This window comes from Gemmiger qucibialis (assembly GCF_027689445.1).
GTDB lineage: Bacteria > Bacillota > Clostridia > Oscillospirales > Ruminococcaceae > Gemmiger > Gemmiger qucibialis.
Genome location: NZ_JAQFEN010000001.1, coordinates 670,377 through 785,719, shown reverse-complemented (window position 1 = coordinate 785,719; position 115,343 = coordinate 670,377). Strand labels below are relative to the sequence as shown.

95 protein-coding genes, 4 tRNA genes and 1 pseudogene (1 of these 100 only partly in view) are annotated in these 115,343 nt (G+C 54.7%); 52 read left to right on the top strand and 48 right to left on the bottom strand.

The genetic code is table 11. The annotated features are described in order from the left end of the window. Positions 1-435 carry the 3' portion of a serine hydrolase gene (locus PG062_RS03550; protein ID WP_270751176.1) on the top strand. It extends 423 nt beyond the left edge of the window, so only the last 435 of its 858 coding nucleotides appear in the window; its start codon lies beyond the left edge, outside the window; the stop codon is at positions 433-435. Between the two features lie 309 nt (positions 436-744). Here PG062_RS03550 and PG062_RS03545 read toward each other — a convergent pair whose 3' ends face one another. After that, positions 745-2,205 (bottom strand): phage tail tip lysozyme, encoded by a 1,461-nt coding sequence (locus tag PG062_RS03545; RefSeq protein ID WP_114000689.1) that lies wholly within the window; start codon positions 2,203-2,205, stop codon positions 745-747. 121 nt (positions 2,206-2,326) lie between these two features. Beyond that, complete coding sequence (thrS, locus tag PG062_RS03540; RefSeq protein WP_270751173.1) at positions 2,327-4,114, bottom strand: threonine--tRNA ligase; 1,788 nt, start codon at positions 4,112-4,114, stop codon at positions 2,327-2,329. A gap of 983 nt (positions 4,115-5,097) precedes the next feature. Between thrS and rny the strand changes: the two genes are divergently transcribed. From rny to PG062_RS15950, 9 genes and pseudogenes are all read left to right on the top strand, one after another. After that, positions 5,098-6,651 carry a ribonuclease Y gene (gene rny / locus PG062_RS03535; RefSeq protein WP_114000687.1) on the top strand — a complete coding sequence of 518 codons (1,554 nt, stop codon included), beginning with the start codon at positions 5,098-5,100 and terminating at the stop codon, positions 6,649-6,651. Positions 6,652-7,311: 660 nt separating this feature from the next. Continuing rightward, positions 7,312-8,196: a glucose-1-phosphate thymidylyltransferase RfbA gene (gene rfbA, locus PG062_RS03530; RefSeq protein WP_114000686.1), complete on the top strand. Its 885-nt coding sequence runs from the start codon at positions 7,312-7,314 to the stop codon at positions 8,194-8,196. A 25-nt stretch (positions 8,197-8,221) separates the two neighbouring features. After that, positions 8,222-9,124 (top strand): dTDP-4-dehydrorhamnose reductase, encoded by a 903-nt coding sequence (gene rfbD / locus PG062_RS03525; RefSeq protein WP_270751170.1) that lies wholly within the window; start codon positions 8,222-8,224, stop codon positions 9,122-9,124. Further along, entirely contained in the window at positions 9,125-10,189 is a 1,065-nt protein-coding gene (rfbB, locus tag PG062_RS03520) for a dTDP-glucose 4,6-dehydratase (RefSeq protein WP_114000684.1), read from the top strand. 315 nt (positions 10,190-10,504) lie between these two features. Then, positions 10,505-11,440, top strand: a complete 936-nt coding sequence (locus tag PG062_RS03515; RefSeq protein ID WP_270751167.1) for an Ice-structuring protein — start codon at positions 10,505-10,507, stop codon at positions 11,438-11,440. A gap of 543 nt (positions 11,441-11,983) precedes the next feature. After that, a complete protein-coding gene (locus tag PG062_RS03510; RefSeq protein WP_114001212.1) occupies positions 11,984-12,469 on the top strand; it encodes a DUF4352 domain-containing protein in 486 nt (161 codons plus the stop codon). Further along, a complete protein-coding gene (locus tag PG062_RS03505; protein WP_270751165.1) occupies positions 12,466-13,335 on the top strand; it encodes a class B sortase in 870 nt (289 codons plus the stop codon). The genes PG062_RS03510 and PG062_RS03505 overlap by 4 nt, the downstream gene beginning before the upstream one ends. Before the next feature lie 86 nt (positions 13,336-13,421). Then, positions 13,422-14,384: an LPXTG cell wall anchor domain-containing protein gene (locus PG062_RS03500; RefSeq protein WP_270751164.1), complete on the top strand. Its 963-nt coding sequence runs from the start codon at positions 13,422-13,424 to the stop codon at positions 14,382-14,384. Between the two features lie 215 nt (positions 14,385-14,599). Next, a pseudogene (locus PG062_RS15950) lies at positions 14,600-14,692 on the top strand (IS200/IS605 family transposase); the annotation flags it as partial. Positions 14,693-14,959: 267 nt separating this feature from the next. Here PG062_RS15950 and PG062_RS03495 read toward each other — a convergent pair. Next, positions 14,960-15,035 (bottom strand) — tRNA-Val (locus tag PG062_RS03495). Between the two features lie 253 nt (positions 15,036-15,288). Here PG062_RS03495 and ruvC point away from each other — a divergent pair. The 15 genes from ruvC to galE all read left to right on the top strand — a co-directional run bounded on the left by ruvC (position 15,289) and on the right by galE (position 32,076). Next, a complete protein-coding gene (gene ruvC, locus PG062_RS03490) occupies positions 15,289-15,786 on the top strand; it encodes a crossover junction endodeoxyribonuclease RuvC (protein WP_270751163.1) in 498 nt (165 codons plus the stop codon). A 274-nt stretch (positions 15,787-16,060) separates the two neighbouring features. Next, complete coding sequence (gene ruvA, locus PG062_RS03485; RefSeq protein WP_270751161.1) at positions 16,061-16,666, top strand: Holliday junction branch migration protein RuvA; 606 nt, start codon at positions 16,061-16,063, stop codon at positions 16,664-16,666. Positions 16,667-16,679: 13 nt separating this feature from the next. Beyond that, positions 16,680-17,756 (top strand): Holliday junction branch migration DNA helicase RuvB, encoded by a 1,077-nt coding sequence (ruvB, locus tag PG062_RS03480; protein ID WP_114000084.1) that lies wholly within the window; start codon positions 16,680-16,682, stop codon positions 17,754-17,756. 145 nt (positions 17,757-17,901) lie between these two features. Continuing rightward, the gene (gene glmM, locus PG062_RS03475; protein ID WP_270751160.1) at positions 17,902-19,272 is read left to right on the top strand and encodes a phosphoglucosamine mutase; all 1,371 of its coding nucleotides are present in this window, start codon (positions 17,902-17,904) and stop codon (positions 19,270-19,272) included. Beyond that, on the top strand, positions 19,272-20,135 hold the full coding sequence (locus PG062_RS03470; RefSeq protein WP_270751159.1) for a class I SAM-dependent methyltransferase: 864 nt from the start codon (positions 19,272-19,274) through the stop codon (positions 20,133-20,135). Before glmM ends, PG062_RS03470 begins: the two co-directional genes overlap by 1 nt. 360 nt (positions 20,136-20,495) lie before the next feature. Further along, the gene (locus tag PG062_RS03465; RefSeq protein WP_270751157.1) at positions 20,496-21,335 is read left to right on the top strand and encodes an energy-coupling factor transporter ATPase; all 840 of its coding nucleotides are present in this window, start codon (positions 20,496-20,498) and stop codon (positions 21,333-21,335) included. Positions 21,336-21,498: 163 nt separating this feature from the next. Further along, the gene (locus PG062_RS03460) at positions 21,499-22,419 is read left to right on the top strand and encodes an energy-coupling factor transporter ATPase (protein ID WP_114000080.1); all 921 of its coding nucleotides are present in this window, start codon (positions 21,499-21,501) and stop codon (positions 22,417-22,419) included. Continuing rightward, positions 22,419-23,234, top strand: a complete 816-nt coding sequence (locus tag PG062_RS03455) for an energy-coupling factor transporter transmembrane component T family protein (protein WP_114000079.1) — start codon at positions 22,419-22,421, stop codon at positions 23,232-23,234. The genes PG062_RS03460 and PG062_RS03455 overlap by 1 nt, the downstream gene beginning before the upstream one ends. A gap of 151 nt (positions 23,235-23,385) precedes the next feature. After that, positions 23,386-24,150 carry a tRNA pseudouridine(38-40) synthase TruA gene (gene truA / locus PG062_RS03450; protein WP_270751155.1) on the top strand — a complete coding sequence of 255 codons (765 nt, stop codon included), beginning with the start codon at positions 23,386-23,388 and terminating at the stop codon, positions 24,148-24,150. 334 nt (positions 24,151-24,484) lie between these two features. Then, a complete protein-coding gene (locus PG062_RS03445; RefSeq protein ID WP_270751153.1) occupies positions 24,485-25,834 on the top strand; it encodes a DUF5711 family protein in 1,350 nt (449 codons plus the stop codon). A 32-nt stretch (positions 25,835-25,866) separates the two neighbouring features. Further along, positions 25,867-26,538 carry a CvpA family protein gene (locus PG062_RS03440; RefSeq protein ID WP_158538858.1) on the top strand — a complete coding sequence of 224 codons (672 nt, stop codon included), beginning with the start codon at positions 25,867-25,869 and terminating at the stop codon, positions 26,536-26,538. A gap of 150 nt (positions 26,539-26,688) precedes the next feature. Continuing rightward, positions 26,689-28,998 (top strand): ATP-dependent Clp protease ATP-binding subunit, encoded by a 2,310-nt coding sequence (locus PG062_RS03435; protein ID WP_270751152.1) that lies wholly within the window; start codon positions 26,689-26,691, stop codon positions 28,996-28,998. Positions 28,999-29,004: 6 nt separating this feature from the next. Continuing rightward, positions 29,005-29,997, top strand: coding sequence for a hypothetical protein (locus tag PG062_RS03430; protein WP_270751151.1), 993 nt, complete (start codon positions 29,005-29,007; stop codon positions 29,995-29,997). 17 nt (positions 29,998-30,014) lie between these two features. Beyond that, positions 30,015-30,884: a helix-turn-helix transcriptional regulator gene (locus PG062_RS03425; RefSeq protein ID WP_270751150.1), complete on the top strand. Its 870-nt coding sequence runs from the start codon at positions 30,015-30,017 to the stop codon at positions 30,882-30,884. Between the two features lie 166 nt (positions 30,885-31,050). Next, on the top strand, positions 31,051-32,076 hold the full coding sequence (galE, locus tag PG062_RS03420; RefSeq protein ID WP_270751149.1) for a UDP-glucose 4-epimerase GalE: 1,026 nt from the start codon (positions 31,051-31,053) through the stop codon (positions 32,074-32,076). Positions 32,077-32,403: 327 nt separating this feature from the next. Here galE and PG062_RS03415 read toward each other — a convergent pair whose 3' ends face one another. Continuing rightward, positions 32,404-33,270, bottom strand: a complete 867-nt coding sequence (locus tag PG062_RS03415; protein ID WP_270751146.1) for a YihY/virulence factor BrkB family protein — start codon at positions 33,268-33,270, stop codon at positions 32,404-32,406. A 176-nt stretch (positions 33,271-33,446) separates the two neighbouring features. Between PG062_RS03415 and PG062_RS03410 the strand changes: the two genes are divergently transcribed. Beyond that, a complete protein-coding gene (locus PG062_RS03410) occupies positions 33,447-34,976 on the top strand; it encodes a carboxypeptidase M32 (RefSeq protein ID WP_270751145.1) in 1,530 nt (509 codons plus the stop codon). A gap of 90 nt (positions 34,977-35,066) precedes the next feature. Here PG062_RS03410 and PG062_RS03405 read toward each other — a convergent pair whose 3' ends face one another. Beyond that, complete coding sequence (locus PG062_RS03405) at positions 35,067-36,080, bottom strand: DUF4349 domain-containing protein (RefSeq protein ID WP_270751143.1); 1,014 nt, start codon at positions 36,078-36,080, stop codon at positions 35,067-35,069. A 162-nt stretch (positions 36,081-36,242) separates the two neighbouring features. After that, the gene (hisS, locus tag PG062_RS03400; protein ID WP_270751142.1) at positions 36,243-37,490 is read right to left on the bottom strand and encodes a histidine--tRNA ligase; all 1,248 of its coding nucleotides are present in this window, start codon (positions 37,488-37,490) and stop codon (positions 36,243-36,245) included. 161 nt (positions 37,491-37,651) lie between these two features. Here hisS and PG062_RS03395 point away from each other — a divergent pair, with 161 nt between their 5' ends. The 5 genes from PG062_RS03395 to PG062_RS03375 all read left to right on the top strand — a co-directional run bounded on the left by PG062_RS03395 (position 37,652) and on the right by PG062_RS03375 (position 42,953). Then, complete coding sequence (locus tag PG062_RS03395; protein ID WP_114000067.1) at positions 37,652-38,836, top strand: MFS transporter; 1,185 nt, start codon at positions 37,652-37,654, stop codon at positions 38,834-38,836. A 185-nt stretch (positions 38,837-39,021) separates the two neighbouring features. Beyond that, on the top strand, positions 39,022-39,189 hold the full coding sequence (locus tag PG062_RS03390) for a hypothetical protein (RefSeq protein ID WP_270751140.1): 168 nt from the start codon (positions 39,022-39,024) through the stop codon (positions 39,187-39,189). Between the two features lie 3 nt (positions 39,190-39,192). Next, positions 39,193-40,875, top strand: a complete 1,683-nt coding sequence (locus PG062_RS03385; RefSeq protein WP_270751139.1) for a hypothetical protein — start codon at positions 39,193-39,195, stop codon at positions 40,873-40,875. Positions 40,876-41,232: 357 nt separating this feature from the next. After that, positions 41,233-41,934 carry an iron-sulfur cluster assembly scaffold protein gene (locus PG062_RS03380; protein WP_114000086.1) on the top strand — a complete coding sequence of 234 codons (702 nt, stop codon included), beginning with the start codon at positions 41,233-41,235 and terminating at the stop codon, positions 41,932-41,934. Positions 41,935-41,954: 20 nt separating this feature from the next. Next, complete coding sequence (locus PG062_RS03375; protein WP_270751137.1) at positions 41,955-42,953, top strand: GGGtGRT protein; 999 nt, start codon at positions 41,955-41,957, stop codon at positions 42,951-42,953. A 635-nt stretch (positions 42,954-43,588) separates the two neighbouring features. On the opposite strand, the gene PG062_RS03370 is transcribed toward PG062_RS03375, so the two are convergent. From PG062_RS03370 to PG062_RS03340, 7 genes are all read right to left on the bottom strand, one after another. Beyond that, positions 43,589-44,986, bottom strand: a complete 1,398-nt coding sequence (locus PG062_RS03370) for a Sapep family Mn(2+)-dependent dipeptidase (protein WP_270751136.1) — start codon at positions 44,984-44,986, stop codon at positions 43,589-43,591. A 112-nt stretch (positions 44,987-45,098) separates the two neighbouring features. Next, on the bottom strand, positions 45,099-45,278 hold the full coding sequence (locus PG062_RS03365; RefSeq protein ID WP_270751134.1) for a hypothetical protein: 180 nt from the start codon (positions 45,276-45,278) through the stop codon (positions 45,099-45,101). Positions 45,279-45,355: 77 nt separating this feature from the next. Beyond that, positions 45,356-45,613, bottom strand: a complete 258-nt coding sequence (locus PG062_RS03360; protein WP_114001244.1) for a CPCC family cysteine-rich protein — start codon at positions 45,611-45,613, stop codon at positions 45,356-45,358. A gap of 55 nt (positions 45,614-45,668) precedes the next feature. Further along, positions 45,669-46,418 carry a class I SAM-dependent methyltransferase gene (locus tag PG062_RS03355; RefSeq protein ID WP_178425352.1) on the bottom strand — a complete coding sequence of 250 codons (750 nt, stop codon included), beginning with the start codon at positions 46,416-46,418 and terminating at the stop codon, positions 45,669-45,671. 376 nt (positions 46,419-46,794) lie between these two features. Beyond that, positions 46,795-47,505 (bottom strand): C39 family peptidase, encoded by a 711-nt coding sequence (locus tag PG062_RS03350; protein WP_270751132.1) that lies wholly within the window; start codon positions 47,503-47,505, stop codon positions 46,795-46,797. A 32-nt stretch (positions 47,506-47,537) separates the two neighbouring features. After that, positions 47,538-47,681, bottom strand: a complete 144-nt coding sequence (locus tag PG062_RS03345) for a hypothetical protein (protein WP_270751131.1) — start codon at positions 47,679-47,681, stop codon at positions 47,538-47,540. Then, positions 47,678-48,523 (bottom strand): alpha/beta fold hydrolase, encoded by an 846-nt coding sequence (locus tag PG062_RS03340; RefSeq protein WP_270751129.1) that lies wholly within the window; start codon positions 48,521-48,523, stop codon positions 47,678-47,680. The genes PG062_RS03345 and PG062_RS03340 overlap by 4 nt, the downstream gene beginning before the upstream one ends. Before the next feature lie 315 nt (positions 48,524-48,838). Here PG062_RS03340 and epsC point away from each other — a divergent pair, with 315 nt between their 5' ends. The 3 genes from epsC to PG062_RS03325 all read left to right on the top strand — a co-directional run bounded on the left by epsC (position 48,839) and on the right by PG062_RS03325 (position 51,634). After that, complete coding sequence (gene epsC, locus PG062_RS03335; RefSeq protein ID WP_270751127.1) at positions 48,839-49,543, top strand: serine O-acetyltransferase EpsC; 705 nt, start codon at positions 48,839-48,841, stop codon at positions 49,541-49,543. Positions 49,544-49,985: 442 nt separating this feature from the next. Further along, positions 49,986-50,255, top strand: a complete 270-nt coding sequence (locus tag PG062_RS03330) for an ACT domain-containing protein (protein WP_114001159.1) — start codon at positions 49,986-49,988, stop codon at positions 50,253-50,255. Between the two features lie 11 nt (positions 50,256-50,266). Continuing rightward, positions 50,267-51,634 carry a PFL family protein gene (locus PG062_RS03325; RefSeq protein WP_199488129.1) on the top strand — a complete coding sequence of 456 codons (1,368 nt, stop codon included), beginning with the start codon at positions 50,267-50,269 and terminating at the stop codon, positions 51,632-51,634. 465 nt (positions 51,635-52,099) lie between these two features. On the opposite strand, the gene PG062_RS03320 is transcribed toward PG062_RS03325, so the two are convergent. Continuing rightward, entirely contained in the window at positions 52,100-52,759 is a 660-nt protein-coding gene (locus PG062_RS03320) for an HAD family hydrolase (RefSeq protein ID WP_114001160.1), read from the bottom strand. Positions 52,760-53,022: 263 nt separating this feature from the next. On the opposite strand from PG062_RS03320, the gene PG062_RS03315 reads away from it, so the two are divergent. Beyond that, positions 53,023-54,102: a branched-chain amino acid aminotransferase gene (locus PG062_RS03315; RefSeq protein ID WP_114001161.1), complete on the top strand. Its 1,080-nt coding sequence runs from the start codon at positions 53,023-53,025 to the stop codon at positions 54,100-54,102. Positions 54,103-54,530: 428 nt separating this feature from the next. Here the strand turns inward: PG062_RS03315 and PG062_RS03310 are convergent, their stop codons facing one another. From PG062_RS03310 to PG062_RS03270, 9 genes are all read right to left on the bottom strand, one after another. Beyond that, positions 54,531-54,719 (bottom strand): cupin domain-containing protein, encoded by a 189-nt coding sequence (locus PG062_RS03310; protein ID WP_114001148.1) that lies wholly within the window; start codon positions 54,717-54,719, stop codon positions 54,531-54,533. Positions 54,720-54,795: 76 nt separating this feature from the next. Continuing rightward, a complete protein-coding gene (gene argF, locus PG062_RS03305) occupies positions 54,796-55,707 on the bottom strand; it encodes an ornithine carbamoyltransferase (RefSeq protein WP_270751121.1) in 912 nt (303 codons plus the stop codon). An 18-nt stretch (positions 55,708-55,725) separates the two neighbouring features. Next, the gene (locus tag PG062_RS03300) at positions 55,726-56,904 is read right to left on the bottom strand and encodes an aspartate aminotransferase family protein (RefSeq protein WP_270751119.1); all 1,179 of its coding nucleotides are present in this window, start codon (positions 56,902-56,904) and stop codon (positions 55,726-55,728) included. A 390-nt stretch (positions 56,905-57,294) separates the two neighbouring features. Next, positions 57,295-58,149 (bottom strand): acetylglutamate kinase, encoded by an 855-nt coding sequence (argB, locus tag PG062_RS03295; protein ID WP_270751118.1) that lies wholly within the window; start codon positions 58,147-58,149, stop codon positions 57,295-57,297. A 430-nt stretch (positions 58,150-58,579) separates the two neighbouring features. Further along, the gene (argJ, locus tag PG062_RS03290) at positions 58,580-59,809 is read right to left on the bottom strand and encodes a bifunctional glutamate N-acetyltransferase/amino-acid acetyltransferase ArgJ (RefSeq protein ID WP_270751117.1); all 1,230 of its coding nucleotides are present in this window, start codon (positions 59,807-59,809) and stop codon (positions 58,580-58,582) included. A 119-nt stretch (positions 59,810-59,928) separates the two neighbouring features. Next, positions 59,929-60,864, bottom strand: coding sequence for an N-acetyl-gamma-glutamyl-phosphate reductase (gene argC, locus PG062_RS03285; RefSeq protein WP_270751116.1), 936 nt, complete (start codon positions 60,862-60,864; stop codon positions 59,929-59,931). Between the two features lie 29 nt (positions 60,865-60,893). Then, positions 60,894-62,273, bottom strand: coding sequence for an argininosuccinate lyase (gene argH / locus PG062_RS03280; RefSeq protein ID WP_270751113.1), 1,380 nt, complete (start codon positions 62,271-62,273; stop codon positions 60,894-60,896). A gap of 288 nt (positions 62,274-62,561) precedes the next feature. Beyond that, positions 62,562-63,800 carry an argininosuccinate synthase gene (locus PG062_RS03275; RefSeq protein WP_114000615.1) on the bottom strand — a complete coding sequence of 413 codons (1,239 nt, stop codon included), beginning with the start codon at positions 63,798-63,800 and terminating at the stop codon, positions 62,562-62,564. 389 nt (positions 63,801-64,189) lie between these two features. Continuing rightward, entirely contained in the window at positions 64,190-64,567 is a 378-nt protein-coding gene (locus tag PG062_RS03270) for a Fur family transcriptional regulator (protein WP_114000616.1), read from the bottom strand. A gap of 418 nt (positions 64,568-64,985) precedes the next feature. On the opposite strand from PG062_RS03270, the gene PG062_RS03265 reads away from it, so the two are divergent. From PG062_RS03265 to PG062_RS03240, 6 genes are all read left to right on the top strand, one after another. Continuing rightward, positions 64,986-65,062: transfer RNA gene (locus PG062_RS03265), tRNA-Met, on the top strand. Between the two features lie 91 nt (positions 65,063-65,153). Further along, positions 65,154-65,228: transfer RNA gene (locus PG062_RS03260), tRNA-Glu, on the top strand. Between the two features lie 813 nt (positions 65,229-66,041). Beyond that, positions 66,042-66,116 (top strand) — tRNA-Glu (locus tag PG062_RS03255). A gap of 300 nt (positions 66,117-66,416) precedes the next feature. After that, positions 66,417-67,286 (top strand): sce7726 family protein, encoded by an 870-nt coding sequence (locus PG062_RS03250; RefSeq protein WP_270751111.1) that lies wholly within the window; start codon positions 66,417-66,419, stop codon positions 67,284-67,286. Positions 67,287-67,293: 7 nt separating this feature from the next. Continuing rightward, positions 67,294-68,226, top strand: a complete 933-nt coding sequence (locus tag PG062_RS03245; protein ID WP_270751110.1) for a sce7725 family protein — start codon at positions 67,294-67,296, stop codon at positions 68,224-68,226. Further along, complete coding sequence (locus PG062_RS03240) at positions 68,226-69,275, top strand: RES family NAD+ phosphorylase (RefSeq protein ID WP_270751108.1); 1,050 nt, start codon at positions 68,226-68,228, stop codon at positions 69,273-69,275. Before PG062_RS03245 ends, PG062_RS03240 begins: the two co-directional genes overlap by 1 nt. Positions 69,276-69,626: 351 nt before the next feature. Here the strand turns inward: PG062_RS03240 and PG062_RS03235 are convergent, their stop codons facing one another. The 6 genes from PG062_RS03235 to PG062_RS03210 all read right to left on the bottom strand — a co-directional run bounded on the left by PG062_RS03235 (position 69,627) and on the right by PG062_RS03210 (position 75,710). Beyond that, entirely contained in the window at positions 69,627-70,103 is a 477-nt protein-coding gene (locus PG062_RS03235; protein WP_270751107.1) for a hypothetical protein, read from the bottom strand. A gap of 91 nt (positions 70,104-70,194) precedes the next feature. Further along, on the bottom strand, positions 70,195-70,617 hold the full coding sequence (locus PG062_RS03230) for an RNA polymerase sigma factor (protein ID WP_270751106.1): 423 nt from the start codon (positions 70,615-70,617) through the stop codon (positions 70,195-70,197). Between the two features lie 518 nt (positions 70,618-71,135). Continuing rightward, a complete protein-coding gene (locus PG062_RS03225; protein ID WP_270751105.1) occupies positions 71,136-73,151 on the bottom strand; it encodes an FtsX-like permease family protein in 2,016 nt (671 codons plus the stop codon). Beyond that, on the bottom strand, positions 73,138-73,908 hold the full coding sequence (locus PG062_RS03220; RefSeq protein WP_270751104.1) for an ABC transporter ATP-binding protein: 771 nt from the start codon (positions 73,906-73,908) through the stop codon (positions 73,138-73,140). The genes PG062_RS03225 and PG062_RS03220 overlap by 14 nt, the downstream gene beginning before the upstream one ends. 126 nt (positions 73,909-74,034) lie before the next feature. Beyond that, entirely contained in the window at positions 74,035-75,051 is a 1,017-nt protein-coding gene (locus PG062_RS03215) for a sensor histidine kinase (RefSeq protein ID WP_270751103.1), read from the bottom strand. Continuing rightward, positions 75,048-75,710, bottom strand: a complete 663-nt coding sequence (locus PG062_RS03210) for a response regulator transcription factor (protein WP_097784655.1) — start codon at positions 75,708-75,710, stop codon at positions 75,048-75,050. The genes PG062_RS03215 and PG062_RS03210 overlap by 4 nt, the downstream gene beginning before the upstream one ends. Positions 75,711-75,853: 143 nt before the next feature. Between PG062_RS03210 and PG062_RS03205 the strand changes: the two genes are divergently transcribed. Continuing rightward, positions 75,854-76,210, top strand: coding sequence for a helix-turn-helix transcriptional regulator (locus tag PG062_RS03205; RefSeq protein ID WP_177713572.1), 357 nt, complete (start codon positions 75,854-75,856; stop codon positions 76,208-76,210). Between the two features lie 12 nt (positions 76,211-76,222). Here the strand turns inward: PG062_RS03205 and PG062_RS03200 are convergent, their stop codons facing one another. The 4 genes from PG062_RS03200 to PG062_RS03185 form a co-directional block, all read right to left on the bottom strand. Next, entirely contained in the window at positions 76,223-77,074 is an 852-nt protein-coding gene (locus tag PG062_RS03200; RefSeq protein ID WP_177713573.1) for a DUF6017 domain-containing protein, read from the bottom strand. Positions 77,075-77,138: 64 nt separating this feature from the next. Next, positions 77,139-78,110: a hypothetical protein gene (locus PG062_RS03195; RefSeq protein WP_270751100.1), complete on the bottom strand. Its 972-nt coding sequence runs from the start codon at positions 78,108-78,110 to the stop codon at positions 77,139-77,141. A gap of 300 nt (positions 78,111-78,410) precedes the next feature. Further along, on the bottom strand, positions 78,411-79,049 hold the full coding sequence (locus PG062_RS03190) for a DUF6100 family protein (RefSeq protein ID WP_177713575.1): 639 nt from the start codon (positions 79,047-79,049) through the stop codon (positions 78,411-78,413). Between the two features lie 416 nt (positions 79,050-79,465). Continuing rightward, on the bottom strand, positions 79,466-80,758 hold the full coding sequence (locus PG062_RS03185) for a hypothetical protein (RefSeq protein WP_177713576.1): 1,293 nt from the start codon (positions 80,756-80,758) through the stop codon (positions 79,466-79,468). 288 nt (positions 80,759-81,046) lie between these two features. Here PG062_RS03185 and PG062_RS03180 point away from each other — a divergent pair, with 288 nt between their 5' ends. Next, complete coding sequence (locus PG062_RS03180) at positions 81,047-82,915, top strand: recombinase family protein (RefSeq protein WP_270751097.1); 1,869 nt, start codon at positions 81,047-81,049, stop codon at positions 82,913-82,915. A 374-nt stretch (positions 82,916-83,289) separates the two neighbouring features. On the opposite strand, the gene PG062_RS03175 is transcribed toward PG062_RS03180, so the two are convergent. The 9 genes from PG062_RS03175 to PG062_RS03135 all read right to left on the bottom strand — a co-directional run bounded on the left by PG062_RS03175 (position 83,290) and on the right by PG062_RS03135 (position 92,559). Next, positions 83,290-83,760: a threonine/serine exporter family protein gene (locus PG062_RS03175; protein ID WP_270751095.1), complete on the bottom strand. Its 471-nt coding sequence runs from the start codon at positions 83,758-83,760 to the stop codon at positions 83,290-83,292. Further along, positions 83,754-84,512 carry a threonine/serine exporter family protein gene (locus PG062_RS03170; RefSeq protein WP_158538890.1) on the bottom strand — a complete coding sequence of 253 codons (759 nt, stop codon included), beginning with the start codon at positions 84,510-84,512 and terminating at the stop codon, positions 83,754-83,756. The genes PG062_RS03175 and PG062_RS03170 overlap by 7 nt, the downstream gene beginning before the upstream one ends. Next, a complete protein-coding gene (locus PG062_RS03165) occupies positions 84,505-85,266 on the bottom strand; it encodes an acylneuraminate cytidylyltransferase family protein (protein WP_114000619.1) in 762 nt (253 codons plus the stop codon). The genes PG062_RS03170 and PG062_RS03165 overlap by 8 nt, the downstream gene beginning before the upstream one ends. Further along, complete coding sequence (locus tag PG062_RS03160) at positions 85,263-86,213, bottom strand: Gfo/Idh/MocA family oxidoreductase (protein ID WP_270751092.1); 951 nt, start codon at positions 86,211-86,213, stop codon at positions 85,263-85,265. Before PG062_RS03160 ends, PG062_RS03165 begins: the two co-directional genes overlap by 4 nt. 435 nt (positions 86,214-86,648) lie before the next feature. After that, positions 86,649-87,617: a Gfo/Idh/MocA family protein gene (locus PG062_RS03155; protein ID WP_114000622.1), complete on the bottom strand. Its 969-nt coding sequence runs from the start codon at positions 87,615-87,617 to the stop codon at positions 86,649-86,651. Further along, on the bottom strand, positions 87,614-88,804 hold the full coding sequence (gene neuC, locus PG062_RS03150; protein WP_270751090.1) for a UDP-N-acetylglucosamine 2-epimerase: 1,191 nt from the start codon (positions 88,802-88,804) through the stop codon (positions 87,614-87,616). Before neuC ends, PG062_RS03155 begins: the two co-directional genes overlap by 4 nt. A 353-nt stretch (positions 88,805-89,157) precedes the next feature. Then, positions 89,158-90,153: an N-acetylneuraminate synthase gene (gene neuB, locus PG062_RS03145; RefSeq protein ID WP_270751089.1), complete on the bottom strand. Its 996-nt coding sequence runs from the start codon at positions 90,151-90,153 to the stop codon at positions 89,158-89,160. A 21-nt stretch (positions 90,154-90,174) separates the two neighbouring features. Then, a complete protein-coding gene (locus tag PG062_RS03140; RefSeq protein WP_333559368.1) occupies positions 90,175-91,182 on the bottom strand; it encodes a sugar phosphate nucleotidyltransferase in 1,008 nt (335 codons plus the stop codon). A gap of 207 nt (positions 91,183-91,389) precedes the next feature. Next, positions 91,390-92,559: a LegC family aminotransferase gene (locus tag PG062_RS03135; protein ID WP_270751088.1), complete on the bottom strand. Its 1,170-nt coding sequence runs from the start codon at positions 92,557-92,559 to the stop codon at positions 91,390-91,392. Positions 92,560-92,768: 209 nt separating this feature from the next. Between PG062_RS03135 and PG062_RS03130 the strand changes: the two genes are divergently transcribed. Both PG062_RS03130 and PG062_RS03125 read left to right on the top strand, forming a co-directional pair. Then, positions 92,769-93,488: an AzlC family ABC transporter permease gene (locus tag PG062_RS03130; RefSeq protein ID WP_114000529.1), complete on the top strand. Its 720-nt coding sequence runs from the start codon at positions 92,769-92,771 to the stop codon at positions 93,486-93,488. Next, positions 93,475-93,822, top strand: coding sequence for a branched-chain amino acid transport AzlD family protein (locus tag PG062_RS03125; RefSeq protein WP_270751086.1), 348 nt, complete (start codon positions 93,475-93,477; stop codon positions 93,820-93,822). Before PG062_RS03130 ends, PG062_RS03125 begins: the two co-directional genes overlap by 14 nt. A gap of 390 nt (positions 93,823-94,212) precedes the next feature. On the opposite strand, the gene PG062_RS03120 is transcribed toward PG062_RS03125, so the two are convergent. Both PG062_RS03120 and ybaK read right to left on the bottom strand, forming a co-directional pair. Further along, the gene (locus PG062_RS03120; RefSeq protein ID WP_270751275.1) at positions 94,213-94,941 is read right to left on the bottom strand and encodes a pseudouridine synthase; all 729 of its coding nucleotides are present in this window, start codon (positions 94,939-94,941) and stop codon (positions 94,213-94,215) included. A 2-nt stretch (positions 94,942-94,943) separates the two neighbouring features. Next, the gene (ybaK, locus tag PG062_RS03115; RefSeq protein ID WP_270751085.1) at positions 94,944-95,435 is read right to left on the bottom strand and encodes a Cys-tRNA(Pro) deacylase; all 492 of its coding nucleotides are present in this window, start codon (positions 95,433-95,435) and stop codon (positions 94,944-94,946) included. A 208-nt stretch (positions 95,436-95,643) separates the two neighbouring features. Here ybaK and aroF point away from each other — a divergent pair, with 208 nt between their 5' ends. After that, on the top strand, positions 95,644-96,669 hold the full coding sequence (gene aroF, locus PG062_RS03110; RefSeq protein WP_114000532.1) for a 3-deoxy-7-phosphoheptulonate synthase: 1,026 nt from the start codon (positions 95,644-95,646) through the stop codon (positions 96,667-96,669). A gap of 300 nt (positions 96,670-96,969) precedes the next feature. Here the strand turns inward: aroF and PG062_RS03105 are convergent, their stop codons facing one another. After that, positions 96,970-97,329, bottom strand: coding sequence for a hypothetical protein (locus tag PG062_RS03105; RefSeq protein ID WP_270751083.1), 360 nt, complete (start codon positions 97,327-97,329; stop codon positions 96,970-96,972). A 318-nt stretch (positions 97,330-97,647) separates the two neighbouring features. Continuing rightward, positions 97,648-98,814, bottom strand: coding sequence for an MFS transporter (locus tag PG062_RS03100; RefSeq protein WP_270751082.1), 1,167 nt, complete (start codon positions 98,812-98,814; stop codon positions 97,648-97,650). A 492-nt stretch (positions 98,815-99,306) separates the two neighbouring features. Here PG062_RS03100 and PG062_RS03095 point away from each other — a divergent pair, with 492 nt between their 5' ends. The 3 genes from PG062_RS03095 to PG062_RS03085 all read left to right on the top strand — a co-directional run bounded on the left by PG062_RS03095 (position 99,307) and on the right by PG062_RS03085 (position 105,285). Then, a complete protein-coding gene (locus PG062_RS03095) occupies positions 99,307-102,228 on the top strand; it encodes an acyl-CoA dehydratase activase (protein ID WP_270751081.1) in 2,922 nt (973 codons plus the stop codon). 178 nt (positions 102,229-102,406) lie between these two features. Then, entirely contained in the window at positions 102,407-103,735 is a 1,329-nt protein-coding gene (locus tag PG062_RS03090) for a 2-hydroxyacyl-CoA dehydratase (protein ID WP_270751079.1), read from the top strand. A gap of 329 nt (positions 103,736-104,064) precedes the next feature. Further along, a complete protein-coding gene (locus PG062_RS03085) occupies positions 104,065-105,285 on the top strand; it encodes a MalY/PatB family protein (RefSeq protein ID WP_270751273.1) in 1,221 nt (406 codons plus the stop codon). Between the two features lie 575 nt (positions 105,286-105,860). Here the strand turns inward: PG062_RS03085 and trpS are convergent. After that, positions 105,861-106,877: a tryptophan--tRNA ligase gene (gene trpS, locus PG062_RS03080; RefSeq protein WP_114000538.1), complete on the bottom strand. Its 1,017-nt coding sequence runs from the start codon at positions 106,875-106,877 to the stop codon at positions 105,861-105,863. 483 nt (positions 106,878-107,360) lie between these two features. On the opposite strand from trpS, the gene gltX reads away from it, so the two are divergent. Beyond that, on the top strand, positions 107,361-108,806 hold the full coding sequence (gene gltX, locus PG062_RS03075) for a glutamate--tRNA ligase (RefSeq protein ID WP_270751077.1): 1,446 nt from the start codon (positions 107,361-107,363) through the stop codon (positions 108,804-108,806). Positions 108,807-109,129: 323 nt separating this feature from the next. Further along, complete coding sequence (locus PG062_RS03070; protein ID WP_114000776.1) at positions 109,130-110,206, top strand: M24 family metallopeptidase; 1,077 nt, start codon at positions 109,130-109,132, stop codon at positions 110,204-110,206. 434 nt (positions 110,207-110,640) lie between these two features. Here the strand turns inward: PG062_RS03070 and mfd are convergent, their stop codons facing one another. Then, positions 110,641-114,084: a transcription-repair coupling factor gene (gene mfd / locus PG062_RS03065; RefSeq protein ID WP_270751076.1), complete on the bottom strand. Its 3,444-nt coding sequence runs from the start codon at positions 114,082-114,084 to the stop codon at positions 110,641-110,643. A 161-nt stretch (positions 114,085-114,245) separates the two neighbouring features. On the opposite strand from mfd, the gene PG062_RS03060 reads away from it, so the two are divergent. Continuing rightward, complete coding sequence (locus PG062_RS03060; protein WP_270751074.1) at positions 114,246-115,265, top strand: acyltransferase family protein; 1,020 nt, start codon at positions 114,246-114,248, stop codon at positions 115,263-115,265. The last annotated feature ends 78 nt before the right edge of the window (positions 115,266-115,343 follow it).

Below are 115,343 nucleotides of genomic sequence, written 5' to 3'. Positions count from 1 at the left end.
AGCCTGCGCAGTGATAATTGGAGCGAAAAGCTGGGTACCATTACCCCGCGGGATATGGGCCGCTTTTTTGCCCTGTTGGCAAAGGGCGAGCTGGTCAGCCCCCAGGCCAGCGATGCCATGCGCAATGTGTTCCGCCATCAGCACTACAACACCATGCTGGCGGGCAGCATCCCCCCGTATTACACCGACCCCGAAGAATCCCACGTGGATCCGGATCTGATCTATGTAGCCAGCAAAAGCGGCTCCATGGATGCCTGCCGCAATGACGGCGGCCTGATCCACACGCCTTACGGGGATTATGTTCTGGTAATGATGTGCACCGACTTTGCCAACAAGCTGGAAGTAAACGACCACCCCAGCGTGATTTACGGCAACCGTGTCAGCCGCATGCTGTTTGACCAGTACCTGGCGCTGGAGGGTAGTTTTGTAAAGTAAGTGGAGGGCGTATTCGAAAACGATTTTGACGTTCTTGGATACGGCTTGTACCAAGCAATAGTATGGCCTATGCGGCAAAGTTGCGGAACGGTCGAGACCGTTCCCTACAGAGCATTTTGTTGTGCACGACCAACCAATAAACGCTCTGTAGGGCGCGATGCATCGTCCCGCACGCCGGGCCTTGCCCAATATTTCATTCAATCACCTGCCGCACACCCTGCGGGTGCATTTCACCCCAAAACCAAACCGACCGCAAGGCGATGCTGCTCGCCCCTGCGGTCGGTTTTACGATTTATATTTGTATCTGATTTACCCCTTCACGCCGGTGGTTTCATCAAAATGGTAGGTGGAACCCTCAATGGTGTGCCAGCCTTTGTACATGGCGCCGGTGGTCAGGTCGTAATACCAGGTTTTACCGTCCTGGGTGTACCAGCCCTTGATCATGTGGCCGTTGGCATCGTACCGCACCCATTTGCCGCCGTTGGAATCCTGGTATACTTCCTTGCTGGTGGCCTTGGCACCCTGCTGTACGTTGTCCAGCCAGTACCAGGCACCGCTGGCGGGGTCGTAAATCTCCTTGCCGCGGTAATTGCTGCTGCCCGGCTGCCAGCCCTGGCGCACCCAGCTTTCATACCAGAAGCTCTTGCCGTTGCCGTCTGTGACCCAGAAGTTGGTCAAAGCACCGCTTTTCATTGTGCCGTAAACCGGGTCAAAGTAATACAGCGAGCCATTGATGGACACATTGCCGTACTGCATAATGCCGGTGGTCAGGTCATAGTAGACCTTGCGGCCATCCGGCAGGGTCCACGGGCCGTGGATCATGGCACCGGTGACAGGCTCAAAGTAATACCAGTTGCCGTTCTGGCAGTTTTCGCCTTTGATCATGTGGCCGTTTTCATCATAGCGCACCCACTTGCCGCCATCCGATTCCTGGTAGACATCTTTGTTCACGGCTTTTGCGCCGCCGTCCACGGCATCCAGCCAGTACCAGGCATCGCTGGAGGCATCATAGATTTCTTTGCCGCGGCCGGTGGTGCCCTGCTTTACGCCGTTCTCGTACCAGTAATCGCGGCCGTTCTCGCTGCGCCAGCCGGTATAGCCGCCGGTGCTGCCGTTCTGGTACTTGGGCCAGAAGGTATCGCGCGCCAGCGTTCCGCGGGAATCGCAGCGGGTGGTATCAGAGGTGTTGCCGCCCAGTTCATACACGCGGCACCATTCGTACCCAGCATGATAAGCACCGTTGGCATCATTGCTGATACCATACATGTAAGAGCGCAGGCTGGAAAGGCTGTTCAGCTCATATTCCAAAAAGCGCATCTGGCCGTACAGGGTATGCCAGTCCAGGCCGTTGTTGTTGCAGTAGTTCTGCAAATTGGTCCAGCGGTCGCCGTACCACTGGCACAGGCCGTATGCGGTGCCGTAGTCATTGGTAATGTCCACATAAAAACGGGATTCGCGGTACATGCTGGCCATCACGCCGCTGGCGGCGGCGCTGTTCATGCCCATGGTGCCGGTCAGGTAGTTGTAAACATCCCGCTCGTTGGCGGCAACATCTTCATTGGTGTTATAAGAAGCGTCATACGTTGCGGCGTCTTCCTGGACGATATCGCCGGAGTATTCGGCAATGCCGGTGTCAGCGGTATCAAACATGGGCATCAGCGGGGTCAGGCTGCCGGCAGTTTCCGGCGTGGCGGCTTCGGCACCCGCCGAAAGCGCCAGCGCCATGGCGGCAGCCACGGCGGCGATCAGGGTCAAAAACTTACGTTTCAATGCTGCACCTCCTTAGAATGGTAAACAACCTTGATGATGAACGATCTGCGGGCCTGATACCAAAACAGCTCCCGACTGGAAGCAATCGGGAGCTGTAAAGCTCGGTGGAACCGCGGAACGCTTAGTTGTAGCGGCGCTCCTTGATCTCGGTCACGATATTGTTGATGAAGGCATCCAGCTCCTGCGTGGTGGTTTCGCCCTTGCGATCACGCACACTGATGTTGCCAGCCTCGGCCTCCTTAGCGCCCAGCACCAGCATGTAGGGCACGCGGTCAACTTGCTGGGCTTCACGGATCTTGTAACCGATCTTCTCATTGGATTCATCCAGCACAACACGCACACCGGCAGCGGTCAGCTTGTCGGCAACGGTGCGGGCGTAATCCAGCGTCTTTTCGCTGACGGGCAGAACCTTGACCTGGGTGGGAGCCAGCCAGGTGGGGAAGCGGCCCTTAGTCTCTTCGATCAGATAAGCCATGAAGCGGTCCAGAGAACCCAGGATGGCACGGTGCAGCACAACGGGGGTCTTCTCGCTGCCGTCCTTGTCGATGTAGGTCAGGTGGAACTTGGCAGGCAGGCAGAAGTCCAGCTGGCAGGTGGACAGGGTGTACTCTGCACCGACAGCGGGCTTAACGTTGACGTCCAGCTTCGGGCCATAGAAAGCAGCTTCGCCGATCTCCTCGGTAAAATTGATGCCCAGCTCGGTCAGAACTTCGCGCAGAGCGTTCTCGGCATGGTTCCACATGGCGTCGTCGTCATGGTACTTCTTCTTGTCGGCGGGGTCACGCAGGGACAGCACGCAGCGGTAATCGGTGATGTTGAAATCCTTGTAGACGTCAAAGATCAGGCTGCAGACATTGGCAACTTCGCTCTTGATCTGCTCCGGGGTGCAGAACAGGTGGGCGTCGTTCTGGCAGAAATGACGGCCGCGCTCAATGCCTTTCAGGGTGCCGCTGGACTCATAACGGAAGTCGTGGGCAATTTCGCCAATGCGGATGGGCAGCTGGCGGTAGCTGTGCGGGCGGTTGGCGTAGATCATCATGTGGTGGGGGCAGTTCATCGGGCGCAGAACATAGCTTTCACCCTCCATCTCCATGGCGGGGAACATGTTCTCACGGTAATGATCCCAGTGGCCGGAAGTCTTGTACAGGTTCACGGTGCCGATGCAGGGGGTCATAACGTGCAGGTAGCCGCGCTCGCGCTCCTTGCCCTTGATGTAATCTTCCAGCTGCTGCCAGATGATGTAGCCGTTGGGCAGGAACATGGGCAGGCCGCGGCCAACCAGGTCGTCGGTCATGAACAGGCGCATTTCCTTGCCGATCTTGCGGTGGTCGCGCTCGCGGGCTTCCTGCTGCTGCTTTTCCCAGGCTTCCAGCTCTTCCTGGTTGCGGAAAGCAACGCCGTTGATGCGGGTCAGCATCTTGTTCTCTTTGTCATTCTTCCAGTAAGCGCCGCTCTGCTGGGTGATCTTGAATGCCTTCAGAGCCTTGGTGTAGGTCAGGTGGGGTCCGATGCACATATCAACGTACTCGCCCTGCTGGTAGAAGCTGAACTCGGTCTCATCGGCCAGGTCGTCCATATGCTCCAGCTTATAGTGCTCCTGGCGCTCGGTCATCAGCTTCACAGCTTCATCGCGCGGCAGGATGAACGGCTTGATGGCAAGGTTTTCCTTGCAGATCTTCTTCATTTCCTTTTCAATGTTGGCAAGGTCTTCATCGCTCAGTTTGGTATCGCCCAGGTCAACATCATAGAAAAAGCCGTTTTCGGTAGCGGGGCCAAAGGCAAAGTCGGCCTGCGGATACAGGCGCTTGATGGCCTGTGCCATAATGTGGGCAGCCGTATGGCGCAGAACGTGCAGTTCTTCTTCTTTCGGGCATTCGGCAACAGTGCCGTCTTTGTAAATGATTTTCATTGGTAAACGCTCCTTTGGGTAAACAAAAATGCTCCATCCCATTCTTGACCATAAACGGGATGAAGCATACAAATTCATACTCCACGGTTCCACCCGAATTGGACGCGGCAAAGCATCCCACTCGTAAAACAAAGGCCCAAAGCCCTGTTTTGTAAGCGCCGGTAACGGGGCGCTACCCCGGCGAAGGTTCGCCTTCGCACTCGGCAGTGGTAACTGTGCTGACCGCCTGCAAAACCGCTTACACCACGCCAAATTCGGCGGCGGTTCTCTCTTTTGCGCGTTCCAGCATGTATTGTCTGCCTCAACGTTTTATTCAGGATGAAGTTGCCTTTACTATATACCACCCCGGCGGGGAAGTCAAGGGGGCAGCGCAAAATTTTACACCGTAACAAAATATGACCTTGGCCTAGAACTGTGATATGATGGAAAAAACGGGCCGCACCCGGCAGGGGCTCCCGGCCCGCTTTGCCATCGGCTACTCCCAATTCATCATAAGAATACAGACAGGGCCCCTGCTTTGAAACTGGCAGGCAGCCCCGCAGGTGCATTTCTGCCAATTTTTGTGCCAGGTGGGAACGTTCACGGTGTTGTAACAATTCCTTGACAATTCCCTGCAATGTAGCTACAATATTAAATAGGACTTAAGGGTGTCGCCCATCGGGAACGCCGCTTTTCAGATATTTGTTTTACCGCCGCAAATTTGGCGTTTTTTCGTTTTATTTGTGTATATGGGGCTTGAGGTGTATCCGCTTTTGGGTATGCTTTGGATTATCGCCCCATTTTGTATAGAATATCGCAGGCAGTATTTGAACCGCAAAGGTCAGCCCCTTGCGCTGTAAGATGCTGGCAGTGTACCCATGGTAGCTGCCAGATAAAACAGGCGCGGGCTGCCCGGGCTTTTCAGGTATGCCAGAAATAAAAGCGTTCCGCTTGTGCTACACCCTCCTGCATTTGATTTGAGTTTTGTAAGGAGTGAAACTGCCATGCCCCCAATTTTGATGTGGGTGCTGGTTGTCGTTGCCGCTGCCGTGTGCGGGGCGCTTGGTTATTATTTTGGCGGGGAAAACCGGAAGCGTACCGCTGAAGCCAAGATCGGCTCTGCCGAAGAGGAAGCCAAACGCATCGTGAACGATGCCATCAAGGCTGCCGAGCAGAAGCGCAAGGAAACCATCATCGAGGCCAAAGACGAGGCGTTCAAGCTGAAAGCTGACGCCGACAAGGAAATCAAGGACCGCCGCGCGGAGATCAGCCGCCAGGAACGCCGCATGGACCAAAAGGAGGAAGCGCTGGATAAGCGCACCGCCGCCATGGAGCGCAAGGAAGAGGACCTGAAAAAGCGCGGCGAACTGGTGGAAGCCCGCCTGGACGAGCTGGAACAGCTCAAGCTGCGCCAGACCGAAAAGCTGGAAACCATCGCCGCCATGACCCAGGAAGATGCCCGCGCCGTGTTGTTGAAGAACATTGACGATGAGCTGACCCACGAAAAGGCCATGAAGATCAGCGCCTATCAGGCTAACATGAAGGACGAATGTGATGCCATCGCCCGTGAGCTGGTCGGCCAGGCCATTGCCCGCTGCGCAGCCGATGCCACCAGTGAAGCCACCGTCAGCGTGGTGCCGCTGCCCTCTGACGAGATGAAGGGCCGCATCATTGGCCGCGAGGGCCGCAACATCCGCGCTCTGGAAACTGCCACTGGCTGTGACCTTATTATTGACGATACGCCGGAAGCCATCACCCTTTCCAGCTTTGACCAGACCCGCCGTGAAGTGGCCCGCATGGCCCTGGAGCGCCTGATCGCCGATGGCCGTATCCACCCGGCCCGCATTGAGGAGACCGTGGATAAGTGCCGCCGCGAACTGGAAATTCAGATGAAGCGCGAGGGTGAAAAGGCTGTGATGGACCTTGGTATCCACAGCCTGCATCCCGATTTGGTCAAGCTGATCGGCCGCCTGAAGTATCGCACCAGCTATGGCCAGAATGTGCTGAGCCATTCTCTGGAAGTGGCATGGCTGGCCGGCCTGATGGCTGGCGAGCTTGGCGTGAACGTTCAGCTGGCACGCCGCGCAGGCTTGCTGCATGATATCGGCAAGGCCCTTGACCATGAGATTGAGGGCAGTCATGTGCAGATCGGTGTGGATATCTGCAAGAAGTACCGCGAGAACCCGCAGATTATTCATGCAATCGAAGCCCACCACGGCGATGTGGAGCCCAAGACGGTGCTTGCCTTCATTATTATGGCAGCGGATGCCATCAGCGCAGCCCGCCCCGGTGCCCGCCGTGAAAACATGGAAAGTTATATCAAGCGTTTGGAAACGCTGGAAGCCCTGTGCAACGGCTTTGAGGGCGTTGAAAGCTCTTACGCCGTGCAGGCAGGCCGCGAGGTCCGCATCCTGGTCCAGCCGGATAAGGTTGGTGATGATCAGGTCATCCTGCTGGCCCGCCAGGTTGCCAAAAAGATCGAGGACGAGCTGGATTACCCCGGCCAGATCAAGGTCAGCGTGATCCGCGAAAGCCGCGCCACCGAGTACGCGAAATAACCAAAGCGAATAAAACAGATGCCGCACCTGGTATGGGTGCGGCATTTTGTATAAGCATTGATTTATCCCGTGGATGCTGCCATATGTTTAAGGCAACACCCGCACAATTCCCGCCTTGCGGCTTAAGCACCGCTCCGGCAGCTGCGGCACGGCATCTGCGTTGCCAAAATGCTCGATAATGTCGGGTTGCGGTACCCGCATCGTGCTTCGGGGGCAAAAGCCCCTCGCACTCTGCGACCGCTGCCCCTGCTTCGGTTCGCTGTTTCCGCCACTGGCGGCGCTCACCTTTGCAGCATCCAGTATTATCTGCGCTTTTGGCTTGGCATCTGCCGCACCTCGCTCGCCGTATCGGCACTTAGAATTATGCGGTATTGCCCTTATAATGTTTGTTGCACGTTATAAAATGTTTTGCAGGGAACGGTCTTGACCGTTCCGGGGCCTTGCGGCAAATGTGTTTTACGTTTTCCCTCGCAAATCTTGTTGGCTCTGCTCCCTCAATTTTCCCTCTTGCCAAGGGGCATAGAATACGATATAATAGAAAATAATTGTGCGGATTTATGCCCCTGTGGGATGGGCGGTGACGCACGGCAAATCAGGCGGCGCGGTATAGGCGCTGCCTATAGTTCGCCGCAACTGCGGTCACTGAAAAGGAGCGTCATCATGAAAGGTATCATCCTCGCCGGCGGTGCTGGTACCCGCCTGTACCCGCTGACCATGGTCACATCCAAGCAGCTTCTGCCTGTGTATGATAAGCCCATGATCTATTACCCGCTGTCTACCCTGATGCTGGCAGGCATCCAGGACATCCTGATCATTTCCACCCCAACCGATACGCCGCGCTTTGAAGCGCTGCTGGGGGATGGCAGCCAGTACGGCCTGCACCTGCAATATAAAGTGCAGCCCTCCCCGGACGGTCTGGCACAGGCCTTTATCCTGGGTGAAGAGTTTATTAACGGTGAGCCCTGCGCTATGGTGCTGGGCGATAATATTTTCTACGGCGCAGGTTTCTCCAAGCGGCTCAAGTCCGCTGCCGCCAACGCCGAAGCCGGCCGCAGCACTGTGTTCGGCTACTATGTCACCGATCCCGAACGCTTCGGTGTGGTGGCATTTGACGAAAACGGCCAGGCAACTTCCATTGAAGAAAAGCCCGCACAGCCCAAGAGCAACTATGCGGTTACCGGCCTGTATTTTTACAGCAAAGATGTGTGCGAAAAGGCAAAACAGGTAAAGCCCAGCGCCCGCGGCGAACTGGAAATTACCACCCTGAATGAGATGTACCTGCAGGAAGGCAAGCTGGATGTGCAGCTGCTGGGCCGCGGCTATGCCTGGCTGGATACCGGCACGATGGACAGCCTGGTGGAAGCCGCCGACTTTGTGCGCATGATTGAACAGCGCCAGGGCATTAAAATTTCCGCCCCGGAAGAGATTGCCTATAAATACGGCTGGATCAACCGCGGTAAACTGTTGGAAAGCGCCGAGCGCTATGGCAAAAGCCCCTATGGCCAGCACCTGCGCAATGTTGCCGATGACCGCCTGAAATATTGATGCGGTATAAAGAAAGAGGCACAAGATGAAAATTCTGATTACCGGCTGCCATGGACAGCTTGGAACCGAGCTGCAAAAACAGCTGGCCGATGAAGAATGCGCCCTTGGCCCGCTGCCGGAGCGCCTGCGCAAAGCAACGGTGATCGCCGTTGATGTGGATGAGCTGGATATTACCGACCGCGAAGCCACTGTGACCTATATCCGCCGCATCCAGCCGGATACCGTCATCAACTGCGCTGCTTTTACCAACGTGGATGGCTGCGAAACCAACCGCGATGCCGCTTACCGCGTCAACGCCCTTGGCCCGCGCAACCTGGCATTGGCATGCGAAAAGATCAATGCCCGCCTGATCCATATTTCTACCGACTATGTATTCTCCGGTACAGCCAACGGCGGTGTGGCGTTGGATGAAAGTGCCCTGCCCGCCCCCATTTCGGCCTACGGCCAGACCAAGCTGCTGGGCGAAACCTATGTGCAGCAGTTCTGCCGCCGCCACTTCATCGTGCGCACGGCTTGGCTGTACAGCTATTACGGCAAAAACTTTGTCAAAACTATGGTCAACCTGGCTAAAACGCATGACACCCTGAATGTTGTCAACGACCAGCTGGGCAACCCCACCAATGCGGTGGATCTGGCCTACCATATCTTAAAGCTGGCAGTCAGCCATGATTACGGCATTTACCACTGCACCGGCAGCGGCATTTGCAGCTGGTATGATTTCGCATCCGAGATCATCCGCCTGTCCGGCCTGCCGTGCACCGTAAAGCCCGTTACCAGCGCACAGTACAAAGAGATGAACCCCAAATCCGCAGACCGCCCGGCATGGAGCGCACTGGAAAACCGCGCCCTGCGGTGCAGTGTCGGCGATGACATGCGCGACTGGAAAGATGCAATTCAGGACTTTTTCAATAATTGGGATGGTAAATAAATGAAAACTTATCTTGTTACCGGCTGTGCCGGTTTTATTGGCTCCAACTTTGTCCACTATATGCTGGAAAAATACCAGGATATCCGCCTGGTCAACTTGGATAAGCTGACCTATGCCGGCAACCTGGAAAATCTGGAAGATATCAAGGACGATGCCCGCCATATCTTCGTCAAGGGCGATATCTGCGATAAGGCCCTTGTCACTGACCTGATCGCCAAATATGACCCGGATTACGTCATCAACTTTGCTGCCGAAAGCCACGTTGACCGCAGCATCCGCAACCCGGAAATTTTTGTTGAGTCCAATGTTCTGGGTACCGTTAACCTGCTGCAGTGCTGCAAGGATGCCTGGTACGATGCCGACGCCAAGACCTGGAAGGAAGGCAAAAAGTACCTGCAGGTTTCCACCGATGAAGTATACGGTGCCCTGGGCGCCGAAGGCTACTTTATGGAAACGACCCCGCTGTGCCCGCACAGCCCGTACTCCGCTTCCAAAGCCAGCGCCGATATGTTCGTGAAAGCATTCCATGACACCTATGGCATGCCCATCAACATTACCCGCTGCTCCAACAACTATGGTCCGTATCAGTTCCCCGAAAAGCTGATTCCGCTGCTCATCAACAACGCCAAGCACCACAAGACCTTGCCGGTTTACGGCGATGGTATGCAGATCCGTGACTGGCTGTATGTCATGGACCACTGCAAAGCCATTGATATGGTTGCTAACGGCGGCAAGGACGGCGAAGTTTACAATGTCGGCGGCCATAACGAGCGCCCCAACATCTTCATCGTCAAGACTGTCATCGAGCAGCTGCATGACCGCCTGAAGGACGAGGGCATCAGCGAAGAGCTGATCAAGCACGTGGCGGACCGCCTGGGCCATGACCGCCGTTACGGCATTGACCCCACCAAGATCAAGAACGATCTGGGCTGGTACCCCGAAACCCCGTTCGAGAAGGGCATTGTGCTGACCATTGACTGGTACCTGGCCCACGAAGAGTGGATGGACCACGTGACCAGCGGCAACTACCAGAAGTATTACGAGCAGATGTACAAAAACAAGTAATGCTGCCGCACATTTGTTAAATTCTGCAAAACACCCCGCCGCCGCTTTGCAAAGCGGCGGCGTTTGTGGTATACTAGTTCTGCTGTTTGTGACAGCAGAACAAAGAATAGTGAATAAAGAATAAATAATAATGAAGGTGAATCGCCGTGCCTGCGGCACAGCTTATAAAAATTGGGCGCTGCTTTTGGTAAGCAATCAAGCCTAACCCGGCGTGCGGAGCCTATTTTAATCATGCGCGCACGGCGCGCATACCACCATTATTCTTTATTATTTTTTAATTATTATTTTACTTGATTGATCTTGAGGTTTTTTTGAATGGCAATTTCCAGAGAAGAACAACTGCGCAATAACCGCCGCTTTTCACGCCAGATCGTGGGTGCAGTGGCAATCGTATTGATTATCATTGGTCTGTTTACCGTATTAAGCTGGGTGGTTGGCGTGCTGCGCAGCGCGTTGGATGATACCGAACGCCGCCAGAGCTATGCCGACCGTCTGTACGGTCTTGTCATGTTTGACACTATGCCGTTTGACGATGTGAGCAAGGTGGATCAGTCGGAGTTTTTACAGGCTGCCATCTGGGGCGCTGTGTACCAGATCCAAAAGCGGGATAACGGCCTGAGCGACTATGAGCGCGACAGCGAAACCGGCTCCATCATTCTGCCCAAACTGGAAGTTGACACCTACCTGACCAACCTGCTTGGCCCGGATTACAAGATCACCGATGGCTCTTTCCAGACCGAAGAGTTCAATTATACCTATGACGAGGAAAAGCAGGGCTATCTGGTTCCTGTTACCAGCATGGTGGCTATGTATACCCCGGAAGTGGAAAAGATTTCCACCCAGAGCGGCAAGACCTATGTGACGGTTGGCTATATCCCCACCATCAACAATAGCTCCAGCGGCGAGATCAACCTGACCGCCCCCACGGAGCCGACCAAGTATATGGACTATGTGTTCACCCGCGGCGAGGGCCGTAAGTGGTATCTGAGTGCATTGCAGGAAAGCGATATGCAGCCCGAAGTGTCTGCTTCGACCGCAGCCCCGACTACCGATTCCGGTGACCCGCAGGAGTTGGTGCAGAACAACCTGGATTCCACCGTGGCCGATACCGGCAATCCCACAGGTGATACCGCCGACGGCACCGCTGAACCGGACAGCACGGCGGACGACCAGACCGATGCCCAGAGCGAACCTGAAGCTGATACCGGGGATACCGGTGGGGATACGCAGGATAGTTCAGGTACGGAATAAGCTCCTGCTGACAAAACGATAATTTTGATGAAGCTGCACAGCCCAAACGCTGTGCAGCTTTTTGTATGGTAGGGCGGGGGCACCCGCCCCCCACTGAAGGCGGCCCGACCGTACAATAAAAATGTGTGATATACCTTGCCCCACAGTAGGGGAGCAGCGTCCCCGACACCGCAGACAAACCTTGCGGCAAATCTCATTATGGCAGATGTGCTAAAGCTCCGGAATGGTCAAGACGGCTCCCTACAGAGCAAGGTATCATGTGTACCAAACAGAAAAACGACCGGTGGAACAGCCAGCCCTCTGGCCGCCGCAGAGAAACGCTGCCAATGCATAAAACATGCCGCCGCGCAGTTATACTACCCCTACACAACATCAGCTCAACAACAAAAATGACAAAACAGACTGCAGAAGACCGTGCTTTTTTGATTGACAAAACAAGCGCGGCGTGATAATATGATAGCTGTACATTGCCCTGTATTTTTAACGTTGAACAGATGTTAAATACTTGTGCAATGGCAACACGGAAAAGTAGGAGAACATAGCATGAGACGGACTTTGGCAGCGCCGGGCCTTGCAGCTGTGCTGGGTATGGCATTGCTGCTGACCGCTTGCGGTAAAACAAACGCACATAACAATACGGCAGGCGAAACGGTCAGCACGGCACTGTTTGACTTCTCCATTACGGATGTCAGCCTGGTGGAAAGCTACCCCGGTATTGATATCCCGGATGGCGAATGCCTGGTGCGCATGCGCCTGAACATCAAGAACACCAGCAGCCAGACCTACACGATGTTCCTGCAGGATTTCCAAATCCAGTGGGGCGAGGGCGACAGCGATTACGGCACCTGCCTGAACGCAGTGGATGATACCATGATGCCGTATGCTTATGAGCTGACCCCCGGCCAGGAGCGCAGCGACTGGCTGATGGCTGAAATCCCCGATGGCAGCACCAGCTGCACCATTGCGTATCAGGAATACAAGACCGATGGCAGCAAAGGCGATGCCTACTTTGTGGAGGCAGCGCTGTGAGCCAGCAGTCGCGCATTCTTGCAGGGGTGTTTTGCTCCGGTATGGCGGCGGCGTTGATTGCTATGGCGGCACTGCAGCTGCCCAACTGGCTGCAGCAGCGCAAGATGGAAAGCGAGAGCCCGCCGGTGATGCAGACTGCAGAACCAGAGCAGACGCCGGAGCCGCAGGTTACCGCGGCCCCCACCGTGCAGCCCGCCGTTACCCCGGAACCGCGGGATTTTACCGCACTACTGGAGCGTAACCCCGAAGTGATTGGCTGGATCAAGATCGACGATACCGATGTTGACCTGCCGGTGATGCAAAGAGAAGGGGACAACAGCTACTACTTAAAGCACGACCTGGATGGCAACTGGGATGACCTGGGCCTGCCATACCTGGATTATGAGTGCGATATCCAGCAAAGCCGCCATTTGATCCTGTACGGCCACAACATGGGCGTGGGGGATACGGTGCGGTTTTCCAGCCTGCAAAATTACCGCGAGCCGGAATATTATCAGGAACACCCGGTCATTGAGCTGGACAGCCTGAACGGTGGCCAGTACTACAAGATCGTGGCAGTTTATGCAATTACCACGCGCGAAAGCGATGGCGATGTGTTCCACTTTAACCAGTATGTGAACTTTGCCGATGATGCGGCAGAGCAGGAATACCTGGATGAAGTGGCCAAGCGCGCGTTTTATACCACGGGCGATTATGCCCGCGCAGACGAACGGCTTTTGACATTGTGTACCTGTACCTATGAAATGTCGGATGCCCGCCTGCTGATTATGGCACGCCCGCTGCGGGACGGGGAAACGCTGACGGCGGATGAAGTTACCGTCAATCCGGACCCGCTGCTTCCAGCCCGCTGGCCGGCTGGGGCGTAAAATTTTTATTTGAATTCTGGGCACAAAGGCAACAGCAATCCGTACCTTTGCGTTTGGGATATAATTTTGGAAAGGGAGTAAAAATTATGCAAAAGACGAGCAGGTTTTCGCGTCTGCTTACGCTGGTTACGGCTGTTGCCTTGGCAGTTTGTCTGCCTGTATCGGCGTATGCAGAAACCGAGACCACCGAGGAAGCTGCTGCACCCGCAGTAGTGGAGGAGGCCGCACAGGACAACACCGCTGACGAAGCTGCAAGCGAAGACAGTGCTTCCTGTGTGCGCGTGGTGGATGTTACCATTTTTATGGACACCACCAAGGGCCATTTCGAGAGCGATCCCGACAATGTTGCCCTGACTTATCTGAATCGTGCCGAGTTTGAGGAGACTCCGATCACTCTGCCCACCGTTATCGCAAACGAGGGCTGGGAGTTCAAGGGCTGGGACGTTTGGGGCAAAGAGCACTTTGTCCTGGGCGCCGATGCTACTGAACTGGGCACCAGCGGCCTTGGTGCATTCCCGGTTGGCAGCCTGGTAGGCGGTATCTACCTGTACCCCATCTTTATGGAAGCTCCGAAGCCGGTTGAGCCTACTCCGACCACTCCGGTCGAGCCTACCCCGACCACTCCGGTTGAGCCTACCCCGACCACTCCGGTTGAGCCTACCCCGACCACTCCGGTTGAACCTACCCCGACCACTCCGGTCGAGCCTACCCCGACCACTCCGGTCGAGCCTACTCCGACCACTCCGGTCGAGCCTACTCCGACCACCCCGGTCGTGACCCCGACCACCCCGGTTATCCCGGAGACCACTCCGACCAATACTCCGGCAAACACCCCGACTGAGGAAACCAATACCCCGGACAATACTCCGACCAACACCCCGGATGTTACCAAGTCCAACACCCCCGCTGATAACTCCAGCAAGATCATCCCGCAGACCGGCGTTTCCAGCACCAACAGCAACTCTGTTGCAGGTCTGGCCATCGTTCTGGTTGCCGCACTGGGCGGCGCTGCCGCTTACCTGTTCATCAACCGCAAGAAGCTGAACTGATAAGTGTAAAGTGATAGAGCTTTGAATTATTTAAAAACAGCCTTCGGCAAACGCCGAAGGCTGTTTTTGTGGTTGGGTAGCTTGAGCGAGCGACAACCACCAGCTAAGCTGGTGGAATAAAAACGGCTTTAGCCCTAGACAAAGAGAAACCTCCCCGTAGAATAGAGTGTGGGTTTGCCAACCACATTCTAGGAACAGAGAGGTTTATCTTTGAAATGAAAAATAACAAAGACGTAGATAGTTTAAGCCATACGACATGGAGATGTCAATACCATGTAGTGTTTGCACCGAAATATCGGAGAATGGTGATGTTGCAAATCCGAAAGTGTACAACGGCGTGATGAGAAAACTAGAAAGGCTACAAAATGAGTGAGTTTTTGGAAACTGTAATTAAGGCTGACGCTGGGCATGTTTGGCGCGTGCTAGATGAATTTATGGATGCGCTAAAAGAAACAAAACCGGACGTGTATAGGGATTTGGTGCACGACTTGCAAAGAAAATAGGCAAATGTGTACTAAAGTGTGTACTAACAAAAGAAAACACCGTAGATTTTAACGAATCTACGGTGTTTTCTATGGTGCGCGGTACAGGACTCGAACCTGTGACCTCCTGCACGTCAAGCAGATGCTCTACCAGCTGAGCTAACCGCGCATGTCCTTGCGACTTGTATACTATACCAAATCCAAGCAGAAAAAGCAAGCCCTTTTTTCGAAAAAAATGAAAAAATTCAGAAAACACATGAAATAGAACGCACCATCGCAAAAGAAATTTGCAAATGCGGAAGGGCTTTTCCTTGCCGCATACACGGCTTTGTGGTATACTGATACAGTTAAATGGGGATAGTGCACCCTTTTGCCGGTGCGGCGTTTCCTGAATAGATTCAAACACAGGGAAAGGGGATACTATGCGGGTCTTGGGCATCGACCCCGGCTATGCGATCGTGGGCTGGGGCGTTGTGGAATATGCAGGCAACCGTTTTGCGCCCATCGCTTACGGCGCAGTGTGTACCGATAAGGACACGCCGTTTGAACAGCGCCTGATTGAAATTTATGACGGCATCAAGGATATCTGTACCCGCTATCAGCCGGAAGCACTCTCCATTGAAAAGCTGTACTACCAGCATAACCAGACGACCGTCATCGGTGTGGCGGAAGCCCGCGGGGTAATTTTGCTGGCTGCCGCGCAGTGCGGCGTACCAATTTATGAGTACACCCCCATGCAGGTCAAGCAGGCTGTGACCGGGTATGGCAAGGCGGTAAAAAAGCAGATCCAGGAAATGACCCGCATCATGCTGCACCTGCAAACCATCCCCAAGCCGGACGATACAGCGGACGCCCTGGCCATGGCCGTAGCGCACTGTCACTGCTCCCGCAGCCGCCTGATGGGCACCGCCCCAAGATAAGGGTCGCAGGGCAAATAACCCGGCGCACGGCAACATAGAATCATAATGGTGTAAGAGCACATTTCAGGGCAACACCGCACAATTCCCGCCTGACGGCTTAAGCACCGCTCCGGCGGCTGCGGCACGGCATCTGCGTTGCCAAAATGCTCGATAATACACAAAGTATTATCTGCGCTTTTGGCTTAGCAGCTGCCGCACCTCGCTCGCCGTATCGGCACTTAGAATTATGCGGTATTGCCTTAGATATATCTTGGATAAGAAATAGGAACGAACGATGATTTATTCGCTGACCGGAAAAATCTTAAAGAAAACACTGGATACCGTGGTCATCAGCTGCGCTGGTGTGGGCTATGCGGTGCAGGTGCCCCTGACCACAGCCGAAAGCCTGCCCGCCTCCGGGCGGGAAGGCACGGTGTATACTGTGATGAACGTGACCGAAAACGATGTTTCGCTGTACGGTTTTGCCACCGAGGAGCAGCGCAGCTGCTTCAAGATGCTGACCAGCGTGAGCGGCGTTGGCCCCAAGGCCGGGCTGGCCATTTTGTCCATCATGACGCCGGAGCGCGTGGCACTGGCGGCGTCCAGCGGGGACCACAAGGCGTTTACCAAGGCGAACGGCGTTGGCCCCAAGCTGGCCCAGCGTATTGCTCTGGAACTGAAAGACAAAGTGGGCAAGGGCCTGGCGGACGGCACTGGCTTTGGCGGCGGGGCCGCCACAGCAGCGCCTGCTCCGTCCAGCGCACCCGCCCAGGCTGTGGCCGCGCTGGTGGCGCTGGGGTACAATACCTCGGATGCTGCTGCGGCTGTGGCCCGCATTGACGAAACCCTGCCGGTGCAGGATATTATCAAAATTGCACTGCGCGGGCTTTCGCGTGCGTAAAGGAGTGACCTGAATGAGCCAAAATACGGAATATACGGTGGATCCCAGCCGCCTGGTCAGCCCGGACGCCGCCCCGGCCGATGCCGCCGAGGAAGTCAGCCTGCGCCCCAAAACGCTGGATGATTATATCGGTCAGGAAAAGGCCAAAAACAATCTGCGCATTTACCTGCGCGCCGCCCAGCAGCGCGGGGAACCGATGGACCATATTCTGCTGTACGGCCCGCCGGGCCTTGGCAAGACAACGTTGGCCGGCATTGTGGCGCAGGAGATGGGCGTGCAGATCCGCATTACCTCCGGCCCGGCCATCGAAAAGCCCGGCGATCTTGCCGCTCTGCTGACCAATTTGCAGGAGGGTGATATCCTGTTCATTGATGAGATCCATCGCCTTTCCCGCCAGGTAGAAGAAGTGCTGTACCCCGCACTGGAGGATTACGCGCTGGATATTATGATCGGCAAGGGCCCCAGCGCCCAAAGCATCCGCATCAACCTGCCGCGGTTCACCCTGGTGGGCGCAACCACCCGCGCGGGCCAGCTGACCGGGCCTCTGCGTGACCGCTTTGGCATTCTGCTCAAGCTGGAACCCTACAGCCCGGATGAACTGGCTACCATCATCATGCGCAGCGCGGGCATTTTGAATATCCCCATCGACCGCCCCGGTGCGCTGGAGCTGGCCAAATGCGCCCGCGGCACCCCGCGTATTGCAAACCGCCTGCTCAAGCGCGTGCGTGACTTTGCCACCGTGGAGGGCGATGGGGCAATCGACGGCCCCACTGCTGTGGCAGCCCGCCGCCAGATGGATATTGACGAGCTGGGCCTGGATGAACTGGATCGCAGCGTGCTGCGTGCCATCATTGAGCTGTACGGCGGCGGTCCGGTGGGCCTGGATACCCTGGCGGCCAACCTTGGTGAGGAAAGTGTAACACTGGAAGATGTGTGCGAACCCTACCTGATGCAGATGGGGATGCTGACCCGCACCCCCCGCGGCCGCTGCGTGACCCGCCTGGCCTATGAGCATCTGAACATGCCCGTTCCCAAACACCTGCGCGCCGAAGACGCCGACGAGGTGGATGGGCAGCAGAGAATGTATTAAACAGGTAGGAGTTAGGAGCTTTTTGGCAGGGCAGGGCCGCAGGCCTTATTTTGAGCGGTGCGCAGCACCGCGGTCCACCAAAATTATTCTTTATTCATTGATAGTTCAATGTGTTGACTTTGATAGATGGAAAGGACTTGACGATATGGGTAAATTGTTTGGTACCGATGGTGTCCGCGGTGTGGCGGGCAAAGACCTGACTTGTGAATTGGCCCTGCAGATCGGCCGCGCAACTGCCGCAGAGCTGACCAGTCTGGACGGCCACCGTCCCCGTATTCTGATTGGCAAAGATACCCGTGTTTCCGGCGATATGCTGGAATGCACCCTGGCTGCCGGTTTGTGCAGCGTTGGCGCAGACGTTGACCTGCTGGGTGTGATCCCCACCCCCGGCGTGGCCTATCTGGTGCGCAAATACGGCGCAGACGCCGGTATTGTGATCTCCGCGTCCCACAACCCGATGGAGTTCAACGGCATCAAGATTTTCAAGGGCGATGGCTACAAGCTGCCCGATGAAGTAGAAAACCGCATTGAGGCTCATATCTTCAAAAACTGCGAGGATATCAAGATCTGTGATGGTGCCGAGATCGGCCGCGTTCACCGCCTGGATACCGCTGTGGATGACTATGTGGATGCTCTGGAGCAGCACATTGATGCAGATCTTTCCGGCCTGAATGTGCTGTTTGACTGCGCCAATGGTGCTTCTGCCAAGGTGGCGCAGAAACTGTTCCCCCGCCTGGGCTGCCAGTGCAGCTTTACCGGCACGCTGGATGACGGCGTTTCCGTCAACGATGGCTGCGGCTCCACCCACCTGGACCGGCTGGAAAAGAAGGTCGTGGAAGGCGGCTTTGACTGCGGCATTGCCTTTGACGGCGATGCAGACCGCTGCCTGGCCTGCGATGAAAAGGGCGCAGAGATCGACGGCGACAAGATCATTGCGCTGGTTGCCAAGGATATGAAAGACCGCGGCCGCCTGGACGGAAATACCGCCGTGGTGACGGTTATGTCCAACCTGGGCTTTATGAAGTATATGCAGTCCATTGGCATTGACACCGCCCGCACCGCTGTAGGCGACCGCTACGTGCTGGAAGAGATGCGCGCCCGCGGTTATGCCATCGGCGGCGAGCAGAGCGGCCATGTTATTTTCCTGCACCACTCCACCACCGGCGACGGTGAGTTGACCGCAGGCAAGCTGCTGAAGCTGCTGGCCCGCAAGCACCGCGAAGAGGGTACCAAGATGAGCGAGCTGAACGCCGTTTACACCAAGTTCCCGCAGGTGCTCATCAACCTGACTGCCGACAAGGAGCAGAAGCAGGCTTATAAAGAAGATGAATACATTGCCGGCTTTATTGAGAGCCAGCAGCAGAACCTGATGGGCATGGGCCGCGTGCTGGTGCGTGTTTCCGGCACCGAGCCCAAGATCCGCGTGATGGTGGAAGGCGAGGATATGGAAGCCATCCAGTCCAGCGCAGAGCGCATTGCCGATATGATCCGCCAGCGTATTCCGGGGGTGTGCTGATGCGCCCCGCCGATACCTGGGTCGATTACGAGCTGATCGACGCAACGAATCATAACCGCCTGGAACGCTGGGGCAAAACGCTGCTCATCCGCCCCGACCCGCAGATCATCTGGAAAAACGAGGAAGTCAGCCCCCTGTGGGCCAGGGCAGACGCCATCTATTACCGTTCCGCCAAGGGCGGCGGCCAGTGGGACTACCACAAAAAGCTGCCCCAGAAGTGGAACATCAAATGGCAGGACCTGACGCTGATCGTCAGCCCCACTGGCTTTAAGCATACCGGCGTCTTCCCGGAGCAGGCTGTGAACTGGGCCTGGTACCAGGAAAAGATCAAGGCTGCCGACCGTCCCGTCAAGGTGCTCAACCTGTTCGGCTACACCGGCGGCGCAACACTGGCCTGCCTGGCCGCCGGTGCCAGCGTGACCCATGTGGATGCTTCCAAAGGCATGGTAGCCTGGGCGCGGGAGAACGCCCAGGCCAGCAGCCTGGCTGACCGCTCCTGCCGCTGGATCGTGGATGACTGTGCCAAGTTTGTGCAGCGCGAGATCCGCCGCGGCAGCCGCTATGACGCCGTCATCATGGACCCGCCCAGCTATGGCCGCGGCCCCAACGGTGAGATCTGGAAGCTGGAAGATAACGTCTATGACCTCATCACCCTGACAGAACAGGTGCTCAGCGATAAGCCGCTGTTCTTTGCCATCAACTCCTACACCGAGGGCCTGAGCCCGGCGGTTATGGAGTATGTGCTCAAAACCACCCTCTGCCCCAAGGTGGGCGGCCACACCAGCTGCGATGAGATCGGCCTGCCCGTAACCGCCACCGGCGGCGTAGTGCCCTGCGGCGCTACCGCAGTGTGGGAAGAATGAGAGTTAGGAGTTAGGAGTTAATTAGGAATTAGGAATGAGCAATTAAAATTGCAATGCTCCGTAGGGGCGCACATTGTGCGCCCGCTAACCTTGCAGGATTAACTTTAGGGCAACACCGCACAATTCCCGCCTAACGGCTTAAGCACCGCTCCGGCGGCTGCGGCACGGCATCTGCGTTGCCAAAATGCTCGATAATACACAAAGTATTATCTGCGCTTTTGGCTTAGTAGCTGCCGCACCTCGCTCGCCGTATCGGCACTTAGAATGATGCGGTATTGCCTTAGCTCCTTTCAACTCCTCACTCTTACCTCCTAACTAAAAATTTTGGATCACACTATTATTCAGAATAGGGGATACCACATGAAAGAAAACGATATTTTACAGGCGCAGGATGTGCGGTTCCGGTATGATACGGAGCAGCCGAACTTTGCTGTGGACGGGGTGTCGATGGAAGTACACCGCGGCGAGTTTGTGGCTGTGCTGGGTGCCAACGGCTGCGGCAAATCGACCCTGGCCAAGCATTTTAACGCCATTCTGCTGCCGGAAAGCGGCACCGTGCTGGTGGAGGATATGGACACCCGTACCGATGAAAAGCTGTACGACATTCGCCAGAAAGTGGGCATGGTGTTCCAGAACCCGGACAACCAGATCGTTGCCACCGTGGTGGAAGAGGACGTTGCCTTTGCGCTGGAAAACCTTGGCGTGCCCACCGGGGAAATGCGCACCCGCGTGGATGACGCCATGAAGCTGGCGGGGATCTATGAACAGCGCAATAAAGCGCCGCACAAGCTTTCCGGCGGTCAAAAGCAGCGCGTTGCCATCGCGGGCGTGATTGCCATGCGGCCGGACTGCCTGATTCTGGATGAATCCACTGCCATGCTGGACCCCCGCGGCCGCGCCCAGGTAATGAAAACCATCCGCAACCTGCGGGATGCAGGCATTTCCATTGTGTCCATTACCCACTATATGGAGGAAGCCGCCCAGGCCGACCGCATATTGGTCATGAGCCGCGGACGCATTGTGATGGAGGGCACCCCCAAACAGGTGTTCAGCCAGACCAAGCGGCTGCATGGCTACCACCTGGATGTGCCCCAGGCCACCGAGCTGCGGGATGAACTGGCCGCCGCCGGCCTGCCTATGCCGGAAAACATCATTACCCCCGAAGAATGCGCCAAGGCCATTTTTGACCTGCTGAAATAAAATGCCGTGCTTTTGGGCGGCAACACCCTTGTAGGGCGGGGGCACCCGCCCCCGCCGCTTCTGCGAGAAAACCCAAACAACCAATTTTCCCCAACCAGAAAAGGCACAGACTGCACCCGGCAAAAGAGGGACCGGGGCGGTACCGTGCGGGAAGGAATGTAACGTGTCAGAGATCATTAAAGTGGAACATCTGCGCTATGTGTATAACGCCGGCATGCCGGACGAAACCGCAGCGCTGGATGATGTGAGCTTCTCGATTGAAAAAGGTGATTTTGTCGGTGTGATGGGCTCGACCGGGTCCGGCAAATCCACGCTGATCGCCCATTTCAACGGCCTGAACCGCCCCACCAGCGGCAAGATCATTATTGATGGCCGCGATATGTGGGCGGAGGGCGAAAACCTGCGGGATTTCCGCTTCCTTGTGGGGCTGGTCATGCAGTACCCGGAATACCAGCTGTTTGAAGAAACCTGCTGGAAGGATATCGCCTATGGCCCGCGCAACATGGGCTTGGATGAAGAAGAGATCACCCGCCGCGTCAAGCGCGCGGCAGAGTTTGTTGGCCTGGATGAAGCGCTGCTGCAAAAAAGCCCGTTTGAACTTTCCGGCGGGCAAAAGCGCCGCGTTGCCATTGCGGGCGTTATGGCCATGGAGCCCAAGATCCTGGTGCTGGACGAACCCGCAGCAGGCCTTGACCCCGAAGGCCGCGATACCATCCTGAGCCAGATCCGCAACTACCACGAGCAGACCGGCATCACGGTCATTCTGGTCAGCCACTCGATGGAAGATATTGCCCGCTATGCCAACCGCGTGCTGGTGATGAGCAAGGCGAAAGTGGCCATGTATGACACGGTGGAAAAGGTCTTTGCCCGCGCACCGGAGCTGCTGGAACTGGGGCTTTCCGTTCCGCAGGTCACCCAGGTGTTTTTGATGCTGAAAGCAATGGGCATGGAGATCGACACGGATGTGTACACCGTGCCCTATGCGGTCAAAACCGTGCTGAAAGCCTGGAACGCCAAACACCCGGACAAAGCCGTTCCGCTGCCGCAGAACCACAAAACCGTACAGGAAGGGGGCGCTGACTGATGCTGCGTGATATTACCATTGGCCAGCACTTCCCCGGCAACTCGGTGGTGCACCGCTGCGACCCGCGCTTGAAAATTATTGCCACCATTGCCTACATCATTGTGCTGTTTATGGCGTCCAACCCGCTGGGCATTGCGCTTTCGCTGGCGCTGCTGGCTCTGCTGTACAAAGTGGCGCAGATTCCTATCAAGCTGATCGTCAAGAGCTTAAAGCCGATCGTTCCCATTGTGCTGTTCACCGCGGTACTCAACCTGTTCTTCATCACTGGTGAGGGCGAACCGCTGGTACACTTTGGCTTTATCCACATCTACCGCGAGGGGGTGAGCTATGCGGTGCTGATGGCGGTGCGCATTGTGGCATTGATCGCCGGCACCAGCCTGTTGACCTACACCACCAGCCCCATTGTGCTGACGGATGCCATTGAAGCGCTGCTGAAACCCTTTGCCAAGCTGCACCTGCCGGTGCATGAGCTTGCCATGATGATGACGATCGCCCTGCGGTTTATCCCGCTGCTGATCGATGAGACCGAAAAGATCATGAACGCCCAGAAAGCCCGCGGCGCAATGCTGGATAACGGCAAGTTCATGGACCGCATCAAGGCATTGGTGCCGGTGCTGATCCCCCTGTTCATCAGCGCGTTCCGCCGTGCGGACGAGCTTGCCATGGCCATGGAATGCCGCTGCTACCACGGCGGCGAGGGCCGCACCCGCCTGAAGGTGCTCAAGTTCGGCGCGCTGGACGTAAAATGCGCCGTTGTTCTCACCCTCTGCCTCGCCGTCATCCTCTCCACCCGCTGGCTCATGGCGGGAATTTGAAATTAGGTAGGAGTTAGGAAGTAGGAGTTAGGAATTGAAGGTGCGGTTTGCGCCGCAATTTTGGAATAGGGGAAAAGCTGATATTCAAAATGTGCGCGCCAGCGCACACCAAAAACTCCTCACTCCTACCTCCTAACTCAAAAGGTGTCCCATGAATATTCTCCTCTGGCTTGCCTACAAGGGCACAAATTATTCGGGGTTTCAGGTGCAGCCCAATGGGGTTACGGTGTGTGCGGTGGTGCAGGATGCTATGCAGAGCGTGTTTGGCACCCGGCCCGATGTAAAGGGCTGTTCCCGCACCGATGCCGGGGTGCATGCCCGGCGGTTTGCCCTGAACTTCCATTATGATGGCCGCATCCCGGTGCAGTGCATCCCGCTGGCGTTGAACGCCCGCCTGCCCATGGATGTGCGGGCACTGGCAGCGCAGCAGGTGCCGGATGATTTCCATGCCCGCTATGCCGCCCACGCCAAAACCTACCACTACCGCCTGCGGTGCAGCGCGGTGGATGATCCCTTTGATTATGAGACCTGCCACCGGGTCAACGGCCCGCTGGACCTTGCCGCCATGCAGGCGGCGGCTGCCTATTTTGTTGGCAGGCATGACTTTTTGGCGCTGTGCGCTTCGGGTTCTTCAGCCGCAGCCCACGGCGATACGGTGCGCACCATTACCGCCTGCACCGTGCAGCAGGATGGCGAGCTGTATACCCTGTCCGTAACAGCGGACGGCTACCTGTACAACATGGTGCGCATTCTGGCCGGTACGGTGCTGCAGGCGGGCCTTGGCAAAATGAATCCGGCCGCTGTGCCCGCTCTGCTGCAAAGCAGGAACCGCGGCCAGGCCGGCCCCACGCTGCCCGCCAGGGGGCTGTTTTTGTGGGATGTGCAGTACCCGGATTTAGAGCGCCCGAACGACTGAAACAACTAAGGCAATACCGCATAATTCTAAGTGCCGATACGGCGAGCGAGGTGCGGCAGCTGCTAAGCCAAAAGCGCAGATAATACTGGATGCTGCAAAGGTGAGTGCCGCCAGTGGCGGAAACAGCGAACCGAAGCAGGGGCAGCGGTCGCAGAGTGCGAGGGGCTTTTGCCCCCGAAGCACGATGCGGGTACCGCAACCCGACATTATCGAGCATTTTGGCAACGCAGATGCCGTGCCGCAGCCGCCGGAGCGGTGCTTGAGCCGTTAGGCGGGAATTGTGCGGTATTGCCCTAAATGAGTAACACAACAAGACGGGAAGGAGGCGAAGCCCTTGAACCGTGAAGAAAAAGAGCGGCTGGAACGCCGCCGCCGTATGTTGGCGCGGGAACGGGGCGAAGCCCCGCCAACCCCGCCGCCTGCCTCCAAACAGCAGCCGGAACGGGAACGCCCAGCGCCAGAGCGCAGCGCACCCAGCACCCTGCCGCCCAAAGAGCAAGGCGCAGCTGCGGCACCGGCGGCAACGCTGCGGCCCATCAGCCCTATTCTGCGCCGCCGCCAGCGCCGCAGGCGCATTGCCGTTGTTCTGGTGGTGCTGATTATTGCCGCCATTATGGCGGTGGGCAGCGGCCTGCTGGGTACATCCATTGCCATGCTGGGGGATATGACGGATTCTATCTCGCTGTATCTCAACCGCGCCGGGGCGGGTTGGCCCGCCAACACCGGCATCCGCACGCCGACCCAGGTGGAACCCCTGGCGGGCGGTTTTGTGGAGATGGATAATGAGGATGTGGCGGTCTATTCCGCTTACGGCGCAAAGATCCGCACCATCCAGCCCGGCTATGCCCGCCCGGCGCTGGCCGTGGGCAATACCCGCTTTGTGCTGTATAACCGCGCAGGCAAGGAGCTGACGGTGCAGAGCCGCACCCGCCAGCTGTACGCCAAAAGCTTTAATAACGCCATTATGCTGTGCGAAATGGCGCAGAACGGCACCCTGGCCGTGGTGACGGAGTCTGACCGCTATGCGGCGGAAGTGATGGTGTACGATGCTTCTTTCAGCGGGGACCCCTTTACCTGGAAGCTGACCAGCACCGACGGCACCCCCATTGCATTGTCTTTTGCCACGGATAACCACCGCTTTGCCGCGGCAACGGTGGCCGCGAGGGACGGCCAGCTGCGCACGACCGTGCGCATGATGAACACCAATTCGGATACTGCCGGGCCGTTTTATGTGGCGGATACCGGCAGCGTGATCCTGAAGCTGAAATGGATCAGCAGCAGCCGCGTGCTGGCTGTTTTTGATACCTATGCCGCCATCATCAACGTGAGCGATGGCACCGAGAGTGCCCGCTATGATTATGGCGGGGCCACCCTGCAAAGCGTGTCCATCGGCGGGCGCAGCACGGCGCTGCTGCTGGCGGTGCGCGGCGGCGATACCCTGGTCACGCTGGATGATTCGCTCAACCAGCTGGCGAGCGTTGCCGCCGGGCAGGCCAAAAGCGTCAGCAGTACCGCAACGGCGGTCTATCTGCTGACAGCGTCCGGCGTGGAAAGCTATGGCTATGACGGCACCCATAATTGGAGCCGGGATTATGGTGCGGCACCGCAGGCGGTCATCAACGCCCGCGAAACACTGGTATTTATTTCCGGCACGGTAGAGGTTCTGAATGCGCCGCACGAATGATGCTGTGCGGCATGGGAAAGTATGGTAGAGTTATGACACAGTATATTGGCATTGTTTATGATGTGATTTTTCTTTTGCTGGTGCTGGGCGCGGCCGAAGCCGGCCGCCGCCGCGGTTTTGCCTCCGGACTGGTGAGCCTTATCGGCTCCGTGGCGGGTATTATCGGCGGCACTTACGGCACCCGCGTTTGGGCCGGCGGCATTTATGATAAATATGTTGCCAGCCACGTTACCGATGTTGTGGCTGACACGCTGGAAAAGACCGGCGGAGATCTGGCCCAGGCAATCCATGCGCTGACCTTTCTGCCGCAGTCGATCCAGCAAAAGCTGATCGATACCGTCAGTGCGGCGTCCAGCAATGCGGTGCCGCAGGTGGTCAATGCGCTGGAACCGCTGTTTCTGCCGGTTATTCAGGCCGTTGTGTTTTTGTCGGTCTGGATCGTGGTGCGGGTGCTCTGCCGGATGCTGGGGCGGGTGCTGCGCGGCATCAACGCCATCCCGCTCATCGGTGGACTGAATCGCATTTTGGGCTTTGCGTTCGGCTTTGTCAGTGGTTTGCTGAACTGCTGGATCTGGTCCATTCTGCTGTGGGTGGCGGCAAACCTGACCGGCGGCAAGCTGGAATTTTTGACCACAGCTACCCTGAACCGAAGCGTGATCTATGGACTTTTGGCAAACCTGAACCCGTTTTTGACCCGCTATTGATTAACAATATCTGAACATTCCCCCCGCCCCTCTTGCAAATATCAGTGGGGTGGGGGATAATAGTACATGGGAAAAGTTCTGAAAACGCATGTTGTGTGCGCGTTTCGGCATTCCCGATCCAATCGAATACCCCATAGAGAGGTGAACCATATGTTATGTACCCGCTGTAAAAAAAGACAGGCGGTTGTGTTTGTGCAGCGGCTGGAAAACGGCAAACCGGTGCAGGAAGGCTACTGCCTGACCTGCGCGCGGGAGCTGCATATTCAGCCTGTGGATGATTTGATGAAGCGGTTTAATATGACCGATGACCAGCTGGCCAGCATGGAAGAGCACATGGCCGACCTGATGCAGCAAGCGCAGGAAAGCGGCGCCATGATGCCCATGATGGACGGCGATATGCAGAACCCCGACGATACCGGGGATGATTTTGTGCCCGGCGGTTCGCCGGTGTTCCCCTTTGGCTTTGGCGGAACCCCCAAGGCTGAGGAGAAGGGCGAAAAGTCCAAAAAACAGCGTGGCCGCGGCCAGCGCAAATACCTGGACACCTACTGCGAAAACCTGACCCAGAAAGCCAAGGACGGCAAGCTGGATGCCATCATTGGCCGTGACCGTGAGGTATACCGCACGGTGCAGATTCTGTGCCGCCGCCAGAAAAACAACCCCTGCCTGATCGGTGAAGCCGGCGTTGGCAAAACCGCCATTGCCGAGGGCATTGCCCAGCGCATTGCCGAAGGTAAAGTGCCCGCCCGCTTACAGGATAAAGAGATCTACCTGCTGGACCTGACGGCCCTTGTGGCAGGCACCCAGTTCCGCGGCCAGTTTGAACAGCGCGTCAAGGGCCTGCTTTCTGAAATCAAGGCCGCCGGCAATGTGATCTTGTTCATTGACGAGATCCACAACATTGTCGGCGCCGGGGATTCGGACGGCGCCATGAACGCCGCCAACATCATGAAACCGGCCCTGTCCCGCGGGCAGATCCAGGTTATCGGCGCAACGACCTTTGCCGAGTACCGCAAGTTTATTGAAAAAGATTCTGCGCTGGAGCGCCGCTTCCAGCCCGTCAAGGTGGAAGAACCCTCCATCAATGATGCCATTGCGGTTATCCGCGGCGTAAAAGGTTATTACGAAAAGTACCACTGTGTGCGTGTGCCCGATTCCATCGTGGCGGATGTGGTACACCTGTCGGAACGGTATATCACCGACCGCTACCTGCCGGATAAGGCCATTGACCTGCTGGATGAATCCTGCGCCTGCTGCAACCTGCGCCACCCTGAAATTACCGAGTTCCTGAACCTGCAAAAGCAGGTGGCAGAGCTGGAAACCAAAGAGCATGACTTGGAAAACCCCGACCCCGAAAAGCAAGGCGATGCCGCTATTGATTACGAGGAACTGGCCAAAACCAAGACCGAGCTGGCCCAGCTGCGCCAAAAGCTGCCCGCGCTGGAGCTGCGCGTGGCCGATATCCAGGTAACGGCGGACGATGTGGCCCAGGTTGTGGAGCTGTGGACCGGCATTCCGGCGGTTAAAATCAAGGAAACCGAGTATGGCCGCCTGATGGGGCTGGAAGATGCCCTGAAAGAGCATATCATCGGCCAGGACGAAGCTGTGCACAGCGTAGCGCTGGCCGTTAAGCGTGCGCGGGCAGACCTGTCTGGCCGCCACCGCCCGGCAAGCTTTATCTTTGTCGGCCCCACCGGCGTGGGCAAAACCGAGCTGGTCAAGCAGCTGGCCAATCAGCTGTTTGATACCGTGGACCCGCTGATCTCCATTGACATGAGTGAGTATATGGAAAAGTACGCGGTGTCCCGCCTGATCGGTTCCCCTCCGGGCTATGTGGGTTATGATGAAGCCGGCCAGCTGACCGAAAAAGTGCGCCGCCATCCTTACAGCGTGGTCCTGTTTGATGAAATCGAAAAGGCCCACCCCGATGTGATGAACATCCTGCTGCAGATCCTGGACGAGGGCAAGATCAACGATGCCCAGGGCCGCACGGTGGATTTTTCCAATACTGTGATCTGCATGACCTCCAACGCCGGTTCTTCGGACCGCACCGCCCTGACTGGCTTTGGCCGCACCGAAGAGCAGGTCAGCCGCGAAAAGAGCATGAAAGCGCTGCAGGAGTTCCTGCGGCCGGAGTTCCTGGGCCGTGTGGATGAAGTGATCACCTTCCGCCCGCTGGAACAGACTGACCTGGAAAAGATCGCTGCCCTGATGCTGGACGAGTACAAGCCCGGCCTGGAAGCCCGCGGCCTGAAGCTGGAATATACCCCGCAGGCACTGGCAGCCATCGTGAACGAAACATCCACCCGTTTTGGTGCGCGTGAACTGCGCAAGACCATCCGCAAAACGCTGGAGGACCCCGTGGCCGAAGCCATTGTGGCGGGCCGCCTGACCGGTGGTCAGACCGTGACCCTGGCAGCGGATGCTGACGGCAAGCCGCAGCTGGTGCTGCCGGAGTAAGCGCGAATGAAAAAGCCGCGCGTATTGCTCCACCTTGCCGCCCTTGCCATGGGGCTCTGCCTGCTGGCCGGGTGCGCGGCACAGCCTGCCGCACCCGCACAGGCAACGATCCCCCATATCGAAACCAGCCCCCAGCCCACCGTGGCCCCCAGCCCAACCCCCACCCAGACCCCTGCCCAACAGCAAGATTTACAGCAGGTGTACGGCAGCTGCGGGCTGCTGGCATGGCCCAGCGTGCTGTACAGCATTTATCTGCAGGACGACGCCAACCCCTGGACCGAGGAAGCCCTGGCCCAGACGCGGCAGAACCTTGCCGTGGCGGTGGACTGGATCACCCAGCAGGCGCAGACCTATAACGCCCAGCCGAAAATCTATTACGATACCGGCGAAAACAATCTGAGCACCTTTGCCGCCTACAAAGCCGGTCTGACGGAAGATACCACCACCGGCACAACGTTCTATGACGATGTGGACACCCTGACCGCACAGGTGGATGTGGAATTCATCCAGCAGCAATACGGCACGGCAAGCATTGGCTACCTGATCTTTCTGCCGGTGGAGGGGGCTTCCTACTCCATTCTGCATTATCTGGAGGATGGCGGTAATTACCTGAATGAATTCAGCTGTCTTTACCTCTATGATTCCTATGCGGGGGAGAAAACCTACAACAGCCCCACCGTGTATGCCCACGAGATCCTGCATCTGTTTGGTGCGGCAGACCTTTACGTCGGCAGCCGGGATACGTTTGTGACCCAGCCGCTGGCGCAGTATGTGCTGAACACCTGGCCGGATGCTATTATGTATTACACCTACAACAGCGATAACGGCATCAGCTATGACCATATCGAAAAAACGCTCTGCCCGCTGACGGCCTACCGCCTGGGACTGGTGGACAGCTTCCCCGGGAGCGAGCAGTTCCCTGCGGCAACGCAGGACCCGCCCGGTGTGTTCAGCAACGGCGCAGGCCAGAACTGGACCGCAAGCGATGAAGCAACCTGAACAGGGGAGGTGAAGGCATGTATGGGGATGAATGGCCGCTGCGGGTAACAGGGATTGCCAGCGCGGCGGAATCCGAATGGCGCATTGGCCAGCAAACGCCGGAGCGCACCTGTGAGGGTTGGCTGCTGGTATATGTAAAAAGCGGTATGGTGGAAGAGCTGTGCGATACCCACCGGGTGCTGCTGCGCGCCGGGCAGATTTTGTTCCACCAGCCCGCAGAGCTGTTTGCCATGCGCGCAGTGGGCGAAGTTCCGCCGGAGGTGTTCCGCGTGGAATTTACCGCGGACGGCAGTGCGATGGATTCTTTCCGCAGCTGCCACATGCGGCTCGGCAACGCCGAAAAAAGCTGTCTGCGCCAGCTGGCAGAAACGGTGCGCGAGGTGTTCCAGCCGGTGCAGGATGCCTGCCAGATGCCCGCCCGCCGCGCGGAAATCCCGTTTGGCGGCAAAGAGCTGCAAACCATCTATCTGGCACAGCTGCTGTACCTGTTGGCCCGCCGCAGGCAACGCACCCGCAAACAAAGCCCCCGTGCCCGCGCCGAGCAGGAGCAGGCAGCCCTTGTGGAAAGCGTGCGCCTGTACTTTGCGCAGAACATTGAAAAGCCGCTGGCGCTGGACCAGGTGTGCGATGCCAATGGCTGCTCCCGCGTGGCATTGCAGCAGGCGTTCCGCGCCCGCACCCGCATGGGGCCGATGGAGTATTTCTCCTGCATGAAAGCCGAACAGGCAGCGCTGCTGCTGAACCAGGGGTACGGCCCCGGCGAAACGGCCCGTATGCTGGGGTATGGCTCCCTGGCGTGGTTCAGCAGGCGGTTCCACGCCCTGACCGGCCAAACGCCCGGCGCTTACCGCCGCGCCCCGCACCCGCTGCATCTGTGCGAACGGTAAAGGTAACAACAAAGTTACATATCAAACATGGAAACATCTATTTCCATATTGTGATAAAGACGTTAGAATAAAATCAACAAGGGAACGAAGCAAACCCTGCGGATGCCCTGTTGAAGATACAAAATCCCGGCAACAACTTTCCATATTGTGTAAAGGAGCGATCAGTATGTCTATTTTGGTCAGCGGCGGCGCCGGTTACATCGGCAGCCATACCTGTGTGGAGCTTCTCAATGCGGGTTACGATATTGTGGTGGCAGATAACTATTACAACTCCTGCCCCGAAGCCCTGAAGCGTGTGCGCGAGATCACCGGTAAGGATTTCAAGTTTGTGGAAGCAGACATGACCGACCATGCGACAGTTGAAAAGGTCTTTGCGGAAAATCCCGGCATTGACTGTGTGATCCAGTTTGCCGCCTACAAGGCCGTGGGCGAAAGCGTTTCCAAGCCCATCGAGTATTACTCCAACAACCTGAACTGCACCCTGAACATCCTGGATGTTATGCGCCGTTACGATTGCCATAACATCATCTTCTCCTCCTCCGCAACGGTTTACGGCGACCCCGCCAGCGTGCCCATCCGCGAGGATTTCCCTGTTGGTGCAACCACCAACCCGTATGGCACTACCAAGGTGTTTACCGAGCGCATCCTGACCGACTGCTGCAAGGCAGACCCGGAGCTGAACGTTGCTCTGCTGCGTTACTTCAACCCCATCGGTGCACATCCTTCCGGAAAGATCGGCGAGGATCCGAACGGCATCCCCAACAACCTGGTGCCCTACATCGCCAAAGTTGCCGTTGGCAAGCTGGAAAAAGTGCATGTGTACGGCAATGATTACCCTACCCCCGATGGCACCGGCGTGCGCGACTACATCCACGTTGTGGACCTGGCCCGCGGCCATGTGGCAGCCATCAAAAAGCTGGAAGAAAAGCCCGGCCTGTTCATCTGCAACCTGGGCACCGGCCACGGCTACAGTGTGCTGGATGTGATTCATGCATTCAGCAAGGCCTGCGGCAAGGAGCTGCCCTATGTCATTGACCCGCGCCGCCCCGGCGATATTGCCGAGTGCTGGTGCGATCCTAGCAAGGCCAAGCGTGAGCTGGGCTGGGAAGCTGAGTACGGCATTGACGAAATGTGCCGCGACAGCTGGAACTGGCAGAGCCACAACCCCGATGGGTATAAGACCGCTGAATAAGTTCACGGTTCAAAGAAAGCAATAAAACGAGAGCAATAAAACAGGGCGACCGGGAAAACTTCCCGGCCGCCCTGTTGGTGTATCAGGTAGTGTTTGTATGGGTTTAATGCGTTAGAAAAAAGCGTTTGACCCTGTGGAGCCCGTGGGAGCGCACATTGTACGCCCGGCCACGTAAGGCGGGATGCCCTCATCCCGACGTGTGCGCATATTACGGCCCGCCATGCAGGACGATGCGAGCGTCGTTTCCTACACATGGTTTGCAGGTTCGCAGCCCAATATTTGCGTTTCTTCCCTGTGCGATGAGGGCATCGCGCCCTAGGGTGTATCTCAAGCATCCGGTTCCTTTTTCTCCTGCCCCATCCCCCGAATCTTTGCGTTCAGCCCGGCACCCAAAAACAGCACATTGATGTTCACATTCAGCCAAAGCGTAATCAGCACGATTGCAGCCAAAGAACCGTAAATGTACGATAACTTCCAGAAATGCCCGATGTAAAACGAGAATATTTTGGAAAACAGCGTCCACACCGCTACCACAGCGGCGGCCCCCGGCAGCTGATCCCGTATGCGACGCTTGCCGCCGGGCACATAGGTGTAGATCAGTGTTACCGTCAGCAGCGAAAGCGCCAACGAAAGCACAGCACTGATGCTGAGCAGGCTGTGCAGCCGCTGCAGCAGCCCGCCCACCAGGGTATGCAGCGGCAGCAGCCCGGCCAGCCCGCGCAGGATTGGGCTCAAGCTTTGCACCACCATGGCAACCAGCATCAGGCCCTCAAACAAAAAGGTATACAGCACAGCCCACAAACGGTCAAACATTGTTTTGCGGGCACCGGGGGTCAGCTTTTGCAGGCCCTTTTGCACCGCGGCCATCCCGCCGGAAGCGGAGATCACCGTGGTGATGGCGGCAAAGGAAGCCATGAAGGTGGTGGACTGATTATTCAGGTTGGCAATCACATCCACCGCCATTGACTGGATGGCCGGGATATCCGGCAAAAGCTGGGCAACCAGCGCGGCAATGTCCGAAACCGAATAAAACGGCAGCATGTTGATGATGACCAGCACCCACATCAGCAGCGGCAGCGCTGCCGTAAGCAGCAGCAAGGTGGCGTGTCCGGCGTATACGGCCATATCCAGCGCCAGATACTGCCGCAACAGGTCCAGCAGTGCAGGCAGCAGGGTTGAGGCTTGTTTTTTCATGGCGTTCTCCTGAATCCCCCACGCTCAGGGGCAAAATAAAAAACATGATAACTATTATACAGGCCCGCTCCCGCGCCTGACAATGGGCGGTTGGGGGAAAATGTGCCGCAGGGCAAAGCTTTTCGGCTTTGTGCTGCTAACTGGCCGAACAGCCGCCGGGTGTGCTATAATAAACCATGAATAAAAACCGCCGCCCCGGCGGAAAGGAGAACTCAATGAAAGATTCCATCAAAGCTCTGCGCGAGCTGGAGAAAAGACTGTATGCCTACCAGTACGCAATGGCCGTTGCCGATTATGACAGTGAGACGGTAGCCCCGCCGGAAAGCAGTGCGGGCCGCGCCGAAGCCATGGAGGTGCTGAGCCGCGCCTACTTTGACCAGCTGGTCAGCGCTGACACCGCCGCCCTGCTGCAGCGCGCTGCCGCTGATGCCGAAACCGAACAGGAAAAGGCAGAAGTGCGGGAGTTGCAGCGCAGCTATGACGAGATTGGCAAGATCCCGGCAGAAGAGTACGCCGCGTTCACCAAGCTGACGCAGGAAAGCATGCCCGCATGGGGCAAGGCAAAGCGCGGCAATGACTTTGCCAGTTTTGCCCCGTATCTGGAAAAAATTGTGGAATCCCTGCGCGCGCAGGCCCACTATTTTGCCCCTGACCGCGACCCGTATGAAGTCTGGCTGGACCGCTATGAACACGGCCTGACCATTGCCCAGTGCGATACTTTCTTTGCCGCCCTGCGCGAGACCATTGTGCCGCTGCTGGCTGCCATAAAAGAGCGCGGCAGCGCCATCCGCACCGACTTTTTGTATCAGAATTGGCCCATTGAGCAGCAGCGCAAGCTTTCCAAAAAGATCATGGAAGTGTGGGGGCTGGACCCGGACCACTGCGTATTGGGCGAAACGGAACACCCCTTTACCTCCGGCTTCTGGCACGGCGATGTGCGCATTACCACCCATTATATGCCGCAGGATATGTTCTCCAACCTGTACAGCGTGGCGCACGAGGGCGGCCATGCCCTGTATGAGCTGAACGTCGACCCCAAGTATGATTATACCACCCTGGCGGGCGGCGCAACCACCGGCCTGCACGAAAGCCAGAGCCGCCTGTTTGAAAACTATGTGGGCCGCAGCCGCGCGTTCATCCACTATTTGTATCCCACTTTGCTGGAGCTGTTCCCCCAGCAGCTGAACGGCGTGACCGAGGAAGAGATCTACCGCGCCGTCAACCGCGCCGAGCCGAGCCTGATCCGCACCGAGGCGGACGAGCTGACCTACTCTTTGCACATTATGGTGCGGTATGAGCTGGAAAAGGCCCTGATGCAGGGCACCCTGACCGTGGCCGACCTGCCCGCCGCCTGGAACGCCAAGTATAAGGAATACCTTGGCGTGGATGTGCCGGACGATACCCACGGCTGTTTGCAGGATATCCACTGGGCAATGGGCGATATGGGCTACTTCCCCAGCTATGCGCTGGGCAGTGCTTACAGCGCACAGGCGGTGGATGACCTGCGCAAAACCATGGACCTGGACGCCCAGTGGGCCGAAGGCAACATGCAGCCGCTGAAGGACGCTCTGCGCAGCCGCGTGTGGCAGCATGGCCGCGCCAAGGAACCGCAGTGGCTGGTGCAAAGCCTGTGCGGCGGCGCATTTGATGCCGCCCACTACACCAACTACCTGAAAAACAAATATACCGAGCTGTACGGCCTGTAAGCACAGCCGGTAAAAATCAAAGCGGGCGCGCCGTCTACTGTAGGACGGTGCGCCCGCTTTGCGATATAAGTTGGAAAGAAGAGGTGCGATTTATTTTACGGTGTCGTCCGGTTTGGCGGGCTCTGCGGGCTGCGCCTGGGCGGCAGCCTTTGCAGCGAGCTTAGCCTGCTTTTTCTCCGCCCGGCGGGCCTTGCGGCGCTTGAGGGCGGGCCGTGCCACCAGCAGGATGGCAAGCACGATCAGTACCACCGGCCACAGGTAAACCACCACCAGGATGAGATCTTCGGCCCCATCCACAAAGCCGCGCCAGCCGCTGGTAACGGCTTCCACAAACTTTTCGCCAAAGGTGGTGGCGGTGGGGGTCAGTACCCGCACTTCCTGCAGGGAAATATCCACGGTGGAATAGCGCACCTGGTTATCCATCAGCCGCATCTGGCCGGTGTAGCTTTCCAGCTGATACTGCACATCCGAAAGCTGGCTTTCAATTTCCAGCAGGTCGGCGGTGGTTTCAGCTTTGTCGGCCAGGGCGTTCAGCCGGTCACGCTGGTCGTTCAGGGCTTTCAGGCGGGCTTCCACATCTACATACTCAGCGGTAATGTCCTGCGCGCTCTCGTTCAGCGAGGTCACGTTCCCGGCTTCCCCGGCGGCGGTCAAAAAGCTGCGGTAGTTTTCGGCGGGGATGCGCGCGGTGTAATAAGTATAGCGGCTGCCGGAATCCTTGCTGCCGCCCTGGTCAGTGCTTTCCAGGTAGCCGTTCGCGGCGGTTACGGCCTCCTGCAAGGCAGCGCGGGTGGTATCATAGTCGGTGGTTTCCATCCGCACGCTGGCGTTATACACGATCTTGCGGCTGCTTTCCACCGTGGAAGGATCCAGCATCGAGCTGGTCAGATCGTCTGAAGAAAAACTGCTGCTTTCCCCGGCTGCGGCGCTTTCGGCGCTGTAAGATTCATAGTCTCCGGCATCCTGGCTGCTAAAGGCGGCGGTATCGTTAGAAACAGCGGCGGAGTAGGTGCTGCGGCTGGTGGAACCGCAGGCAGCAAGGCTGAGCGCCAGCGCGGTGGATGCGGCAAGGCTGGCAAAGCGGGATAGTGTTGTATGTTTCATAGGGCACGCTCCTTATTGTGTTGTGTGGTAAGGGGTAAGCCAAAAGCAATATCTGCTTCCTTTACCAGTATAACACGGAAGTGGCACCGGAATGTTACAGCTTGATGTCAAAAAAAGCGGGGTGCGCCGCAAAACCGGCACACCCCACAAAAATAATTCTAATTATTCGGCTTTTTGACCAAGAACCTTGATGTCGTCATTATCCGCAAAGGCAATAGCGTTGTAACCAGCGGCTTCCAATGTGCCGAACTGCTTGCCCAGCTTTTTGGCCTGGGGCAGAACCGTCACATCATAGGCTGCGCGCAGGGCATCGGCCTTGGCCAGCACGGCGGCGAAATCGGCATCCTTCAGATACAGCAGAGCCAGCTTCTGCTTGGCACCGGGGATCTGGTAATCCTGCTCCAGCAGAATGCCGCAGACGCGCTCGAACCCGATGGAGAAGCCAACGGCGGGCACCTGCTGGCCAATGAACTTGCCAACCATATTGTCGTAGCGGCCGCCGCCTGCAACAGCGCCGCTGAACTGCGGGCAGGTCACTTCAAACACCATGCCGGTATAGTATCCCTGGCCGCGCACCAGGCTGGGGGCATAGGCAATGCCGTAACGGCCGTTGGCAATCTTTTCGGCGGTGGCGATGACATAGCGCAGGTCGGCGGTCAGGGTTTCGTCCCCAACGCGGGCGGTCACGGCGTCCAGGCTGAAATCCCCGGCGCGCAGGAACTCATCCAGCGCTTCCACAGCGGCGGCGTCAAACTCTTTTTCCAGCAGCTCTTTCTTTACGCCGTCTGCACCGATCTTATCCAGCTTGTCAAAGCTGATGCAGACGGAATCCAGCTGGTCAGCGGCAAAGCCCATCTTTTCCAGCATGGCGCGCAGGATGCGGCGGTCGTTGATGTTGACAGTGAAATCTTTGAAACCGATGCGCAGCAGAGCGCGAGTGGTCACATCGATCAGCTCCACCTCGGCATTGGGGGAAGAATCGCCCAGAATGTCGATATCACACTGCACAAACTCGCGCAGGCGGCCCTTCTGCGGGCGCTCGGCACGGTAAACGCGGTCGGTCTGGATCACCTTGAAGGGGTTGGGCAGCTCGTTGCGGTTGGCAGCGTAGTAACGGGAAAGCGGCAGGGTCAGGTCATAGCGCAGGCCCATATCGGAAAGCTGCTTTTCATCGCCGGAGCGCAGGGCAGCGGCCAGCTTTTCGCCGCGCTTGAGAACCTTAAAGATCAGGTTCAGGTTGTCGCCGCCATCGGATTTGTCCAGGTTTTCCATATCCTCCAGGATGGGGGTGGAAATACGCTGGAACCCGGCGGCACGGTAAGTATCCAAAATTTGGCCCTGAATGTAATCACGCAATGCCTGCTCGCGCGGCAAAAGGTCGCGCATGCCCTTCAACGGCTGTGTTTTCATGGTTGTTCCTCCCTATTATCTGCGCGGGCAGCGGCCCGCGGAAAGATCAAAAGATATACCTCTTTATCATATCTGTCCCGGCGTTTTTTGTCAACAAAAACGGGGCATACTGAAGCTGTATCAAACTGTGTGGAACTGGAAGGATAAGGAGGAAGAACACCATGCCAAAACAAAACGGCAACCCCAAAATTCTGGCCGCCGGTGCCGCCGTGCAGCTGCTGACCGGCATTCCGGCGGCGTGGGGCGTGTTCCAAAAGCCGGTCATGGCGCAGTACGGCTTTTCCCGCGGGCAGGCCATGCTCAGCTTTGCCATTCTGGTGGCAGGGTATGGCATCGGCTGTGCTATCGGCGGCTTTGTGCAGGATCAGCACGGCCCGCGCTATGCGGCCCTGTGGGGTACCGCGCTGCTGGGCGGCGGCAGCATGGGGGCAGCGCTGGTGCCGCAGGGCAATGCGGCGTTGTTCTTTTTGGTGTACAGCATCCCGGCGGGGGTAGGCAGCGCCTTTTTGGCCCCGGCGGTGCTGGCCTGCGCCCAAAAGTGGTATGCCAGCCGCAAAGGGCTGGCAACGGGGGTCAGCGGTGCGGCTATGGGGCTTTCCGGTGCGTTTTTAACCGTTTTTGTGGGTTTTGTGGAAAACCGCTGGGGGATGCGTGTCTGTTTTGCCGCGCTCGGTGTGGTGGTGCTGGCGGTGTGTGGGGCATCCGCCGCCGTGCTGCAAAATCCACCCCAGCCCGCCGGCCAGCCAAACGCAAAAGCGGCAAACGACCTGCCGCCCCACCAGATGGTGCGCACCACGCAGTACCGCCTGTGTGTTGCGGGGGTGGCGCTGGCAGCCCCGCCCATGCTGCTGTTCAGCCCGGAGATTCTGACCATTGCAGCGGACCGCGGCCTGCCGGAGCAGTGGGCGCCCCTGTGCGTGGCAGTGGGCAGTGCGGCCAGCGCAGCAGGGCGGTTGCTTTGCCCCGCTGCCAGTGACCACTGGGGCCGCAAACCAGTTTTGTACGGGGTGTATGCGGCCCTGGCGGCGGGCAGCATCGGGTTTGCCTTTGCGCAGGGGTGGTGGGTGCTGGCGGCTTACTGTGTGCTGACCTGCTTTTACTCCGGCGGCGCGGCGGTGCAGCCCGCCTTAAATACGGACCTGTTCGGCCTTGCCCATGCGGGGGTCAACTATGGCTTGATCGCCCTTGGCATGAGCGCCGGCAGCCTGCTGAGTTATGCGGGCAGCCAGCTGCTGGACCTGCCTGCCCGGCATATGCTGGCGGTAGCCAGTGCCGTGGCGGGCGGGATATGTTTCCTATTTGTAAAACCTGTAGCAACGGTTGAAAAGCAGCAGGGGAACGGGTAAAATAATACAAGGCAATACCGCATAATTCTAAGTGCCGATACGGCGAGCGAGGTGCGGCAGATGCCAAGCCAAAAGCGCAGATAATACTGGATGCTGCAAAGGTGAGCGCCGCCAGTGGCGGAAACAGCGAACCGAAGCAGGGGCAGCGGTCGCAGAGTGCGAGGGGCTTTTGCCCCCGAAGCACGATGCGGGTACCGCAACCCGACATTATCGAGCATTTTGGCAACGCAGATGCCGTGCCGCAGCTGCCGGAGCGGTGCTTAAGCCGCAAGGCGGGAATTGTGCGGTGTTGCCACTATACAGTTGCCCGCACGCCGCAAAGCCTGCGGGAAAAAGACCCGGAGGTAATTTGAACCATGCGTTCTGACCAACAGCAAGCGATCAACCGCTTGGCGGGCACCTCGGCAACCGCTTTTTTGTGCGCGGTGCTGTGCGTGTACCCGCTGTACATTGATAAATTTTCCAACCTTGGTGTGACCAAGTTCACCGGCTGTTTTACCCTGTTTCTCTTGTTCCTGCTCTGCCTGGTGGCCTGTACGGCCATTGGGGCCCGTGCGCCCCGCCCGCGCAACGCCAACGCCGGACGAGATGTAACCCTGTGGGGTGTGCTGGCCTTTGTAGGCACTAGCCTGATTTCCACCTTTATATCGCTTTCGCCCACGGCGTCCACCTGGGGGCTGGGGGGCTATTACGGCGGGCTGATGCTGGTGCTGTTTACCGCCGCCGGGTACTGGGCTGTGCGCAGCTACCTGGACCTTGAAAACCTGGATTTTGTTTTCTGGGTGCTGGGCATTACCACAAGCATTGTGGCAGTTTTGTATGTGCTCAACATCTTTAACATTGACCTTATCGGCGCGTATGCAGACACCGCCGTGGTGGAGCGCGCACAGTTTTTCTCAACCCTGGGGCAGAAGGACTTTAACGGCTGCTTTTTCTCGGTAGCACTGCCCATTGTGTTTTACCAGTTCCTGAACGCCAAAGATACCAGAACCGCTGTCTGGACCGGCATTCCGGCAGCGTTTGGCGCATTGGCGCTGGCCGTTGTGGATTCAGAGGCGCTTGCCCTGGGCATCGGCGCGGCGGTGATGGTGCTGGTCTGCCATAAAAACTTTACCACCCGCCACCTGCGCCGTGCGGCGCTCATCAGTGCGGCGTTCTTCGGCTGGGCTGCCTGGATGCATTACATGCGTGCCAACGTTTACACCCAGGGCGGCACCGCCCTGCTGGCCAAACTGGGTGCGTGGCAGGTGGCACTGCCCTGCATGGCGGCAAGCCTGCTGCTGTGGCTGGTGCTGTTTGTGCTGGCCCGCAAAGGCATTGCAGCGCAGGCCCCACTGTACCTGCCGGGGCGGGTCATCACCATTGCTGTGCTGGCGGTGGGGGCGTTGGCCTTTGTGCTGGCCAATGCAATGCCAAACCTGCCCCTGCCGGAAAGCCTGCATAACCTGCTGGTGTTCAACGATGACTGGGGTACCTACCGCGGCGTGGCCTGGCGCGCTGCGTTTGGCACCTGGGCGGACGGCAGCCTGCTGCGCAAGATTGTGGGCATTGGCCCCGGCATGATGCATACCGCCGTGGCCACCTGGGCAGGCGACGCCATGACAGCCCGCATGGCGACGTTTTATGCCGCGCATAACGAATATCTGGAACAGTTGCTGACGACCGGCATTCTTGGCTTGGCCGCCTGGCTGCTGCTGGTGGCGGCCCACCTGCGGCGCGGGGAACGGAGCTGGAACACTCCCGGCGTGGCCCCAGTCATGCTGGCGCTGTGCAGCTATCTGGCACAGGCGGTGGTATCCATCCGGGTATCCATGGTGTTTCCGCTGGTTATGCTGCTGTTCGGTGCGCTGGCGGCCCTGACAGCCCCGGAGCTGCCGCAGCTCGCCGCCCCCGCGCCCCGCGGCAAAAAGCAGCAAAAGCCGGAACCGCTGCCGCCTAAGAACGCCTGGTATTTTGCCAAAACCGTGCTGGCTGCTGTGTTGTGCATGGCAGTGGCAAGCGGCATTGCGCCGCTGCTGTTCGGCTTTCTGATGGGATAAAGCAAAGGAGGGGGGCACTGTGGCTGTGCTGCGCTCCTGCGCCCCGCTTTCTATTCCAATCTGCCGATTGGAATAGATTGTAGAATTCTTTTGACTGGTAAAAACGCCGCCCCGCAGGCAAAACGGGGCGGCGTTTTGCTGAATATGCAGAAAATGGCAAGAAAAATTTATCAAAAACAGACGGTTAGAAAAGACTAACATCTTGAAAAAAGGCCACTACCCTCGTATAATAAAATTAGCTGTGAAAAGCTTGACAATGGACGGCCGGAACGCACAGCCCCCGCGCAGGCTTGCTGATGTTTGTGCGGTGCAAATGGCACCGGCTTCCGACAATAATGCAAAGGAGAGAATATTATGATCGAATACTCCGCACAGGTCAACAATATGTGCCCGATCACGAAGGGTCCGAAGCATGGTCCCGCTCCCATCCCTGAAGAGGGCGAATGGGTCAAGGCCTATAAAATTGAGGACATCAGCGGCTATACCCACGGTGTGGGCTGGTGCGCACCCCAGCAGGGTACCTGCAAGCTGAGCCTGAACATCAAGAACGGCATCATTGAGGAAGCTTTGGTTGAAACCATCGGCTGCTCCGGCATGACCCATTCTGCTGCTATGGCTGGCGAGATCCTGCCCGGCAAGACCATCCTGGAAGCACTGAACACCGACCTCGTCTGCGACGCTATCAACGTTGCAATGCGTGAGCTGTTCCTGCAGATCGTTTACGGCCGCAGCCAGACCGCTTTCTCTGAGAACGGCCTGCCTGTCGGCGCTGGTCTGGATGACCTGGGCAAGGGCCTGCGTTCCATGACCGGTACCATCTTCTCCACCAAGGCCAAGGGCGTTCGCTACCTGGAGCTGACCGAGGGCTACATCCTCAAGACCGCTCTGGATAAAGACAACCAGGTCATCGGCTATCAGTTCGTCCGTCTGGGCAAAATGCTGGAAGCAATCCGCCATGGCATGGACCCGAAGGAAGCTTACGAGAAGAACATCGGCACTTACGGCCGCTTCTCTGCTGAGCAGGGCGCTGTCAAGTACATCGACCCGCGTGAAGAATAAGAGAGGGAGGAACATAGATTATGGCAACTTTTGAATCCCAGAATCGCCGTATGCCCAAGATCGAGGCCTGCCTGAAGGCCAACGGTCTGGAGAGCCTCGACGCCTGCAACGAGATGCTGCTGGCCAAGGGCATCGACTGCGATAAGATCATCCGCGGCATCCAGCCCATCTGCTTCGATAACGCCGTCTGGGCTTACACCCTGGGCACTGCCATTGCTGTCAAGCGCGGCCTGAAGAGTGCTGCTGACTGCGCTGCTGCCATCGGCGAAGGCCTGGAAGCTTTCACCATCCCCGGCTCTGTTGCTGAACAGCGTAAGGTTGGCCTGGGCCACGGCAACCTGGGTGCCATGCTGCTGCATGAGGATACCCATTGCTTCGCTTTCCTGGCTGGCCACGAATCCTTTGCTGCTGCTGAAGGCGCAATCGGCATTGCCCGTACCGCCAACAAGGTCCGCAAGGACCCCCTGCGTGTTATCCTGAACGGCCTGGGCAAGGATGCTGCCCAGATCATCAGCCGTATCAACGGTTTCACCTATGTCAAGACCGATTACGACTTCAAGACCGGCGAACTGAAGGTTGTTGAGACCATCCCGTACTCTGACGGCGAGCGCGCTGCTGTTAAGTGCTACGGCGCTAACGACGTTCTGGAAGGCGTTGCTATCATGAAGGCTGAGGGTGTTGAAGTTTCCATCACCGGTAACTCCACCAACCCGACCCGTTTCCAGCACCTGGTTGCAGGCACCTACAAGAAGTGGGCCCTGGAAAACGGCAAGAAGTACTTCTCCGTTGCTTCCGGCGGCGGCACGGGCCGTACCCTGCACCCGGATAACGTGGCAGCTGGCCCGGCTTCTTACGGCCTGACCGACTCCATGGGCCGTATGCACGGCGATGCCCAGTTTGCTGGTTCCTCCTCTGTGCCCGCTCACGTTGAGATGATGGGCCTGATCGGTGCCGGCAACAACCCGATGGTTGGCATGACCGTTGCCTGCGCTGTTGCAGCTTCCCAGGTAAACGCCTGAGTCAACAGCAATAACTTAATTAGCGATTGAAAAAGCGCCCGATGCAGATTTTCTGTATCGGGCGCTTTTGTTGAATTAGAAATTAGGAATGAGAAGTAGGAATTGGAGATGGGGCGGAGGGATTCTTAATGAATAAAGAATAAATAATAAAGAATAATTGTGGTGAACCGCGGCGCAGAAGCGCCGCTTAGAAAATTTTAGGGCAATACCACATAATTCTAAGTGCCGATACGGCGAGCGAGGTGCGGCAGATGCTAAGCCAAAAGCGCAGATAATACTGGATGCTGCAAAGGTGAGCGCCGCCAGTGGCGGAAACAGCGAACCGAAGCAGGGGCAGCGGTCGCAGAGTGCGAGGGGCTTTTGCCCCCGAAGCGCGATGCGGGTACCGCAACCCGACATTATCGAGCATTTTGACAACGCAGATGCCGTGCCGCAGCCGCCGAAGCGGTGCTTAAGCCGCTAGGCGGGAATTGTGCGGTGTTGCCTTATCATTTGCGTTATGAATCCCCAGATAGCAGTAGGGCGGGGTCACCTGACCCCGCCGAAACTTTGTTTAATGAGCTGCTAAAAATGTGCGGCAAACGCAACGCCTAAAACAAACGCAAAACAATGCCCGGAAAGCGCACAACCCCAAATTACAGCTCAATCTCCTGCAGACGCAGCAACGCCAGAATATAAATCTTCAACGCTTCAATCAGCTTTTCAAACGGGGTGCCCTCGTTGGCACCGTGCATGGGACCGGCGAATTCCGGCAGCTCAATGTCGGTATGCTCCGGGCCAAAGCTGACGGCATACGGGAAGTGACGCGCATAGGTACCGCCGCCCATGGTAAAGGGCTTTTTGTTTTCGCCGGTCACATCGTTGTAGGTGGTGATCAGCGTTTGGATGGCCGGGCTGTCCGCTGCAATGTAGAACGGCACGCGGGAAGATACATCCTCCAGCGTGGCAGCGGTGCCACACACCTGGGTCATCATTTCGGTCAGGTGCTCCGCGGTGGTGGAAGTCGGGTAGCGGCAGTCAAAGCTCTGGCGCAGGCGGCCATCCTTCATCTCGATGGTGCCGCCAATGATGGTCAGCGGGTCAAACACATCGTCGCTGGCGGCAATGCCCAAGGCGCTGCCGTCCGTGGTGGCGTGCAGGGTGTGCAGCACCTGCAGATAAGTGGTCTCGGCCGGGGAGCAGACCTTGCTTTCCAGCAGGCAGGTAACGATCAGCCCAATAGCGTTTACGGTGCCTTGCGGCATGGCGGCGTGGCCGCTTTTGCCCCAACCGCGGATGATGGTGGTGCCGTTCTCACCAGCTTCAAAGGTCACGCCCTCGGTCTGTTTCAGGGCGCTTTCCGGCAGGCGAACGGTGCAGGCTGCGCGGTCGGGCACAGCGTTATGGGCAACGCCGCCCACAAAATCAACGATTACACCGTTTTCCAGCACGGGGCTGACTAGCTCGCCGCCAAAACCGCCTTTTTCGCCGTTGCATACCGGGAACTCGGCGTCCGGGGTAAAGCAGAAAGCGGGCTGCTCAAAGTGGGCGGCAAAATAGTCTACATCGTGCATGTTGGTTTCCTCGTTGGCACCCAGCAGGGCTCGCACGGGGTACTTGAGGGTAACGCCGTTGTCTTTCAGGTATTTCAGGGCATACAGGCACAAAATGCTGGGGCCTTTGTCGTCGGCCACGCCGCGGCCCAGCAGCCAGCCATCCCGCACGCGCACGGTGTAGGGGTCAGCATCCCAGCCGTTGCCCTCGGGCACAACGTCGGTGTGGGTGATGGTAGCCAGATACTTCTGGCCGTCTGCAATGGGGCCGGTCTGCGCCCAGCCGATGTAACCTTCGGCGTTGTGGGTGTCCAGGCCAAGCTCTGCGGCAATTTCCAGGGCTTTGTCCAGCGCAGCCTTGGGGCCTTTGCCAAACGGTGCGCCCGGCTCCGGCGTGCCCTCAACGCTCGGTACAGCCACAAGGCGGGTAATATCACGTAGAATGTTATCACGGTTATTTTCTGCAAATGCGTCAATCGACGCCCAGCGGGAATCTAGCATGGGGTTATCCTCCTGATTCAGCTGCCGGTACGGCAGACAAATTTGTATACAGCTATTATAACACGAACAGGCCAAACTGCAAGCAGCAGGCTGGCCGGGGACAAAATGGCAGTTATTTGTCCTTTGATTTGCCAAACACAAGGCAGAGCCCAGCGATGCCAACGCACAGTCCGACAAATGCAAACGGAATATCTGACATGCTGGGAAAAATCGTATCATTCAGTCCATCCTGCGCGCAGCTGAGCAGAATGCCGAACAATAGCAATGCGATACCTTTGATTTTGTCTTCCATTGGGAACCTCCTACATTTGATTGTGGTAAAAAAGTTACGATATGGCAGTACGTTTGATATGGGCAGGTTTTATGTTCTCATCTCAAAGCGCTCTTTTCATCATTTTGGGGTGGACGGACATAACGCAGCATGCCTTCTTCGCAGGCACCGAATCGTAAATAGTTGAATTTTGCTTCATTCAGTGTTATTCCATGGTTAGAGTCGCTGGGTTCATCATTAGAAGCAATGAATGGGTCATTCTCCCAAAAACAGACAGGGCAAATATACCCGCAGTCTTCGCCTGGTGAAACGTTATAGGTGAAATATCCACAACAAGGACATTGATATTTTTTCAAGATATGATTACCTCTGCAAACTGGAATTTGTCGGGTTCTTTACATAGATAAAATATTAATTTTTCTTTCCACACCTAAAAAAAATAAAGTCTGGCTGATGAATAACTCCTCCAAACATATCTGGTCGCTTTTCTCTAATTGATTCTGGTACTTTTGATTCCTGACATTCCTCAATAATAAATCCAGCAGAAACAATATCATTTATTAATGTTGAAATCGTTCTATGATAAAGTTCATATTCATCTACTACCCAATGAATAACACGCTTACCCTCTATTCCGTAATTTCGTAGATTAGCATATAATCTTTCTCCAGTTTCTGTTCTGGTATATCTGTCAAAAGTCCCATCATATGCTGTACTTATTGGGTGTGACATCGAAAAAACACATTTGCCATTTTCATTCAAGTGACTATAAATCTGTTTCATAAGCCTTTCAAAATTTTCTACATAATCAAAAGCCAATGAACTTGTAATAACATCAAACTTTTCCTCTAAATCATCCAATTCTTCAAAAGCCAGTCTTCTGTATTCAATATTAGAGGCAGCATTATTTTTTCTTGCATATGCTAACATTTTTTCCGATATATCAATTCCAAGAACGGATAACGCCCCTTTCTTTGAATATTGAAGTGCATGTTGCCCCATACCACATCCAATATCTAATACTTTCTTTTTATATAGTTCAGGTATCATTCCTAATATTATTGGTGTCTCAATAATATCATTAAAATTGATTTCTTTGCTACGTATTTTCTCGAAGTTTTCGTAAAATAAATCATTATCATAAATATTTTGTTTTGACATTCTGCAACCAGCCTTTCATATAAAAAATTATTTTTTGTTTTCTTCTACTTCCATCTTCTTGTCTTTCGGGCAACAAGCATCCTTCTCTTTCAGCTCGGTCAATCCCGATTTGCGAAACACAAGTTTATTTTTCTTCCATTTTGTCTAAAAGCAGATTGATTTTTTGAGAATCAAGTATGTGCAGGAAATAATGAGAGAGATTAACAGTGTGACTGTTGTATAAAGTGGGTAAAAATAAGAGTTTATAAAGTCATCTCCACCAGGAATCAGTGACCCAACAAGTCCACCGAATAGAAGATTTCCATATAAGAAAACAAAAAGCTGATACATCCAAACATGACTGCTTTAGATGATGGTTTCATATTGAAAATACCTCCTATTCCAGATAAAACACCCCATCGGGGTTATAACTCGTTCCGTCCGCAGTGATTTCAATGCCGTAGTGGTCGTAAACATTTCCCTCAGTATCCATATCGATCCAGCGGTTGTTCAGATCCTGCTCACTCATCATGCAATAGCCAACGCACGCCGGATCGTTAAAGTAAAATACATAACCCGGCTCCTGCTTCTGGTAGCCGACACAGATGACCCAGTGCCCCTCGGCCAAATAGGTGTCCGCATCATCGGAATTTTGGGTGTTGTAGCCATCCTCTGCCGCGGCCCATGCCTGAATGCAGAGCAGCACAGGGTGCCCCTGGTACAGAGCCGAAGCCAGTTCTGGCGTGGTTCGGTTCTCCTTTGCCGTGACGGTTACGCCGTTTTCCTCAAAAATGCTGACAATGCTGCCTGGCGGGGTTCCGGCTTCCTCGTTGGTGCCAAGTTCTTCCTCATAGGCGGCAAGGTTCCAATCGGCCTGGTATGGGTCCAGCCAGTTCATCACCATCTGCACGCAGGTGGTCCCGCAGGTGTAGCCGCCATACTGGCGCAGGTTCGGCATGTCGATAAAGACATCGGCATCCTGGGTCTGCCCGTCATAGGGTGGCTGAAGGGATGACTGTTCCGCAGCTGGCCCTGTGCAGGCGGATAACAGGAAACATGCGGCACAGGCAAAAGTGCCAAGGATCAAGATGCCGTATCGCTTTTCCATTTGGCTCGCTCCTTACTATTTGATACATAGGATCAATGATTTTCTGTGGATTGCTTTTTGAAAAAATGGAAACCGCAAAGCAGCCCCGACCGCAGTGCTGTGTACGTTCCCACCCTGACGCTGCCGAATGATTGAATCAGGAAAGCCCGAGTCTGCGCCTGCTGTTCGATTTTCATGGTGTCAGTCTCCCTTGCAGTCCGGTCCTTAACCCCGGCAGACCGGCTACAAACTTCTCGATTTCTGCGTTCACAAAGGCCGGATTATCGGCATTGGAATTGTGCCCCGCATCCTTGACCCAGGTCAGCGGCAGATGTTCGCCCGCAGCCCACATCGGGTTGTAGCGCTTGGTAGCGCCGGTTTTGTCGTGCTCGCCGCACAGCAGGATGCAGGGGCAGGTGATATCGTACCCAAGGTCTGCCCCAATGGCCCCGGTCAGCATGATGAACCCGTGTTTCATCAGCCCGCAGAACTCATCCCGGCTGTACTGGGCCACCATCTCGCGCATGTTCTGTTGGGCATATTCGGTAATGCCAATGCCCTGCGCAGCGGCATTGCGCAGCATTTTCCAGGGCATGGCGCTGTAAACGGGGGCCATATGGTTCAGCATCCAGAACTCTTTGTCGCTCATGTATTTGCGCTTGAGCGGGGCGGAGTCAATAGAAACAAAGCCGCGCACCTCGCCGGGGTAAGCCTGAATGTACGCCTGTGAAAGATACCCGCCGACCGACTGTCCCACCAGCACCGGTGCGGTGATGCCCTCCGCCTGCAGGATGGCATGCAGCCAGGCGGCCTTTTGCGCCAGGGTGAAGTCCATCACAAAGGGGCGGGATTTGCCGTGGCCGGGGGCATCCCAGGCAAGCAGGTTATAGGTGGATTCAAACGCTTCGACCTGTTTGTCAAACAGGCGGTGATCCGCCGTCAGGCCGGGCAGGAACACCAGCACCGCCCGCCCCGGTTGGAAATCATTCATCCAGTAGTGGATTACGCCGTTTGGCACTGCGTGAGTTTTTTCTGTCATTTTTGGTATCCCTCCCGGTGTGGTTTTCTGGTTCTATTGTAGCATAACTGCGGCGCAAATGCATTGCCGGGCGCAGATTTTATAAGGCAATACCGCATAATTCTAAGTGCCGCAGCCGCCGGAGCGGTGCTTAAGCCGTCAGGCGGAAATTGTGCGGTGTTGCCATAAGGAAAAGCCGGGCGGTGGAGAAACCGCAGGGAGGCGCCGTCTGATTCTTGCGTTTTACTGCAAATTGTGCTATATTTAAAATTCAGGATATCCTAGTGTTTTCCTTGGATATTCGGGATAGGACACAAACGAAATGAGGTAAGTTGGATGGGACTTTGGGCAGACGCAAAAAACATCCGGGACAAGGACCCTGCTGCACGCAATGTGGCGGAGGTCATCATTTTGTACCCCGGTTTCCATGTGCTGGTAACGCACAAAATCGCACATTTTTTGTACTGTCACAAGTGTTTCTTCCTGGCGCGCCTCATCAGCCAGCTGGCCCGCCACCTGACCGGCATCGAGATCCACCCCGGTGCCAAGATCGGCAACCGGCTGTTCATTGACCACGGTATGGGCATCGTGTTCGGCGAAACGACAGAAATCGGTGATAACTGCACCATCTACCACGGCGTTACCCTGGGCGGCACCGGCAAGGATTCCGGCAAGCGCCACCCCACATTGGGCAATAACGTGCTGATCGGTGCCGGTGCCAAGGTGCTTGGCCCGGTGTATATCGGGGATAATGTCCGTGTCGGCGCGGGCAGTGTGGTGCTCAAAAATCTGCCGGCCAATACCACCGCGGTCGGTGTTCCGGCCGAAGTGGTCCGCGTGCGCGGCAGCCAATCCTGCCCGGCGGACGACCTGGACCAGCAGGCGCTGCCCGATGTGCTCAGCAACCGCATCAGCGCACTGGAAGCCCGCTTGAGCCGCATGGAAGCCGCCATGCAGGGCGAGTACCCGCCCGACAAACCGCGTTTTGCCGCCCCGGAAATGGACGGTGTACCGCCGCAAGATCCGCATACAGAAGAATAATTCAGGGCAACACCGCACAATTCCCGCCTAGCGGCTTAAGCACCGCTCCGGCGGCTGCGGCACGGCATCTGCGTTGCCAAAATGCTCGATAATGTCGGGTTGCGGTACCCGCATCATGCTTCGGGGGCAAAAGCCCCTCGCACTCTGCGACCGCTGCCCCTGCTTCGGTTCGCTGTTTCCGCCACTGGCGGCGCTCACCTTTGCAGCATCCAGTATTATCTGCGCTTTTGGCTTAGCAGCTGCCGCACCTCGCTCGCCGTATCGGCACTTAGAATTATGCGGTATTGCCTCAGAAGAATTTCAAGCTCTCTGCCCCACTTTTGGGTAGAGAGTTTTTTACTTTGCCGCAATTTTTCTGCTTTTTATTTGGGCAGGTGCTACCCAAATGCGGTATTATCTGCTATAATAAACGTGATTTTGATAATAAAGAGGGGTGCCTGTCATGAAAGCTGTTATCACTGTTATCGGCCACGATACCGTGGGTGTTGTTGCCCGCGTAAGTGCCGTGTGTGCCGAGCTGAACATCAACATTGAGGATATTACCCAGAGTATCCTGCAGGATATGTTCTGCATGATTATGCTGGTGGATATCTCTGCCTGCGCAAGCGAACCGGCCGAAATCCGCGCCCGTTTTGACACATTGGGCCAGGAGATGGGAATGCAGGTCACTGTGACTCGGCAGGAAGTCTTTGACGCGATGCACAAGGTGTAAGGGGGCACACGATGAAAATTCTGAACAGCGGCGATATCTTGGAAACCATCGAGATGCTGACCGCAGAAAACCTTGATGTGCGTACCGTTACCATGGGCATCAGCCTGTTGGACTGCATTGATCCCGATGGCAAAAAAGCCTGTGAGAAAATCTATAACAAAATCACCCGTCTGGCGGGGAACCTGGTTCCCGTTGTCAACAAGATCAGCGCGGACTATGGCATTCCCATTGTCAACAAGCGCATCAGCGTAACGCCCATCGCCATGCTGCTGGGCGCTGCACCGGACGCCGACCCCGTGTGGTTTGCCAAAACGCTGGATGCCGCTGCCAAGGCGGTCGGCGTCAACTTTATCGGCGGTTACGGTGCTTTGGTGCATAAGGGCTTTTCCGCCGGCGATGTGCGTTTGATCGAAAGCATTCCCCGTGCACTGGCCGAAACCGACCTGGTCTGCTCCAGCGTCAACATCGGTTCCACCAAATCCGGCATCAATATGGACGCCGTTGGCCTGATGGGCCGCGTGGTGCGCCAGACCGCCGAGCTGACCAAAGATAACATGTGCATGGGCGATGCCAAACTGGTGGTTTTCTGCAATGCACCCGAAGATAACCCGTTTATGGCCGGTGCTTTCCACGGCCCTGGAGAGCCGGACTGCGAGATCCATGTCGGCGTTTCCGGCCCCGGTGCGGTGCGCGCCGCTCTGGCCAAGCTGCCCAAGGATGCCCCGATGGATCAGGTGGCAGAGCTTGTCAAGCGCACGGCGTTCAAAATCACCCGTTTGGGCCAGCTGGTGGCCAACCTGGCCAGCGAACAGCTGGGTGTGCCCGCGGGCATCATTGATCTGTCCTTGGCGCCGACCCCGGCTATTGGCGATAGTGTTGCCAACATTCTGGAAGAAATGGGTCTGGAAAGCTGCGGCTGCTGCGGCACCACCGCCTGCCTTGCCATGCTGAACGACGCCGTGAAAAAGGGCGGCGTAATGGCATCCAACCATGTGGGCGGCCTGTCCGGCGCATTCATCCCGGTATCTGAGGATGACGGCATGATCAAGGCAGCCGAATGCGGCAGCCTGACGCTGGAAAAGCTGGAAGCCATGACCGCCGTCTGCTCCGTTGGCATTGACATGGTGGTTATCCCCGGCGATACCACCGCCGAGGTCATCAGCGGTCTGATTGCAGACGAAGCCGCCATCGGCATGGTCAACAGCAAGACCACCGCTGTGCGCGTGATCCCCGCCATTGGCCACAAGGCCGGCGATGTTCTGGACTTTGGCGGCCTGCTGGGCCACGCCCCCATCATGCCCATCAGCCAGTACAGCCCCGCCGTTATGATCCACCGCGGCGGCCGCATTCCCGCACCGATGCAGGCATTGAAAAATTAAAGAATCAATCAATAAATAATATATACAAAAGAGCCATACCAGGCAGGAGAAGCGCCTGGTATGGCTCTTTTGTATAGTATATTGAATGTGAAAGATGCAGGAATGAGGATGGTTTCTATACAATTTGTAGGGGCCGATGCTTGCCGTCGGCCCCTACAAATGTTTTTTAAGGCAATACCGCATAATTCTAAGTGCCGATACGGCGAGCGAGGTGCGGCAGATGCTAAGCCAAAAGCGCAGATAATACTGGATGCTGCAAAGGTGAGCGCTGCCAGTGGCGGAAACAGCGAACCGAAGCAGGGGCAGCGGTCGCAGAGTGCGAGGGGCTTTTGCCCCCGAAGCACGATGCGGGTACCGCAACCCGACATTATCGAGCATTTTGGCAACGCAGATGCCGTGCCGCAGCCGCCGAAGCAGTGCTTAAGCCGCTAGGCGGGAATTGTGCGGTGTTGCCCTAATTCCCAATCAAAGCACTCCCTGCTCCATCTTTGCCTTTACCTCAAACAGGTCCTTGCAGCAATCGTCATACAGGCTGCGCATTTCGTCGGTTACGGGCAAAAGGTCGGGCACCATCACGGTTTCGGCACCGCTGGCGTGGCCGGCGCGGATGCCGTTGTGGCTGTCCTCCAGCACCATGCAGTCATGGATGTCCACCTTAATGCGGCGGGCGGCTTCCAGAAAGATATCCGGCGCGGGTTTGCAGAGCTTGACCTCGTTGCCGCACACGATATCATGGAAATAGCGGGCGGTGCCGGTGGTCTGCAAATTCAGCTCGACCATGGTGCGCGGGCTGGAACTTGCCACAATGCGGGGCATGCCCAGATCTTCCAGGTAGGACAGCAGTTCTTTCAGGCCGGGCTTGCAGGGCACGCCCTTTTTGATCTGCTCGCCGCCGTATGCCCACACGGCATGCAGCAGTTCCTCGGCTTTGTCGCCGTAATAGCCGGCAATGTACTGGAGCTGGTGCTCCCCGGCCAGGCCGCGGCCATTGGAATAAAACTCCGGCGGCGGGTCCGGCAGGCTCATCTTGCGGCAGCAGGGGCTCCAGAACTGGTCCCAGATGCGCTCCGTGTCAAACATCAGGCCGTCCATATCAAAAATAACGCCTTTTACTTTCGGTGCCATAGTGTGTGATCCCTCTTCTTGTCTTTGCAAATGCTGCCCGGCGCTGTGGCCGGGCGCGACTTATGCTATTATTGTACCCCATAAAATGGGGTGGTGCAATCAAAAAGTAGTCAAATTTTGCATAAAAGCTGCAAATGTGTGCAGAAAGCGGGAAAATAGCTCTTGTATTTGCCACTTTAGAGCGTTATAATAATTACAATTTCGCACCACAATCAGGTTTGTGCGAACCTTCATGCGGTGCTGAATAAGGAGAGTAGGAAATAATGTTGGATATCAAAATTGTTCGTACTACTGAACCGAAGGCAAAGCCGCAGGACGAAAGCAAGCTTGGCTTCGGCAAGATTTTTACCGACCATATGTTCCTGATGGACTATACCGCCGGTGAAGGCTGGCATGACGCCCGCGTTGTGCCGTATGCCTCCCTGCCGATGGACCCCGCTACCGTGGTGTTCCATTACGCACAGGAAATTTTTGAGGGCATGAAGGCCTACCGCACTGCTGACGGCAGTGTGCAGCTGTTCCGCCCCGATTGCAATGCAAAGCGTTTCCAGGATTCTGCTGACCGTCTCTGCATCCCCAAGATCCCGGTTGAGGATTTTGTTCAGGCTGTTGAGACCCTGGTTGACGTTGACCGTGACTGGGTTCCCCACAGCGACGGCGCAAGCTTGTACATCCGCCCGTTCGTGTTTGCAAACGATGTCGGCCTGGGCGTGCATGCTTCCAAGCATTACCTGTTCTGCATCATCTGCGCACCTTCCGGCGCTTACTATGCCGAGGGCCTGGATCCCGTCCGCATTTATGTTGAGGACGAGTACATCCGTGCAGCCCCGGGCCTGACCGGCTTTACCAAGTGCGGCGGCAACTACGCTGCTTCCATCAAGGCTGGCGAGCTTGCCGAGGAAAAGGGCTTCAGCCAGGTTCTGTGGCTGGATGGCGTTGAGAAGAAGTATGTGGAAGAAGTCGGCTCTATGAACATCATGTTCAAGATCGACGGCAAGATCTACACCGCTGCCTGCACCGGCACTGTTCTGCCCGGCGTTACCCGCCGCTCCATCATTGAGCTGCTCAAGGATTGGGGTTACGAGGTTATCGAGGGCAAACTGGCCATTGCTGATGTGATGAAGGCTGCCGAGGAAGGCAAGCTGGAAGAAGTGTTCGGCACCGGCACCGCAGCTGTTGTCAGCCCCGTTAAGGAGCTGGATTGGGAAGGCAAGGTTGCCAACATCAGCGGCGGCAAGATCGGCCCCCTGACCCAGAAGCTGTACGATACCCTGACCGGTATCCAGTGGGGGAAGCTGCCTGATACCAAGGGCTGGACCGTCAAGGTTGAACCGAAGGTCTGATTCGGCCCGGAACTGAATAAAAACAACAGCGCACGGAACGGCACAAAGTGCAGCTCCGTGCGCTGTTTTATTTTGTACACCACGCGAAAACACATGGTAAAACTGCACAAAAATGCAGTGCATAATTTTTGCAGGTTGTACATTGAACCCCTTGCATTTTGTGCGGGAATATTGTATTATACTAGCAAGAAGCAAAGGCGCTTTGGAATAGCAGATCCGCTGCTTCCAAGGCGCATTTTGTTTTTTAATTAAGTATTTCCCTAAAAAGAAGAGGCTTGCCAGAGCGCCCCGGATTGAGCTTACGAGCTCATCAGTAGAGGGGTGGGTTATCGTTTTAAGGCAAAAATCGGGGACGCTCTGTTTTTCTCCTTCTTTTTAATAAAACCCGAACGGGGCAGTGGCCGTTCGGGTTTTATTTTTTGCCTTTTTTATTGTGCGGTATATTGGATCACCATGGCCGCGCGGGTTGGCGTGCTGCCGGGGTTATGGTAGGTGTGGCACTGGTCGGCATGGTAATACGCGCAGCTGGGGCTTGAAAAGCCCAGCGCATCCTTTGCCACCCCCACAGTGGAACAGCTTGCCGCGTGGCGCAGAATGGCGAAAAATGAGTACCACATCAAAGTGGTATCTTACCAGTAAAAAAACAAAAGCACCGCCAACCCCAGGGGGGCGGGCGGTGCAAAGGGTTATGCGTTATTTGCCGGCCAGCAAAATGCCCAGCACGGCTTTTTCTACATGCAGGCGGTTTTCGGCTTCATCAAAAATCTCGTCTGCGTGGGTTTCAAAAACGTCGGGGGTGATCTCCTCGCCGCGGTGGGCGGGCAGGGGATGCTGCACGATACAGTCCGGCTTGGCCAGTGCCATGCGGGCTGCATCCAGGCAGAAGCCGCTGAAATCCCGGCGGCGGCGCTCGGTTTCGCGCTCCATGCCCATGCTGGTCCACACATCGGTGAACAGCACATCGGCACCGCGGGCGGCTTCGTCCGGGGCGGTGGTCAGCTTAAAGTGGTCGCCATATTCCCGCGCAAAGAAGAGCACATCGGCGGAGGGACGGTAGCCGTTCGGGCAGGCAATGGTAAAGTCCATGCCCATCATCAGGCAGCCCACGATCAGGCTGTTGGCCATGTTGTAGCCATCGCCCACAAAACCGGCTTTCAGCCCGGCCAGTTTGCCCTTGTACTCCCGCACCGTCATCAGGTCAGTCAACACCTGCAGGGGATGGGCGTAATCGGTCATGCCGGAAACTACCGGCACGCCGCTGTACCTGGCCAGGGCGTCCACATCACTCTGCTTAAAGGTGCGGTACACAATAGCATCGTAATAGCGGCCCAGCACGCGGGCGGTATCCTGGATCGGCTCGCCGCGGGCGATCTGCATGTCAGCGGCGCTCAGATAGGTGCCAAGGCCGCCCATCTGGTAGATGCCGACCTCCAGGCTGGTGCGGGTGCGGGTGGAATGCTTGCCAAACATCAGGGCAATGGCCTTGCCCTGCAGATCCTTGGGGTCAGTGCCTGCTTTGTGCAGGCGCTTGTATTCATCGGCGACATCCAGAATGTGGATGATCTCATCGGGGGTCAGGCTGCTTAACTTGAGTAAATGCTCCATGAAAACCCTCCTGATCAGTTACATGGATGAAAGCACGTCATCCAGAATAGCCAGTGCCTTGGCAACGTCTGCTTCGCTCAAAATCAGCGGGGGCAGCAGGCGCAGGCGGGTCTTGGCGGTCAGCACCAGAAGGCCCTTGCGCTCGCAGGCAGCACGCACATCGGCGGCTTTTACGTCATCGGCAAAGGCAATGCCGACCATCAGGCCCATGCCGCTGACAGATGCGACATGCGGCAGAGAGGCAAGACCCTCCCGCAGCTGGGCAGCGCGGGCGTTGACGTTGCGCATGAACGCATCATCCATGGCATCCAGCACAGCGCAGCCGCCTGCACAGACGACCGGGTTGCCGCCAAAGGTGGAACCGTGAGAGCCGGGACCCATGGTATCGGCAACCTTTTTGCTTGCCAGTACGGCACCGATGGGCAGACCGCCGCCCAGCCCCTTGGCCAGGGTGACGAGATCCGGCTTCAGGCCGAACTGCTCGCAGGCCAAGAAAGTGCCGGTACGGCCCACGCCGGTCTGTACTTCGTCCACAATAATCAAAATATCGTGGGCGTGGCAGTAGTCGGCAACGCTCTGCACATAGTCGGCGTCCAGCGCAACCACGCCGCCTTCGCCCTGTACCATCTCCATCATAACAGCGCAGACAGAATCATCCACAGCGGCCTTGAATGTGTCAAAATCGTTGGCGGGGATGTAGCCGAAGTTAGCGGGGAAGGGGCCGAAATCCTTGTGGAAAACATCCTGGCCGGTGGCGGTCAGGGTGGCAAGGGTGCGGCCATGGAACGAGTTGACCAGCGTCAGAACTTTGTTGCGGTCGGGACCATAGGTGGTCACACTGTATTTGCGGGCGCACTTGATGGCACCTTCGTTGGCTTCGGCACCAGAGTTGCCGAAAAACACCTGGTCAAGCCCGGTGCGGGCGCACAGCCGCTTGGCCAGCTTGCCGCAGGGGGCGGTGTAATACAGGTTGGAAGAATGCTGCAAACGGGTGGCCTGCATGGTAACGGCCTGTACCCAGGCCGGGTGGCAGTAGCCCAGCGCGTTTACGCCAATGCCGGAGGTAAAGTCCAGATAGGCTTTGCCGTCTGCATCATAGGCATACATGCCCTCGCCGTGCTCCAGCACCAGCGGGCTGCGGGCATAGGTGTGCATGATGTATTTCTGGTCACGTTTGATGACTTTTTCGGTATTCATGGTATTCCCTCCTTGGGAGGTCTGGAATGGTTGGCAGCCGGATTATTCAGGAATAAACCTAAGGCAGCACCGCACAATTCCCGCCTGACGGCTTAAGCACCGCTCCGGCGGCTGCGGCACGGCATCTGCGTTGCCAAAATGCTCGATAAGACATCCAGTATTATCTGCGCTTTTGGCTTAGCATCTGCCGCACCTCGCTCGTCGTATCGGCACTTAGAATTATGCGGTATTGCCCTAAAAAATAGGCGAATGAATAACTGTGCCGTAAGTACATGCTATGTACCCACGGCCAGCTTGCACTATTCTTATATTATAATATATTGGAAGTTTTTTCGGTACCTTTTTTTCAAAAAAGGTACAAAATCCCCCATAAATCCCCGTGAAATTAAATCATCGGTTGCCGCGGCGGTAGAACAGGGTGCCGGAACCACGGTCAGAGAACATTTCCAGCAGAACAGAATGAGGAACACGGCCATCAATGATAACAGCCTCATGCACACCCTCATAAATGGCATCGGCCATGCCCTCAATTTTGGGGATCATGCCGCCGGAGATGACGCCATGTGCCTTGTAGCCCTCTATCTCGGAAATCTCCACTTCGGGGATCAGGGTGGATTCATCGTCCTTGTCATACAGCAGGCCGACAATATCCGTCATGGAAACGAACTTTTCGGCGTGCAGGGCAATAGCAATGGCGGCTGCAGCAGTATCGGCGTTGATGTTGTAGGCAATGCCGTTTTCATCCATGCCAACCGTGGCAATGACCGGGATAAAGCCATCGTTGAGCAGGTGCTCAATCAGGGTGGTGTCCACTTTTTCCACGTTGCCCACATAGCCTAGGTCTACATCACTCTTGCGGGAGCAGGTGATGGTGTGGCCGTCCAGACCACACAGGCCAACGCCGCGGCCCTTGAGCAACGCAACCAGATCCTTGTTGACCTGACCGGCCAGAACCTGCTGCACAATGCTCATGGTTTCTTTATCGGTATAACGCAGGCCGTTGACAAACTTGGATTCCTTGCCCACGCGGTTCAGCATCTGGTTGATGGCCGGGCCGCCGCCGTGTACCAGCACAACGCGCACACCCAGCAGGGTCAGGGTGACAAGGTCGTTCATAACGGCCAGTTTCAATTCCTCGTTTACCATGGCATTGCCGCCGTATTTGATCACCAGGGTTTTGCCGTGATATTTCTGGATGTAGGGCGTGGCTTCCGAAAAAAGCAGCGCCATTTCCTCGTTTTTCATAAATCGCTCCCCAAACGTAAAAGTAGCAAGATAAGTTAGGAGTTAGGAGTTGGCGGTGTGCGCTGCGCGCACAAATTAAAGGCAATACCGCATAATTCTAAGTGCCGATACGGCGAGTGAGGTACGGCAGATGCTAAGCCAAAAGCGCAGATAATACTGGATGCTGCAAAGGTGAGCGCCGCCAGTGGCGGAAACAGCGAACCGAAGCAGGGACAGCGGTCGCAGAGTGCGAGGGGCTTTTGCCCCCGAAGCACGATGCGGGTACCGCAACCCGACATTATCGAGCATTTTGGCAACGCAGATGCCGTGCCGCAGCCGTCGGAGCGGTGCTTAAGCCGTCAGGCGGGAATTGTGCGGTGATGCCTAAAAGCTACAGGCCTAAACGAGCCGTTCATTGCTCGTTCCTCATTCCTAATTTCTAATTGCAAAATCAGGTCCGGTAATCGCCGTTGATCTTAACATAGTCATAGGTCAGATCGCAGCCCCAGGCTTTGCCGCTGGCTTCGCCGGTGCCCATATCGACTTTGACCAGGATGTCGTGCTCGCCCAGAACCGCATAGGCTTCGTCCTCGCTGAACGGATGGTAGGCGGCGTTTTCGCACACAAACACCTCGCCTGCCTTGCTGGCAATGCGCACGCTGACCTTGTCGATGGAAAAATCCCCCGGCGTATAGCCGATGGCGCACAGGATGCGGCCCCAGTTGGCGTCGCGGCCAAACACGGCGGCCTTGAACAGGTTGGAGCAGACAACGCTCTTTGCCACGGCGCGGGCAATCTCGTGGGTGGGGGCGTGGGTCACTTCGCAGGTGATCAGGTGGGTGGCACCCTCGCCGTCAGAAGCATGCAGGGCGCACATATGCTCCGCCACAGCGCCCAGGGCAGCCAGGAATTTGTCATACTCCGGGCCTTCGGTCACAACAGGCTCGTTGCCCGCCAGGCCGGAAGCCAGCAGCAGCAAGGTATCGTTGGTGGAGGTATCCAGGTCAACGCTCATCTGGTTGTAGGTAGTGGGCACAACGGCGCGCAGTGCCTTTTGCAGCAGCTCCGGGCTGACGGCAGCATCGGTGGTGTAGAACGCCAGCATGGTGGCCATGTTGGGGGCAATCATGCCGCTGCCCTTGCCGATCGCGCCAAGGCGGCAGGTTTTGCCGGCCAGCTCAAATTCAATGGCATATTCTTTCTCGTAAGTATCGGTGGTCATAATGGCCTTGGCAGCTTCGCTGCTGCCCTCGGCGCTGGCCTGCAGCCTGGCCGCTGCGGCGGGAATACCGCGGGCGAACGGGTCAATCGTCATGGGCTGGCCGATAACGCCGGTGGAAGCCGGCAGAACATCCTCGGCTGCAATGCCCAGCTGCTGGGCCACCAGGGCGCAGCACTCATTGGCCAGATCCACACCGTTGGCGGCGCAGGTGTTGGCGTTGCCACTGTTCACCAGAACAGCCTGTGCGTGGCCGTCCACCAGGTGGGCGCGGTCAACCTTGATGGGGGCGCCATACACCTTGTTGGTGGTGTAAACACCGGCAGCGGCACAGCGTACATCCGCCTTGATGATGGCCAGATCCAGCTTGTTGGGATTGGCCCGGAACCCGGCATGTACGCCGGAAGCAGAAAAACCCTTGGCGGCACAAACGCCGCCGGGAATGACCTTATACTTTGCCATGTTACTTTTCCTCTTTCCCACAAATAACATCAAAATTAGAAATTAGGAATGAGCAATGAGAAATTGAAGGATTCACTTGGCGGTGTAAAAATTGCTAATTTCTCATTTCTAATTCTTAATTAAAGTTCCAGCCCTTTCGTTTCCTCCAGCCCCAGCATGATGTTCATGCACTGCACGGCGGCACCGGAGCTGCCTTTGCCAAGGTTGTCCAGCAGGCTGATGAGCAGCATCCGCTTGCCGTCGGGGGAAACAGTAGGGTAAATTTCCAAGGTGTCCTTGCCGGCCAGCGCATTGGCGGGCAGGAACTTGGGGGCAGTGCCCAAAGCGTGCACCTTGATCATGGTTTCGCCTGCGTAATACTCCTGCAAAGCGGTGGCCAGCTCCTCAGCGCTGTGGCCCACAAGGTCCAGACGCAGGGGAACGGTAACTTCCATGCCGCAGTAGTAGTCATCCACAATGGGACAGAACACCGGCGGCTCCGCAAGGCCGCAGATCTTCTGCATTTCCGGCAGGTGCTTGTGATCCAGCGTTAAGCCGTAGGGGCGCGGGCTTTCAAAGGCAATGTCGCGCTCCGGGTCGCGGTACTGGGCAATGCCACTTTTGCCTGCGCCGGAATAACCGGAAAGCCCGTGGCAGGTCAGCGGATAATCTGCAGCCAGCAGGCCAAGCTCCACCAGCGGGGCCACCAGCGTGATAAAGCCGGTGGCATAGCAGCCCGGAACAGCCACGCGGTTGGCGGTGCGCAGAGCATCCCGTTTGCCATGCAGCTCCGGCAGGCCATACACCCAATCCGGCGCGGTGCGGTGTGCGGTAGAAGTGTCCAGAATACGCACATCGGGGCGCAGCAGGGGCACAACCTCCCTGGCTGCAGCATCCGGCAGGCACAAAAAGCTCAGATCGCTCTGGTTAATCACGGCAGCGCGGGCGTTTACATCCTTGCGGTCGGCTTCGGAAATGTGCAGGATCTCAAATTCATCCCGTGTGGCCAGGCGGTCCGCAATGCGCAGGCCGGTTGTGCCGGAAGAACCATCCACAAAAATTTTATACTTAGCCATCCCAAACAAACCCCTATCTATTACAGCGTTCAGCAGTTGATTTTGCTTTTTACATCCGCGATCTGTTTCAGCACGCTGGCCTGAGTGGGGCCGCCGTAACTGGTGCGGCCCTCGCAGCAGTGCGTCAGGTCAATGGCGTCATAGATGTCCGCCTCAAACAGATCACTGTACTGCTTGAATTCGTCCAGCGTCAGCTCTTCCAGCGTTTTGTCTGCCCGGATGCAGGCACCCACCATGGTGCCGGTGCATTTGTAAGCATCGCGGAACGGCATGCCTTTCTTGGTCAGGTAGTCGGCGCAGTCCGTTGCGTTGATAAAGCCCTTGGCGGCGGCGCGGCGCATGTTGGCGGGCAGCGGCGTCATGGTGGCCAGCATCGGGGTGATGGTTTTTAAGCACAGCTCCAAAGTGTCCACCGCGTCAAATACGGCTTCCTTGTCCTCCTGCATGTCCTTGTCGTAGGCGAGGGGGAGGCCCTTCATCATAACCAGCAGGGTGTTCAGGTCGCCGTAAACGCGGCCGGTCTTGCCGCGGATCAGCTCGGTCACGTCCGGGTTTTTCTTCTGCGGCATAATGGAAGAACCGGTGGTGAAAGCGTCGTCCAGCTCAATGAACTTGAACTCCCAGCTGCACCACAGGATGATCTCTTCCGACAGGCGGGACAGATGCATCATGCAGGTGGCCATGGCGCTGGTCAGCTCAATGCAGAAATCGCGGTCAGATACGCCATCGATCGAGTTGCCGCAGGGAGCAGCAAAGCCCAACTCCTGTGCCGTATAAAAACGGTCCAGCGGGTAGGTGGTGCCAGCCAGAGCGCCGGAGCCCAACGGGCACTCAGCGTCCATGCGGGCGGTGGCGTCCTGCATGCGGCCTAGGTCGCGCAGCAGCATCCAGGCGTAAGCCATCAGCTGGTGGCCAAAGGTGACCGGCTGGGCGCGCTGCAGATGGGTGTAACCGGGCATAACATAGGAAGAAGATTTTTCTGCCTGGTCGCAGATGGTCAGGATCAATTCCTTGATCTGCCCCTGCAAGTGGAGCGATGCTTCCCGCAGGTTCAGGCGGATATCCAGCGCAACCTGGTCGTTGCGGCTGCGGCCGGTGTGCAGCCGCTTGCCAGCATCGCCCACGCGGGCGGTCAGAGTCTGCTCCACAAAGGTGTGCACATCCTCGGCATTGGGGTCAATCTCCAACGCGCCGTTGTGCAGATCGTTCAAAATGGATTGCAGGCCCTTGTGGATATCGTCCACATCCTGCTGGGAGATGATGCCCTGCTTGCCCAGCATAGCAGAGTGTACCATGCTGCCGTGGATATCCTGTTCGATCATCCGCGCATCAAAGCGGATGGAAGAGTTAAAGTCGTTCACGCGGCTGTCCACCGCTTTGCTGGAACGTCCCTGCCAAAGTTGGGGCATAAGAAAACCTCCGGTGTTATTGTAATGAATAGAGAATAAAGAATAATGAAAAATGTTGGTGTGCGCGCCGCGCGCGCAAATAAAATAGATACAGCCTTTTAATGGGGGCTCAGTCTGATGTTTGCTGCGACCTTGGCTTTTTTTGAGCTGTGCCGCAGGCACGGCGGTCCACCATCATTATTATTTATTCATTATTCTTTTTTCTTTTTATAGTATATACTGGAACGCCAAAGCCGCCAAGGGGGTCAATGCCTCCCTGGCGGCAGTTTTGTTAATGGAAAAATGCGATTACTTTACTTCCGGCCAGTTCTTTGCCAGCTTGGCGCGCTCAGCAATGGGCAGGCCAAACAGGTTGATAAAGCCGTTTGCATCAAACTGATCGTAATCCTCATCCTCGCCGAAGGAAGCAGTCTGCTCATCGTACAGGGTGAACGGGCTGGTAACACCAGCGTTGATCAGGTTGCCCTTGTACAGCTTCAGTTTCACATCACCGGTAACGGTCTTCTGCAGGTCGTCGGTGAATGCGCTCAGGGCTTCACGCAGCGGGGTGAACCACTTGCCATCGTAAACCAGCTCGCCCATCTTCTGAGCAACGGACTCCTTGAAGTGGAAAGCATCCTTGTCGATGGTGATGGTTTCCAGAACGTTGTGAGCCTTGTACAGGATGGTGCCGGCGGGGGTTTCGTACACGCCGCGGCTCTTCATGCCGACAAGACGGTTCTCAACGATATCCAGCTGGCCAATGCCATTCTCGCCGCCGATCTTGTTCAGGTACTCAATCAGGGCAACACCGTCCATCTCCTTGCCGTCCACAGCGGTGGGAATGCCCTTCTCAAAGTGGATGGTAACATAGGACGGGGTATCCGGTGCCTGCTCCGGGGAAACACCCAGCTCCAGGAAGCCGGGCTTGTTGTACTGCGGCTCCAGAGAGGGCTTTTCGAGGTCCAGACCCTCGTGGCTCAGATGCCACAGGTTCTTGTCCTTGGAGTAGTTGGTCTCACGGTTGATACGCAGGGGAATGTTGTGTGCCTCGGCGTAATCGATCTCTTCGTCACGGCTCTTGATGTCCCACTCACGCCACGGGGCGATGATGGCCATTTCGGGGGCCAGTGCTTTTAGGGCCAGCTCAAAACGAACCTGGTCGTTGCCCTTGCCGGTGCAGCCATGGCAGATGGCATCGGCATTCTCTTTCTTGGCAATCTCAGCCAGTGCCTTTGCGATGCACGGACGAGCATGAGAAGTGCCCAGCAGGTACTCTTCGTACTTGGCATCGGCTTTCAGGCAGGGCCAGATGTAGTTTTCAACGTAATCTTTCTTCAGGTCCAGAACGTACAGCTTGGAAGCGCCGGTCTTGAGGGCCTTTTCTTCCAGGCCGTCCAGCTCAGTGCCCTGGCCAACGTCGCCGGAAACAGCAACAACTTCGCAGTTGTTGTAGTTCTCTTTCAGCCAGGGAATGATGATGGAGGTATCCAGACCGCCGGAGTAAGCCAGAACAACCTTTTTAATATCTTCCTTTTTCTTTTTCATAAGAACTGCCCTCTTTCAAAATTCTATCCGCCGAAGTGGCTGAATATTTATTCATTTCATGCTTCTTATTATACACGCCCTGCAACAAATTGCAACACGGCATATTGCACAAGGAAATTTCAACTTATAGAGATAACTTTGTTCTAGAGCTTGCATTTTGCGGCGTAAAGGGAAAAAACAAAACGGATTATTTGCATTTTTATTCATAGAATTGAATATTTGCCGCATAAAGCCCGCATATCGCAGTTGAAAAAGGATGCAGAAAAGTGCCAAAGGGTACAAAAAAGCTCTTCCCCACAAAACGGGGAAGAGCGGAGAGGAAAAGATGATGACAAGTTGGAAGGATTGATCCTGCAAGGGTAGGACAGTGGCGCTTTGTCCCGGCAAAGTTATTCTTTGCTGGCACATTCGGCGCAAACGCCGGTCACGGTCAGGCAGTGGCCTTCAATACGCAGGCCGGGAACATTTTTGATCAGGGCGTTCAGCTCGCCTTCCGGCAGATCAAGGTTAATGATCTTGTGGCACTTGCGGCAGTAAAAATGCTCATGGGAGTTGGGGTCCCAGTCAAAGCATTCGGCACCGCTGATCATGCCAACACGGCCGATCATATCGTTATCAGCCAGGGTGTTCAGGTTGCGGTACACCGTGCCCAGGCTGATATGAGGGCAGCGCTCACGGGCATAACCGTAAATCTGCTGCGCAGAAAGATGCTCTTTATGCTCTTGAATGGTTTCCAGAATAATCTGGCGCTGCCAAGAATATTTCATAGCGAGTGTTCTCCTTAAAGTTACGGATGATTCATCTTCGACACACTTTTAACGAACGCCGATTTTTAACTTATTTTAACACTGGGGTACTACTATGTCAATATATTAAATGCGAAAAATCCGCAAAAAGTTTCGTAGCTTAAAATAAAATGAACAAACCGGGTGAAACCTGAAAAAATGAAGAATTTTGTACTGCACTTTATTGCGCTATTGTGTATAATACAGGAACAAAAATCGGAACAACACCGGGAATGGCTGCCAGCTGATGCCTGCAAAGCCCATGGCTGCGCTATTTGTGCCGCAGCACTGCCGGCGCAGAAAAGGGAAAAAAACTTTTTGAAAAAATTCAAAAAAATGCTTGACAAATGGTGCCGAAACCCGTATACTAATGGAGCACCGTTTGAGATGCACACCACATGGCGGTATAGCTCAGTTGGCTAGAGCATTCGGTTCATACCCGAAGTGTCACCGGTTCAAATCCAGTTACCGCTACCATAAATACAGGGTTTCGCTAAAATACTTGGGGGCCGGTTGCAATCGTGACTGGTAAGTTGCTTGCTGTTTTAGCAAAATCCTGTATCTCTTAGGCCCGTTGGTCAAGCGGTTAAGACACGGCCCTTTCACGGCTGTAACATGGGTTCGATTCCCGTACGGGTCACCAAAAAGCCTTAGCGTTAGCTAAGGCTTTTTTCTTTTGTATTTTAGCCCTCGTACCACACATTATACCACATCTTTGGCGGTTGGAATATATAAAGTAAAGGCAGCACCGCACAATTCCCGCCTGACGGCTTAAGCACCGCTTCGGCGGCTGCGGCACGGCATCTGCGTTGCCAAAATGCTCGATAATGTCGGGTTGCGGTACCCGCATCGTGCTTCGGGGGCAAAAGCCCCTCGCACTCTGCGACCGCTGTCCCTGCTTCGGTTCGCTGTTTCCGCCACTGGCGGCGCTCACCTTTGCAGCATCCAGTATTATCTGCGCTTTTGGCTTAGCATCTGCCGCACCTCGCTCGCCGTATCGGCACTTAGAATTATGCGGTATTGCCCTTGATTTTGTTTGTAGGGGCAGATGCTTGTCATCAGCCCGCAGCAACCTTGCGGAATTGGCAGGTATAGTTTGGTGAGCGGCAACAGCCCGATGCGAGCATCGGATCCTACAAATCATTTGCAGTGCTTGCCACAGTCGATAAAGGTTTCTCCACGGCGGGATGAGGGCATCCCGCCCTACAGATTGCTTGCATTGCCTGCTGCCTATTATAAAAAGCTCTGTAGGGAACGGCTTATTCCGGCTCAAGAGCCGAATCAGCGGTCTGGTTGGCCTCTGAAGTTCGACTGCGGGCGCAGTGACCTACCGTACATTTTCCGAATAACGCTGCCGGCCAAAAATCTCTCTCCATTTTATCCCATTCGCCCTGAAAAATATGTTGACAAACCGCGTTTCATCTGGTATATTATACAAGCAATCTTTTGCGGTCATGGCCCGTTGGTCAAGCGGTTAAGACAGCGGCCTCTCACGCCGTTAACGTGGGTTCGATTCCCGCACGGGTCACCAAGACAGCATAATCCGAACTTAATTCTTTATGAGAATGGGTTCGGATTTTGTTTTTGTATTGATGATTTATATACGAAATAGTACACAAGAAGTGACAGTAATCTATGCGATTACTGTCACTCTTATATTTGAAAATTTCAGTTTGAGATGTGACTGTACAGCGATAAAAAAGATTCTTTGTTTACTTTAAGGAGCAATTGTGGTATATTAATCATATAAGCTATATGAATTATTGCGAGTTAAGAGTGGTATTCAATAGTAAGTGTGGGTTGTTAGAGTTTGTCTGGGTAGGTGATTAAGGTGGCTGATAATAGTAGAGCAATTAACCGTGTTTTCACGCGAAAAGTTATCAGCGATCTGGTACAGGACGGGAAAAGTGATGTGTTTGACTATGTTGTGAAACGCTACGTTGAAGATCCTTCCGGAAAAACTCATGGTCAACTAATAAGTGAAATCTATACGCGTCTTAATCAACAACAGCGTAATGAATATTTTTATATGAATACGTTGTTGAATAAGTTGCTTTGCGGAATTCATAATGTGAACACAACGGTTGCGTTTTCTCAAGTTAGAATCGAACATTCGATTGCTGATTTTGTTATGATAAATGGTGAGGGGCGCGTATATGAGATAAAGTCGGATCTTGATAATTTTAGTAGACTTCATAATCAATTACAGGATTATTTCTGTGCATTTAATAAAGTATCGGTTCTTGCATCTATACATGAGCAAGAAAAAGTGCGAGATGTCTTATCTTCTTTTGGCGAGATGGGGGAAGCAGTAGGAATTTACATATTGTCGGAGCAAGGAACAATATTTAGTAAGGAACGAAGCAAAGAACCAGTAGAATATAATGCAAATCTTAGACACTCTAGCATATTCAAACTTTTAAGAAAAAAAGAATATGAAAGTGTATTGAAAGAGTATTTTGGGTTCGTTCCAGAAACGGATCCCGTATTTCATTTCCGCGTATGCTTAGAAAAATTTGAAGAAATTCCAATCTTAGAGGCACAACATCTGGCATTGCAGGAAATGAAAAAACGTAGCAAAATTACAGTCGAACAATTTGGAAAGATACGGCCAGAACTGAAAGCTGTAGTATATTTTTCGAATTTAGAGAAACAAACGCCGATGCTTAATCAATTACTGGATACACCATACAGGAGGTAGTAATACCATGTATTTTCCCTACTTTCGCGGAAGGCAATATGAACTCCTAGCACTAAAGGAACTTGCATCTCAAAAATTGATTTCTAAATCGGTTATTCCCGTTATAGAACCGATAAAGCAGATTCCTGCGCTGAAGAATGCTTTGAAAGCCTTTAATGATGCGGGACTGCCAATTGGAATTATTGTTAATCCGAATGTGGGCGGTCTTATTGGAAAATCGGACGAAATTTGTTCTGTTTTGACAACATATCAAAGCACGGCATTTCCAGGAATTCTCATTAATAGTGATGCCCAATTGGCGCTTGAAAGACTTAGTGAGATAAATTTTAATAAGGAATCTCTGCTGACTGTAATGGATGATCAAGATAAGCAGCAGTTGTATGAAGCGATGGGGTTGAAAGATGCTCGATATACGCTTTGTCCATTTGACAGATATGTAATGCAAATGTCAATAAAAAACAGAGTCCTTTTTGAAGATAGATTCCGGAAAAGAAGCCGAAATGCAGATTACCCGAAAGATGAATTCTTTTCTAGAGATCATTTGGATTTTAGCGAAATTGCATTTGCTGGTAGCAATTTTGTTGGATTTGGAGATTACTCTATTATTGGAAAAGAGTATAACGAATCTGGCTTTGCACCATATGCGGTAGCGATTCATATAGTCTATTTTGAAAATGATAATTCGCTAAGAATTCGTCATTTTGTCTCAGATTCTAATGATGACATAACGGATGTCGCAGGGAAATTTTATGAAGCAGTATCGAAGCTTTATGAATGGTATATAACTGAAAATCAAGAGCGCCAGCTGACAATGGGCCTAAACACATTATTAGAGCACTATAAGAATAAAACGTATCCAGGGTTACCTACCCTAAAAAAGCTTTCTGTTATGCATCATCTTGAACTTGTTGGACGATATTTGGATGGAGACTTAAAATAATGAATTGTTGTGCCAACTGTTTTTCAGATGAGCAAATAAAAAAGATAATTGTAGATAATGGTCACATTGGAGACTGTGATTTCTGTGGCGAAAAGCAGGTTCCGGTTTGTAGTGTTGATGAAGCAACGGATATATCAGATTTGATATCAGATGTTTTGAGCGTCTACGAAGAAAATGAACGGGGAAGACCTCTTTTTAGTGCAATAATCGAAGATTGGAATATTTTTAGAAAGGATCTTCCGTCTTCAGCTAAACTAATAGAGGCTTTTTGCTCCACTATATACGATGACAGTAGCGCAAATTACAATGTTTCTGTAGAAATTCCCAGAGCACAACTTGAAGAATATGGAATTTTTTCAGGGCATACATGGGGCGAGTTCTCTAATGCTATAAAGAGAAAAAATCGATTCCACAACAATTATTTTAAGGCTGACCGATTTTCACCTTTTTTGGGATACTCTATAAGAAAATATCCGAAGGGAACGAAATTGTACCGTGCGAGAATTTGCAATGATATAAAAGGGTTCGAAAAGAGTGAAATGGGTGCGCCTCCGGCACATTTGAGAAAGGCGGGACGTGTAAATCCTGAGGGAATAGGCGTTCTGTATTTGACATCTGATGAACAAACGGCATTGAGCGAGGTAAGAGCGGGAACATTCGATTATGTGACGATTGGAACATTTCAACTGAAAAAAGAAATTCGAGTTGTAAACATTTCAGAATTAAATAAAATTAGCCCTGTGTTATATTCGAGCAACATTGAATCGCTTTCTGCGAATACAAAAATTTTTAGGGATATAGCAAATGAAATAGCAAAACCGCTTAGAAGAAATGATAGTGCACTTGCATATCTGCCAACACAGTTTATTACAGAATTTATTAAAAGCAATGGCTATGCGGGAGTCGCTTATACGAGCACTATGAGAACAGAAGGCATAAATGTTGCTGTTTTTGATGAATCAATATTTGAATGTGTTGCGGTTCATACGGTAGAGATTAATAATATCAGCTATTCTTATGAAAAAATTACATATGGACAGCAGAAATAACTTATCTAAAAAACGGAGCACATCTGTAATGGGTGTGCTCCGTTTTCTCTATATGGACTACTGAAAGGAAATTGAATTTTACGAGCCGTTTTTCTTGAAGGGTTCTCGTTCGTAATCTTGCTGGATATAGGGGAGAATAAACTTCGCAAATTGATTTATGTAGGAAGAGTCAATCTGCGGGTCTTTGATGGTTGGGATAATCTGGGTATCAGTGGATGTATTATCTGAAGGCTTCTGCGACAAAAATAGACTCCTTTGATGAAGTATGTAAATTGCTTGGTTGATAGGTATATTGTAGCAGAAAGGCTGTGCAGGATGTAAGGCTTTGCCTGTGCGGATTCAGTGCGGTATTTACTCAATAGGGATATAGCCCCATAGAACAGAGCTTAAAAGCTCAATAGCCTCCTCGCGGCGGGCATAGTAGGTGCGCAATGAAATAGGCGGTGCTTTGGATTCAAGAGCGCGCAGAATTTCGCTGCTGTTTTCATATTTGTGCGGTGAGAGGTAGGCGTAATAGAGAATCCAATAATACAACTCACCCTTTTTGTGCTTTTCCCGAATCAGATCAACGGCGGAATCAATAATGTGCAGCATCTTCGCGCTATGTTCCAAAGACTGGGAGCAATCCATAAGGCTGGCATCGGTCTTGTTAAGTGCAAGACTGTTAAGAACATCCCTGCCGGGACAGCCGTATTCTGCGCGAAATTCCTCTTGCAGATTGCGGCTGGAGACCTCTACGATCCACGCAATGTCACGGTACTTTTTCAAAAGCATTAGGGTATCGTGGTAATGTGGCAACATATCGGAAACTTGGCTACTGATTGGCATAGAAAACACTCCTTGACTTGTGATTTTTAAGAAGTGGCTGATTCGCCCCTTCATCCAGATAGCCACGGAGAACAGGGAAAACCTCTGATTTTTATAAATCTTTTTTATATTTTTTCCGCAGACGGCTGATTCGATTATGTACCATAGACTCCGGCATACCGATTCTCTGTTCGATTTCCTTTGCGGTATAGCCAAGGCTTTTGAGAAAGAGCATTTGCAGAGTCTGTGAATCAACTTCCCGAAGAAGCCGATACAAGCGTTCATCTTCGATATTGTCGAGAAAATCCTCTACGCTGCGCGGTGTGGTAGAGGAATCCTCAGACACGATTTCCGGGATTGTGCCTATATTGATGTGCCGTTGCCGATAGTTCCTGTCAGCCTTGAACATCTCCCAATCATAGGTGTGTAGGAACTGAATAGTATCCTCGTCAACACCCAATTCTCGCAGTTGGGTTTCCTCTTTGTTTTTCCATTCGAGCCATTCCTTTTCGGCTCTGGCCTTGTTGTAAGCCATGCTTTACCTCCATCAGATTGAGTTTTTCAAACTGATGGAGGCTGGAGGACCACGGCAACAAAAAGTGCCTATCCACAAAGCGTGGATAGGCAAATAAGAAGAATAAGGAACACGAACATGAACAGAAAGTTCATGTTTTAAGGTAGCAGAATCCCCACAGATGACCAGACTTTTTTTGATGAGTCAGAGGGTCGAAAACTATAAAACGGCAAGCACATAGCGGTGTCCTCTCAGCGCCACCGTATGTACGATAAAACTATTTAGCAGACAAAAAGAACCGGCGGCTTTGATTACTCAAAAGCCACCGGTTCAAAATAGGCGTGTTAAAATTCTTCTGCTGTACGACGGCTTTTTTCTTTTGCCGTCGTGCGGCAGGTGTTTTACTTTTTATTCTTTTGTATTACATGGACGATTATGGCAACTAAAATAATTGCGGCGACCATACCAATTAAAGGGAGCCATGTGTCGGTGATGCTTTGCAATACGGCATTCCAGTTTACATTTTCGGGCAACATAGTTTAGACCTCCAATTCTCGCTGTTCTGTGACAATACGTTTACAGGAAAGATACGTTGCAAGGAAATAACTTCCGTAGACAAGCAGAAAAAGAACGATTGTCAGTCCGATGTTGGTTGCGATATGGATGTTCATAAATTCTTCCACCACAGCCATTGCTTTGCCAATCAGGAAAGCAGAATACACGCCAGCGACGACTAGCGGAATGGCGAAGAACACGACTGTCTGCACAAAAAGCGTATGATCGATTTGCCTGCGGCCTGCACCCAGCTTTTGCAGCAAGCCATAACGATACACATTGTCGGTCGTTTCGGTAAGCTGTTTTAACGCTAGAAGTGCGGCGCAAATCAGCAAAAAGACCAACCCGATATAGCAGCAAAGGAAGCTCACCAAGGCATCAAGGCCGTAGAACGTCTCATACATCATGTTCTTTTCGGCATACCGATAGCCGTGTGTACTATCCAATCCAATCGGAATCATCTTTTGCAAAATTTCATTGGAATCTGCATTCGGCTCATATTGCACCAAAAGCGCATTTACATCTTTTTCAAGTGATGCGGTGACGGAATCGGGAACAATCAAGGTGCCGCGGTCATTGTTGCCAACCGACGTCATAATGTATGTTTCCTGCAACACTTTATCTTCTGCACGCTGTAAAGTCACCCCACCAACCGTGATTTCCGGGTGGCTCTGCAATGCAGCAGCAATATACCGATACGTTCCATTGTAGTTGCAGTTCAACAGGTATTGGCCATCGTTCAGCGTGATGGGTGCTTTGTTCTGCATGGCTAAGGCACGATTCAAGTCCGAAATGGAGATTACGGAAACCTTGCTGTCAGGAACTTTTTCATCAATTGGCCAAAATTTGACTTTTTGTCCTTCAAATAGTTCAGAGTAGGTCATATCGGCCTCGTAAACACTGATTTGCTCTGTAGCTTTGGCGTAGTTGCTTATGGTAATATCGTGTGCAGCGAGATAGGCAGCAATATCGCTGTCCCCATCAACAGAAACATTGGAAAGCACGTTCAAATCATAGGGCGTTGCAGATTGAGACATTTTGTTCATAGCAAGCGCTGTGCTCGCGCCAATCGACACGGCGCAGATCGTGATGGTCAGCAATCCGCATACAACCGTTACCACAAGATAATTGGTTCGGATTTTACTGCCAATCTGACGGACAAGGAACGTATTCAGACCTTTCAGGTAAAAGCATTTCCTCGCACTTGCTACTTGCATGAAAACGGCTGACAGCGAGTAGAACAGCAGAAAAGTTCCCGCGACCAATGCCGCCGCTGCCAACTGGAACAGATTATTTTCATGCGATGGCAGAACCCCGTTTTTGTTGAACAGCGCGGCAGAAATTCCGATGCAAAGCAGCGAGAGCAGGAACAGACAAACCGGCAAGATGCGGTTTTCATTCTGCATACTTTCGTTTTTTCTGCCGTCCGTCAATAGGTCAATCAATTTAACATTGGTGACAGACCGAATATTGAAAAGCATGACGATAAAAAAGATGATTGTGAAACACAACACGGTCTGGCGAAGCGCTCCGGCTGAAAACACGATCCGAAACTTTTCAAGATTGATTGCAAAAAGCCGCAATGCAATCAAAGAAAACCCTTGCGAAAAGAAAAAGCCCAAAAGCAATCCTGTGCCCAGCGCAATGATGCCAACACAAAGCGTTTCGCCTGCAAACAACCGGGAAATACGCCCTTTTTTCATGCCGAGCATCATATACACGCCTAATTCCTTTTTGCGACGTTTCAATAAAAACTGATTGGCATAAAGAATCAGAAAAGCCAGAACAACCGCAATCATAGTGGAAAGCGTAGAAAGCATAATGCCGAGCTGACGATATAAGAGCGTGCCGGTCATGCCCATATTGGAAAAAGCCGGCTGGTCAGAAATGGAATTGAACGCATAGAACAAACTGACCGAAAGCGTCAAGGTAAGAAAATAAATCAGATAGTCACGAATGTTCTTGCACACATTTCGGAAAATCAGCTTACATGTGTTCACTCTGTTCACCTCCCAAGACGGAAACTACTTCCAGAATTTTTGTAAAAAATTCTTTGCGCGTATCCGTCCCACGATGCAGTTCGTTGAACACCTGCCCATCTTTGATAAACAAAATGCGATTGCAATAGCTGGCAGAAAAAGCGTCATGTGTTACCATGAGAATCGTTGCTGAAAGCCGCTCGTTCAATTCAGTCAACATTGTCAACAACATTCGGGAAGAATTGGAATCCAGTGCGCCGGTCGGCTCATCTGCCAGTACGATGGCGGGATTTGTCACCATCGCTCTTGCAGCAGCTACTCTCTGCTGCTGACCGCCAGACATCTGATAGGGATATTTACCCAATACATCCTGAATGTTCAGCGCTTGGGCAATCTGTGGAATACGCTGCTCTATTTCACTGGGTTTAGTGCCTGCGATGGAAAGGGCCAGAGAGATATTTTCATAGGCGGTCAAGGTGTCCAGAAGATTGAAATTCTGAAAAATAAATCCCAGCTTTTTTCCTCGAAAGTCTGCAAGCTGTGCCCCGTGAAGCGCCGTGATGTCCTTTTCTTCTACATAGATATGACCGCTGGTGACGGTATCAATCGTGGAAATGCAGTTCAGCAAGGTGGTTTTGCCAGAGCCGGAAGCACCCATGATGCCGAGAAATTCTCCTTTGCGAACAGAAAAAGAAATGTGGTCGATGGCTTTTGTCAGGTTGCCTTTGTTACCGTAAAATTTTTGGATGTCATCCACCCGTAAGATCGTATCGCCCATAGGTCAGGCTCCTTTCTCAAAAGCGCTTTGCTTTTGTGCTTTTACTCTACCACAAGGAATTTTCCGATGCCATTAAATTGGATTACATTTGTATTACTAAAGTGTAAGGTTGAAAAAAGCGAGGCTTTACAGCCCCGCCGCCTGCAAATAGCTTTCCGTAGGAAAAACCATCGTCACAGTCGTTCCCTGTCCCGGAACGCTGGAAATAGAAAGTGAGATATTCATTTTTCGACATAGCCTTTGGCTCAAGTACAAACCAATGCCGGTTGATTTGGAATAACGGCGGCCGTTTTCACCGGTAAAGCCTTTGTCGAACACGCGCGGCAAGTCAGCAGCAGAAATACCAATGCCATTATCGGAAATGAAAAGAGATACCGTGTTTTTCTCTGCTCTGGCTGAAAATTCAACTTGTAAATTATCTTTCCGATACTTGATAGCGTTGGACAGAATCTGTCCGATCACAAAGGTGCAGCTCTTGCTGTCTGCGGCCACGGGAATATCCAGTTCCTTTAGAACCGGCTTTCCACCTGCCTGAATCAACGGCTTTGAGTACGTTTTTAGCGCAGCGTACACCAATGCCTGCAAGGTGGTTTTCTCCACCTTAAAGTCCTTTTCCACATCGGTACTGCGGGCGTAATATAGCACCTGCTCCACATAAGCATCAATTTTCCGCAGTTCATCGTCAATTCGCAATGTGGTAGGATTCTTTTCATTTTCAACGATCAGCCGGGCAGAGGTGATAGGCGTTTTGATTTCATGCACCCATGAATCAAGGTATTCCCGATATTCACGGTTCTCCTGTTCTGCACATGCAAGCTGGTCGTTCTGATATTTGTTGCAACACCGCAGAACGTCCACCAAAATCTGCCCCTCTAAAAAATGAGGCGGCACCAGTAACTCGCCTAAAAGAGTTTTTATGTCCATCTGCTCTGTCATTTTTTGAAGCAGATTATAAAAACTCTGCTTGCGGAAAAAATCATACAGCAGCGCTGTACTGTACGCTGCAAGTAAAATCACCTCGGCAAACAGAATAAACACAGCAGGTGTTTCAATCAGCCAAAGGAGCGCAAGCAGCACGAGTGCAGCCACCAGCATATAAATCAGGGAAAAGATACGGTCAAGCAGATACTCGGATAACTTCATACGCAATACCCTAAACCACGTTTCGTTTCCAGATAGTCCGGCAGACCGATTTCGGTCAGTGCTTTCCGTAACCGAACGATGTTGACATTCAATGTGTTTTCGTCTATAAATTGTTCACTCTGCCAGAGTTCATCAATAATAGCGTCACGGGGAATAATGTTGCCCTTGTTCACCATAAGCAGGCGCAAAATCCCAAGTTCATTTTTGGTAAGTGATTTTTTGTTCCCTTGATAGCTGATTTCCGCCTTGAGCAAATTTAAGGTCAAGCCTTTGTGCGTGAGAACGATGTTGTCCTGTACTTCATAGGTCCGAGCCAGAAGTTTTTGGATTCGCGCCAAAAGGATCTGTGCATTGTACGGCTTTGCAATATAATCATCTGCACCGATGTTCAAGCTCATCAACTCGTCAAAATCGCTGTTTCTGCTGGTAAGTACAATGATAGGAAGATTGGATTTCTGTCGGATTTCTCTGCATACTTGGAAACCATCCTGATAGGGCAGATTGATGTCTAAGAGAATCAAGTTAGCCCCTGATGAAAGAGCAGCTTGCACAATGTGGTGAAAATCATCGCTGCTGTCGCATTGGTAGCCGTACTTTTGAAGAAGCTGAACAAGTTCCTCGCGGATTGCCGGTTCATCTTCTATAATGAAGATTTTCATGCTCACACCTCCATATTCTATTATATTTCGATTTTCCAGAGAATACAATGCGTAAAGCATGAACAATAAAGTTTAATTAAAAAGCGTTTTGCATCATTTAACCTGTGACACATGAACTATAAAATGTAAACAGGTGATGCAAAATGGCAAGAATTGAAGACTGCCCGGGATTTGAAACCTTTGGCGCAGATATAAAAGAGGCACGAAAGGCGAAGCGTCTTACTCGAAAAGATTTAGCTGAAAAAGTAAATGTTGACACACGGTATCTTGCCAATATCGAAAATAAGGGTACGATTCCAAGTCTGCCGGTCATTATTCAGCTAGTAAAAATCTGCGGTCTGCCGATGGAGCGCTATTTTAATCCTACTGTTATGCGGCAGGAAAGTAAGCTGCGCGAAAGAGTAGGGCAGAAGCTAAGGCTTTGCCCGGAACAATATCTGTCAATTATTGAGGGAGCGATTGATGGGGCAATCCAATTAGGTGAAACGGAGGAGGCCTAAGGGCTCTCTACATTACGATGTTTGACTATGCCTTTGTGTGGTGACGCGAGGATATGTCAGCATCGGCGTATTGGTAAATTGTCGCACATTCAGCATAGTTTTGCTACTCATCGTAATCGGCGCATTGAAAAGCATAGCTAGTAAGTATTTCTTTGGGTTTCGTATACAGGTGCTATGTGTTTGCAGCGATTCGAGTACATAGCGGATATGCTCGCTTGTCAGCTGCATCAGGCGGCTGCGCACAAGGTCTGCGGGAAAAATATTGATCCCAAACCGCTGTGTCGAGTTCTGATTTTGAACCGCCTCCACGATAAGTTCGCTGATTTCTTTAAGTACTGGGGCGGCTTCGGGCATATTGCGGCAGAGTAAATCAAGCTCTAGGTTCCCCTGCACCTGCTCCCGCACAGCGTCGGTATCGGATAAGATTAGATCCGTATTTTGTTTCTCTTTATTTGGTATTTCTTTATTTAATTGTGTGGGATTCTCCTGCGCAGTAGAATCGGACACAGGTGTTTCCAGTACAGGCGACACAGAAAAATCATCACAGTTTTCAACATCGGAATCCTCGATGTGTGGATACTCGTAGACAAAATAATCGCAGCCGCGAAGCTGCCCACGCTCGTCACGGATGCGGGAACGGACGACATATCCGGCGGCCTCCAGTTCGTGAACGGCAGTGCGAACGGCATCAATGCTTTCTTTGTTGATGGCGGCAAGGCCGCGCAGCGTATAATCCCAGTCATTAGGAAGTGACAGCATTTGCGAGAGCAGCCCTTTGGCTTTCAAGGAGATAGTCTTATCCCGCAGATGATGGTTGCTCATAACGGTAAAGTTTTTGGTACGTTCTACACGAAAAACAGGCATTTATAATCCTCATATAAGATGGCGGGCAGCCGACGAGACTGCCCGCCGTTTTGTGTGTTATGTGTTAAATGAACGGTAGGAAACGAGCCTTGAAGTTTTGGAAGTCGATAATCTGCAATTCGATGTTATCCCCGCAGAGTGGCCGCAGCGCGTCTGCCTGAAAATCGAAGCAAACCAAGATGCCGGTGCTATTCAGCAAGTCCAAGGCAGAGACGAATCGGTAGAGTCGGGGAATGTCGGGTAGATAGCAGAACAAAATCGGCGCGCCTGAATCATCGACAGCATCACATTCGAGGCGGCTGTTCGGCAGGGACGGCTGAAATTCTTGCAGAAGTGCAGCGTTCACCTGCATGGTGATTTCTGGGCAGCAGAGTAGCTGCAAGAGCGTTTCTCCATAGGAATTATTCGTCAAAAAGTAAAAATGTTCGTAGCCGTCATTAAGCAAGAAGTGGTCGAGGCTGCGAGTCCGGGAACGCGCTAACAAGGTGTGAAGAATATCCATGTTATCCGACAGCAAAAGTCCGCTTGCTTTTAGATTGAAAGAAATCTTTGTGCGGCATACTTGCTCCAGCATGACTTTGGAACGCATCTCGACTTGTGGCTCAAAGACCGGCAGAAATTCCATGCTGTTATACACGGCGAAAACGCGGTTGGACGTGAACAACGCGCCTGCCATTCGTGAGCCACGAATTTTCAGCATTTCGAGTTCGGCTTCTTTCATTTCGCGGGAATCATAAAAGTAAGGTTGTTCAATATGGAACGGGCCACTTGCGGCTGGGGAGAAAATCGGCGGCTTTTCATCACGATAAATCATTGTGCCTGCATTCAGCATCGTTACATAGGTCTGTGCGATACGGTGCAGCCGAATACGGCGCGGAACTTCCGACTTGATGGCATTCGTGTCGCTGCATCCGGATAAGTAGAATGCAAAGCGCTCAGGCTCTTGCTGCAATAACAGCCGTTTTGTGCGAACACCGAGCCGATAGCCGCGAAGATGGTGACTGGAAAAGATGCGCAGGAGCTTGTCATGCGTCAAGGACGTGACGACTTTTTTGCGGTAACTTTCACTCGCGGTAAGGCGGGAAGAACCGGCGCAAGGAACCTCGCCGCATATGGCCGTGAGCGACAACAGCTCATAATTGAGGCTGTTATGGGACGGTAAAGTTGGAGACTGTGAAGAAATAGGAATCACCTCGTTTTCCTACCGTAAGCACATTATCCTCGGTGCAGCGTTTCCACTTGGAATGCCTAAAAGACGATTGTGACGCGGAAAAGCTGCCAAAATGTGCAAGTAGAGATTTTTTGAAGAACTTTTTGACGAAATGGAGGTCAGTTTTTACGGATTTTTCTTGTCCAGCCATGCAGAAAATTTCTCTTTTTGCATGACGGAAATGATAGTGCAGGACGAATCCGCAAATCGTGTTGTCTGGAACTGGTCGCACAAAGCGCCGGTGTCATCGGTCATACAGTACAGCGCGATGATGTCCAGAACTTCTTTCATTTCTAGGTTGTCATAATCCCGCACGGCTTTGATGGGTAGGCATCTGTCATAGATGTGTTCGATGCAGATGGTACATTCGCAGAAGTGGGGAAGATTTTGTTGTTCGGCATACTGCTTTAATGCTGCATGAATTGCGGGCTGCAAAAATTTGAAGCCTTCGGTGCGGGTCTTTTTGAGCAGTAATGCGGGCAGTCTAACGGACAGAATGTCGTCATCTACATTGAGCCGGATACCCTGCATCTCAGCGGCTTGCAGATAGTAGTCCTGCGGCATGCCGCCGCAAACGGTAAACAGAAAATTGCGAAGCTGGGCGGTACTGCGCTCACTCAAAAGAGCAGCACTTTTGGCTGTCTTAATAAATTGCTCCGGCGCGGGGGCGGGCAGCAGATGTTCCAGCTCGTACAGCTTCTTGTTTATGTCGATCAGGCTGCGCTGTTCCAAACGGATGCGTGTTAAAAGAGTGCCGGTATTCAATAGGAACCTCCGATTATACGTATAAATGACGTACACATTACGCAGTGAGTTACTTCTCCAAAAGCGGAGAGACGAATAATACGCATAAGGCGCGTATTAGGGCGATACAATGCGCATAGCGTAAACGCCCTGTCAGGGTGGACGTATTACGAGCATCTGCGGACACCTCCCACTGTCAAAATTTTGCACAAACAAAAAGAGCCGCGCCTGAAAAAATCAGGCACGACTCTGGATAAGTTCAACCTCTACGGTAGAACCCTATTTTGTGCATACTAATTCTAACATATGAGATTTACGGGGTCGATACAAAAGCTGTGCGGATGTTGTGCGAATATTGTGTGGCAAGAAAAATAGGATGACGTAACAAATATATCTGTTGAAATTAAATAGTACCATACAACACACAGGAGGAAACTTTATGGAAGGGAGTGTGTAGGGTCTACAAAACTATAATTAATACGATCCGCAGAACTAATGATGATTTCTTCTGCAACTGCCCGCATTAGAGGAATTTCTTTTCCAAGATGCTTGTCATGCTTAAAAGGCTCATATCTTAGCCGCTCGCCATACTTACTATGAACAACGGCGTTACGTGTTGCATAGATGCGATCACGGATAGAAGAATAGACTCTTTCGGACTCATCTTCAAAATCAATCAATTTTCCGTCATCTGTAAAAGGTACAGAAGTGGTTCGGTAATAGTCGATGGCTGAACTGTCTATACGAACAATTGAAGCTTTAAGTGTAGACAAATCAGGTATGTACCGTTTCAGGCACAAAAGTAAACCATTTCGTTCATTCCAAACGCCGTCATCACGCTGATCTCGCATTTTCTTTTTAATTACATTATAGAAATTATGGATGTCCTCGTATCTGTATGGTGAGAATGAAGGCCGTGTAATAAAACTAGCAATCACATGGAAAGCTTCATCTTCAGAAATCGACTGAAAAAAGAACTCTGCAACATGGTAAAATGCTAAATATTGCATAAAAGGAAGATTAGTGGCAAGAGCCTGTTGGTAGTATTTTGTCAAGTCTTGTTTATATTGTTTGTATGGAAATAATTGTCCATTGCGCCGAGTGCGGATTCGGCGAAATTTGCGCATATCTGTGAAGTCAGAAACAGCAAGTGGAACGTTAAAGTTGTAAGCAATATTAAAAAGGTAAGCATCAAATATACGCTTGAATTCTGTAATAGAATGATTTTGAGGAGAAGTCACCTTAACAGTACATATACGGAAAGTATCACAAAAATCCTCGAAATTTGTAATAATTTCTTTTGGAAACAATCGCATAGAGCTCACCTCATACTTATCTGGGGTGTTATGAAACGAGCAAAGCAAGGCAAAAATGTATTCCTGACTGGCTTTCGATGTAATGAAATGATAATTATGTTCAGTGACTTCAAAAGAATCCCGATCAAGTCTCATAAAAGCGGTAGGCCTGTTACGATCTTGTGATTGTACAGCTATTTCGATATAGTCGTTTTTTATGAGCATTTTATCTGTGCAAATATAATTGTCTGCAAGGAGTTCTATGATTGGCTGAATTTGTTCTAATGAAATTTGGGCAAAAAGTTCTTCATAGTCATTACTGGTTTCATAATCATAGCAAATTCTATTAACAATAAGAGAATCACCACAAATTGAAGCTTTTAGAGATTTCGTTACATTAGCAATCCCATGTATGAAATTTTCAATAGTGAACATATAGTTGCCTCCATAAGAATAGTGATGTGTTATAAACCTATAATACACAATAGTTTTCACTTTTTCAACATTTTGCCGCCGTGATTTTTGCATTTATTTAGTACTTGTGATAAAAAAATGAAGATGTTTGCTTTATCAACTGGTGAAAGTATGATGATTATATCGTTATTATATTGATCTTATTCAAATATTGAATAAGATGAACAACAAAAAATTTACTTTTTGTTGTTGGAATTTCCATATTCAAAGCGTATAAAGTAATAAAATGGCATGAGAGGAGGCGCAAAAATGCCAAGCAGTAATGTTGTAATATACGCCCGATACAGCAGCGACAACCAGCGCGAAGAATCCATCGAGGGCCAGCTGCGCGAGTGCAGGGCGTATGCCAAACGCAATGACATGAAAATCATCGGCAGTTACATAGACCGTGCGTTGTCAGCCAAGACAGACGCGCGACCGCAGTTCCAGAAGATGATCCAGGACAGCAATGCCCACAGATTCCAATTTGTCCTTGTGTGGAAGCTGGACCGATTCTCCCGCAACCGCTTTGACTCTGCGTACTATAAACGCGCACTTTCCAAGAACAATGTCAAGGTGATTTCCGCAACAGAACCAATCTCTAACACGCCGGAGGGCATCATGCTGGAAAGTATGTTGGAGGGCATGGCAGAGTATTATTCGGCTGAACTAGCGGAGAAAGTGACGCGTGGGCATACGGACAATGCACTAAAGTGCAAGTTTAATGGCGGCTCTGTACCGCTTGGCTACCGCATCAACGAGGAACGCCACTACGAACCTGACCCAGTGATGAGCCCTATTGTTCGGGAAGTGTTCGAGCGCTACGCCGGGGGAGAATCCATCAAGGAACTTTGCGCGGACATGAATGCTCGTGGCATACGGACCGGCTATGGCAGAAAGTTTGTAAAGAGTAGTTTTCAAAATATGCTGCGGAACCGCCGCTATCTGGGCGAGTATCGCTACAGGGATATAGTCACGGAAAACGCTTTTCCGGCACTTATCGACCAAGAGACATTTGACAAGGTACAGGCTCGAATGAAAGCAAACAAAAAAGCGCCTGCCAGATCGAAGAGCGACGAAGACTTCATCCTGACAGGCAAGTTGGTATGCGGCAACTGTGGTGCGTTGATGGTAGGTGACAGCGGCACAAGCCATACTGGGGCAACCTACTACTATTATAAATGTGGGCATCGCAAGCGCAAAGAGGGCGAACGATGCCACATGAAAGCATTCCGCAAAGAATTGATTGAATCCTTTGTAGTCAAGCAGGCGCTGGGATATGTGTTGCAAGACCGTGTAATTGCGATGCTGGCAGATGCCCTTGTAGAAAACCAGAAGCGCGAAAACACGCACCTGCCCGCGTTGCAAGAGGAACTAAAAAAGGTCAATAAGAAAATTGACAATATTGCCGCCGCGATAGAAGAGGGCATCATCACCCAGACAACAAAAGAGCGTCTGACAGCGCTGGAAGCCCAGCGCGATGAACTGCAAATCAGCATCTTTGAGGAAGAAACCTCTCATCCGAAGCTGACGAAAGAGTACGTTGTGCAGTGGTTGGAATCGTTCAAGAGGCACGACTTGCGTGACCACAAGGTACAGCGGCAAGTAATTGAATGCTTCGTAAACACAGTATATGTCTTTGAGGATAAAATAATTGTAAATCTAAACCTCCGCGATGGGGACAAGCCCATCGCGCTTTCTAAAGAGAATGGTTCGGATATTGAAACCTGCGGGTCACCAAAAAACACTCCAGCTTATGCTGGAGTGTTTTTTCGTGTATCCCGTGCGAGGAATCGAACAGGGCAGTGCGCCGCAGCGCACAAAAAACAGTCCAGTGGACTGTTTTTTAGCCCGCGGGAGATTCCCGCGTGTGTCATCAGAAACACTCCAGCTTATGCTGGAGTGTTTTTTCGTGTATCCCGTGCGAGGAATCGAACAGGGCAGTGCGCCGCAGCGCACAAAAAACAGTCCAGTGGACTGTTTTTTAGCCCGCGGGAGATTCCCGCGTGTGTCATCAGAAACACTCCAGCTTATGCTGGAGTGTTTTTTCGTGTATCCCGTGCGAGAAATCGAACCAGACGGTGCGCAGGTGCTTTTGTGCGCGATAATGGAACGCTGTGTTTTTGGTTGTATCCTTGACATGAAAATACCCCCAGAGCTTTCAGAGTTTTTTCTCTGTCTACTCTAGGGCAACACCGCACAATTCCCGCCTTGCGGCTTAAGCACCGCTCCGGCAGCTGCGGCACGGCATCTGCGTTGCCAAAATGCTCGATAATGTCGGGTTGCGGTACCCGCATCGTGCTTCGTGGGCAAAAGCCCCCCGCACTCTGCGACCGCTGCCCCTGCTTCGGTTCGCTGTTTCCGCCACTGGCGGCGCTTACCTTTGCAGCATCCAGTATTATCTGCGCTTTTGGCTTGGCATCTGCCGCACCTCGCTCGCCGTATCGGCACTTAGAATTATGCGGTATTGCCCTAGGGGGAGCATATCAAAGAAGCACCGGGCTTCATATTTTTTATTTTGCCTGCCTGCTGGCGGCGTGGCGCTTGGGCAGGGGGATGGAGCATACGATGGCAATGCCAAGGGCCAGGGCAACGGCAACTTTTAAGGTTTCAATGCCTTTGCTGGTGCACAGGGCGCGGTCGTTGCGCAAAAAATAGTAAGCCGTGTAATAAATGCCCGCGCCGGGCACCAGGGGAAAAATGCCGGTCAGCAGAAATACCGTGATGGGGGCCTTGTGCCGGATGGCAAAAAAGCGGGAAAGCGCGGCCAGCGGCAGTGTGGCAATCAGTGTGGCCATGGGGGCGGTCATACCGCCAAGGGCAGTGCAGGCAATGTAGATCGTCCAGCCAACGGCCCCCACAAAACCGCAGGTCCAGTAATGGCGGCGGCCCACCTGAAAGGTGATGCCGAACGAGATGGTTGCAACCATGGCAACCACAAACTGAACCAGCATGGTAAACCAGACAGGAGCAGCACTCACCATACCACCCCCGTTACTGTGCTTAATAAGGTATACCCCAGAGTGACGCCGACAGCCAGGCATCCCGCAACCAGCAGGGCATCCACAAGCCGGATAGTGCCGGAAAGATAATCGCTGTTGATGATATCACGGATGCCCATAGTTAAGGCAACGCCGGGGGTCAGCACCATCAGCGCGCCGATGATGGCAAAGTTGACCTGCAGGGCCGGGTAGACCAGCTGGGCAATCAAAGCGGTCAGCGTGCCGGCAATGGCGGAAAGCATATCGCGAAAAATGCGGCTGATATGGTGCTTGCTGAGCGCGCAGGAACTGGCGGAGGCCAGCAGCCCGCCCAGCGCACCCACCAGCATTTCCGGCAGGCCGCCGCCAAACAGCATGGCAAAGCAGCCGGCCCCCATGGTGCCTGCTGCACAGTTGTACAGTGGGGAGAGGGTGGGCATCCGCTTCATCCGCTCAAATTCCAGCTGGGCGCTGTTCAGGTCCAGTTCGCCATCCGCCACACGGCGGGAAATGGCGTTGATGGCCTCCACATGGCCCAGGTTGGTGGAAACCACCGGAACATGCCGCACAGCGCTGACCGTTCCGTTTTGGGCGGAAGCAAAAATGCCGTTGGTCAGCACATAAACATGGAAATCCACAATGCCGAAGCTGCGGGCCATGATCTCCATGGTGTCCTGCGCGCGGAACACCTCGCCGCCATTGGCCAGCATAGCTTGGCCGCAGTCCATGATCAGATTGAACGCCAGGTCAGTCACGAATGTTCTCCTGCACAGCGGCAAACTCCGGGTAATGGGCATACAGGTGCTGGGCAATGGCTTCCATCAACAGGTAGTCGTGCTCCGAGTCGATATCAATAATGCCGGTATCCATCATCACGCTGATGCCAATCTTGCCGCGCCACAGCATGCCGTCCGTGTTGGTGGCGAGGAAATCCCGCTTGAAGACATAGATGGAAGCGTTTACATCATACACATCCGGAGCCTGCTGGCGGCCGGTGAACTCACTCTTGCAGACCTGTTCAACATGGTCGTCCACAGTTTTGACCATATTGAACCAGGGATTGCGGCGGGCTTCGCACACGCTGAACACCAGATCCAGATCATCGCGGCTCTGTTTTTTGGCGAAGGCGTTTTCGATGTCCGATTCGGTGCGCAGGGGGCTGGTGATGTCCAGGTCCATGTACCAGTCATACGGCTGGCCGGTGCGTTCCTCCATGCGGTGCAGACTGTCCTGATAGACAGCCATCTTGGGCACGCGGTCGCCGCCCAGTTCCTCGCCGCGCGGCAGGAAGATGACTTCCGGGTACTTGGCGGCAACCAATTCGGCCAGCTCCGGGCTGTCGGTGTTTAGGGCAATGTCAATGTGCAGTTCGGGATGCTTTTTGATAAAAAGCTCGGCGGCGCTGAGCGAATAATACACCAGCGGGTGCCCGCAGAAGGTTTTGAGGTTTTTGTTCTTAAAGCCCTTGCTGCCTGCACGGCCGCAGATGGTGATCAACAGACGGTTCATTGTTGTTCCCCCAATGTCAGTTTTAATACTTGCAGTGCCGTGGCGGGCGGGTTCAGGCTCTCGGTTTCCTCCCCGGCGGCATAGTCAAGGAAATAATTCATCTCGCGCAGGTAGCGCTCGTTGACGTCCTCCTCATAGTGTTCCACCGCACCGTTGGGCAGGGTCAGCGTTCCGGCGCCAAAATCCGCCACGCAGCTGCCATCCTTGCAGAACAGCTCAATGGAGCGGCGGTAGGTGCGGCCAAAGTAATCCAGGTGCACTTCCGCCAGCAGGGTGGGATATTGGGCAATATAGATGGAAAGGTCGTCAGAATCGATTTCCAAATCGGAATATTTTCCGCGTATATTACAAATTGTTTCCGGCACGCCGAAGAGATCGACCAGGTAATCCCATTCATGGATCAGGTCGATGGTCACGCCGCCGCCCAGGGCCTTGTGGGCACTGTACACCGTGCGGTAATCCACCCCCGGCCGCCAGTCCGGCAGGTAGGAGGAACAGATCACCCGCGCACTGTAGGGGCGCAGGCCGGGCAGGTGATTTTTCAGCGCCAGCATGGTGCCGCACCAGCGCATGGGTGCAGCCACATAGGCTTTCTGCCCGGCGGGCAGCAGGGTGGCAAGGTCTACATCCGTCTGCTCGGCGGAAACAATGGGCTTTTCGATAAACAGCGCGTCTGCCAGGCCGCGAATTTCCTCCAATGCCTGCGCGTGCAGGCTGGTGGGGTTGGTGATAAACGCCAAATCGTAGTGCGGCAAGGCGGCGGAATCCTGCAAGGCGGTGAACTGGCTGTGCAGCAGTTCTGCCGCGCCGGGGCGCAGCGGGCGGGCTAAATCACTGCGCAGCGCATCCGCCCGCAGCGCCAGCCCGCGCTGTGCGCAGATCGCCGTCAGATTTTTCAAATGCCGGGTCCCGATGGACCCCAGACCGATAAACAGGGCAGTAAGCATGGTGACCCCCTTTTAAGTTAGGCGGTAGGAGTTATTGGTGTGCGCATCCGCGCATATTTTGAATATCAGGTTTTGCCTTATTTCAAAATCGCGGCGCAAGCCGCACATTCAACTCCTAAGGCAATACCGCATAATTCTAAGTGCCGATACGGCGAGCGAGGTGCGGCAGATGCTAAGCCAAAAGCGCAGATAATACTGGATGCTGCAAAGGTGAGCGCCGCCAGTGGCGGAAACAGCGAACCGAAGCAGGGGCAGCGGTCGCAGAGTGCGAGGGGCTTTTGCCCCCGAAGCACGATGCGGGTACCGCAACCCGACATTATCGAGCATTTTGGCAACGCAGATGCCGTGCCGCAGCCGCCGAAGCGGTGCTTAAGCCGTAAGGCGGGAATTGTGCGGTGTTGCCCTAACTTCTATCTCCTACCTCCTAACTGATTTTCAGGTTTTATCCATAATGCGGATGGCGGCCAAATCTTTTTCAAAGCTCCAGCGGGACGTTTCTTCGCCGCGCAGGCAGGCAAAAAAGTTGGTCAGCTCATCCACATAGGCGTTCTCTACAATGTTGTCGCTGTAGCGGTTGTCATGCTCAAAGCTGGTGTAGGTGTCCACAAATTGTTTGTCACCGTTCTTGAACTCATACAGCGCTTTGGGGTTGCCCTCCCAGAACAGGTGCAGACCATCGCCAAAGCATTCAAAGTTGCGCACCGCCTTGGGGCTTACCACATCTGCTGCCAGCACACCCTGCGCGCCGGAAGCATGGCGCAGCAGCAGGGTAACGCAATCAGGATAGGGCAGCCCAAGGTCGCTGATGCTGTCCTCCTGCACGGTCACATGGGTCACATCGCCAAAGGCATCCAGCAGCCAGGGCAGGTCAATGCCAAAAATCTCGCGCACGCCGCCGGTGCGGGCGTTGCCCACAAAAAAGTTTTTGTAGTTTTCCCACGGGTGCCAATCCGGCAGGTACTGGCCAATATGGTAAATATAATGCACCGGCTTGCCGAATGCAGCCACCTGCTGCTTGATGTACTGGGTTTCGCGCCGGTAAAGCATGGTGGAAGAAAGAAACAGCAGCACGCCTTTTTCTTTCGCTTTTGCCATGTTTTCCTCATAGCCGTCAGCAACCAGATTCAGCTCGGTAAATACCGGCAGGCTGTTGTCCAGCAGCTCGCTGATGATGGCCGCGTGGGTCAGGGGAGCGGTGCAAACAAGGGCAGCGTCCGGGGCTTCGGCGGCAACGGCTTCAGCGATGCTGGGGTAAGCGGCGTCGATCAGGCCAAGGTCGGTGGCTTCCGCCCGGCGGGATTCCGCCGTATCGACACCCGCAATGCGGATGCTGGAATCAATGCCTTTGGTCAGGCGGGCACGGCGCTTGCCCATGCTGCCCAGACCAACGATCAGAATTTTCATAGGGAAATGCTCCTTTTGGGGTTAAATTCCGGCACGGGGCCGTCATAAAACGTTTTGGGTTTGGCAAAGTCAAATTGGGCCAGAACCCGGCAGATCTTGCCGCTGGTATCGCCGCCGTTATAGGGGCTTTGTGCGGCGTGGGCCACGGCGGAAAATTCCGGGGTCAGGGCACGGCGCATGGCGGCCTCGATTGCGGGGGCAGCGGCAGCACAGCACAGCACGTTCTGGCAGATGATGCGCCCGGCTTGGCGGCTGCCGATGTTGACGGTCGGCACACCGAACGTGGGCGTTTCCACCACGCCGGAACTGGAATTGCCCACCACCAGCGCAGCGCACTGCATGGCGGAAAGATACCGCTTGAGCCCCAGGCTGTTGATGAACCCGGCACGCTGCGGGTGGGCGGCGGCAAACGCCTGCAATTTGGCGGTGCACACAGCGCCGCCGGTATCCGCGTTGGAACCGGTGATCAGCCAGAACACGCCGGGAACCGCTTCCATTGCGGCGCACAGGGCATCCGCCTGCGCGGCAGGATCGCCCGCCGCGGCGGAAGTTTCAGGGTGGTAGGTCACGATGGCAAAAGGCTGCATCAGGTCAAAGCCGGTGGAAGCGCACAATTCCTGCCGCGTCATTTTGGGCAGGGTGCGGATGTTTTCATCGCCCAGGCCGCCCACGCAGAACACGGTTTCGGGGGCTTCGCCCATGCGCACCAGCCGGGCCGCGCTTTCGGCACAGCTGGGGAAGTGCAGCGCCGCCATTTTGGTGATGCAGTGGCGGTAGTATTCATCCGCCGCACCAAGGGTTACATCCCCGCCGGAAATATGCGCAATGGGGATATGCCGTGCCGCAGCCGCTGTAGCCACCGCAAAAATTTCAAAGCGGTCGCCCAGAAGCAGCACCGCATCCGGGCGGTGGGCGGCAAAATAGCCGTCAAATACCGTGATGGTACGTGCAATGGTAAGGGCCACCGGTTCGTTGGGGTTCTCTTCTTCAAAAATCGGCAGGCGGGCCGCAATGGGCAGGCCGTCAGCCTCAATTTCCTGCACCGTATTGCCAAACCGGGCACAGAGATGTGCCCCGGTAACAACCAGCTGTAATTGCAGGTCCTGTGCCGCCGCAACCTTTTGGATAACCGGCCGCAGCAGCCCATATTCCGCACGGGTGGAGGTGATGATGGTGATGTTTTTCATAATAGTTAGAAGTTAGGAGGGAGGAGTTAAGGCAATACCGCATAATTCTAGGTGCCGCAGCCGTCGGAGCGGTGCTTAAGCCGTCAGGCGGGAATTGTGCGGTGTTGCCTTAACTTTATATTGGTTCCCCTGGAGGGGAGCTGGACGTGATGCGGCCTGAGGGGTGGTTCCTTATTGCGTGCATAAAAAATCACGGAATAAACCATGCCCAATATTGCCGCTTAAAATGCATCAAAGCGGCTAAGAGGGAGCCGTCCCACGGATATTACGATGAAGTCCCAATTCTATTATTTCCATTCAGAGTTTTTCGCCGAGGCCTTTTTGCAAAAAGGCCGGAGAACCCCCCGTAAAAATCACAGCTCGATCTTTTCGTCTTCGGCAAAGTCGCGCTTGGCGGTCTGGCCAAGGACGGTGTACCACAGCATGGGGGAAATACCATCGCCGGGGCGCTTGGTCAGCAGGTTTTCGGCGGTGAACACTTCGCCTGCCTTGATGGGCCGCGCGGCCACAATGCTCTTGCGGGCAATGGCCTTGTTGGGGGCTTCGCTGGCGGTCAGGTGCTTGTGGCCGTCGCCAAGGGCGGCTTCCACATGGCGCACGGCCTGTACCATGGCCTTGAACTCGGTCGGGTCCAGGCTGGCTTTTTGGTCCGGTCCGGGCCAGGATTTATCCAGCGTAAAGTGCTTTTCAATCACCTGCGCACCAAGTACCGTGGCAGCAACATCGCATTCCCAGCCCGGCGTGTGGTCCGAAAGCCCGACCGGCAGGCCGAACTGGTCAAAAAGCTCCAGCATGGCGGTAAGGTTGGCATCCTCATAGGGAGTCGGGTACTGGGTGTTGCAGTGCAGAATGGTCACTTCCGGGCAGCCGTTGTCGTCCAGGATGCCAAGGGCGTCGGTGATCTCGCTTAAGTTGCACATGCCGGTGGAAAGCAGCGCCGGGGTGTGCAGCTTGCCGATCTCTTCCAGATAGGGCAGGTTGGTGATCTCGCCGGACGGAATTTTAATGAGCGGCATGCCCAGTGTGCCCAAAAACCGCACACTGGGGATATCAAACGGCGCGGAAAGATACTGGATACCAATGGAATCGCAGTATTCTTTCAGTTCCCGGTGGCCCTCAAACGAAAAATGCAGCTTGCGAATCATCTCCAGCTGGCTTTCGGCGGCATCGGTGGTCTGTTTCTGGTATTCGGCTTTTTCGGCGAACCTGCTCACCACAAGCTCCGGCACAGCGGTCTGGTATTTTACAATATCTGCACCGCATTCCTTAGCCACATAAGCCATCCGCTTGGCGGTTTCCAAATCGCCGTTGTGGTTTACCCCGGCTTCAGCAATGATCGTTACAGGCATAAATTACTCCTAACTCCTAACTCAGCTCTGTTGTTCCAGCTTTCTTCTCATCTTTTCCAGCTCTTCCATCTGGCCCATGTCCATCCAGGAGCTTTCGTTGATGGGGTAGATGCCTACTTTTTCACCGGCGGCGCGGTAGCGGTCAATCACATCAGGGAAGCCGATCACTTCGCCCATCTTCATCTCTTCCACCACGCGCGGCTCCACAACGTAAACGCCGGTGTTGGTCAAAAAGTTCAGCTCCGGCTTTTCCCGCATGGCGGCAATGCCGCCGTCTTCGCCCAGTTCAACAACACCGTAAGGCACTACATAGTGCTTGAACGCGCATACCATGGTAACCAGGTTGCCGTGGGCTTTGTGGTACTGGTACAGGTCGCCGTAATCCAGGTCCAGTAGGGTATCACAGTTGGTAAAGAAAAACGGGGAATCCATCCGCCCTTTCAGCAGGCAGAGCCCGCCGCCGGTGCCCATGAACACATCTTCGTCAATAAAGTCAACGGTATAGTCTTTTTCCAGGTCGGCAAAGTAGCTCTTGATCATGCCGCGCTTGTAGTTGACAATCATCGTCATATGGCGGCAGCCAAAATCCCGGAAGCGGGAAAAAATCAGCTCGGCAATGGGCTGTTCCCCCACCGGAATCAGCGGCTTGGGCAGAATTTTGGTGTAGGGGTACAGCCGCGTGCCAAGGCCGCCCGCCATCATCACAACGGGGATATCCACCTTTTTGCGGTTGTCCACATCCACGCCGCCCGCAAACACAATATCGGTGATGACGCCGTGCTTGTCCAGAATGGGCAGAGCATCAATGCCAAGGCGCTGCAGCTCGGCGCGGGCGCGGCCGCGCTCGGCCACTGGCAGGCTGTGGGGGTGATAATTGGCAGCCTGGGTCAGCGGGGCGCTGAGCGCGCCGCCACGCAGGATACACTTGCGGATATCCCCATCTGTCACAACGGCCTTCAGCTTGCCCTCCGGCGCAATAAACAGGATGCGCTGGCCCGTTTCATCCAGCTTTTTCATCGTATCCAGCACCGTGCAGGACTCCGAAATAAAAAGTTCTTCGACTTTCAGGTGAAATACCCCCTTGGGAAAGGTAGGAGTTAGGAAGTAGGAGTTAGGAGTTGAAAGTGCGGCTTACGCCGCAAATTTTGAAAAAGGTGAAAGACTTAATATCCAAAATTGCGCGCGGCAGCGCACACCAATAACTCCTAACTTCTAGCTCCTCCCTCCTAACTCAAATTACAGGTTCTTAACTGCCGCGATCACGCGTTCGCAGTCTTGTTCGGTCAGGTTGGTGGAGCAGGGCAGGTTGACGATGTACTTGCGGTAGTCCTGGGCTTTTTCCAGGGCGTACGCTTCGTTTTTGGGGTAGTCGGCCTGCTCGTTGATCAGGGCCCATACCGGGCGGGTCTGGATGCCCTGCTCCTGCAGTTTGGCAATCACGGTATCGCGGTCAAGGCCGGAATCTTTCAGGTACAGGCTGTAGAACCAGTGGTTGGAGCGCACGCCGTCAGATTCCTCTTTGAACGGCAGAATCCGAAGGCCGTGTACGCCGTCCAGAGCAGCTTTGTACTGGTCGTAGCGGGCTTTCTTGGTCTCCACAAAGCCCTCCAGCCTTTCCAGCTGGGCAAGGCCCAGGCAGGCCTGCACGTTGGTCATGCGGTAGTTGTAGCCGACTTCATCATGCAGAAATTGCAGCATATCGGCCTTGGCCTGGGTGGAAAGGTGCTTGGCGTGCTCGGCCCAATCGGCGTGGTTGGAAACCACAAAACCGCCTGCGCCGGTGGTCATGATCTTGTTGCCGTTAAAGCTGTAGCAGCCGATATCTCCCATGGTGCCGGCGGCCTTGCCAGCCAGCGGGCCTGCGGTGTAGCGGGTGCCAAGCGCTTCGGTGGCGTCCTCAATCAAAATCAGCTTGTAGCGGCGGGCAATGTCCAGCAGGCGGGGCATATCGGCCATATTGCCAAACACATGCACCACGCCCAGCGCGCGCACGCGGGCACCGGTTTTGTTATTGTACAGCCCGTCCTCTTTCAGGGTGCAGTGGTTGGCACAAAAATCCTCCACGGCGTCCGGGTCAATGCAAAGGGTATCGTTGCAGCCGATGAAGATCGGTTCCGCGCCCACATAGCGGGTCAGCGGGTTGACAGCGGCAATAAAGGTCAGGGTGGGCACAATCACCTCATCCCCGCGGCGGATGCCCGCCGCCATTGCGGCCAGGTGCAGCGAGGAGGTGCCGCTGTTGGCGGCAACAGCGCGCGGCATGCCTACATAAGCAGCCAGTGCTTCCTCAAATTCGCTAACTTTGGCACCGCTGGTGGAAACCCAGCCGGAAGTAATAGCCTCGGCAGCGTAAGCTGCTTCTTTTTCGCCGAAGTTCGGCACGGAAAGCGGGATAAAACCAGACATTTGCAAGATCCCCCAATCAAATTTATAGATGGGTGTGCCCGGCAGAAGAATGGCCAAAGGGCACACGAGGTAAAAACAAAATATATTCTTTTACATTATACGCTATTCTATCTCTTACGGCAAGAAAAACTTGCTGCGGCCAGGGGGCGGTGCTATAATAAACCATATTTCGCGCAATCAACCAGATCAGTAGGAAAAGGGGAAGGAATATGACCAAAAAAGAGGAGTGGCTGGCCGGGACCCGCAGCGCGGTGCCCATTATGCTGGGGTATGTGCCGGTGGGCATTGCCTATGGCGTAATGGCGCGCCAGGCGGGCCTGAACACCTGGCAGACGGTGCTGATGTCCTTGACCGTATACGGCGGTGCCAGCGAGATGATGGCTGCTGGTATGGTAGCGCAGGGCGCTGCTGTGCTGACCATTGTGCTGACAACATTTATCCTGAACCTGCGGCATATTATCATGAGCACCTGCGTGTTCAACCAGATGCAGGGCGGCAGGTTGCCGGTGCGTATGCTGGCCGCTTTTGGCGTTACGGACGAAACCTTTGCCGTGTACACCACCACGGCCAACGCCCCGCGCACGCCGCGGTACTTTTTCTCCATGGCGCTCTGCTCCTATCTTTCCTGGGCGCTGGGCAGCTGGCTGGGGGCCATTGCAACCGGGCTGCTGCCGCCGCTGATCACCGCGGCACTGGGCATTTCGCTGTATGCTATGTTCATTGGCCTGCTGATGCCCGGCCTGCACGGCAACGGCCGCCTGGCCGCGCTGGTTGTGCTGACGGCGCTCTGCAACACTGTGCTGTGCAACGTGGTGCAGCTGGATTCCGGCTGGTCGATGATCCTTTCCACGCTGGGATGCGCGGCGCTGGGGTCATTTTTTGTAACGCCCAATGCGGCAGGGGAGGAGAACAGCCATGCAGAACCGTGATATCTACCTGATGATTTTGGGTATGACTCTGGTGACCTACCTGCCCCGTGTGCTGCCCGCCTTTTTGATGGGCCGCATCAGGCTGAGCGCGCGGGTCGAACACTTTTTGCAGCTGATCCCCTATACCGCCATGACGGCGCTGGTGTTTCCCGGTGTGTTTACTGTGGATGCCAACCCGGTGCTGGGGGTTGTGGGGGCTGCCGTGGCAGGTGGTCTGGCATGGAAAAAGTGTCCCATCATTGTGTGTGTGCTGGCCGCCGTTGCGGTGGAAGCCGTGATGCTGCTGGTGCAGGGCAGCGGGATGCTTTGGAGTGTGGTTGTGGTCGCGGGATGAGGGGAAAAAATAAGGCAATCGGCCCGGTGCAGGGCAACCAGTTATTGCACACAATTTCTCCCAAGTAATAAATAATAAAGAATAAAGATAAATAATAAATAATAAAGAATAAAGAATAATGTCGGTGCGCCGCCCGCGGCGGCGCAAATAAAACAGGTCCGTTGCTCTGGCCGGAATGCTTTTTGCCGGAGCAGCTGGCCTGGGGTGTATCTGAAACGTCGAAAATATCGTCTATTTCTACAAACGCAGCGGGATTTTGCGTTAAAAAGCCTTGGAATATACAAACATTATTCATTATTCTCTATTCTTTTTTAATTAAAAATAAACCCGGCCCGGTGCAAGATGCGCACGGGGCCGGGTTGTGTTTGTGAGCTGATAATAAAATGAAATTCAATTTTTCGGTTTGGCGGCGGCGCGCAGGGCGTTTACTTCTTCTGCGGTCAGCTCCCGCCACTGGCCGGGAACAAGGGCAGCATCCAGCGCAACGGGGCCGATGACTTCCCGGTGCAGGGCGTTCACCCCGGCGTCAAACACGCCGAACATCCGCTTGATCTGGTGGTAGACCCCCTGGTGCAGCGTGACCCGCACCACACAGGGGTCAGCTCCGGCGGGCTTCACCTCGGCAGGGGCCAGCGTCTGGCCGTCTGCCAATGTGACCCCGGCGGCAAAGCCGACCCGCATCGCGTTGGTCAGCGGGGTATCCAGCGTAACAAGATACTGCTTGGGCACATGGCGGCCCGGCGCAAGGATGTCATGCGCCAGCGTGCCGTCATCCGTCAGCAGCACAAAGCCAGTGCTGGTTTTGTCCAGCCGCCCGGCGGGGAATAGCTGTCGGCGGGGGAATGCATCTTTTACCAGATCCACCACGGTGGTATCACGTTTGTCCTGCGCGGCGCTCACAACGCCCTCCGGTTTGTTCAGCATCAGGTAAACGTATTTCTGGTAAGCCCCGGCCAACAGTCTGCCGTCCACGGCAACCTCGGCAGTGGCTTCCTCGATCTGAGTATCAGCCTTTTTGGTCAGCACGCCGTTCACCGTCACGCGGCCCTTGGCGGCCAGCTTACGGCTTTCCCCGCGGGGGATACCCAGCCGCTCGGACAGGTATTTATCCAGCCGCATCATCAGGCGTTCTCCGCGGTGATGGCGGCGGTTTTGCCGCGGGTTACTTTAACAAGGTCTGCCGGGGCGCATTCGATCTGGGTGCCGATCCGCCCGCCGGAAACCAGGATGGTGGGCTGGGCCAGGCAGCTTTCGTCAAACACGGTGGCAAACTGCTTTTTCATGCCAACGGGACTGCACCCGCCGCGGATGTAGCCGGTTACCTTGTTGATGTCTGCCACATGAATCATGGCAACGCTTTTCACGCCCACGCTCTTGGCGGCTTTCTTCAGATCCAGTTCCGCCAGAACAGGCACAACAAACACATAATAGTTGCGGTCTGCCCCTTGGGTGACAAGGGTCTTAAACACCTTGGCAGGGTCCTGGCCGGTAAGCTGCGCCACATGGGCACCGTCCACAGCCTGGCCTTCCTCGTGGGGATATTCGTGCGATGTATAATTCACCTTGGCACGCTCCAGCATGCGCATGGCGTTGGTTTTTACTTCTTTACCCATGGTAAAAATACCTCTTTCTCTGTATGTGCCGGAAAATACGGTGCTCCGATTATTTTACGGAACACGTTGCAAATACAGCCTTATTATACGCCGCGGGCAAAATAATGTCAAAACAGGGGTTGACTTTAACACTTTAACGTGCTAAACTGTACAGCGTTAAGGATAAAAGAATACCGTAAAGCGGATAAGAAATAGAGGAGAATATGTCATGATCATCGTATTAAAACAGCATGCCCCGGATGAAAAGGTCAAAGCTTTCTGCAACGAACTGCAGACGATGGGGTACCAGATCAACGATTCTATGGGCAGCGATACCCACATTCTGGGCCTGATTGGTGATACCAAGGCGCTGAGCGAAAGCTGGGTGCTGGCAAACCCGGTGGTGGAAACCTGCCGCCGTGTTTCGGAGCCTTACAAAAAGGCAAACCGCAAGTTCCACCCGGACGATACCGTGGTGGAAGTGGGTGATAAGAAAATCAAGGTTGGCGGCGGCCATTTTGCCGTGATGGCGGGTCCCTGCAGCGTGGAAAGCAAGGAGCAGATCACCTTTGTGGCGCAGCGTGTGCAGGCCGCGGGGGCCAGCATCCTGCGCGGCGGCGCATTCAAGCCGCGCACCAGCCCCTACAGCTTCCAGGGGCTGCGTGCCGAGGGCCTGGAACTGCTGGCCCATGCCCGCAGCCAGACCGGCCAGCCCATTGTGACCGAACTGATGAACAGCGAGCATATCCCCCTGTTTGAGGAAACCGGCGTGGATATGATCCAGATCGGCGCGCGCAACATGCAGAACTTTGAACTGCTCAAGGCTGTTGGCCGCACCAACATCCCCGTTCTACTCAAGCGCGGCCTTTCCGCCACGCTGGAAGAGCTGGTGATGAGCGCCGAGTATATTATGGCAGAGGGCAACCCCAATGTTGTGCTGTGCGAGCGCGGCATCCGCACCTTTGAAACCAGCATGCGCAACACGCTGGATATTTCCGCCGTGCCCATGCTGAAAAAGATGACCCATCTGCCGGTTGTGATTGACCCCAGCCACGCCGCGGGCATCGCCTTTATGGTGCCCAGCCTGGCCAAAGCTGCGGTGGCAGTCGGTGCAGACGGCTTGATGATCGAGGTGCACAACGATCCCGCCCGAGCCAAGAGCGATGGAGCCCAGAGCCTGACCCCGGACCAGTTCGATGACCTGATGGCCACCATCCGCCCGGAGCTGGAGTTCTTTGGGAAGACGTTGAATTGAGAAAAGAAATCCGGTATATAAAGGCAATACCGCACAATTCCCGCCTAACGGCTCAAGCACCGCTCCGGCGGCTGCGACACGGCATCTGCGTTGCCAAAATGCTCGATAAGACATCCAGTATTATCTGTGCTTTTGGCTTAGCAGCTGCCGCACCTCGCTCGCCGTATCGGCACTTAGAATTATGCGGTATTGCCTAAAGATATAGCGAAAGCCCGCAGAGCATTTTTTATGGTGCTCGGCGGGCTTTTGGTTTCGTTGGCAGAAAATAAAAAAGCAGAGATAGGAGACAATGAAACCAGTTTATCTCATATTGGCGAAGCTGATATTGGCGAAGCTGATCATCAAACAGATCACGACCCAGACCAGCGCAATAATCAGGCCGGGAATCTGGGAGCCCTTGCGCCTGCCGGAATTGCTGTTCTGGTAAGTTGGCTTGGTAGGCCGCTGGGACGGCTGGGGGCGCGGTGCGCTTTCGGCCCGGTGGCGGGCGTAATCCGCCGCCAGCGAGACCGGACGGGCTTTCTGCCCCGGCTCAACGTGGGAGGGGCAGTTGGGATCCTCGGTATGGTGCAGAGTATAGCGGTCCTCAGGGGGAAAAATCATTCCGCAGTCATCACAGCGCTGGTTGGTCAGATGGCCGCCGCAGATGGAGCAACGCATAAAACAGCCCTCCTGTTCAGTTCTGGTATTACACAAAAACGACAATAGCTTTGGGCAATACCGCATAATTCTAAGTGCCGATACGGCGAGCGAGGTGTGGCAGCTGCTAAGCCAAAAGCGCAGATAATACTGGATGTCTTATCGAGCATTTTGGCAACGCAGATGCCGTGCCGCAGCCGCCGAAGCGGTGCTTAAGCCGCTAGGCGGGAATTGTGCGGTATTGCCTTTGTTTTTATTATACAATCCCGGCAAAGCAAAAGGCAAGGGTCTGCGCAGCGTTTTGCGACAGTTTATGCGGTTTTGCTGCGCTAAGCATGCTTAACGGTGCTCGGCGGCCTTTTTGGCGTGCAGACTTTCAGACATGATGACCATGACCACCAGCCCAACGGCTAGGTACCAGGGGTACAGCCTGGGGGTAACGTTCTGTGCCAGCAGGCCGAACAGCGGCGGGGCCAGGCAGGAGCCCACATAGGCAAAGGCCATCTGTAACCCCGTCATCGACATGCTCAGCTCCCGGCCAAAATTGACCGGCGTTTCGTGGATGATGCAGGGGTAAACAGGGGCGCAGCCCAAGCCGATCAAAATCAGGCCCACAAACAGCACGTTGTTCCCGGCAGGCAGCAGAACCAGCAGAATGCCCAGGGCAATTAACACCTGCCCCAGCCGGATCATGTTGCGGTCGCTCATCTTCATCGTCAAAAAGCCGGAAACAAACCGCCCGGCGGTAATGCCCAAATAGAACAGGCTGGCCCAGCTGGCAGCGGTCTGGGCATCCAAACCACGCACCAGGGTGCAGTAGCTGGAGGCCCACATCCCGGCGGTGGATTCCAGTGCGCAGTAACACAAAAAGCAGACCAGAACTTCCGGCACACCGGTGATTTTCAGCAGCTCCGGAAAGCTGCGGTGCTGCGGGGTGAACGGCTCGCCACCCATAGCGTCCTGCGGCAGCTTCCACAGCGGCAGGCTGAACAGCAGCACCACTGTCAGCACCACCTGCAAAATGCCAATGATGCGGTAGCCGCCCTGCCAGCCGGAACCGGCCAGTGCCTGCCCCATAATAACGGGGCCAAGGCTGGCACCCACACCCCACATGCAGTGCAGCCAGCTCATATGGCGGCTTTTGTAGTGCAGGGCAACATAGTTGTTTAAGGCTGCATCCACGCTGCCCGCGCCCAGCCCATAGGGGATAGCCCACAGGCAGAGCTGCCAGAACGCATGGCAGAAGGAAAACCCGAACAGCGCCGCTGCCGTGGTGGCAACGCTGATGGCGGTGACCCGCCCGGTGCCAAGGCGCTCGTTCAGGTGGTCGCTCGCCAGGGCGGAAAGGATGGTGCAGGCGGAAATGATCATCGAAACGCCGCCCGCCCAGGAAACCTGCGCCCCCAGCTGCGGGTACATGGTGGGCCATGCCGCGCCCAGCAGGGCGTCCGGCAGACCAAGGCTGATAAACGCCAGATAAATGATTGGCAAAAGCAAAGATGCCATGGATTGATACTCCTTTTGAAAATAATCATAGGCAACACCGCACAATTCCCGCCTTGCGGCTTAAGCACCGCTCCGACAGCTGCGGCACGGCATCTGCGTTGCCAAAATGCTCGATAATACACAAAGTATTATCTGCGCTTTTGGCTTGGCATCTGCCGCACCTCGCTCGCCGTATCGGCACTTAGAATTATGCGGTATTGCCCAGAGATGGTTTTGACAGCATTATACCATGAAAAAAGTCAAGAAATGCCGTTTACAAAAAGAATTTGTTCAAAAAACGTTCAAAACTTTATGATATCTTTATTTTATACACTGCATTCTTGCATCCAGAATACAGGGCAAAGGGAGCATTTCATCTTGCATCATTTGCCGAAAAGCGGTACAATAATATGAATTTCGCCTTGTTCCAAAAAGGCGCAGCCCCGCGTGCAGAATGCCGCTTTCAGAGTTCAAAAACGGAGAACGTTTTCATACCCCTAGGAGGTCAACCCCATGAGAGTTGGTTTGGACATCGGTTCAACTACCATTAAATGCGTCGTGCTGAACGATGCAGAGCAGATCGTATATTCCACCTATGAGCGCCACTACAGCCATATTCTGGAAAAAGGCAAGGAGCTGCTGCACCGCGCCGCGCAGAACTATCTGCCGGATGGCAGAGCAAAGCTGGCAATCTCCGGTTCCGCCGGTATGGGCCTTGCCGACAGCTGCAAGGTGCCCTTTGTGCAGGAAGTGTTTGCCACCCGCGTGGCCGCCAACAAGCTGGCGCCGGGTACCGACTGCATCATTGAGCTGGGCGGCGAGGATGCCAAGATCTTGTTCCTGACCAACGGTACCGAAGTGCGCATGAACGGCAGCTGCGCAGGCGGCACCGGCGCATTTATTGACCAGATGGCCACCCTGCTGAAGATGAGCGCAGATGAGATGGATAAGGCGGCGCAGAAATCCACCCGTACTTACACCATTGCATCCCGCTGTGGTGTGTTTGCCAAAAGCGACATCCAGCCCCTGATCAACCAGGGCGCACAGGCGGGGGATATTGCGGCTTCCATTTATCAGGCTGTGGTCAACCAGACCATTGCCGGCCTGGCACAGGGCCGCCCCATCAAGGGCAATATTTTGTACCTGGGCGGGCCGCTGACTTTCTCCACCGTGCTGCGCAAAAGTTTTGACGAAACCCTGCATGTGACCGGTACCTGCCCGGAAAACAGCCTGTTGTACGTGGCGCTGGGAGCTGCGTTCTATGCAGACCAGGAGTTTGATCTGAATGAGGTTGCCAACCGCCTGGATGAATACAGCGCCACCGCAACTTACATCAGCCTGCCGCCCCTGTTCAAGGATAAGCAGGAATATGAGGACTTCCATGCCCGCCACCTGAAAGCCTCGGTGCCTTGCGTGCCTTTTGGCGCGGACTGCGGCCCGGTGCATATCGGTATTGACTCCGGTTCCACCACCATCAAGCTGGTGGTGATCGACCAGAATGATAATATTCTGTTCACCAGCTACCAGCCCAACCTGGGCAACCCGCTGCCCCTGGTGCGGGAAACGTTGCTGAAACTGTACCAGCGGCACCCCGGTTTGCAGATCGCCAGCGTGACCACCACCGGTTACGGCGAAGAGCTGGTCAAGAATGCGTTCCATTGTGACCGCGGCCTGGTAGAAACTGTGGCTCACTTTACTGCCGCCAAGCACTTTATGCCCAACGTTGATTTCATCATTGATATCGGTGGCCAGGATATGAAGTGCTTTAAGATCGAGGACGGGGCCATCAGCAATATCTTCCTGAACGAAGCCTGTTCCTCTGGCTGCGGCAGCTTTTTGCAGACCTTTGCCCAGGCACTGGGCTATGATGTCAAGGAGTTTGCCGCCCTTGGCCTGTTTGCCGATAAGCCCGTTGACCTTGGCAGCCGCTGCACGGTGTTCATGAACTCCAGTGTCAAGCAGGCCCAGAAGGACGGCGCTTCCATTGAAAACATCAGCGCTGGCCTGTCCATCTCGGTGGTCAAGAACGCACTGTATAAGGTGATCCGTGCTTCCAGCCCGGAAGAACTGGGCCGCAACATTGTGGTGCAGGGCGGTACATTCTATAATGAAGCGGTTCTGCGCGCCTTTGAAAAAGAGATGGGCGTCAATGTTATCCGCCCGGACATTGCGGGCCTGATGGGCGCTTACGGCGCTGCGCTGTACGGCAAAGCCCGCGCCGCAGCGGGCCAGATGAGCACCGTGTTGACCCAGGACGAGCTGGAACACTTTGAACAGAAGGTCAGCACCGTCCAGTGCGGCGGCTGCGGCAACCACTGCCAGCTGACCATCAATGTGTTTGCCGATGGCAAGCGCTATATTTCCGGCAACCGCTGCGATAAGCCGGTGACCGGCAAGGCAACCAGCGATGATCTGGACCTGTACGCCTACAAGCTCAAGCTGCTGCTGGATTATAAGCCGGAAAACGAGGGCAATTCCCGCGGGGTCATCGGCATTCCGCTCTGCCTGAACATGTATGAGCTGCTGCCGTTCTGGCATACCTTCTTTACCAAGCTGGGCTTTACCGTCAAGGTCAGCCCGGTTTCCAGCCGCAAGCTGTACCAGGAAGGCCAGGCCACCATCCCCAGCGATACCGCCTGTTTCCCTGCAAAGCTCAGCCACGGCCATATTGCCGAACTGTGCAAGATGGGCGTGGACGCTGTGTTCTACCCCTGCATGAGCTACAATGTGGACGAACACCTGGGCGATAACCATTATAACTGCCCCGTGGTTGCTTATTATCCCGAAGTTCTGGTCGGCAACTGCCCGGAACTGGAAAATACCAAGTTCATTTATGATTACATCAACCTGGCCCGCCGCAAGGACTTTACCAAGCGCTTCCCGGCCATTCTGGACCAGTATTTCCCCGGCATCCCTGCTAAGGAAGTACATGCCGCCATTGATGCCGCGTATGATGAGTACGAGCACCACATGACCCAGGTGCGCGCCAAGGGAGCCGAGATCATTGCCCGCGCCCGCGCGGAGCACCGCCACATTATTGTGCTGGCCGGCCGCCCCTACCATGTGGATCCGGAGGTCAACCATGGCATTGATAAGCTGATCATCCGCCAGGGCGCTGCCGTGGTAACGGAAGATTCCGTCAGCTGCTATGAAGAAAAGTTTAATACCGCCGTGCTAAACCAGTGGACCTACCACAGCCGCCTGTATGCGGCCGCCAAGTACTGCACCACCCAGCCGGATATGGACCTGGTGCAGCTGGTATCCTTCGGCTGCGGCCTGGATGCCATTACCACCGACGAGACCCGCGAAATTTTGCAGGAAGGTGGCAAGCTGTACACCCAGCTGAAAATTGACGAGATCACCAACCTTGGCGCCGTCAACATCCGCCTGCGCAGCTTGTTTGCCGCACTGGAAGAACGGAAAGAAGACCAATGATGAGTTAGGAGGTAGGAGTGAGGAGTTAGGAGTTAAAGCACGCCGCAAAGCCTGCGGCAAAATTTGATAGAGTAAGCAGGGAAAAGCGCTTGAAAAGAGCGGCTGCCAAAAGCACTTCCCATACCGTCAACTCCTAACTCCTACATCCTAACCCCTACCTAAACAAGCGAGGCACTTTATGGAATACATGACCCCCAATTTTACCAAGGATATGGTCAAGACCCACAAGATTTTGATCCCCAATATGGCCGTTACCCAGTTCCGGCTGCTGCAGGCTGCGCTGGAGTGTGAGGGCTATAATGTGGAAGTTCTGGGCAACTGCGGCAGCGAGGTCGCCCAGCTTGGCCTGAAATATGTTCACAACGATACCTGCTACCCGGCGCTGCTGGTCATCGGTCAGTTTATTGACGCGCTGAACTCCGGCAAGTATGATCTGGACCATACCGCGCTGCTCATTACCCAGACGGGCGGCGGCTGCCGTGCATCCAACTACATCAAGCTGCTGCGCAAAGCGCTGGTCAAGGCCGGGTACGGTAATATCCCGGTGGCATCGCTGAACTTTTCCGGCCTGGAAAAAGGCAGCGGCCTGCCGCTGACCCTGCCGCTGATCCGCAAGGTCATTGCCTGCATCTATTACGGTGACCTGTTGGTGGCCCTGCGCAGCCAGACCAAGCCCTATGAGAACAAGCCCGGCTCCGCTGATGCCCTGACCGAAAAGTGGATCGCCACTATCCAGAGCTGGATGCACAAGAGCATCAACTACAATGTGCATGATATGAAACGCCAGTTCGCCGTCATCTGCGCTTCTTACGCTTCGGTACCTGTTACCCGCGTGCCGAAAGTCAAGGTTGGCGTTGTGGGCGAAATTTACGTCAAGTATTCGCCCCTGGGCAACAACGATCTGGAAAAATTCCTGGAAAGCCAGGACTGCGAAGTGAACCTGCCCGGCCTGATGGGCTTTGTGGAATACTGTGTTGCCAACATGACGCTGGATGTGGAGCTGTACGGCGGCAGCAAGGTCAAGGCAATGGCGACGGATAAGCTGCTGGACTGGATGGATTCCATCGGCTGCGCTATGAACGATGCCATGCGCAAAAACGGCTTCTATGCGCCCGGCTCTTTCCGTGAACTGATGGAAAAACCCAAGGGCATTATCTCCCTGGGGGCCAAGATGGGCGAAGGCTGGCTGCTGACCGCCGAAATGATCGAGCTGGTGGAGGGCGGATACGAAAACATCGTTTGTGCTCAGCCCTTTGGCTGCCTGCCGAACCACATTGTAGGCAAGGGCATGATCAACCAGATCCGCGCCCGCTACCCGCAGGCCAACATCACCCCCGTGGACTATGACCCCAGCGCCACCCGCGTCAACCAGGAAAACCGCATCAAGCTGATGCTGGCCGTGGCCAAGGAGCGCCTGACCACCAAGGCTGACCCTGCCCCCGTTACGGCAGAAGAACTGGCGGGCGGCGCCCCGCAGGTGGAAACCCAGGTTCCCGCCATGCTGTAAGGCAAAATTATAAGGCAACACCGCACAATTCTAAGCACCGCTCCGGCGGCTGCGGCACGGCATCTGCGTTGCCAAAATGCTCGATAAGACATCCAGTATTATCTGCGCTTTTGGCTTAGCATCTGCCGCACCTCGCTCGCCGTATCGGCACTTAGAATTATGCGGTATTGCCATAAAGATAGTGAACCGCCCTGCCGAGGTACAGCGCTGCACCCGGCGGGGCGGTTTTGCCTCAGATAAAAGCGTAAAATCATACCTTGTGCGGGGCGGCATTTTGGGGTATGCTGGTAGCAGAGAAAGAGATGAAAACAGCAAAGGAGCATTTTGCAATGAAATATGATTTTACTTCCATCATGAACCGCCATGGCAAGGACGCCATTGCGGTAGATTCCGTCGGCCAGATGAACGGCTTTGCGCCCGAAGCGCCCAAACCTGGCTTTGATGTGATCCCCATGTGGGTGGCGGATATGAATTTTCCCACGGTACCCACCATCCAGCAGGCCATTATCGAGCGCGCCCAGCACCCGGCCTTTGGCTATTTTAGTGCGACCGATGAATATTATGATTCCATCATCCGCTGGCACCAGACCCGCAACGGTGTAACCGGCCTGACCAAAGAGTGCATCGGGTACGAAAACGGTGTGCTGGGCGGCGTGATCTCTGCTTTGACCAGCTTTGCTGCCCCCGGCGATGCCGTGCTGCTGCACAGCCCCACCTACATCGGCTTTACCGCCAGTGTGGAAAACAACGGCTATAAAATTGTGCACAGCCCACTGGTCAAGGATGAAAACGGTGTGTGGCGGATGGACTTTGAGGATATGGATGCCAAGATCAAGGCGAACCACATCCATGTGGCGATCTTCTGCAGCCCGCACAACCCCTGCGGCCGCGTGTGGGAGCGCTGGGAGTTGGAAAAGGCAATGGAGGTCTACCGCGCCAATGACTGTCTTGTCATTTCGGACGAAATCTGGTCGGATATCATTCTGAACGGCCACAAGCACATCCCCACCCAGTCCGTCAGCGAGGATGCCCGCAGCCGCACCGTTGCCCTGTATGCCCCCAGCAAAACCTTTAACCTGGCGGGCCTGGTGGGTAGTTACCATATTATTTATAACCCCTACCTGCGGGACCGCGTGCGTGCCAAAAGCAGCAAGCCGCACTATAATGATATGAATGTGCTTTCCATGCACGCCCTAATCGGCGCTTATAAGCCGGAAGGGTACGAATGGGTGGAGGAACTGCGGGAGACCATCAGCGGCAATGTCAACTTTGCCTGTGATTATATCACCCAGCATTTTGAAGGCGTTTCGGTCAGCAAGCCGGAGGGCACCTACATGCTCTTCCTGGATTGCACGGATTGGTGCAAAGCCCACGGGAAAACCATTGCCGAGGTGGAAAAAGCCGGCTGGAATGTGGGCGTTGCCTGGCAGGATGGCCGTATGTTCCACGGCCCCTGCGCCATCCGCATGAACCTTGCACTGCCCCTGACCCGCGTGCAGGAAGCCTTTGAACGGCTGGACAAATACGTGTTCAATGGGGAATGGGTGTGATAGGCGTAGATAAAAAATAACACGAGTGTTCCCAAAAATGTGATGGCGTAATATTTTATTTGTAGGGGGCAGCGTCCCCCGGCGCCCCGGACGGGCCCTGTGGTAAATTCGATTATGGGAGGCTCCGGAACGGTCAAGACCGTTCCCTACAGAGTATTTGTGATGTGTTACGGACATAAAAAACAACCTGTAGGGCGGGGGGCCCTCACCCCGCCGCAGAGAAACTTTGCCGCACTGCGCATCACAAATCCGCAGCAAACGAAACCTGATTTGTAGGGGACGATGATTACATCGTCCCGCATAACACGCATTACTTTTTGTTTTACCGCAAAAACCAAAACAGCGGATGCTCCCACGTCATCGGGAACATCCGCTGTGTTTTTTATGACAAAGCAAAGGCAACACCGCACAATTCCCGCCTTGCGGCTTAAGCACCGCTCCGGCAGCTGCGGCACGGCATCTGCGTTGCCAAAATGCTCGATAAGACATCCAGTATTATCTGCGCTTTTGGCTTGGCATCTGCCGCACCTCGCTCGCCGTATCGGCACTTAGAATTATGCGGTATTGCCCAAAAATTATTTGTCCAACTGCATCAAACCGACCTTGCGGTATACCTTGCTGACGGTACGGTTGGCAAGGCGGGCGGCACGCTCGGCACCGGATTTCAGCACGCTGTCCACATAGGCTTTGTCAGCCAGAATGCGGCCATACTCGGCCTGCACGGGGGCCAGGGCGTCGGCGGTCACTTCGGCAACGGCCAGCTTGAAATCACCGTAACCCTTGCCGGCAAACTCAGCCTCAATAGCGGCCAGGTCTTTGCCGGTAAAGGTGGAATAAATGGTCATCAGATTGGAAACACCGGGCTTGTTCTCGGCGTCAAACCGCACAACGCCGTCAGAATCGGTTACGGCGCGCTTGAATTTGCGCACAATGGTGTCCTTATCGTCGGTCATCAGCACAAAGGCGTTTGCGTTGGTGTCAGACTTGCTCATCTTTTTGGTGGGTTCGGCCAGGCTCATGATCTTGGCGCCTGCCTTGGGAACGTAACCGGCGGGCAGGGTAAAGGTATCACCGTAAATGCCGTTGAAACGGTTGGCAATCGTGCGGGCAATTTCCAGGTGCTGGGTCTGGTCCTGGCCAACGGGCACCAGATCCGCGTTATAAACTAGGATGTCGGCCGCCATCAGAACAGGGTAGGTGAACAGACCGCCGTTGACGTTATCCGGGTGCTTGGCGCTTTTATCCTTGAACTGGGTCATGCGGGAAAGTTCGCCAAACTGGGTGTTGCAGGCCAAAACCCAGGAAAGCTCGCAGTGGGCGGGAACATGGCTCTGCACAAACAGCACATGCTGTTCCGGGTCAATGCCCACAGCCAGCAACAGGGCGGCCATCTCGCGGGTTTGACGGCGCAGGTTGGCGGGGGTCTGGCGCACGGTCAAAGCGTGCAGGTCAGCAACCATATACAGGCAGTCATAATCCGACTGCAGCAGGGCCCAGTTGCGCACCGCACCGATATAATTGCCCAACGTGGGGGTGCCGGTGGGCTGGATGCCCGAAAGAATGCGCTTGCGCTTTTCAATTTGTTCTGCCATGGTGAATACTTCCTTTCCATCTTTCAATAAAGAAAACTGCCCCCGCACAGAGAAGCGGGTGCGCCTCTGTGCAAGGGCAGGAAAGTTTTTCCTGTGGTGCCACCTTGCTTGCCGCAAACTGCGGCCGCTTACCGGGATGCAAATAACATCCCCGCCGGATAACGGTGGCTGCCGTCAACGGATACTGGGCGTTCGCGCCGTTCCCCGTGCCCTCTGCGAACCATTGTGCCGCCCCGCGTTCCGGCCTGTTCTCAGCTGTCCAGGCTCTCTGTGCGTGCGCCGGCGGTCTTACTTTCGCATCACTGGTTTACAGCATGTATTGTATCACGCGGGCAAACAATTTGCAAGATGGAACTGTGCAAAAGAAGCTGACCAATGAATTTGCAAAAACGGCGTTGACAAGAAAGAGCAACATGGGTAAACTTATCTTATATATGTTTGCATATGCTGTTACATCATCACGAAAGTAGGGGTAATTTTACCATGGCTAATCCTGTACGCACCCGGTTTGCACCGTCCCCCACGGGCTATATGCATGTGGGCAACCTGCGCACCGCACTGTATACTTATCTTCAGGCCCGCCACAACGGCGGCACCTTTATCCTGCGCATTGAGGATACCGATCAGGGCCGCCTGGTGGAGGGCGCAACCGATATTATTTACAACACGCTGCGCGCCACCGGCTTGACTTGGGACGAAGGCCCGGATATCGGCGGCCCCGTCGGCCCTTATGTCCAGAGCCAGCGCATGGGCATGTTCAAACAGTATGCCGAGCAGCTGGTCAAAGCGGGCAAAGCCTACTACTGCTTCTGCACCGAGGAACGCCTGAACGACCTGCATGAGCAGCAAAAAGCCAATGGCGAAATGAGCCATTACGACGGCCACTGCCGTGACCTGCCGCAGGAGGAGATCAGCGCCAAGCTGGCTGCCGGTGTGCCCTATGTCATCCGCCAGAAGATCCCTGCCGAGGGTGTGACCGGCTTTGACGATGTGGTGTACGGTCACATTGAGGTCAATAATTCCGAACTGGATGACCAGATTCTGATCAAGACTGATGGCATGCCGACCTATAACTTTGCCAACGTGGTAGATGACCACCTGATGGGCATTACCCATGTCATCCGCGGCAGCGAGTATCTTTCCAGCACGCCGAAGTACAACTTGCTGTACCAGGCGTTCGGCTGGGAGGTCCCCACCTACATCCACTGCCCGCCGGTCATGAAAGACGCACAGCACAAGCTTTCCAAGCGCAACGGCGATGCCAGCTATCAGGACCTGGTGGCAAAGGGGTATCTGCCCGCCGCTGTGCTGAACTATCTGCTGCTGCTGGGCTGGGCACCGGAAGGCGAACAGGAAATCTTCAGCCTTGACGAGATGATCAAGATCTGGGACCCTGCCCGCATCTCCAAGTCTCCTGCTATCTTTGACCCGCTCAAGCTGCGTGCCATCAACGCCGCTTACATCCGTGCCCTGCCGGCAGAAGAGTTCCGCAAGCTGGCGGACCCATTCATTGACCAGGCGGTGCATGTGCAGATCGACCGCGACCTGCTGTGCGCGAACCTGCAGCCCCGCTGCGAGGTGCTGGAGGATATCCCGCCGCAGCTGGACTTCTTTGATGCAGTTCTGCCCATTGATGCTGAAATGTACCGCAACAAAAAGCAGAAAACCACGCCGGAATCCGCCAAGGAAGCGCTCAGCGCCCTGCTGCCCGTGCTGGAAGCCCAGACCGACTGGAGCCGCGACGCCATTTTTGAAGCCTGCAAGCAGAAAGCCGAGGCAATGGAAAAGAAGAACGGCTGGCTGCTGTTCCCGCTGGGCATTGCCCTGTCCGGCAAGGCCCGCACCCCCGGCGGCGGCACCGACCTGGCCGCCATGATGGGCAAGGAGGAGACCCTGCGCCGCCTGAACGCAGCGATCGAAGCCCTGTAACAAGCCCAGATACCAGCGCCGTTTTCCCGCCCGGAAAGCGGCGCTTTTTGGTACGGTGGAACTGCACAAATACACTTGCACATTTTGGTGCAGCGTGCTATGATTGGGGCAGTTAGTTAAGGCAATACCGCATAATTCTAAGTGCCGATACGGCGAGCGAGGTGCGGCAGCTGCTAAGCCAAAAGCGCAGATAATACTGGATGTATTATCGAGCATTTTGGCAACGCAGATGCCGTGCCGCAGCCGCCGGAGCGGTGCTTAAGCCGTCAGGCGGGAATTGTGCGGTGTTGCCTTAAATTTACCTGAAAGGTGAGGATTATAATATGAACGAACAACGTGTAGCGCGCGTGCGCGCCGAAATGCAGGCGCACGGCCTGACCCAAATGATCATCAGCGACTCCAAAAGCATCTGGTACCTGACTGGTGCCAGTGTGGAGCCGTATGAGCGCCTGATGGCGCTGTACCTGCCGGTGCAGGGCGAGCCGGTCATCTTTTTGAACAAGCTGTTCTTTGTGCCGCAGGCCCCCTGCCGCGAAGTGTGGCACACGGACTCGGACAAGCCGGTGGAGCAGATCGCCGAAGTGGTGGACAAGACCAAGACTCTGGGCATCGACAAGGAATGGCCTGCCAAGTTCCTGATCCCTTTGATGGAGCTGTGCCCCGGTATGCCGGTAGTGCTGGCTTCCGACTGCGTGGATGCCTGCCGCGCCGTGAAGGATGCCGAAGAACAGATGCTGATGAAGGAAGCATCCCGCATCAACGATGAAACCATCCTGAAAGCGCGCGACTACGTCAAGCCCGGCATGACCGAAAAGCAGGTTGCCGAGTACATTGACAACGAGTACAAGAAAGCCGGCTGCGAGAGTGTGGCATTTACCACCATCGTATCCTTTGGTGCAAACGCCGCTGACCCCCACCACGAGCCGGACGATACTGTGCTGGAAAAAGGCGAGTGTGTGCTGATCGATATGGGCTGCTGCAAGAACCGTTACTGCTCCGATATGACCCGCACATTCTTCTGCGGGGAGCCGAAGCCGGAGTATGCCGCCATCCATGACCTGGTGCGCCAGGCCAACGAAGCCGCCGAGGCGATGATCCACCCCGGCGTGCGCCTGTGCGATATTGATGCCGCCGCCCGTGACCTGATCACCAAAGCGGGCTATGGCGAGTACTTCAACCACCGCCTGGGCCACTTTATCGGTCAGACCGATCACGAAAAGGGCGATGTGAGCGCCGCCAACACCGATACCGTAAAGCCGGGCATGATCTTCTCCATTGAGCCGGGCGTATACCTGCCGGGCAAGTTTGGAGTGCGCGTGGAGGACCTTGTCATCGTGACCGAAACCGGCTGCGAAGTGCTGAACCATGTGGATAAGCATTGGAGCGTGGTGGGGGTGTGATTGGCCCCAGACCGGAAATGATAAAATTAGAAATTTGAAAAGGGGCGGAAGTGCTTGAAGAGATCTGTTGTTCGCTTCCTTGCCGCACGATCCGTACAATAAGATTTATGCCCGTCCGGGGCGTCGGGGACCCCGCCCTACCGAGAGTTTACAGGTTTGTAACGCGATTTAAAACGATTTGTAGGGAACGGTCTTGACCGTTCCGGGTGTTTTCCTTATTTCCCTTTTGTTGGAATATTGACCATGGGTTTCGGAACGGTCAAGACCGTTCCCTACAGAGCAAAAATACATAGAAAGCAACACATGACAACAGGCAGCAGCCCACAAAATAGGGCCGCTGCCTGTTGTTTTTATTTTTTATATTATAATTATATATTATAAAGTTTCTTCGGTTCTTTCTTTTCAAAGAAGGAACAAAAACTCCCGTAAAACACTCACGCACCCGGCAGCAGGGCAACGGCATCGCGCAGGATGGTGAGAGGGTCCTCGCCGCGCAGGACATGCAGGCTGATGTAGGGGCGGCCTACGGCGTTGTAGATCACGCGGTGCGGCATGGCATCCATCATGGCCCCCATCTGCGCCGGGGTCACAACATCGGTGTACAAAATCAGATTGTCGTTGCGCTGCACGATCTCCACAATGCCTGCGCGGGCGGCTGTCACGCGCACCAGGCTGATGTCCACCAACCCCTGCACACTGCGCGGCGGGTCGCCGTAACGGTCAATCAACTCATCCAGTACATCCGTGGCATCGTCACGGGTGGTGATGGCCGCAATCTTCTTGTAGGCTTCGATCCGCCCGGCGGCATCGGGAATGTAGCTTTCCGGCAGATAGGCATCCACCGTAATGTCAACAAGGCAATCACTCTTGTCCGGCGCAGCAGGCTCGCCGCGGGCGGCTGCAATGGCCTGGTTCAGCATTTTTACATATAGCTCGTAACCAACCGCTTCCATGTGGCCGTGCTGGCTGTGTCCAAGCAGGTTGCCCGCACCGCGGATTTGTAAATCGCGCATCGCAATGCGGAACCCGGAACCAAAAGAGGTAAACTCCCGGATGGCTGAAAGCCGTTTGGAGGCAATTTCCGTCAACACTTTGTCGCGCTGGAAGGTGAAATAGGCATACGCCTTGCGGTTGGAGCGCCCCACACGGCCGCGAATCTGGTACAGCTGTGAAAGCCCCATGCGGTCCGCATTCTCAATAATCAGGGTGTTGCAGTTGCGCACATCCACGCCGGTTTCAATCAGGGTGGTGCAGACCAGCACGTCGATCTCGTTGTCCAACAGCTGCTGCCAAACCGAGGAAATCTGCTCCTCCGTCATTTTGCCGTGGGCGATGCCGACCCGCGCACCCGGCACCAGCTTTTGCACCTTGGCGGCGCACTGCTCAATGGTTTCGACTCGATTGTACAGGTAATACACCTGCCCGCCGCGGGCCAGCTCACGCCGGATGGCTTCGGCAATAATGGCATCGTCATATTCCAGCACATAGGTCTCAATGGGCTGGCGCTCAAAGGGCGGCTGTTCAATGGTGCTCATGTCCCGGATGCCGGACAGTGCCATGTTCAGCGTGCGGGGGATCGGCGTGGCCGAAAGGGTCAGCATGTCCACCCCGATAAAGTTTTCTTTCAGCTTTTCCTTGTGTTTTACGCCAAAGCGCTGCTCCTCGTCAATGATGACAAGGCCCAGGTCTTTGAACTTTACATCGTCCGAAAGCAGGCGGTGGGTGCCCACCACAATGTCCACTGTGCCGTCTTTCAGGCCGCGGATGGTCTCTTTCTGCTCTTTGGCGCTGCGGTAACGGCTGAGCAGTCCGATGCGGATGGGAAAGGCCTCCATGCGGGCGATGGCCGTGTTGAAATGCTGCCACGCCAGAATGGTGGTGGGGGCCAGGATGGCGCACTGCTTGCCGCCCATCACGCATTTGAACGCGGCGCGCAGGGCAACCTCAGTCTTGCCCACGCCGACATCGCCGCACAGCAGGCGGTCCATCGGCCAGGGCTGCTCCATATCATGTTTGATCTCCGCCGCGCTGGAAAGCTGGTCCGGCGTTTCATCATAGGCAAAGCGCTGCTCAAAATCTCCCTGCCAGGTATCATCTGGAGGGAAGGCATGACCGTGCGCCCTTTTGCGGCGGGCATACAGCTCAATCAGCTCCTTGGCCATCTGCTCGGTAGCGGCGCGCACCTTCTTGCGGGTCTTGGTCCACTCGGCCCCGCCCAGGCGGCTGAGCTTGACATTCTCCGAATCCCCCGGCGCGGTGTAGCGGGAAAGCAGGTCCAGCTGGGTGACGGGAACATACAGCACATCTTTTTTATCGTACTCAATGCGCAGGTAGTCTTTGGTAACGCCCTGAACCGCCATGCGCTGGATGCCCGCATACCGGCCAATGCCGTGGTTCTGGTGCACCACCAGATCGCCCGGCGTGATCTCGGTCAGGCTGTTCAGGGCATCTTTGGCTTTTTTGCGCTTTTTCTTCTGGGAGCTGGTCTCGCCAAAGGCACGGCCTGTCAGCAAAGCATACTTGGCAAACGGAAATTCGCACCCAGCGGAAAGGTGCCCCGCCAGAACCTGCACCAGCCCGGCAGCGGGGGCTGCTGCAGCATCGGTGGTAACCAGAATGCCTTTATCGCGCAGGTCGCGTGCCAGACCGGCTGCGGCACGGTCGGTGCCGGCCAGCAGGGTAACGGTATAACCGGCATCGCACAGCGGTTTCAAATCCTCCAGCAGCCCGGCGACTTCGCCATTCCAGGCAGGCAGGGTGTGAGCCGGGGCGTTGATGATATCTTTCAGCGGCTGATCCGGCATGCTGCGGGCAAAGTTCTCGGCACAGATGGTGCGGTAGTGTCCGGTTTTGGACCACAGGTAGCTTGGGTCCGCGTACAGGTTATCCAGCCCGGCGCAAAGGACGCCGTCCAGGATCAGGGATTTCAGTTCCTCGCCCCGGCGGTAGGCAGTCGCGCGGTCGGCTTCCCGGATGGAAGCAGGCTCTTCGGCCACAAGGATTGGGTCGTCAAAATAATCCAGCACGGTGGCGGGATGGGGGTAGCGCACGGCCAGGTATTTGTCCATGTTGACCGGCACGGCACCGCCATCCAGCAGGTCCAGATCGGCGGCCATACAGTCTGCCATGGCGGTTTTCTTTTTGCCGCGCTGCTTGGCCAAAAAGGCCCGAAGCTGCTCGGCGGCATCGGCAGGCTTGCCGAACAGAACTTCCCGCGCGGGGCTCAGGTAAAACTTATCAATGGCATCCTCGCGGCGCTGGGTGGTCAGGTCAAAGGTGTGCAGGGTATCGATCTCATCACCCCAAAATTCCATACGAACCGGCATTTTCTGGTCGGGAGCAAAAATATCCACAATATCGCCGCGCACAGAGAACTGGCCGGGGCCATCCACCTGGGCCCGGCGGGTGTAGCCGGCACCAAACAAAGCGGCCAGCAGGTCATCCCGCAGCAGAGTATCCCCCGCATGGAGGGTGCGGGTGTTGGCGCAGAAATCCTCTTTTGGGGTGGTGAACTGGGTCAGGGCTTCCGCGGGCACAGCCACGGCGCGCAGCCGCCCGCCTACCAGTTCGCCCAGCACAGCCAGGCGGCGGTACTCGTATTCGCGGGCGGTGCCCTCAATGGGGCGCAACACATAGTCCCGCGCCGGGAACACGGCGGCGGGAATGCCCAGCGTGTTCAGGTCAGCAGCAAAGCGGGTGGCTTCGGCCTCGCCGGGGGTCACGATGCATAGCGGCTTATCCAGCTGGCGGCACAGTGCGGCATACACCTGTGCGCGGCCGGATGCGGGCAGCCCAAACAGGGCGCATGCACCTTTGCCGGAAAGTGCGTGGCTCAGTTTTTTGTATTCGGTTGTGGTGGTAAACAATGCGTCAAACATGGTGCCTCCTGCGCTTGCGCATGATAGGGCGGGTGATGTATAATTTTGAGGATACGAGTAATACGAGAGTTTTTGCCCCTTCTTTGAAAAGAAGGAATCGAAAAAGTTCGGCAGAATAAAGAAATCAAATAATGCTGCAATAAGGAGCAGAATATAGAAAGATGACAAAACATAAAAATGTAGCGCTGGATGAGCTGCGTATTCTGGCGGCGCTGATGGTGCTGGGCGTGCATACCGGGCAGAAAGTTGGCCTGGGGGATGCCGCCGCGGTTGGCGCGCAGGGGGTGCAACTGTTTTTTGTGCTCAGCGGGTACCTGGCCGCGGCCAGCCTGAGCCGCCACCCGGAGCCGCTGCCGTATTACCAGCGCCGCATCCGGCGGATCCTGCCGCTGTACTGGCTGGTGCTGGTGCTGCGCTGGCTGTTCGATGCGGTACGCTATCTGGCGGCGGGCGCCAGTGCAGCCCAGCTGTTTGGCCCCGGCGGGCCGTGCGGGCCGGGTTACCTGCGGTACTTTGTATTTTTGCAGATGTGGCTGCCCAGTGATAACTGGATGCTGTGGAACAACCGCAACGTGCTGTGGACGATGAGCGCCTTTGCGTTCTTTTATCTGCTGGCCCCGTGGCTGTACCGGCTGTGCAAACGCTTTTGGGGTGCGCTGGCGTTGCTGGTGGTCTGCCTTGCGGTGAAGGGCAGGATCGGCGGCTTAATTGAAAGCAGTCTGGCGGCTTTCCCGGCAGAAGCCAACATCAGCGAGTTCAGCGCAAAAACGCCGGTCATGACGCTGTACTGCTTTATCTTTGGCATGGCGGCGTTTGCGGCAGTGCGGGAGAACAAGCAGTTTTTATACGGGGCATTCTGCATTCTGCTGGCAGTGCTCACCAACTTCCAGCGGGCGGGGTTCGAGTGTGTGTTTACGGTGCTTGTTCTATTGGCCGTGCAGAACCCGCAGGGCGTTGGCCTGGCGGAAAATCAGAAGTTCGCCCAGGCCGTGGAATTTGTGGGGGCGGGCAGCTTTTGGCTGTACCTGGCCCACCCGCTGGTGCTGGAGCTGCTGCCCAACACCGCGATGGGCGGCGCAGCCGCGTGGCTGTGCTTCGCCGGGGTATATGCCGTCTGCCTGATGGTGTGCTATGCGCTGTATGCGCTTTTTGTGCGCCGGTATGAGCAGCGCTTTGCGTAACCATTGTACTATATTTGCAGCAAAACGGCAAAGTGAATTTTGAGAGAAGCGTTGCATGGAACGACAAATGGCGGGCGG

What these genes read in the sequence shown, in the direction of transcription:
- thrS (WP_270751173.1), bottom strand. Translation starts at nt 4,114, where the DNA reads ATGAAAATCATTTACAAAGACGGCACTGTTGCCGAATGCCCGAAAGAA.
- rny (WP_114000687.1), top strand. Translation starts at nt 5,098, where the DNA reads ATGCCCCCAATTTTGATGTGGGTGCTGGTTGTCGTTGCCGCTGCCGTG.
- rfbA (WP_114000686.1), top strand. Translation starts at nt 7,312, where the DNA reads ATGAAAGGTATCATCCTCGCCGGCGGTGCTGGTACCCGCCTGTACCCG.
- rfbD (WP_270751170.1), top strand. Translation starts at nt 8,222, where the DNA reads ATGAAAATTCTGATTACCGGCTGCCATGGACAGCTTGGAACCGAGCTG.
- rfbB (WP_114000684.1), top strand. Translation starts at nt 9,125, where the DNA reads ATGAAAACTTATCTTGTTACCGGCTGTGCCGGTTTTATTGGCTCCAAC.
- PG062_RS03515 (WP_270751167.1), top strand. Translation starts at nt 10,505, where the DNA reads ATGGCAATTTCCAGAGAAGAACAACTGCGCAATAACCGCCGCTTTTCA.
- PG062_RS03510 (WP_114001212.1), top strand. Translation starts at nt 11,984, where the DNA reads ATGAGACGGACTTTGGCAGCGCCGGGCCTTGCAGCTGTGCTGGGTATG.
- PG062_RS03500 (WP_270751164.1), top strand. Translation starts at nt 13,422, where the DNA reads ATGCAAAAGACGAGCAGGTTTTCGCGTCTGCTTACGCTGGTTACGGCT.
- ruvC (WP_270751163.1), top strand. Translation starts at nt 15,289, where the DNA reads ATGCGGGTCTTGGGCATCGACCCCGGCTATGCGATCGTGGGCTGGGGC.
- ruvA (WP_270751161.1), top strand. Translation starts at nt 16,061, where the DNA reads ATGATTTATTCGCTGACCGGAAAAATCTTAAAGAAAACACTGGATACC.
- ruvB (WP_114000084.1), top strand. Translation starts at nt 16,680, where the DNA reads ATGAGCCAAAATACGGAATATACGGTGGATCCCAGCCGCCTGGTCAGC.
- glmM (WP_270751160.1), top strand. Translation starts at nt 17,902, where the DNA reads ATGGGTAAATTGTTTGGTACCGATGGTGTCCGCGGTGTGGCGGGCAAA.
- PG062_RS03470 (WP_270751159.1), top strand. Translation starts at nt 19,272, where the DNA reads ATGCGCCCCGCCGATACCTGGGTCGATTACGAGCTGATCGACGCAACG.
- PG062_RS03465 (WP_270751157.1), top strand. Translation starts at nt 20,496, where the DNA reads ATGAAAGAAAACGATATTTTACAGGCGCAGGATGTGCGGTTCCGGTAT.
- PG062_RS03455 (WP_114000079.1), top strand. Translation starts at nt 22,419, where the DNA reads ATGCTGCGTGATATTACCATTGGCCAGCACTTCCCCGGCAACTCGGTG.
- truA (WP_270751155.1), top strand. Translation starts at nt 23,386, where the DNA reads ATGAATATTCTCCTCTGGCTTGCCTACAAGGGCACAAATTATTCGGGG.
- PG062_RS03440 (WP_158538858.1), top strand. Translation starts at nt 25,867, where the DNA reads ATGACACAGTATATTGGCATTGTTTATGATGTGATTTTTCTTTTGCTG.
- PG062_RS03435 (WP_270751152.1), top strand. Translation starts at nt 26,689, where the DNA reads ATGTTATGTACCCGCTGTAAAAAAAGACAGGCGGTTGTGTTTGTGCAG.
- PG062_RS03430 (WP_270751151.1), top strand. Translation starts at nt 29,005, where the DNA reads ATGAAAAAGCCGCGCGTATTGCTCCACCTTGCCGCCCTTGCCATGGGG.
- PG062_RS03425 (WP_270751150.1), top strand. Translation starts at nt 30,015, where the DNA reads ATGTATGGGGATGAATGGCCGCTGCGGGTAACAGGGATTGCCAGCGCG.
- galE (WP_270751149.1), top strand. Translation starts at nt 31,051, where the DNA reads ATGTCTATTTTGGTCAGCGGCGGCGCCGGTTACATCGGCAGCCATACC.
- PG062_RS03415 (WP_270751146.1), bottom strand. Translation starts at nt 33,270, where the DNA reads ATGAAAAAACAAGCCTCAACCCTGCTGCCTGCACTGCTGGACCTGTTG.
- PG062_RS03410 (WP_270751145.1), top strand. Translation starts at nt 33,447, where the DNA reads ATGAATAAAAACCGCCGCCCCGGCGGAAAGGAGAACTCAATGAAAGAT.
- PG062_RS03405 (WP_270751143.1), bottom strand. Translation starts at nt 36,080, where the DNA reads ATGAAACATACAACACTATCCCGCTTTGCCAGCCTTGCCGCATCCACC.
- hisS (WP_270751142.1), bottom strand. Translation starts at nt 37,490, where the DNA reads ATGAAAACACAGCCGTTGAAGGGCATGCGCGACCTTTTGCCGCGCGAG.
- PG062_RS03395 (WP_114000067.1), top strand. Translation starts at nt 37,652, where the DNA reads ATGCCAAAACAAAACGGCAACCCCAAAATTCTGGCCGCCGGTGCCGCC.
- PG062_RS03390 (WP_270751140.1), top strand. Translation starts at nt 39,022, where the DNA reads ATGCGGGTACCGCAACCCGACATTATCGAGCATTTTGGCAACGCAGAT.
- PG062_RS03385 (WP_270751139.1), top strand. Translation starts at nt 39,193, where the DNA reads ATGCGTTCTGACCAACAGCAAGCGATCAACCGCTTGGCGGGCACCTCG.
- PG062_RS03375 (WP_270751137.1), top strand. Translation starts at nt 41,955, where the DNA reads ATGGCAACTTTTGAATCCCAGAATCGCCGTATGCCCAAGATCGAGGCC.
- PG062_RS03370 (WP_270751136.1), bottom strand. Translation starts at nt 44,986, where the DNA reads ATGCTAGATTCCCGCTGGGCGTCGATTGACGCATTTGCAGAAAATAAC.
- PG062_RS03365 (WP_270751134.1), bottom strand. Translation starts at nt 45,278, where the DNA reads ATGGAAGACAAAATCAAAGGTATCGCATTGCTATTGTTCGGCATTCTG.
- PG062_RS03355 (WP_178425352.1), bottom strand. Translation starts at nt 46,418, where the DNA reads ATGTCAAAACAAAATATTTATGATAATGATTTATTTTACGAAAACTTC.
- PG062_RS03350 (WP_270751132.1), bottom strand. Translation starts at nt 47,505, where the DNA reads ATGGAAAAGCGATACGGCATCTTGATCCTTGGCACTTTTGCCTGTGCC.
- PG062_RS03345 (WP_270751131.1), bottom strand. Translation starts at nt 47,681, where the DNA reads ATGAAAATCGAACAGCAGGCGCAGACTCGGGCTTTCCTGATTCAATCA.
- PG062_RS03340 (WP_270751129.1), bottom strand. Translation starts at nt 48,523, where the DNA reads ATGACAGAAAAAACTCACGCAGTGCCAAACGGCGTAATCCACTACTGG.
- epsC (WP_270751127.1), top strand. Translation starts at nt 48,839, where the DNA reads ATGGGACTTTGGGCAGACGCAAAAAACATCCGGGACAAGGACCCTGCT.
- PG062_RS03330 (WP_114001159.1), top strand. Translation starts at nt 49,986, where the DNA reads ATGAAAGCTGTTATCACTGTTATCGGCCACGATACCGTGGGTGTTGTT.
- PG062_RS03325 (WP_199488129.1), top strand. Translation starts at nt 50,267, where the DNA reads ATGAAAATTCTGAACAGCGGCGATATCTTGGAAACCATCGAGATGCTG.
- PG062_RS03320 (WP_114001160.1), bottom strand. Translation starts at nt 52,759, where the DNA reads ATGGCACCGAAAGTAAAAGGCGTTATTTTTGATATGGACGGCCTGATG.
- PG062_RS03315 (WP_114001161.1), top strand. Translation starts at nt 53,023, where the DNA reads ATGTTGGATATCAAAATTGTTCGTACTACTGAACCGAAGGCAAAGCCG.
- PG062_RS03310 (WP_114001148.1), bottom strand. Translation starts at nt 54,719, where the DNA reads ATGTGGTACTCATTTTTCGCCATTCTGCGCCACGCGGCAAGCTGTTCC.
- argF (WP_270751121.1), bottom strand. Translation starts at nt 55,707, where the DNA reads ATGGAGCATTTACTCAAGTTAAGCAGCCTGACCCCCGATGAGATCATC.
- PG062_RS03300 (WP_270751119.1), bottom strand. Translation starts at nt 56,904, where the DNA reads ATGAATACCGAAAAAGTCATCAAACGTGACCAGAAATACATCATGCAC.
- argB (WP_270751118.1), bottom strand. Translation starts at nt 58,149, where the DNA reads ATGAAAAACGAGGAAATGGCGCTGCTTTTTTCGGAAGCCACGCCCTAC.
- argJ (WP_270751117.1), bottom strand. Translation starts at nt 59,809, where the DNA reads ATGGCAAAGTATAAGGTCATTCCCGGCGGCGTTTGTGCCGCCAAGGGT.
- argC (WP_270751116.1), bottom strand. Translation starts at nt 60,864, where the DNA reads ATGGCTAAGTATAAAATTTTTGTGGATGGTTCTTCCGGCACAACCGGC.
- argH (WP_270751113.1), bottom strand. Translation starts at nt 62,273, where the DNA reads ATGCCCCAACTTTGGCAGGGACGTTCCAGCAAAGCGGTGGACAGCCGC.
- PG062_RS03275 (WP_114000615.1), bottom strand. Translation starts at nt 63,800, where the DNA reads ATGAAAAAGAAAAAGGAAGATATTAAAAAGGTTGTTCTGGCTTACTCC.
- PG062_RS03270 (WP_114000616.1), bottom strand. Translation starts at nt 64,567, where the DNA reads ATGAAATATTCTTGGCAGCGCCAGATTATTCTGGAAACCATTCAAGAG.
- PG062_RS03245 (WP_270751110.1), top strand. Translation starts at nt 67,294, where the DNA reads ATGTATTTTCCCTACTTTCGCGGAAGGCAATATGAACTCCTAGCACTA.
- PG062_RS03240 (WP_270751108.1), top strand. Translation starts at nt 68,226, where the DNA reads ATGAATTGTTGTGCCAACTGTTTTTCAGATGAGCAAATAAAAAAGATA.
- PG062_RS03235 (WP_270751107.1), bottom strand. Translation starts at nt 70,103, where the DNA reads ATGCCAATCAGTAGCCAAGTTTCCGATATGTTGCCACATTACCACGAT.
- PG062_RS03230 (WP_270751106.1), bottom strand. Translation starts at nt 70,617, where the DNA reads ATGGCTTACAACAAGGCCAGAGCCGAAAAGGAATGGCTCGAATGGAAA.
- PG062_RS03220 (WP_270751104.1), bottom strand. Translation starts at nt 73,908, where the DNA reads ATGGGCGATACGATCTTACGGGTGGATGACATCCAAAAATTTTACGGT.
- PG062_RS03215 (WP_270751103.1), bottom strand. Translation starts at nt 75,051, where the DNA reads ATGAAGTTATCCGAGTATCTGCTTGACCGTATCTTTTCCCTGATTTAT.
- PG062_RS03210 (WP_097784655.1), bottom strand. Translation starts at nt 75,710, where the DNA reads ATGAAAATCTTCATTATAGAAGATGAACCGGCAATCCGCGAGGAACTT.
- PG062_RS03205 (WP_177713572.1), top strand. Translation starts at nt 75,854, where the DNA reads ATGGCAAGAATTGAAGACTGCCCGGGATTTGAAACCTTTGGCGCAGAT.
- PG062_RS03200 (WP_177713573.1), bottom strand. Translation starts at nt 77,074, where the DNA reads ATGCCTGTTTTTCGTGTAGAACGTACCAAAAACTTTACCGTTATGAGC.
- PG062_RS03185 (WP_177713576.1), bottom strand. Translation starts at nt 80,758, where the DNA reads ATGTTCACTATTGAAAATTTCATACATGGGATTGCTAATGTAACGAAA.
- PG062_RS03180 (WP_270751097.1), top strand. Translation starts at nt 81,047, where the DNA reads ATGCCAAGCAGTAATGTTGTAATATACGCCCGATACAGCAGCGACAAC.
- PG062_RS03175 (WP_270751095.1), bottom strand. Translation starts at nt 83,760, where the DNA reads ATGGTGAGTGCTGCTCCTGTCTGGTTTACCATGCTGGTTCAGTTTGTG.
- PG062_RS03165 (WP_114000619.1), bottom strand. Translation starts at nt 85,266, where the DNA reads ATGAACCGTCTGTTGATCACCATCTGCGGCCGTGCAGGCAGCAAGGGC.
- PG062_RS03160 (WP_270751092.1), bottom strand. Translation starts at nt 86,213, where the DNA reads ATGCTTACTGCCCTGTTTATCGGTCTGGGGTCCATCGGGACCCGGCAT.
- PG062_RS03155 (WP_114000622.1), bottom strand. Translation starts at nt 87,617, where the DNA reads ATGAAAATTCTGATCGTTGGTCTGGGCAGCATGGGCAAGCGCCGTGCC.
- neuC (WP_270751090.1), bottom strand. Translation starts at nt 88,804, where the DNA reads ATGAAAAACATCACCATCATCACCTCCACCCGTGCGGAATATGGGCTG.
- neuB (WP_270751089.1), bottom strand. Translation starts at nt 90,153, where the DNA reads ATGCCTGTAACGATCATTGCTGAAGCCGGGGTAAACCACAACGGCGAT.
- PG062_RS03135 (WP_270751088.1), bottom strand. Translation starts at nt 92,559, where the DNA reads ATGTCTGGTTTTATCCCGCTTTCCGTGCCGAACTTCGGCGAAAAAGAA.
- PG062_RS03130 (WP_114000529.1), top strand. Translation starts at nt 92,769, where the DNA reads ATGACCAAAAAAGAGGAGTGGCTGGCCGGGACCCGCAGCGCGGTGCCC.
- PG062_RS03125 (WP_270751086.1), top strand. Translation starts at nt 93,475, where the DNA reads ATGCAGAACCGTGATATCTACCTGATGATTTTGGGTATGACTCTGGTG.
- PG062_RS03120 (WP_270751275.1), bottom strand. Translation starts at nt 94,941, where the DNA reads ATGCGGCTGGATAAATACCTGTCCGAGCGGCTGGGTATCCCCCGCGGG.
- ybaK (WP_270751085.1), bottom strand. Translation starts at nt 95,435, where the DNA reads ATGGGTAAAGAAGTAAAAACCAACGCCATGCGCATGCTGGAGCGTGCC.
- aroF (WP_114000532.1), top strand. Translation starts at nt 95,644, where the DNA reads ATGATCATCGTATTAAAACAGCATGCCCCGGATGAAAAGGTCAAAGCT.
- PG062_RS03105 (WP_270751083.1), bottom strand. Translation starts at nt 97,329, where the DNA reads ATGCGTTGCTCCATCTGCGGCGGCCATCTGACCAACCAGCGCTGTGAT.
- PG062_RS03100 (WP_270751082.1), bottom strand. Translation starts at nt 98,814, where the DNA reads ATGGCATCTTTGCTTTTGCCAATCATTTATCTGGCGTTTATCAGCCTT.
- PG062_RS03095 (WP_270751081.1), top strand. Translation starts at nt 99,307, where the DNA reads ATGAGAGTTGGTTTGGACATCGGTTCAACTACCATTAAATGCGTCGTG.
- PG062_RS03090 (WP_270751079.1), top strand. Translation starts at nt 102,407, where the DNA reads ATGGAATACATGACCCCCAATTTTACCAAGGATATGGTCAAGACCCAC.
- PG062_RS03085 (WP_270751273.1), top strand. Translation starts at nt 104,065, where the DNA reads ATGAAATATGATTTTACTTCCATCATGAACCGCCATGGCAAGGACGCC.
- trpS (WP_114000538.1), bottom strand. Translation starts at nt 106,877, where the DNA reads ATGGCAGAACAAATTGAAAAGCGCAAGCGCATTCTTTCGGGCATCCAG.
- gltX (WP_270751077.1), top strand. Translation starts at nt 107,361, where the DNA reads ATGGCTAATCCTGTACGCACCCGGTTTGCACCGTCCCCCACGGGCTAT.
- PG062_RS03070 (WP_114000776.1), top strand. Translation starts at nt 109,130, where the DNA reads ATGAACGAACAACGTGTAGCGCGCGTGCGCGCCGAAATGCAGGCGCAC.
- mfd (WP_270751076.1), bottom strand. Translation starts at nt 114,084, where the DNA reads ATGTTTGACGCATTGTTTACCACCACAACCGAATACAAAAAACTGAGC.
- PG062_RS03060 (WP_270751074.1), top strand. Translation starts at nt 114,246, where the DNA reads ATGACAAAACATAAAAATGTAGCGCTGGATGAGCTGCGTATTCTGGCG.